Source organism: Phaeobacter italicus (assembly GCF_019801785.1).
In the GTDB taxonomy this organism is placed as follows: Bacteria; Pseudomonadota; Alphaproteobacteria; order Rhodobacterales; family Rhodobacteraceae; genus Phaeobacter; species Phaeobacter italicus.
Window position 1 is genome coordinate 1 of the sequence record NZ_JAHVIJ010000007.1, and the last position, 115343, is coordinate 115343.

The 115343-nt window shown below is 58.8% G+C and carries 103 protein-coding genes, 1 tRNA gene and 1 pseudogene (1 of these 105 running past the window's edge); 51 read left to right on the plus strand and 54 right to left on the minus strand.

Going from position 1 to position 115343, the window contains the following annotated elements; genetic code table 11:
* The 7 genes and pseudogenes from KUV39_RS15905 to KUV39_RS15935 form a co-directional block, all read left to right on the plus strand.
* Positions 1 to 275: pseudogene (locus KUV39_RS15905) on the plus strand (methyl-accepting chemotaxis protein); the annotation flags it as partial.
* Between the two features lie 153 nt (positions 276 to 428).
* Positions 429 to 1373: a CheB methylesterase domain-containing protein gene (locus KUV39_RS15910; RefSeq protein WP_046212009.1), complete on the plus strand. Its 945-nt coding sequence runs from the start codon at positions 429 to 431 to the stop codon at positions 1371 to 1373.
* Positions 1374 to 1396: 23 nt separating this feature from the next.
* Complete coding sequence (locus KUV39_RS15915) at positions 1397 to 1951, plus strand: chemotaxis protein CheD (RefSeq protein WP_046212008.1); 555 nt, start codon at positions 1397 to 1399, stop codon at positions 1949 to 1951.
* A gap of 152 nt (positions 1952 to 2103) precedes the next feature.
* Positions 2104 to 2943, plus strand: coding sequence for a molybdate ABC transporter substrate-binding protein (modA, locus tag KUV39_RS15920; protein WP_222460287.1), 840 nt, complete (start codon positions 2104 to 2106; stop codon positions 2941 to 2943).
* A 9-nt stretch (positions 2944 to 2952) separates the two neighbouring features.
* A complete protein-coding gene (modB, locus tag KUV39_RS15925) occupies positions 2953 to 3648 on the plus strand; it encodes a molybdate ABC transporter permease subunit (RefSeq protein WP_222460288.1) in 696 nt (231 codons plus the stop codon).
* Complete coding sequence (modC, locus tag KUV39_RS15930) at positions 3645 to 4754, plus strand: molybdenum ABC transporter ATP-binding protein (RefSeq protein WP_222460289.1); 1110 nt, start codon at positions 3645 to 3647, stop codon at positions 4752 to 4754. Before modB ends, modC begins: the two co-directional genes overlap by 4 nt.
* A gap of 119 nt (positions 4755 to 4873) precedes the next feature.
* On the plus strand, positions 4874 to 6163 hold the full coding sequence (locus KUV39_RS15935) for an NAD(P)/FAD-dependent oxidoreductase (RefSeq protein WP_473764001.1): 1290 nt from the start codon (positions 4874 to 4876) through the stop codon (positions 6161 to 6163).
* A 32-nt stretch (positions 6164 to 6195) separates the two neighbouring features.
* Here the strand turns inward: KUV39_RS15935 and KUV39_RS15940 are convergent, their stop codons facing one another.
* Positions 6196 to 7239: a zinc ABC transporter substrate-binding protein gene (locus tag KUV39_RS15940; protein WP_222460291.1), complete on the minus strand. Its 1044-nt coding sequence runs from the start codon at positions 7237 to 7239 to the stop codon at positions 6196 to 6198.
* Between the two features lie 94 nt (positions 7240 to 7333).
* Between KUV39_RS15940 and KUV39_RS15945 the strand changes: the two genes are divergently transcribed.
* The 3 genes from KUV39_RS15945 to KUV39_RS15955 are packed head-to-tail and all read left to right on the plus strand — an operon-like array spanning position 7334 to position 9374.
* A complete protein-coding gene (locus KUV39_RS15945) occupies positions 7334 to 7816 on the plus strand; it encodes a Fur family transcriptional regulator (protein ID WP_222460292.1) in 483 nt (160 codons plus the stop codon).
* Positions 7813 to 8583: an ATP-binding cassette domain-containing protein gene (locus KUV39_RS15950; RefSeq protein ID WP_050672367.1), complete on the plus strand. Its 771-nt coding sequence runs from the start codon at positions 7813 to 7815 to the stop codon at positions 8581 to 8583. Before KUV39_RS15945 ends, KUV39_RS15950 begins: the two co-directional genes overlap by 4 nt.
* A complete protein-coding gene (locus KUV39_RS15955) occupies positions 8580 to 9374 on the plus strand; it encodes a metal ABC transporter permease (protein ID WP_008563525.1) in 795 nt (264 codons plus the stop codon). Before KUV39_RS15950 ends, KUV39_RS15955 begins: the two co-directional genes overlap by 4 nt.
* Before the next feature lie 66 nt (positions 9375 to 9440).
* Here the strand turns inward: KUV39_RS15955 and KUV39_RS15960 are convergent, their stop codons facing one another.
* Positions 9441 to 11723: a response regulator gene (locus KUV39_RS15960; protein WP_222460293.1), complete on the minus strand. Its 2283-nt coding sequence runs from the start codon at positions 11721 to 11723 to the stop codon at positions 9441 to 9443.
* Between the two features lie 21 nt (positions 11724 to 11744).
* Entirely contained in the window at positions 11745 to 12626 is an 882-nt protein-coding gene (locus KUV39_RS15965) for a PhnD/SsuA/transferrin family substrate-binding protein (RefSeq protein ID WP_222460294.1), read from the minus strand.
* Positions 12627 to 12856: 230 nt separating this feature from the next.
* Here KUV39_RS15965 and KUV39_RS15970 point away from each other — a divergent pair, with 230 nt between their 5' ends.
* Together KUV39_RS15970 and KUV39_RS15975 are read left to right on the plus strand one after the other, a co-directional pair.
* Positions 12857 to 16882 carry a PEP/pyruvate-binding domain-containing protein gene (locus tag KUV39_RS15970; protein ID WP_419555540.1) on the plus strand — a complete coding sequence of 1342 codons (4026 nt, stop codon included), beginning with the start codon at positions 12857 to 12859 and terminating at the stop codon, positions 16880 to 16882.
* A gap of 104 nt (positions 16883 to 16986) precedes the next feature.
* The gene (locus KUV39_RS15975; RefSeq protein WP_222460295.1) at positions 16987 to 17895 is read left to right on the plus strand and encodes a MurR/RpiR family transcriptional regulator; all 909 of its coding nucleotides are present in this window, start codon (positions 16987 to 16989) and stop codon (positions 17893 to 17895) included.
* A 24-nt stretch (positions 17896 to 17919) separates the two neighbouring features.
* Here KUV39_RS15975 and tviB read toward each other — a convergent pair whose 3' ends face one another.
* From tviB to KUV39_RS16000, 5 genes are all read right to left on the minus strand, one after another.
* Positions 17920 to 19191, minus strand: coding sequence for a Vi polysaccharide biosynthesis UDP-N-acetylglucosamine C-6 dehydrogenase TviB (gene tviB / locus KUV39_RS15980; RefSeq protein ID WP_222460296.1), 1272 nt, complete (start codon positions 19189 to 19191; stop codon positions 17920 to 17922).
* Between the two features lie 110 nt (positions 19192 to 19301).
* Positions 19302 to 20084 carry a dimethylarginine dimethylaminohydrolase family protein gene (locus KUV39_RS15985; RefSeq protein ID WP_222460297.1) on the minus strand — a complete coding sequence of 261 codons (783 nt, stop codon included), beginning with the start codon at positions 20082 to 20084 and terminating at the stop codon, positions 19302 to 19304.
* A gap of 17 nt (positions 20085 to 20101) precedes the next feature.
* Entirely contained in the window at positions 20102 to 21760 is a 1659-nt protein-coding gene (locus KUV39_RS15990; protein WP_222460298.1) for a 5-guanidino-2-oxopentanoate decarboxylase, read from the minus strand.
* Positions 21757 to 22944 (minus strand): pyridoxal phosphate-dependent aminotransferase, encoded by a 1188-nt coding sequence (locus tag KUV39_RS15995; protein ID WP_222460299.1) that lies wholly within the window; start codon positions 22942 to 22944, stop codon positions 21757 to 21759. The genes KUV39_RS15990 and KUV39_RS15995 overlap by 4 nt, the downstream gene beginning before the upstream one ends.
* Positions 22941 to 23588, minus strand: a complete 648-nt coding sequence (locus tag KUV39_RS16000; RefSeq protein ID WP_008563404.1) for a TetR/AcrR family transcriptional regulator — start codon at positions 23586 to 23588, stop codon at positions 22941 to 22943. Before KUV39_RS16000 ends, KUV39_RS15995 begins: the two co-directional genes overlap by 4 nt.
* 91 nt (positions 23589 to 23679) lie before the next feature.
* Here KUV39_RS16000 and KUV39_RS16005 point away from each other — a divergent pair, with 91 nt between their 5' ends.
* From KUV39_RS16005 to KUV39_RS16020, 4 genes are all read left to right on the plus strand, one after another.
* Positions 23680 to 24465, plus strand: coding sequence for an ABC transporter ATP-binding protein (locus tag KUV39_RS16005; protein WP_008563397.1), 786 nt, complete (start codon positions 23680 to 23682; stop codon positions 24463 to 24465).
* Between the two features lie 72 nt (positions 24466 to 24537).
* Entirely contained in the window at positions 24538 to 25317 is a 780-nt protein-coding gene (locus tag KUV39_RS16010) for a transporter substrate-binding domain-containing protein (RefSeq protein WP_046211999.1), read from the plus strand.
* Between the two features lie 9 nt (positions 25318 to 25326).
* Complete coding sequence (locus KUV39_RS16015) at positions 25327 to 26079, plus strand: ABC transporter permease (protein ID WP_008563347.1); 753 nt, start codon at positions 25327 to 25329, stop codon at positions 26077 to 26079.
* Complete coding sequence (locus KUV39_RS16020) at positions 26076 to 26855, plus strand: ABC transporter permease (RefSeq protein WP_008563448.1); 780 nt, start codon at positions 26076 to 26078, stop codon at positions 26853 to 26855. The genes KUV39_RS16015 and KUV39_RS16020 overlap by 4 nt, the downstream gene beginning before the upstream one ends.
* A gap of 75 nt (positions 26856 to 26930) precedes the next feature.
* Here the strand turns inward: KUV39_RS16020 and KUV39_RS16025 are convergent, their stop codons facing one another.
* Entirely contained in the window at positions 26931 to 27614 is a 684-nt protein-coding gene (locus KUV39_RS16025) for a DnaA N-terminal domain-containing protein (protein WP_050672373.1), read from the minus strand.
* Positions 27615 to 28198: 584 nt separating this feature from the next.
* On the opposite strand from KUV39_RS16025, the gene KUV39_RS16030 reads away from it, so the two are divergent.
* The 3 genes from KUV39_RS16030 (at position 28199) to KUV39_RS16040 (ending at position 32407) form a co-directional block, all read left to right on the plus strand.
* On the plus strand, positions 28199 to 29503 hold the full coding sequence (locus KUV39_RS16030; protein ID WP_222460300.1) for an AAA family ATPase: 1305 nt from the start codon (positions 28199 to 28201) through the stop codon (positions 29501 to 29503).
* Positions 29500 to 30624, plus strand: a complete 1125-nt coding sequence (locus tag KUV39_RS16035) for a ParB/RepB/Spo0J family partition protein (RefSeq protein WP_222460301.1) — start codon at positions 29500 to 29502, stop codon at positions 30622 to 30624. Before KUV39_RS16030 ends, KUV39_RS16035 begins: the two co-directional genes overlap by 4 nt.
* A gap of 490 nt (positions 30625 to 31114) precedes the next feature.
* A complete protein-coding gene (locus KUV39_RS16040; protein WP_222460302.1) occupies positions 31115 to 32407 on the plus strand; it encodes a family 16 glycosylhydrolase in 1293 nt (430 codons plus the stop codon).
* Positions 32408 to 32431: 24 nt separating this feature from the next.
* Here the strand turns inward: KUV39_RS16040 and KUV39_RS16045 are convergent, their stop codons facing one another.
* Positions 32432 to 33346 (minus strand): sulfotransferase domain-containing protein, encoded by a 915-nt coding sequence (locus KUV39_RS16045; protein ID WP_244998411.1) that lies wholly within the window; start codon positions 33344 to 33346, stop codon positions 32432 to 32434.
* Between the two features lie 126 nt (positions 33347 to 33472).
* Here KUV39_RS16045 and KUV39_RS16050 point away from each other — a divergent pair, with 126 nt between their 5' ends.
* From KUV39_RS16050 to KUV39_RS16060, 3 genes are read left to right on the plus strand one after another with little or no spacing between them, the layout of a single operon-like run.
* Positions 33473 to 34747, plus strand: a complete 1275-nt coding sequence (locus tag KUV39_RS16050; protein ID WP_222460303.1) for a glycosyltransferase family 2 protein — start codon at positions 33473 to 33475, stop codon at positions 34745 to 34747.
* Positions 34740 to 36008: a glycosyltransferase family 2 protein gene (locus KUV39_RS16055; protein WP_222460304.1), complete on the plus strand. Its 1269-nt coding sequence runs from the start codon at positions 34740 to 34742 to the stop codon at positions 36006 to 36008. Before KUV39_RS16050 ends, KUV39_RS16055 begins: the two co-directional genes overlap by 8 nt.
* Positions 36005 to 37294 (plus strand): O-antigen ligase family protein, encoded by a 1290-nt coding sequence (locus KUV39_RS16060; RefSeq protein ID WP_168578231.1) that lies wholly within the window; start codon positions 36005 to 36007, stop codon positions 37292 to 37294. Before KUV39_RS16055 ends, KUV39_RS16060 begins: the two co-directional genes overlap by 4 nt.
* 7 nt (positions 37295 to 37301) lie before the next feature.
* Here the strand turns inward: KUV39_RS16060 and KUV39_RS16065 are convergent, their stop codons facing one another.
* Both KUV39_RS16065 and KUV39_RS16070 read right to left on the minus strand, forming a co-directional pair.
* Positions 37302 to 38051 (minus strand): hypothetical protein, encoded by a 750-nt coding sequence (locus tag KUV39_RS16065; protein WP_222460305.1) that lies wholly within the window; start codon positions 38049 to 38051, stop codon positions 37302 to 37304.
* 12 nt (positions 38052 to 38063) lie between these two features.
* Positions 38064 to 40142 carry a GumC family protein gene (locus KUV39_RS16070; protein WP_168578229.1) on the minus strand — a complete coding sequence of 693 codons (2079 nt, stop codon included), beginning with the start codon at positions 40140 to 40142 and terminating at the stop codon, positions 38064 to 38066.
* Between the two features lie 167 nt (positions 40143 to 40309).
* Between KUV39_RS16070 and KUV39_RS16075 the strand changes: the two genes are divergently transcribed.
* The 3 genes from KUV39_RS16075 to KUV39_RS16085 are packed head-to-tail and all read left to right on the plus strand — an operon-like array spanning position 40310 to position 43457.
* Entirely contained in the window at positions 40310 to 41365 is a 1056-nt protein-coding gene (locus KUV39_RS16075; RefSeq protein ID WP_222460306.1) for a glycosyltransferase family 2 protein, read from the plus strand.
* A 5-nt stretch (positions 41366 to 41370) separates the two neighbouring features.
* Positions 41371 to 42312, plus strand: coding sequence for a glycosyltransferase family 2 protein (locus KUV39_RS16080; RefSeq protein WP_222460307.1), 942 nt, complete (start codon positions 41371 to 41373; stop codon positions 42310 to 42312).
* 2 nt (positions 42313 to 42314) lie between these two features.
* Positions 42315 to 43457, plus strand: coding sequence for a glycosyltransferase family protein (locus KUV39_RS16085; RefSeq protein ID WP_244998413.1), 1143 nt, complete (start codon positions 42315 to 42317; stop codon positions 43455 to 43457).
* Here KUV39_RS16085 and KUV39_RS16090 read toward each other — a convergent pair.
* Positions 43385 to 44422: a glycosyltransferase gene (locus KUV39_RS16090; RefSeq protein WP_222460308.1), complete on the minus strand. Its 1038-nt coding sequence runs from the start codon at positions 44420 to 44422 to the stop codon at positions 43385 to 43387. The two genes, KUV39_RS16085 and KUV39_RS16090, sit on opposite strands and share 73 nt — an antisense overlap.
* A gap of 238 nt (positions 44423 to 44660) precedes the next feature.
* Here KUV39_RS16090 and KUV39_RS16095 point away from each other — a divergent pair, with 238 nt between their 5' ends.
* Together KUV39_RS16095 and KUV39_RS16100 are read left to right on the plus strand one after the other, a co-directional pair.
* Positions 44661 to 45821, plus strand: a complete 1161-nt coding sequence (locus tag KUV39_RS16095; RefSeq protein ID WP_008563362.1) for an ABC transporter substrate-binding protein — start codon at positions 44661 to 44663, stop codon at positions 45819 to 45821.
* Between the two features lie 96 nt (positions 45822 to 45917).
* Positions 45918 to 48572, plus strand: a complete 2655-nt coding sequence (locus KUV39_RS16100) for a methyl-accepting chemotaxis protein (RefSeq protein ID WP_222460309.1) — start codon at positions 45918 to 45920, stop codon at positions 48570 to 48572.
* Positions 48573 to 48661: 89 nt separating this feature from the next.
* On the opposite strand, the gene KUV39_RS16105 is transcribed toward KUV39_RS16100, so the two are convergent.
* A complete protein-coding gene (locus tag KUV39_RS16105) occupies positions 48662 to 49810 on the minus strand; it encodes a lytic murein transglycosylase (RefSeq protein WP_222460310.1) in 1149 nt (382 codons plus the stop codon).
* A gap of 257 nt (positions 49811 to 50067) precedes the next feature.
* On the opposite strand from KUV39_RS16105, the gene KUV39_RS16110 reads away from it, so the two are divergent.
* The 5 genes from KUV39_RS16110 to KUV39_RS16130 are packed head-to-tail and all read left to right on the plus strand — an operon-like array spanning position 50068 to position 53862.
* On the plus strand, positions 50068 to 50943 hold the full coding sequence (locus tag KUV39_RS16110) for an STAS domain-containing protein (protein ID WP_046211987.1): 876 nt from the start codon (positions 50068 to 50070) through the stop codon (positions 50941 to 50943).
* Position 50944: 1 nt separating this feature from the next.
* Positions 50945 to 51307, plus strand: coding sequence for an STAS domain-containing protein (locus tag KUV39_RS16115; protein ID WP_008563411.1), 363 nt, complete (start codon positions 50945 to 50947; stop codon positions 51305 to 51307).
* The gene (locus tag KUV39_RS16120; RefSeq protein WP_008563403.1) at positions 51304 to 51711 is read left to right on the plus strand and encodes an ATP-binding protein; all 408 of its coding nucleotides are present in this window, start codon (positions 51304 to 51306) and stop codon (positions 51709 to 51711) included. The genes KUV39_RS16115 and KUV39_RS16120 overlap by 4 nt, the downstream gene beginning before the upstream one ends.
* Complete coding sequence (locus KUV39_RS16125; protein WP_222460311.1) at positions 51708 to 52724, plus strand: ATP-binding protein; 1017 nt, start codon at positions 51708 to 51710, stop codon at positions 52722 to 52724. The genes KUV39_RS16120 and KUV39_RS16125 overlap by 4 nt, the downstream gene beginning before the upstream one ends.
* A gap of 4 nt (positions 52725 to 52728) precedes the next feature.
* Entirely contained in the window at positions 52729 to 53862 is a 1134-nt protein-coding gene (locus tag KUV39_RS16130) for a sensor histidine kinase (RefSeq protein WP_222460312.1), read from the plus strand.
* A 9-nt stretch (positions 53863 to 53871) separates the two neighbouring features.
* Here the strand turns inward: KUV39_RS16130 and KUV39_RS16135 are convergent, their stop codons facing one another.
* Both KUV39_RS16135 and KUV39_RS16140 read right to left on the minus strand, forming a co-directional pair.
* Entirely contained in the window at positions 53872 to 54999 is a 1128-nt protein-coding gene (locus KUV39_RS16135) for a M20 aminoacylase family protein (protein ID WP_222460313.1), read from the minus strand.
* Complete coding sequence (locus KUV39_RS16140; protein WP_222460314.1) at positions 54992 to 56017, minus strand: diaminopropionate ammonia-lyase; 1026 nt, start codon at positions 56015 to 56017, stop codon at positions 54992 to 54994. The genes KUV39_RS16135 and KUV39_RS16140 overlap by 8 nt, the downstream gene beginning before the upstream one ends.
* Before the next feature lie 84 nt (positions 56018 to 56101).
* Here KUV39_RS16140 and KUV39_RS16145 point away from each other — a divergent pair, with 84 nt between their 5' ends.
* Both KUV39_RS16145 and KUV39_RS16150 read left to right on the plus strand, forming a co-directional pair.
* A complete protein-coding gene (locus tag KUV39_RS16145; RefSeq protein WP_222460315.1) occupies positions 56102 to 56575 on the plus strand; it encodes an Lrp/AsnC family transcriptional regulator in 474 nt (157 codons plus the stop codon).
* Positions 56576 to 56668: 93 nt separating this feature from the next.
* Complete coding sequence (locus KUV39_RS16150) at positions 56669 to 57910, plus strand: lytic murein transglycosylase (RefSeq protein WP_222460316.1); 1242 nt, start codon at positions 56669 to 56671, stop codon at positions 57908 to 57910.
* A 38-nt stretch (positions 57911 to 57948) separates the two neighbouring features.
* Here KUV39_RS16150 and KUV39_RS16155 read toward each other — a convergent pair whose 3' ends face one another.
* The 6 genes from KUV39_RS16155 to KUV39_RS16180 form a co-directional block, all read right to left on the minus strand.
* Positions 57949 to 58863: a LysR family transcriptional regulator gene (locus KUV39_RS16155; RefSeq protein WP_008563399.1), complete on the minus strand. Its 915-nt coding sequence runs from the start codon at positions 58861 to 58863 to the stop codon at positions 57949 to 57951.
* Between the two features lie 47 nt (positions 58864 to 58910).
* Complete coding sequence (locus KUV39_RS16160; RefSeq protein ID WP_222460317.1) at positions 58911 to 59945, minus strand: ABC transporter ATP-binding protein; 1035 nt, start codon at positions 59943 to 59945, stop codon at positions 58911 to 58913.
* Positions 59942 to 60934 carry an ABC transporter ATP-binding protein gene (locus KUV39_RS16165; protein WP_008563513.1) on the minus strand — a complete coding sequence of 331 codons (993 nt, stop codon included), beginning with the start codon at positions 60932 to 60934 and terminating at the stop codon, positions 59942 to 59944. Before KUV39_RS16165 ends, KUV39_RS16160 begins: the two co-directional genes overlap by 4 nt.
* Positions 60935 to 60939: 5 nt before the next feature.
* Positions 60940 to 61887 (minus strand): ABC transporter permease, encoded by a 948-nt coding sequence (locus KUV39_RS16170; protein ID WP_008563452.1) that lies wholly within the window; start codon positions 61885 to 61887, stop codon positions 60940 to 60942.
* On the minus strand, positions 61884 to 62864 hold the full coding sequence (locus KUV39_RS16175; RefSeq protein WP_008563468.1) for an ABC transporter permease: 981 nt from the start codon (positions 62862 to 62864) through the stop codon (positions 61884 to 61886). The genes KUV39_RS16170 and KUV39_RS16175 overlap by 4 nt, the downstream gene beginning before the upstream one ends.
* 148 nt (positions 62865 to 63012) lie before the next feature.
* Positions 63013 to 64569 carry an ABC transporter substrate-binding protein gene (locus KUV39_RS16180; RefSeq protein WP_222460318.1) on the minus strand — a complete coding sequence of 519 codons (1557 nt, stop codon included), beginning with the start codon at positions 64567 to 64569 and terminating at the stop codon, positions 63013 to 63015.
* 491 nt (positions 64570 to 65060) lie between these two features.
* Between KUV39_RS16180 and KUV39_RS16185 the strand changes: the two genes are divergently transcribed.
* From KUV39_RS16185 to KUV39_RS16195, 3 genes are all read left to right on the plus strand, one after another.
* Positions 65061 to 65981 (plus strand): calcium-binding protein, encoded by a 921-nt coding sequence (locus KUV39_RS16185; RefSeq protein WP_222460319.1) that lies wholly within the window; start codon positions 65061 to 65063, stop codon positions 65979 to 65981.
* A 135-nt stretch (positions 65982 to 66116) separates the two neighbouring features.
* Positions 66117 to 66602: a DUF995 domain-containing protein gene (locus KUV39_RS16190; protein WP_008563437.1), complete on the plus strand. Its 486-nt coding sequence runs from the start codon at positions 66117 to 66119 to the stop codon at positions 66600 to 66602.
* 142 nt (positions 66603 to 66744) lie between these two features.
* Positions 66745 to 66821: transfer RNA gene (locus KUV39_RS16195), tRNA-Arg, on the plus strand.
* 107 nt (positions 66822 to 66928) lie between these two features.
* Here the strand turns inward: KUV39_RS16195 and KUV39_RS16200 are convergent.
* Complete coding sequence (locus tag KUV39_RS16200) at positions 66929 to 68125, minus strand: MFS transporter (RefSeq protein ID WP_222460320.1); 1197 nt, start codon at positions 68123 to 68125, stop codon at positions 66929 to 66931.
* Positions 68126 to 68298: 173 nt separating this feature from the next.
* On the opposite strand from KUV39_RS16200, the gene KUV39_RS16205 reads away from it, so the two are divergent.
* Positions 68299 to 69054: a class II aldolase and adducin N-terminal domain-containing protein gene (locus KUV39_RS16205; protein ID WP_046211979.1), complete on the plus strand. Its 756-nt coding sequence runs from the start codon at positions 68299 to 68301 to the stop codon at positions 69052 to 69054.
* A 15-nt stretch (positions 69055 to 69069) separates the two neighbouring features.
* On the opposite strand, the gene KUV39_RS16210 is transcribed toward KUV39_RS16205, so the two are convergent.
* The 3 genes from KUV39_RS16210 to KUV39_RS16220 are packed head-to-tail and all read right to left on the minus strand — an operon-like array spanning position 69070 to position 70951.
* Positions 69070 to 69408, minus strand: a complete 339-nt coding sequence (locus tag KUV39_RS16210) for a carboxymuconolactone decarboxylase family protein (RefSeq protein ID WP_008563551.1) — start codon at positions 69406 to 69408, stop codon at positions 69070 to 69072.
* A 29-nt stretch (positions 69409 to 69437) separates the two neighbouring features.
* Positions 69438 to 70202, minus strand: a complete 765-nt coding sequence (locus KUV39_RS16215; RefSeq protein WP_222460321.1) for an amino acid ABC transporter permease — start codon at positions 70200 to 70202, stop codon at positions 69438 to 69440.
* An 8-nt stretch (positions 70203 to 70210) separates the two neighbouring features.
* Complete coding sequence (locus tag KUV39_RS16220; protein WP_222460322.1) at positions 70211 to 70951, minus strand: amino acid ABC transporter ATP-binding protein; 741 nt, start codon at positions 70949 to 70951, stop codon at positions 70211 to 70213.
* A gap of 125 nt (positions 70952 to 71076) precedes the next feature.
* Between KUV39_RS16220 and KUV39_RS16225 the strand changes: the two genes are divergently transcribed.
* A complete protein-coding gene (locus tag KUV39_RS16225; protein WP_222460323.1) occupies positions 71077 to 71847 on the plus strand; it encodes a transporter substrate-binding domain-containing protein in 771 nt (256 codons plus the stop codon).
* 63 nt (positions 71848 to 71910) lie between these two features.
* Here the strand turns inward: KUV39_RS16225 and KUV39_RS16230 are convergent, their stop codons facing one another.
* Complete coding sequence (locus KUV39_RS16230) at positions 71911 to 74091, minus strand: methyl-accepting chemotaxis protein (RefSeq protein ID WP_336512830.1); 2181 nt, start codon at positions 74089 to 74091, stop codon at positions 71911 to 71913.
* 372 nt (positions 74092 to 74463) lie between these two features.
* Between KUV39_RS16230 and KUV39_RS16235 the strand changes: the two genes are divergently transcribed.
* On the plus strand, positions 74464 to 75246 hold the full coding sequence (locus KUV39_RS16235) for an SDR family oxidoreductase (RefSeq protein ID WP_222460324.1): 783 nt from the start codon (positions 74464 to 74466) through the stop codon (positions 75244 to 75246).
* Between the two features lie 62 nt (positions 75247 to 75308).
* Here the strand turns inward: KUV39_RS16235 and KUV39_RS16240 are convergent, their stop codons facing one another.
* Positions 75309 to 75962, minus strand: coding sequence for a DsbA family oxidoreductase (locus tag KUV39_RS16240; protein WP_046211975.1), 654 nt, complete (start codon positions 75960 to 75962; stop codon positions 75309 to 75311).
* A gap of 92 nt (positions 75963 to 76054) precedes the next feature.
* Entirely contained in the window at positions 76055 to 76663 is a 609-nt protein-coding gene (locus KUV39_RS16245) for an NAD(P)H-dependent oxidoreductase (RefSeq protein WP_222460325.1), read from the minus strand.
* A 116-nt stretch (positions 76664 to 76779) separates the two neighbouring features.
* Here KUV39_RS16245 and KUV39_RS16250 point away from each other — a divergent pair, with 116 nt between their 5' ends.
* The gene (locus KUV39_RS16250; protein WP_008563412.1) at positions 76780 to 77145 is read left to right on the plus strand and encodes a winged helix-turn-helix transcriptional regulator; all 366 of its coding nucleotides are present in this window, start codon (positions 76780 to 76782) and stop codon (positions 77143 to 77145) included.
* Positions 77146 to 77240: 95 nt separating this feature from the next.
* On the opposite strand, the gene KUV39_RS16255 is transcribed toward KUV39_RS16250, so the two are convergent.
* The 7 genes from KUV39_RS16255 to lpdA form a co-directional block, all read right to left on the minus strand.
* Complete coding sequence (locus tag KUV39_RS16255; protein ID WP_222460326.1) at positions 77241 to 78287, minus strand: helix-turn-helix domain-containing protein; 1047 nt, start codon at positions 78285 to 78287, stop codon at positions 77241 to 77243.
* A gap of 91 nt (positions 78288 to 78378) precedes the next feature.
* A complete protein-coding gene (gcvP, locus tag KUV39_RS16260; protein WP_050687693.1) occupies positions 78379 to 81234 on the minus strand; it encodes an aminomethyl-transferring glycine dehydrogenase in 2856 nt (951 codons plus the stop codon).
* Between the two features lie 61 nt (positions 81235 to 81295).
* Positions 81296 to 81661, minus strand: coding sequence for a glycine cleavage system protein GcvH (gene gcvH / locus KUV39_RS16265; protein ID WP_008563446.1), 366 nt, complete (start codon positions 81659 to 81661; stop codon positions 81296 to 81298).
* An 18-nt stretch (positions 81662 to 81679) separates the two neighbouring features.
* Positions 81680 to 82777, minus strand: coding sequence for a glycine cleavage system aminomethyltransferase GcvT (gcvT, locus tag KUV39_RS16270; protein WP_008563444.1), 1098 nt, complete (start codon positions 82775 to 82777; stop codon positions 81680 to 81682).
* A gap of 79 nt (positions 82778 to 82856) precedes the next feature.
* Positions 82857 to 84233, minus strand: a complete 1377-nt coding sequence (locus KUV39_RS16275; protein ID WP_222460327.1) for an alanine/glycine:cation symporter family protein — start codon at positions 84231 to 84233, stop codon at positions 82857 to 82859.
* Between the two features lie 52 nt (positions 84234 to 84285).
* The gene (lipA, locus tag KUV39_RS16280; RefSeq protein ID WP_046211970.1) at positions 84286 to 85233 is read right to left on the minus strand and encodes a lipoyl synthase; all 948 of its coding nucleotides are present in this window, start codon (positions 85231 to 85233) and stop codon (positions 84286 to 84288) included.
* A gap of 40 nt (positions 85234 to 85273) precedes the next feature.
* Complete coding sequence (gene lpdA, locus KUV39_RS16285; protein WP_222460328.1) at positions 85274 to 86656, minus strand: dihydrolipoyl dehydrogenase; 1383 nt, start codon at positions 86654 to 86656, stop codon at positions 85274 to 85276.
* Positions 86657 to 86828: 172 nt separating this feature from the next.
* Here lpdA and KUV39_RS16290 point away from each other — a divergent pair, with 172 nt between their 5' ends.
* On the plus strand, positions 86829 to 87440 hold the full coding sequence (locus KUV39_RS16290) for a helix-turn-helix domain-containing protein (RefSeq protein ID WP_046211969.1): 612 nt from the start codon (positions 86829 to 86831) through the stop codon (positions 87438 to 87440).
* Between the two features lie 81 nt (positions 87441 to 87521).
* Here KUV39_RS16290 and KUV39_RS16295 read toward each other — a convergent pair whose 3' ends face one another.
* Positions 87522 to 87977: a hypothetical protein gene (locus tag KUV39_RS16295; RefSeq protein WP_224834538.1), complete on the minus strand. Its 456-nt coding sequence runs from the start codon at positions 87975 to 87977 to the stop codon at positions 87522 to 87524.
* Positions 87978 to 88273: 296 nt separating this feature from the next.
* Here KUV39_RS16295 and KUV39_RS16300 point away from each other — a divergent pair, with 296 nt between their 5' ends.
* A complete protein-coding gene (locus KUV39_RS16300) occupies positions 88274 to 89611 on the plus strand; it encodes an NAD(P)/FAD-dependent oxidoreductase (RefSeq protein WP_222460329.1) in 1338 nt (445 codons plus the stop codon).
* Positions 89612 to 89671: 60 nt separating this feature from the next.
* Positions 89672 to 91114: a MocR-like pyridoxine biosynthesis transcription factor PdxR gene (gene pdxR, locus KUV39_RS16305; RefSeq protein ID WP_244998414.1), complete on the plus strand. Its 1443-nt coding sequence runs from the start codon at positions 89672 to 89674 to the stop codon at positions 91112 to 91114.
* A gap of 9 nt (positions 91115 to 91123) precedes the next feature.
* Here pdxR and KUV39_RS16310 read toward each other — a convergent pair whose 3' ends face one another.
* The 3 genes from KUV39_RS16310 to KUV39_RS16320 are packed head-to-tail and all read right to left on the minus strand — an operon-like array spanning position 91124 to position 95387.
* A complete protein-coding gene (locus KUV39_RS16310) occupies positions 91124 to 92608 on the minus strand; it encodes an aldehyde dehydrogenase family protein (RefSeq protein WP_222460331.1) in 1485 nt (494 codons plus the stop codon).
* Entirely contained in the window at positions 92605 to 93780 is a 1176-nt protein-coding gene (locus KUV39_RS16315) for a mandelate racemase/muconate lactonizing enzyme family protein (protein ID WP_222460332.1), read from the minus strand. The genes KUV39_RS16310 and KUV39_RS16315 overlap by 4 nt, the downstream gene beginning before the upstream one ends.
* Positions 93777 to 95387, minus strand: coding sequence for a GMC family oxidoreductase (locus KUV39_RS16320; RefSeq protein WP_222460333.1), 1611 nt, complete (start codon positions 95385 to 95387; stop codon positions 93777 to 93779). The genes KUV39_RS16315 and KUV39_RS16320 overlap by 4 nt, the downstream gene beginning before the upstream one ends.
* 117 nt (positions 95388 to 95504) lie before the next feature.
* Between KUV39_RS16320 and KUV39_RS16325 the strand changes: the two genes are divergently transcribed.
* Genes KUV39_RS16325 through KUV39_RS16340 form a run of 4 tightly spaced genes read left to right on the plus strand, consistent with a single transcriptional unit; the run spans position 95505 to position 99268 of the window.
* Positions 95505 to 96413 (plus strand): LysR substrate-binding domain-containing protein, encoded by a 909-nt coding sequence (locus KUV39_RS16325; RefSeq protein ID WP_222460334.1) that lies wholly within the window; start codon positions 95505 to 95507, stop codon positions 96411 to 96413.
* Between the two features lie 31 nt (positions 96414 to 96444).
* Positions 96445 to 96705, plus strand: coding sequence for a metal-sensing transcriptional repressor (locus KUV39_RS16330; RefSeq protein ID WP_222460401.1), 261 nt, complete (start codon positions 96445 to 96447; stop codon positions 96703 to 96705).
* 5 nt (positions 96706 to 96710) lie between these two features.
* Positions 96711 to 97916, plus strand: coding sequence for an MFS transporter (locus tag KUV39_RS16335; protein WP_222460335.1), 1206 nt, complete (start codon positions 96711 to 96713; stop codon positions 97914 to 97916).
* Between the two features lie 53 nt (positions 97917 to 97969).
* The gene (locus KUV39_RS16340) at positions 97970 to 99268 is read left to right on the plus strand and encodes an AGE family epimerase/isomerase (protein WP_222460336.1); all 1299 of its coding nucleotides are present in this window, start codon (positions 97970 to 97972) and stop codon (positions 99266 to 99268) included.
* A 62-nt stretch (positions 99269 to 99330) separates the two neighbouring features.
* Here the strand turns inward: KUV39_RS16340 and KUV39_RS16345 are convergent, their stop codons facing one another.
* Both KUV39_RS16345 and KUV39_RS16350 read right to left on the minus strand, forming a co-directional pair.
* The gene (locus KUV39_RS16345) at positions 99331 to 101769 is read right to left on the minus strand and encodes a YbcC family protein (protein ID WP_222460337.1); all 2439 of its coding nucleotides are present in this window, start codon (positions 101767 to 101769) and stop codon (positions 99331 to 99333) included.
* Between the two features lie 18 nt (positions 101770 to 101787).
* Positions 101788 to 103338, minus strand: coding sequence for a proton-conducting transporter transmembrane domain-containing protein (locus tag KUV39_RS16350; RefSeq protein ID WP_222460338.1), 1551 nt, complete (start codon positions 103336 to 103338; stop codon positions 101788 to 101790).
* A gap of 118 nt (positions 103339 to 103456) precedes the next feature.
* Here KUV39_RS16350 and KUV39_RS16355 point away from each other — a divergent pair, with 118 nt between their 5' ends.
* A complete protein-coding gene (locus KUV39_RS16355; RefSeq protein WP_008563466.1) occupies positions 103457 to 104350 on the plus strand; it encodes a LysR family transcriptional regulator in 894 nt (297 codons plus the stop codon).
* 161 nt (positions 104351 to 104511) lie between these two features.
* A complete protein-coding gene (locus KUV39_RS16360; RefSeq protein ID WP_222460339.1) occupies positions 104512 to 105096 on the plus strand; it encodes an invasion associated locus B family protein in 585 nt (194 codons plus the stop codon).
* Positions 105097 to 105170: 74 nt separating this feature from the next.
* Here the strand turns inward: KUV39_RS16360 and KUV39_RS16365 are convergent, their stop codons facing one another.
* From KUV39_RS16365 to KUV39_RS16390, 6 genes are read right to left on the minus strand one after another with little or no spacing between them, the layout of a single operon-like run.
* The gene (locus KUV39_RS16365; RefSeq protein WP_222460340.1) at positions 105171 to 105944 is read right to left on the minus strand and encodes a LamB/YcsF family protein; all 774 of its coding nucleotides are present in this window, start codon (positions 105942 to 105944) and stop codon (positions 105171 to 105173) included.
* Positions 105945 to 105953: 9 nt separating this feature from the next.
* Complete coding sequence (locus KUV39_RS16370) at positions 105954 to 106970, minus strand: 5-oxoprolinase subunit C family protein (RefSeq protein ID WP_222460341.1); 1017 nt, start codon at positions 106968 to 106970, stop codon at positions 105954 to 105956.
* The gene (locus tag KUV39_RS16375; RefSeq protein ID WP_222460342.1) at positions 106967 to 107719 is read right to left on the minus strand and encodes a 5-oxoprolinase subunit B family protein; all 753 of its coding nucleotides are present in this window, start codon (positions 107717 to 107719) and stop codon (positions 106967 to 106969) included. Before KUV39_RS16375 ends, KUV39_RS16370 begins: the two co-directional genes overlap by 4 nt.
* Positions 107720 to 107723: 4 nt before the next feature.
* On the minus strand, positions 107724 to 109028 hold the full coding sequence (locus tag KUV39_RS16380) for a TRAP transporter large permease (protein ID WP_222460343.1): 1305 nt from the start codon (positions 109026 to 109028) through the stop codon (positions 107724 to 107726).
* 9 nt (positions 109029 to 109037) lie between these two features.
* The gene (locus KUV39_RS16385) at positions 109038 to 109586 is read right to left on the minus strand and encodes a TRAP transporter small permease (protein WP_046212017.1); all 549 of its coding nucleotides are present in this window, start codon (positions 109584 to 109586) and stop codon (positions 109038 to 109040) included.
* Positions 109587 to 109639: 53 nt separating this feature from the next.
* Positions 109640 to 110611 carry a TRAP transporter substrate-binding protein gene (locus tag KUV39_RS16390; RefSeq protein WP_222460344.1) on the minus strand — a complete coding sequence of 324 codons (972 nt, stop codon included), beginning with the start codon at positions 110609 to 110611 and terminating at the stop codon, positions 109640 to 109642.
* A 219-nt stretch (positions 110612 to 110830) separates the two neighbouring features.
* Between KUV39_RS16390 and KUV39_RS16395 the strand changes: the two genes are divergently transcribed.
* Positions 110831 to 111352: a winged helix DNA-binding protein gene (locus tag KUV39_RS16395; RefSeq protein ID WP_008563557.1), complete on the plus strand. Its 522-nt coding sequence runs from the start codon at positions 110831 to 110833 to the stop codon at positions 111350 to 111352.
* Positions 111353 to 111364: 12 nt separating this feature from the next.
* Here KUV39_RS16395 and KUV39_RS18800 read toward each other — a convergent pair whose 3' ends face one another.
* From KUV39_RS18800 to KUV39_RS16425, 6 genes are all read right to left on the minus strand, one after another.
* The gene (locus KUV39_RS18800; RefSeq protein ID WP_222460345.1) at positions 111365 to 112207 is read right to left on the minus strand and encodes an energy transducer TonB family protein; all 843 of its coding nucleotides are present in this window, start codon (positions 112205 to 112207) and stop codon (positions 111365 to 111367) included.
* Positions 112204 to 112590 carry an ExbD/TolR family protein gene (locus KUV39_RS16405; protein WP_222460346.1) on the minus strand — a complete coding sequence of 129 codons (387 nt, stop codon included), beginning with the start codon at positions 112588 to 112590 and terminating at the stop codon, positions 112204 to 112206. The genes KUV39_RS18800 and KUV39_RS16405 overlap by 4 nt, the downstream gene beginning before the upstream one ends.
* A complete protein-coding gene (locus tag KUV39_RS16410) occupies positions 112587 to 112934 on the minus strand; it encodes an ExbD/TolR family protein (RefSeq protein WP_244998415.1) in 348 nt (115 codons plus the stop codon). Before KUV39_RS16410 ends, KUV39_RS16405 begins: the two co-directional genes overlap by 4 nt.
* A gap of 25 nt (positions 112935 to 112959) precedes the next feature.
* A complete protein-coding gene (locus tag KUV39_RS16415; RefSeq protein WP_222460348.1) occupies positions 112960 to 113613 on the minus strand; it encodes a MotA/TolQ/ExbB proton channel family protein in 654 nt (217 codons plus the stop codon).
* The gene (locus KUV39_RS16420) at positions 113610 to 114044 is read right to left on the minus strand and encodes a hypothetical protein (RefSeq protein ID WP_244998416.1); all 435 of its coding nucleotides are present in this window, start codon (positions 114042 to 114044) and stop codon (positions 113610 to 113612) included. Before KUV39_RS16420 ends, KUV39_RS16415 begins: the two co-directional genes overlap by 4 nt.
* 256 nt (positions 114045 to 114300) lie before the next feature.
* Positions 114301 to 115343, minus strand: partial view of an aldehyde dehydrogenase gene (locus KUV39_RS16425; protein ID WP_222460350.1) — the 3' portion only. Its footprint extends 436 nt past the window's final position; the window shows 1043 of its 1479 coding nt (coding positions 437-1479); its start codon lies off the right edge, out of view; it ends in the stop codon at positions 114301 to 114303.

A 115343-nucleotide genomic window follows, 5' to 3' on the forward strand; every position in this document is an offset into this window, starting at 1 on the left:
AAGAGGCCACGGCTGCCAGCCATATGCTGAACACCGATGCAGGCAAGCTCGCCGAGCTGGTGGCGCATTTCAAGGTCGCCGCAGGCAGCACCAGCGCCCCGCGCGCAGCCAGCCCCGCGTCGCGCAGCGCACCGCAAGCCCCGGCACCAGCCCCCGCCAGCGCCCCCAGCGCACATGGCGATGACTGGGACATCGAGGCCCAGGTCACCCCGCAACCCGCCGCAGCCGCCAGCTTTGACGGCAACGCAGCAAAAGACATCTGGCAGGATTTCTGATCCAGCCTCGCGCATTCGCGCCCCAGCGGCGCGGATGCACCCATTCGAAACCTTTCGGCCCTTGTCCGAACGCAACAAGCGGAATGAACATTGTCACAGAGCCTTTTGATCATCACCACGGACCGGCGTTTTGCGCAGACTTTGCAACAGCATATGGAGGCCACTTACCCTGGTATGCAGGTGCTTTTGGCCAACAATCTGATGATGGCCTACAATCAGGCCGAAGCCGGCCAGCCCAAGTTTGCATTTGTCGAAGACGGTTTCACGAAACTTCCGGAATTTGAAATGATGATGGCGCTGTTCTCGGCGCTGGACATCCGCTGGGTGTCTGTCATGGACAATCAAACCTCTACACCCGCGCGGAGATCTTCGCCGCTGTTGGACGTGGGCGCAGGTATCTTCGAGCTGACCAAATCGGATCACCCCCGCGCCTTTTCTCAGTATTTTGACATGATGGTGCGGGCGCCACGGCGCAACCAACCCGCCACAATGAACAAATCTGCTTCCGGCTCGGCGAACGCGGCACCCGGCAGTGACAAAATCATCCTGATCGGGTCTTCTACCGGCGGTGTTGAAGCCCTGCGCAGCGTGCTCGTTGGCTTTCCGATCAATTGCCCACCAACACTGATTGTGCAGCACACCGGCAAGAACTTTGGCCGCGGATTGGTGTCTCTTCTGGACCGGGTCTGCCCTGCCAAAGTCAGCGCCGCAGAAGATGGCATGACTATCGCACCCGGCAATGTCTATGTGGCCGCAGGGCAGCCGCGCCACATGGGGCTGACCCCCCGCAAACCATTGCGCACCCGCTTTAAGGATGGCCCACCCATTTCTGGGCATATGCCATCTGTCGATGCACTTTTTATGTCCGCAGTCCCGATGGCAAAACATGTTGTTGCGACAATCTTAACCGGTATGGGCCAAGATGGAGCACAAGGGCTGCTGGAGCTGCGCAGAGCCGGTGCCAAGACCTTTGCGCAGGATGAAAAAAGCAGCGTTGTCTATGGCATGCCACGTGTCGCCTGGGAAATGGGCGGCGCGCAACAACAGGTCTCGCTTGCGCGTATGGCCGGAACACTCATTCAGGCCTGCAAAACCTGAGACTAATTGGGAAGGAAACCACCTTGAGCGTCTTCGCTAACTCTTCGACGGTGACCGTTCTTCAGGGCGAATATCGTGTTTCTACCTCTCCAACGGTGGTGTTTTCCACCGTATTGGGGTCGTGCATTGCGGCATGTATTTATGATGACCAGGTCGGCGTCGGGGGAATGAACCATTTTCTTCTGGCCTCCTCCACCGCCAGCGACAGCGTGAACGCCCGCTATGGTGTCCATGCAATGGAACTGTTGATCAACGGGATCATGAAAAAAGGGGCGCGCCGCGAAAATCTGAAAGCCAAGGTGTTTGGCGGCGCCAAGATGTCGGCCAACCTGTCCGATATTGGTGCCTCAAATGCTGACTTTGTGCAGCGCTTTCTCCGTGATGAGGGCATACCGGTTATTTCCTCCAGTGTCGGCGGAACATCTGCACGGCGTGTCCGGTTCCATCCGACCACAGGCGCTGCCCAGCAGACCCAGGTGAAGGACGATCGCCGTCTGGGCGAAATCGAACGCGCGGCAGCCAAGCCGGTTCCGCCCCCACAGCAAGCCGCAGATGCGGGAGCTGTTACCCTTTTCTGATAGGCGGCGTCACCATGCGCCTCTTTCTGGAGCGGGTCCGAACAAGGTTCGGGCCCGTTTTTTGCAGGTTCCCGCAAATCATACCGTCCCCCTTGTGATCCGCTCCCATTGCCACCTAATCTGACAGCTGTCGCTGCCAGAGGAGCAAACCCTTGAAACTACGGCCCTTGTTGCACCAGATCCAGCGCGTCCTTGCCGTTGGCAGAAGGGGTCTTGTGCGTCGTGCATCGGGGATCGCCATCGCCATCGGGCTTGCGCTGCTTTCCCCGCAACAGACGACAGCCCAAGGTCCGGAGAGGATAACAATTTTTGCGGCTGCAAGCCTTGGCAAGGCGCTCGGTGAGATCACGGAAGAATTTGAGCGCGCCACCGGGATCAAGGCGGATTTGTCTCTCGCGGGATCCTCGCTCCTTGCTCGGCAACTGCAATATGGTGCACCAGCTGACGTGTTCATCTCGGCCAACAGCGCATGGATGGACTGGGCCGAGGAAAAAGAGCTTATCGTTCCGCAGAGCCGGATTGATCTGCTGTCGAACCGACTTGTTCTGATCGCGCCCGTGGACGCAGCCGAAACACTCGACCTGTCAGACAAGGCCGGGCTGTTGGCTGTCCTGTCAGATGGCCCGCTCGCGATGGCGCTGATCGACGCGGTCCCGGCTGGTATCTACGGCAAAGCTGCGCTTCAAACACTTGATCTGTGGGATGATTTTTCCGCACATGTTGCGCAGACAGATAATGTTCAGTCGGCCCTGACGCTGGTCGCGCAAGGCGCCGCGCCGCTTGGTATCGTCTATGAGACCGACGCAAAAGCGAGCGCACAGGTGCAGATCCTCGACCATCTGCCAAGGGAGAGCCATCCGCCGATCATCTACCCTGCCGCGGCGACCACCACCGGCCAGCAGCAAGCAAGCCTTGCCTTTCTCAGCTTTTTGCAGGGCGAGATTGCACAGGCCATTTTTGTCGGGCAAGGTTTCGACGTTCTAACGGAGTGATCCAAAAAGATGCAGTGGCTTGGGCCGGAGGAATGGCAGGCGGTCGCGCTGTCGCTGAAAGTGTCGTTTTGGGCGACCCTTCTGTCCCTACCCTTGGGCCTGTTGACCGCTGTTGCGCTGGCTCGGTGGTCGTTTCGCGGCAAGGCCCTGCTGAACGGTCTGGTCCACCTTCCATTGATCCTACCTCCTGTTGTCACCGGGTATATCTTATTGGTGGGATTTGGACCCAACGGTCCTGTTGGCGCTTTGCTGCAACCGTTCGGTATCGTGTTGGCCTTTCGCTGGACAGGCGCCGCACTGGCGGCTGCAGTGATGGGTTTCCCGTTGATGGTGCGCGCCATGCGCCTTTCGGTTGAAGCGGTGGATCCCAAGTTGGAGCAGGCCGCCGCCACCCTGGGAGCGTCACGGTTCTGGGTTTTCGCGACCGTTACCTTGCCGCTGATCCTGCCCGGTATTCTGGCGGGCATGGTGCTGTGCTTTGCAAAGGCGATGGGAGAATTCGGCGCAACCATCACCTTTGTCGCCAATATCCCCGGCCAGACCCGAACCTTGCCGTCGGCCATCTACGCCTTCCTTCAGGTCCCGGGCGGCGAAAGCGCGGCCATCCGACTGGTCATCGTCTCAATCTGCATCGCCATGAGCGCATTGATTTTGTCGGAATGGCTGTCCCAGAGGATCGCCAAACAAGTGCGGGGTACACCATGATCACGCTCGACATCCGTCACAACCTTGGCAGTTTTGCGCTTGATCTTTCCTTTGACGCACCACGCGGCGTTACCGTGCTGTTTGGCCGCTCGGGGGCCGGGAAAACCACCGTGACCAATGCCGTTGCAGGGTTGTTGCGCCCTGACACAGGGCAGATCCGGTTGGGCGAGAGGGTTTTGTTTGACAGCAAAACCGGGATTGACCTGCCCACGCACAAACGTCGGATCGGCTATATCTTTCAGGACGCACGGCTGTTTCCGCATCTGAGCGTCGCGAAAAATCTGACCTACGGACAGCGGTTTGCCCAGGGGCAGAAACCTGCTGCGTCCTTTGACAGGGTTGTGGACCTTCTCGGTATCGGCCACCTTCTGGATCGGGCACCGATCAACCTGTCTGGCGGGGAAAAGCAACGGGTCGCTATCGGTCGGGCGCTGCTGTCCTCGCCCGAACTGATCCTCGCGGACGAGCCGCTCGCTGCGCTGGATGATGCCCGCAAAGCGGAGATTTTGCCCTATCTCGAACGGCTCCGGGACGAGATCGAGATCCCTATTTTGTACGTCACACACTCTGTCGCCGAAGTCGCCCGCCTGGCAACGACTGTGGTGGTGCTGCAAAACGGGCGGTGCCTGAAGTCCGGCCCGGCGGATCAGGTGCTTGGCGATCCAGAAGTGCTGCCGACGGGCGTGCGCGCTGCGGGTGCCTTGATCCAGGCACAGGTGGCAAAACACCACCCGGACGGGCTGAGCGAACTGTCAGCAGGGGGCATTGCGCTGTTCCTGCCCGGCCACGACCAACCCCTTGGGCAAAGCCTGCGTCTCAGGATCGCCGCACATGATGTCATCCTTTCCCGATCCCGCCCGGAAGGTTTGTCTGCCCTGAATATCATCCCGGGCCGGGTCACTGCACTGCATAGCGGGGGTGGCCCTGGCATGATGGTGTCTCTTCAAAGCGCCGCTGGTCCTGTTCTCGCCCGGATCACCCGTCGCTCTGCGGAGGCCCTTGGCCTCGCAGTCGGGGTTGAATGCCATGCAATCGTGAAATCTGTTTCGGTCGCGCGTGAAGATGTCGGCATTGGTGCGCCTTCCGCACAGACACCATCAGGATAAGGGAAATTCCAATTCTGCGCAGGCGTTTGATCATATTTTTCTCGGCAGATCCCGCAGTCTGCGCTACTGCCGTTGTATTGATCTGATCTGAACCATCAAACCGGTAGCACGACATGAGTATCACCGCTGATCTTCCGCAAACGCTCTGGCACCAAACAGCACAGGAAACAGTTCAGGCCCCACCGTTGCTTGGCGAGGTAGAGGCAGATCTGGTGATCATTGGCGGCGGTTATACAGGGTGTTCTGCGGCATTGCGGGCTGCCGAACTTGGCGCCGAGGTCTGCCTGCTTGAGGCAGATACCTTTGGTGCGGGTGGCTCCGGTCGCAATGTTGGCCTGGTCAACGCCGGACTGTGGTTGCCACCCAAGCAGATCGACGCGCTCCTTGGACAAAAGGATGGCGCCCATCTGTCCCAGACCCTCGCAGCAGCACCGTCAATTGTTTTCGACATCATCAGTGCGCACCAGATCACCTGCGAGCCGACCCACAACGGAACGTTGCACTGCGCCCATGCGCCAAGCGGCCTGCAGGATTTGCAGATGCGCCACGCCCAGCTCACTGCGATAGGTGCACCGGTTGCGCTTATTTCGGCAGAGGAAGCGCGCGAACGGGTTGGCAGCGATCAGGTGCACGGGGCGCTGTTTGATCCCCGCGCGGGAACGATCCAACCCTATGCCTATGCCGTCGGGCTTGCCCGCGCGGCGGTCGCACAGGGTGCAAACCTGCACGCAAAATCTGCCGCAACCGAGATCTCCCACAATGGGCAGGGCCCGCGAGGGTGGCTGGTGAAAACCGCAACGGGCGCAGTGCGGGCGCGTCATCTGATAATGTCGACCAATGCCTATCCCCTGCCGATCAAAGGATATGCCGCCCCTGCAACGATCCCGGTCAGTTATTTTCAGGCGGCAACCGCGCCATTGCCAGATCACCTCGGCGACCAGATCCTTTCGGGATCAGAGGGCTGCTGGGACACCGGGCTTGTGATGTCGTCCTGGCGACGTGACCGGGCGGGGCGCCTCATCATCGGGGCCATGGGCGCGCTTTCCCATGTCGGCAGCACCGTTCATATCAACTGGCTGCGCCGCAAGCTGGGTCAGATGTTCCCACCCCTCGCAGAGCAACCATTTGAAGCCCAATGGGCCGGGCGGATCGCAATGACCAGCGAGCATATCCCCAAGATTCTCGATCTTGGCCAAGGGTTTGCCTGTTTTGGATACTCAGGTCGTGGCATCGGCCCTGGAACGGTGTTTGGCCGTCAAATGGCAGAGGCCCTGCTGAGCGGCGATCACACAGCCCTGCCCGTTCCGGTCAGCCGCGACCACAGCCTGCCCTTTGCTCGATTGCGCAGCACCTACTACGAAACCGGTGCAACGCTTGTCCATCTGCTGGCAGATCGCGGGGCCCGCTGACGGCCCCGCCACTTGTATTTTATTTGCGTGTCTTATTTGCAATCCGCAATGGCATTGGCGATGCTGGCCAAAAGATCCGTGTAAAACCCCGGTCCCGGCTCCAGCGCGACGCCAAGCGGATCCACGACGGCGGTTCCCGCATCAGTCCCATCAAGAACAGTGGCAACAAGACCCGGATTGAACTGCGGCTCTGACAAGACGCATGTCACATGCTGGTCCGTAACCACGTCGCGGATCTCAGCAATGCGGGAAGGGCTAGGGTCTGACGCGTCAGACAGGGATATCGCGCCGGCCGCGGGCAGACCAAATCCGATTTCGAAATACTGATAGGCATCGTGGAACACGACAAATGGCTTGTCGCGCACAGACTCCAGGTCTGATTTGATCTGCGCGGCCGCAGCAATGATCTCCGCCTGCCCCGCCTTGGCGTTGTCGCGGTACATCCCTGCATTTTCAGGATCTTTTTCAGCCAAAACATCAGCAATGACATCCAGCCAGGCCAAACCGTTCTCGGCCATCAGCCATGCGTGGGGATCCAGACTTCCTGCTTCATGCGCATGACCATGGTCGTCATGAGTGTCATGATCTTCATCGTGATGGTCCGCATGATCATCATGATGCTCATCATGGCCGCCTTCGTCATGGCCATGACTGTCATGGCCGTGGTCATCATGATGGTCGTCATCGTGGTGTGCATCGCCGGAGAGGGTGAACTGCACGGCATCGCGTATCACCAGCGTTTGCGTTCCTTCTGTCGTCAGAAGGGGCACGACAACCGCCTTGGACGCAAGGGTAGAAATCGGTCCCTCAAGCCACGGCGTCAGCTCTGGCCCGATCCAGAACACCACATCAGCCCGGTTCAATGCCTTGGCCTCTGAGGGGCGCATCGAATGGCTGTGCGGGGACGCGCCGGGGGGAACGACGAGATCGGGCTGTCCGACACCCTGCATGACACGCGCGACCAACCCGTGGACAGGGGTGATGTCTGTGGCAACCGACGGAACATCAGCCCAGGCTAGCCCGGTCATCGCCCAACCAACCGCTGTCAGGCCTGCGGCTCTGATGATTTTGGTCATATCTCACCTATGTAATCTTATAACATTGCAGTGGTTGATAAACGTCATAACATTACATATCAAGTCCCTTACGAGACTCACACCGGAGCACGACATGGATCCCATCGGCTTTGACGCGCATGACCACAGCCACTGCATCAGTGACGGGATCGCAGTTGCGGATGCCCACTGCCGTGCCAACGGCCTGCAGTTTACCCCCGTGCGCCGACGTGTTCTCGAAATCCTGCTCGAAGCGCATCGTGCACTGGGGGCCTATGATCTTCTTGATGTCTTGCGCAAAGAGGGATTTGGATCCCAGCCACCGATTGCGTACAGAGCATTGGATTTTCTTGTAAAAAACGGGTTTGTCCACAAAATCGAACGACTGAACGCCTTTGTCGCCTGCTGTCATCCGGGCGAACGGCATGCCCCATTGTTCATGATCTGCCGCGAGTGTAACGCCGTCGCAGAAGCCCCTGCCGAAGCCACCCAAGGCCGCCTTGGCGAGGTGGCCCGCGAAGTCGGCTTTCAGATTGAGCGCACCGTGATGGAGGCCGAAGGGCTCTGCCCCAAATGCCAGCCAGGGGGCGCGGCATGAGCCTTGTCACGCTGTCGAACGTGACTGTCGCCCACAATGCCAACCCGGTTCTGCGCAACGTCAACTTTGCCATCAGTCCGGGAGAGATCGTGACGGTCGTCGGACCAAACGGCTCCGGTAAATCCACGCTTTTGCGCACCATTATCGGTGCTCTGCGCCCCAGCCAAGGCTCGCTCAACAAGGCGGCGGATCTGCGCATCGGGTATGTGCCACAGAAATTGCATATCGACCCCACCCTGCCGCTGACAGTGCGCCGTTTTCTCAGCCTGCCAGTCGCTGTTCACGACGAGGCAGCAAAACGCGCGCTAGAGCAGGCAGGTGCGGGCCAGCTGATGCAACGACAGATGACCGGCTTGTCCGGAGGCCAATTTCAGCGGGTCCTTCTGGCCCGTGCGCTTTTGTGCAACCCGCAGCTGCTCATCCTGGATGAGGCGACACAGGGCCTCGATCAGCCGGGATCAGCGGCCTTTTATCAACAGATCGAAAAGCTCCGCCAAGAGCTCGGCTGCGCCATTTTGATGGTCAGCCACGAATTGCATGTCGTCATGGCGGCCTCTGATCGGGTGATCTGCCTCAACGGTCATATCTGTTGTGAAGGCGCGCCCGAACAGGTGGCTTCTGCTCCGGAATACCGCGCACTCTTTGGCTCCGGCACCCAAGGCGCGCTCGCGCTTTACAGACATGAACACACCCATTCCCATGACCACAGTTGCGGACACGATCACGCCCACGACCCGCAGCCCGCGAAAGAGACCGAAAGCCAATGATCTTTGATGCGTTTTTGATCCGCGCTGCGCTGGCGGGGGTTGGTGTCGCACTGGCCGCGGCACCGTTGGGCTGTTTCGTGGTTTGGCGCCGGATGGCGTATTTTGGTGACGCCACTGCACATGCCTCAATCCTGGGTGTCGCGCTGGCCCTGAGCTTTGATACCTCGGTGTTTGCGGGCGTTCTGGTGATGGCACTGGCAATGGGCAGCACCGTTTCCAGCCTCAGCGGAAGAGGCTATGCCGTCGATACGCTGCTTGGTGTTCTGGCCCATTCTTCGCTGGCCTTCGGGCTGGTTGCTGTTTCATTTCTCAGCGGCGTGCGTCTTGATCTGATGGCATATCTTTTCGGTGATATCCTTGCCGTCAGCCAGACAGATTTGCTGATCATCTGGGGTGGGGCCGCGATGGTCATCGCATTGCTGTGGTGGCGCTGGTCTGCGCTTTTGACGTCCACGCTCAATGCCGATCTGGCGCATGCGGCCGGGATTGACCCGCGCCGGGAACAGTTGATCCTGACCCTCGCGCTTTCGGTTGTTGTCGCTGTCGCCATCAAGGTCGTTGGCGTTCTGCTGATTGCTGCGCTTCTTATCATTCCAGCCGCCACGGCCCGGCCATTTGCCAAAACACCAGAACGCATGACGCTGATTGCCGCAGTCATCGGCGCGGTATCGGCGATCGGCGGGCTACAGCTTGCGTTTAGTTTTGACACCCCAACCGGTCCGACGATCGTCTGCCTTGCAGCCGTTCTGTTCGCCCTGTCCAACCTGCACCAGCTGATCCGGCGCACCTAGAGAGACCGTGATTTCCAGCAGGCCGTCACTTCGGCGCAGGCAAGCAGGCTGTCAGAGCCAACCCCGTCAGGTTCCGGTCATTTGCACCGGGTCGACATCGACCCATTTGGTCACCGCATCCAGAAGCTCCTGCTTCTTTATCGGTTTGCTGAGGAAATCGTCCATGCCTGCAGCAAGGCACTGCTCCTTGTGGGATTGCAGCGCGTTGGCCGTCAGCGCAACGACAGGGCAGCGGGGCCAGTTACGGCTCGCCTCCAAGGCGCGGATATCACCTGTCGCCTCGATCCCGTCCTTTTGCGGCATCATCATATCCATCAGAACGATGTCGGGCCTATGAGTCTTGAACAGATCCACCGCGTCTTCGCCGTTTGATGCAACGATAACCTCGATCGGCGCGGATTTGAGCATGCGGGTGACGACAAGCTGATTGGTTTTGTTGTCCTCTGCCAACAGCAGTTTCAGCTGTGGCTGTGCTGGGGCGGCACCACGCGCGGCTGTGCTCAGCTTTCCGGGTCTCGCGGGGCTCCCGCCGTTCAGCGCCTTGGACATCACTGCACGAAGCTGAGACGCGCGCACCGGTTTCAGTGCAACCTCGCACCGGCCCAGCCGTTCGCGGGTATATTGGTCAATCGTATTTTCCACCGACGACAGGATCACGATGGGCAGGTCGACATATTCAGGGATATCGCGGATGCGACGTGCCAGTTCATGACCGTCCATTCCCGGCATCTGGAAATCCTGCAGAATAATGTCAAAGCTGCGCCCTTCGTGGCGGGCATCAAGCAGCGTCTCCAGTGCCGCGTCACCGGAGGCAACCGCAACAGTGTTGACACCCCAGGTATCAAGCCGTTCGTTCAGGATAATGCGGTTCAGTTCCAGATCATCGACCACCAGAACGTTCAACCCTTCCAGCGAAACCTCGTCGACCCTAGGCTGTCGCTGATGTTCACGCACCTTCAATGGCAGTTCGACCGTAAAGGTGGAGCCCTCGCCGAGGACCGATGTCACCGAGACAGTCCCGCCCATCATGCCAAGAAGACGGGTTGAGATCGCAAGCCCGAGGCCCGTGCCTTCAAAGTTGCGTGTCGCAGCACCGTCGACCTGTTCAAACGCATTGAAGATACTGTTCAGCTGGTCCGCAGGAATGCCCGTGCCTGTATCCTTTACCGAGATGCGCAGATCACTATAGCCGCCTGCAGTGTGGCCTGACACTTCGATGTAGACATATCCGGCCGAGGTGAATTTGACCGCATTCCCGGCAATGTTTGTCAGAATCTGCCGGATACGTCCCACATCGCCTTCGAAAAACTCTGGCAGACCGGGGTCGTAACGGAGGGTAACCTCGACATTCTTTTCCGCGGCCTTTGGCGACAGCAATGTCACGACATCCTCGATCGCTGTCTGCAAATTGAAGGGAGCCCGGTCAAGCTCCATCTTGCCTGCTTCGATCTTGGAGAAGTTCAAAATGTCGTTGATGATCGTCAGGAGAGCAGAGCCAGATTTGGAAATGGTCTCCGCATACATCTTCTGATCGTCATCCAGATCCGTTTCCAGGATGAGCTCAGCCATGCCGATCACCCCGTTCATCGGCGTGCGGATCTCATGGCTCATGTTGGCAAGGAACTCTGATTTCGCGCGATTGGCGATATCGGCGGCTTTGCGGGCGTCCTCCAGTGCAAATTCGCGTTCGTCGCGCTCTTCAAAGGTGTCCTCAAGCACCCCGACAGAAAAGTTCAATGCGCGAAACTCACGCGAGGCAAACCAAGGCAGACGGTCCCGCCGACTGGCCATACCTGCAATCGCATCCGACATCCGCTGATGAATCATGTGGAGGGGACGCAAGGCGAGCTGATGGACCAGGATCAGCACCAAAAGCGACAGAACCGCGACCGATACGACGGTCCACATGATTGTCTGACGCACCTTTTCCTGAACAAGCAACTGGCCTTCGCGTGTCGACCAGCTCACCACCATATGGCCAAAGTCAAACCCATCCAGCGTGATCGGGCTTTCGTACCTGACAAAATCCTCTTCTGCGACGCCTTCGGCAGAGCCTGCCTCAGCAATCGCAATGTCATCCACACTGCGGATCTGGATATGTAGCAGCTTGGGGTTTCGGGCGATTGCCTCATTCAGGCCGGTTTCCAGGACCGGAACATCTTCGACGATGATCGATTCCAGCATCAGCCCGCTGAGGAGAGAGATTGTCGTCTCGGCCTGTTCCTTCAGCTGGGCCTGCAGATTGCGTGTTTCATAGCGGCGTGCAAGATCGCCAACCACCACGCCAACCAGCAGCGCGGCCAGCGCCAGCGATGCAACAATCTGAAAGAGAATGCCCGTACGTTTCATAAGGGTCCTTTGGTCGTGACGCTAAAACGCCTCGCTCTGCTCCATCGCATCACGGATCAAATCGTAATCGGCATCCGTTCCGTGAAGGAAGCCATTCTTGGAGACCCTGCGAACAATTTCTTCATTTTCAGAGGACAACATGATCTTGCGCATGGCGAGAACAATGGGTTCCGGCAAATCTGATGCCGCGAGCCAGGGCTTGGTCACGTTGTCGAAACTGGCGAGTACGCGGATCGGCACACCCTTTGCAACCAGCTTCTTAAAAGTACTTTCCTTCAATGCACCTGCGGTGAACTTTCCAGCGCCAACCGCCTCTCCCACCAGGTCGTGACGACCCAGATATTCAAAGGTATGCAGATCCTCGCTCGTGATGCCCGCCTCCAACAAATGGCTCTGGGCTAGGTATCGGCCGATGGTTGAGAGTTCGTCACCAAAGGCAAAGCTCAACCCGGCGAGATCTGACAATTTCGTGATCATGCTGTCCTGATGAACCACGATCACACCCTTGAACCGCTTCTCTCCCTTTTTCGATTCCATCGCGACGATTTGGACATCAGGGTTCTTCTTCATCACATGCACGTAAGAGGCCGGGCCAAAGCGGGCAAAATCCACCTCGCCATCCGCGAGCTGATTGATCCCTTCTTCATATTCCTTGGCAACGGTCATCCGGATCGTCACCTTCTCGCCCAGTTCCTCTCCCAGTCGATTGGACAGGAAGGTCAGGAAAGGCATGTATTTTCGGACAGTTACAGTCGGCTTGTCAGCCGCATACGTGCCGAAGGTGAGCGTGATTTCAGCCTGCGCAGCGCGGGGAGCCGCCAGCACAAGCATCAATCCAAGGGCGACCGCAAAAGCGGGCGTTGCGAAGCGCAGAATGCAACCAACAGACTTCAAACTCTTCATCACCGGTGATCTCCTTCTGGGGCCGGGTCACTGATCAAACAAGGTAGTCCGCCCACATGCTGCCCTGATTATTAAGAAAATTCGGTTAATCGTTACTGAATAGTACAAAGAATTTTACGACTGTAGCCCGCAGACTGTATAAAAATTAACGTTTCAGTAACGAATTCAGCGCTTTTTTATAAAATTCGTCAAAAATTTGAAGATCGGACCTCAGTCCGACAGGAACTTCCGTGCTTACACAAACTCATAGATCCTCCCAGCCCCTCCGTCGCCCCCTATGGGCCTGCGTCGCGGTGTGCTGTCTCGCCCCCGGAGCGGCCTGGGCCATTCCCTCACCCGAACTTGTCATCGGCTCCGTCTCCTCTCTCTCGCAGGTGCTCGCAGTCGGCGTCGCAATGGTCTCGGGTCTTGGTGCTGTCGTGGCGGCCAAACTGGGCTTCCAGCCCATAAAAGGAGCCGAAGCGCGGCGCTATCCTGTCAAGCTGATCAGCGGTCTGGTTCTTTTCACTCTGGCGCTCGCGTTCCTCAACTACTGGCAGTTCAGCACCCAGAAAGCAGCGGATCAGGCAAGGCTGCAGGCGACTTTGGTGCGGCCTGCGCAATTTGATGGCACAAAGATCAAGGATGCTTCCCTTAAGGAGACCAGTTTCTCCAAACAGTCCGACCATCCGCTCGCGATGTCGACAGAGGACGCGGCCGCAGCCCTTGAGGATGGGGAGACCGTATTCTTCGACATCCGCGAAACCGGAGAGAATGCGATGGGAACCCTGCCAGGGTCCACGCACATCCGCTTTCCCGACTTTCTCCAGAGCCGCCCGGTTCAACCCGGTCAGAAGGTCGTTCTGTTCTGCCACAATGGCAACCGCAGCTCTGAGACCTGTGCGGAATTGGCCAAGCTTGGCATCGACTGCAGCTTTATTGCCGGCGGCATCGAGAAATGGATCGTGGAAGGGCGCGAATTCTCTGACAAGGATGTCAAAACCCTCTCCGACCTGCGCGCGATTCCCGAATACCCCGGCCGCGACACTCTTTTGACCACTGCCGAGTTTACAGACCTTCTGAACACGGAAGACCTGCAGATCGTTGACACCCGGTATCCCGGCGATTTCGCCTCTGGCCATCTGCCCGGCGCCATCAACATTCCGATCCGCAAGATGACAACGCAGGATCTGATGGCACAGATTGCGCTGCTGGATCCCGACAAGCCCACTCTGGCAGCCTGCTACGATCGGCGCAGCTGCTTCATGAGCCAGGTTCTGGGGCTGGAGTTGTCGCAGCAGGGCATCGATTTCCTTGGTCGCTACACTCTGCCTTGGGAATATTTCGTTGCCCCCAAACCCAAACCCCATGTTCAGGCCTGGCTGGCCGACCAGCAAAGCGGGCTGTGGGACAAGGCGATCTCTGCGCTCGCGGCTGGCCTCCTGTGGGTCCATGAGCGCAGCCATATTCTGTGGGGTTTGCTTGCCCTGTCATTGATCACCCGCATTCTGATCCTGCCGGTCGCCCTTAAATCTGAGCGCGACCAGATCATCACTGGTGAAACAGCTGATGAAATGAAGGAGCTGAAAGAGCGGCTGGCCCATGACCCGGTGCGCAAGGCCCGCGCCGTCCAGGCGTTCTATGCCGAAAAAGGCCTGACACCGATGAAAAACCTGACCGCGCTTTTGTTCCTGCCGGTCATGATGCTGGGTGTGTCAGCCGCACAAGAGGCCAGCGCCAGCCTGCAGACGCCATTCCTGTGGATGGCCGACCTGGGCTTGCCGGATCCGCTGTTCATCATGCCCGCACTGTTTTGCGCATTGGCCGCGATTTACCTCCTGTGGGCTGTTGCCAAGACTCGGCGCCAGAAACAGTTGTGGATGATCCTGGGCGTGCCTGCATTGTTTGCGATGGTGTTCAGCCTGACAGGGGCCGCCAATGCCTATCTTTGCTTCAGCCTGTCTTTGCTGCTGGTTCAGCGTGCGTATGTCACGGGTCTGCATCGCAAACTGGGCGACGCGCTCTCCTTGCGTGCTCACAAACGCCGCCTTGCCAAACTGCCGCGCGGCGTGATCCCGATGGGCTATACCGAGGAACTGGAACAAGCAGGCAACAAGGCGTTGCGCCTGTCGATCCTGAAAAATGCGGGCCTGCCCGTTCCTGGCGGCGTCATTGTGCGATCTGATGCGATTCACGACTACAAAGCGATGTCTGACACCCAGAAAGACGTCTTTGCGGCACATGTTTTCGCCCTTGCCGGTGGCAAACCCGTTGCGGTGCGCTCTTCGGCCTCCAATGAAGATGGCGCCGACCAGAGCTTTGCCGGGGTGTTTGAATCCGTGCTTGATGTGACGGCCGACACGATCCGTTCTGCCTTGGATGAGGTTGTTCAGAGCTTCTCGTCTGAACGGGCTGCCAGCTACTCGGGTGAAGATGACAGCGCCGATCAGGGCAATATCGTGGTTCAGGAAATGGTGCAGGCAGAATACGCCGGTGTTCTGTTTACTCAGGACCCAATGGCGCCAGGAATGACGATGGTGGAATGGGTCGAAGGCTGCGGCGAAGATCTGGTTTCGGGCCGCGTCACCCCGACCTCGCTCCGCTTTGGCCGCTATTCCGGTTTGCCTGCGGACGAAACCCAGGACACGACATTGGACCTGGCACCGCTCCTGGCACTTGGGAAACAGATCGAAGACACATTCGGCTGCCCACAGGACGTGGAATGGGCCTATGCCAATGGTCGCTTCCAGATCGTCCAGAGCCGCGACATCACCACCCTGACGCTGGGATCCGAGGCCGAACAGGTCCATCTGAGAGAATGGCGCGATCTCCTCGATCAGTATGGCGACGCCACCGCAGACCAGACCATTCTGGAGCAGGATGAAATGTCCGAGGTTCTGCCCCGCCCCACCCCGCTGTCGTTTTCGCTGATGGGCAGCCTCTGGGCACCGGGTGGCAGTGTCGACCTCGCGTGCCGGGCTTTGTCTGTCCCCTACAACTTGCCCGAAAACCGCCCCGGCCATCTGGTCAACCTGTTTGGCAAGACCTACGTCGATGTTCAGCTGAAAGATCAAATGACGCTCAAGCTGACGGCGGCAAAAGCCAAACAACTGCGCAAACAGGCCCGCCCGATGATCGATCGCTTCCGGGGGGAAACCCTGCCCGCGCTGACCGATCAGCTGGCCTTTTGGCAGGCGGTGGACTACCGCGCCCTGCCCTTGCCCAAACAGCTGGAGGCCATTCAGACCCTGCGCGACATGTTTGTCACCGACATTTATGTGGAGGCTGAGAAGGTCAACATACTGGCAGGCTTTACCATGGGCGAGGCCAGCACGGCAGCAGCGGGGGATCCTGCGATCCGATCCCATCTGATGCACGCTGAACTGCCCCATGCACCATCCAGCCTGCTGTCGTCCTGCACGGGCGAAGCAGCCGAGGCACGTGCGCAGGCGCTGATGGGACACCGGTCCATCTTTGACTACGAGCTGAGCGCGCCGCGCTACAGCGAGGCACCAGCACTGTTGTCATCGCTTCTTGATAGTGCGGTGGAACCAATCAGCGGCAGTGTCCACACCCCGGCCAACTTGCCGGACGACCTGCATGAAACGGTGGAACTGGCCATCGCCTATCAGGACCTGAAAGAGCAGGCCAAGCATGAAGCCCTGCGGGTTCTTGCGGAACTGCGTCGCGCGCTTTTGGGACTGGCGGAAACGACCGGCCTTGATGATCTGGTGTTCTACCTGACGATGGAGGAAATCCTGTCCGGCAACTGGGACGCGCTTGCAGCGCTGCGCAGCAAGGCCGAGGCCCGCAAAAGCCGCGAAGACCTGCGCAAACGCTCTGCTCCTAGCGAGGTGTCGTTGACCCTGCGCGACTGCGAACTGTTGTCGCTTGGGGCTCAGGCGGGGTCGAGCGACGGATCACTTGGCGGAACATGCGTGGCCGGTAGCGGCAGCGTGAAAGCCCGCATTTTCTGGGTCGAGGATGAAACCGCCATCGGTCCTGAGGTGTTTGACGGGTTCCAGGACGGCGACATCCTTGCCTGCCGCATGATCAACCCGGCCTGGCTGCCTTATGTTCAGCGCTCTGGCGCAGTCCTGAGTGAAGTTGGCGGATGGCTCAGCCACATGGCGATTGTTGCCCGCGAAAAGGACATCTTGATGCTGGTCGCCTGCAAGGGATTGGATCAACTCACCCATGGTGATGAAGTCACGGTCTCAGACGATGGCTCCATCACCGCGCCGGACGTGGAAGACTTGCAGGTTGTCTCTGCCTGAGACCCCATGACAAGATGACGTTCCGCCCCTGTTGGTCATCAATGGGGGCGGAAAAACAGATGTTCCATCTTGCGATTTCTCACACATATGTTTGAAGTCCCCGCATGGAGCAGAACCCGGACCCAAAACAAAAGACCCGCCTCCTGGAGCGGTTGAAGGCAGATATGGCTGATCTGCCCCCTGCCCTGTCGGGGGCTGCGAAATACATCATAGACAACCCCGGTGACTTTGGTCTCGACCCGATCCGCGTCTCGGCGCAAAAGGCAGGCGTCAGTACCAACTCACTTGTGCGGCTGGCTTCTCATCTGGGGTTTGAGGGTTTTGAAGGGTTGCGCGGGCCGTTTCGCGCATCGCTCACCACCGAGCGCGAGGGCGGTCTTGGGCTGGCATGGCTGGATCGGCTCGAACAGCACGAAGCCACAGAGCGCCACGGGCGCATCGCACGAAACGAAGTCAACATCGTTGCCCGGTCCCTGCGATTGATGACGCCTGAGCGTACAGCCAAGATATGCCGCACGCTCACCTCGGCGCGGCGCTGCTATATCACGGCGACCCGTGCCAGCTATGCGCTGGCTTACTATTTTCACTACGTGGGCCGCATGGCCCTGCCCGGTCTGGATCTGGTGCCGCGTCACATGGGAACAGCCGTGGACGAGATGATGGATATCGGCCCATACGATTGTCTCGTGGCGATGACCTTTGCCCCCTATTCGGCCGAGACCCTTCAGGCGCTGCATTTCGCGCAATCCCGCGGTGCGCAGCTTGTTCTCATTACGGACAGCGAGGTGATTACCCCCGGCCTGACCCCCGATCATCTGTTGCAGGTTGCGGATAACGCGCTGCATCCATTTGGGGGATATGCCGGCGCGATGGCTGTCCTGGACTGCCTGCTTACGCATCTCGTGGATGCAGGCGGCGATGCCGCACAGGATCGGATCCGCCAATACGAGGCGCTGCGCGAAGACACCGGCGCCTATTGGCGCGGGGGAAAGCTGCCAAAACTGCCCAAATAGTCAGGCGCCGTGGGTCAGCCGGACTCAGAGCCGCAAATCCGCCTCTTCCGGTTTCAGGACATACTTCAAATCATAGACGACTGCGCCTGCGCGCCCAAGACTACGGATCGCCCCCACGCCCATGCTGCGGAACTCATCATGGGCAACGGCAAGCAGGACGCCATCGTAGGCGCCTGCATCTGGATCCTGCACCAGTTCCACACCGTATTCGCCCCGTGCCTCGACAGCGTCTGCATGAGGATCGTGAACATCAACCGTCAGACCGTATTCCTCTAGCGCACGCACCACATCAATCACCCGCGTGTTGCGCAGATCGGGGCAGTTTTCCTTGAACGTCAAGCCCATGACCAGAACCCGACCATCAGCCACCGCCATCTTCCGCTGCAGCATCGCCTTGACCATCTGGCTTGCGACATAGGCCCCCATCCCGTCATTCAGACGACGGCCTGCCAACAAGACTTCCGGATGATAGCCGAGCTGCTCGGCCTTGTGGGTCAGGTAATAGGGGTCGACCCCGATACAATGCCCGCCAACAAGACCCGGACGAAAGTTCAGGAAATTCCACTTTGTTCCGGCGGCGCGCAGCACCGCTTCGGTGTCGATGTCCATCCGGTTAAAGATTTTGGCAAGTTCGTTGATAAGAGCGATGTTGATATCGCGCTGACTGTTTTCAATGACTTTCGCGGCTTCAGCGACGCGGATGCTCTCGGCCTTGTGGGTGCCAGCCGTGACCACCTCGCGGTAGAGCGCATCCACCTTGTCAGCGATATGCGGTGTCGATCCGGAGGTAACCTTGACGATATCCGGCAACCGGCGGTTTTTATCGCCCGGATTGATCCGTTCGGGGCTGTAGCCGGCAAAGAAATCCCGGTTGAACACCAGGCCAGAGACCCGCTCCAGCACGGGAACGCAATCTTCTTCGGTTGCGCCGGGATAGACCGTGGATTCATAGATCACCAGGTTACCTGGCTTCAGCACCTTGCCCACAGTTTCAGACGCTGCAAGGAGCGGACCAAGATCAGGCCGGTGGTTGGCATCAATCGGCGTGGGGACCGTGACGATATAGATTGAGCATTCCGCGATCTCTGCAATGTCAGAGGTCAGCGTCAGCTCAGTCGCCGCCGCCAATTCCGATGCGGTGATTTCGCGAGTGCTGTCTTCGCCGCGCGAAAGGGCCTCGATCCGCTCTGAATTGATGTCAAAGCCAACAACTGGCCGGGATTTGCCGAACTCCACGGCAAGAGGAAGGCCGACATAGCCAAGGCCGATCACACAAATCCGTTCTGTCCTGCTCATCGCGATGCCTTCATGGTCCTTGCCTGCCCGATTGCCTTTCATAAGGGGTCGGGCAGCCAAGTTTCAACCGCGCGCGTGTCGATCACCTCTTATAGGGACGCCGCAGGCCGTCAGAACCGCAGAGACAGGCACGACATGCCGCCATCAAGCTTGGCGCATTCGGTATTGCTGATCTCAACCACCTCAAACCCCTCACGGCTCAACATGTCCGCCGTCAGCGGGAATCCTGCAGCCATCAGAACGAGATTGTTGAAGCGGATCGCATTTGCTGCAGCTTCCTCGCCGTCGGCGACATGCAGAACGCGGTAGCCTTCAAAACAGCCTGAGGCGTCCAGACGCTTGGTCGCAAGGATCGTCTCACCATCCATCAGCGAACAATCCGTCTTAAAGTGCAAGACCCCCTCTGGTGTGAAAACCTCGCGGAGCTTGTGGCCCCATTCAGCTGCGATTTCGGCCAGCTCTGCCACCCCTGCCGCATCCGTGCGCGCAGAGCGCCCGACCAGGATCTCGCGTTCGGTGACCAGAATGTCGCCACCTTCGATATAACCCGGTCCTTTGATTTCGCGCACATCATCATAAACCGCACAGATCGCCGGGGCCATTTCTGCCACCTCGCCCAAACGGGACGGAGCACCGGGGCGCATCAGAACCGCCCCCTGCGGGAGGCACAAAGCGGTATCCTCGACAAAGATCGCATCGGGATAGGCCTCAAGCGGCGGCAGCTCGATCACTTCTGCGCCGGTGCTTTTCAGTGCAGCAACATATTCGGTATGCGCCGCCAACATCTTGTCCAGATCCGGCGTGCCGATGTCTTCGGCCCGCAGCCCATCGACAATGCTCGCGGCGGGGCGCCGGGTAATGGCACGGCGGAACTCATAGGTTGGATTTGTCATCTGCATGTCCTTGATGCTCATTGTCCGGAAGGGACGAATTTTGGCGTGGTGATTTCGATCATTGCCGGTCCGCCAGCGTGGGCGACAGCCCGCAACGCCAATGCGACCTCTTCGGGAATGGCTGGAGTTGCCTTGTGGGCGATGCCATAGGACGCGGCGGTCGCCGCAAAGTCCGGCGGGGTTGGATCGCAGCCCAGCACTGGCACCCCAACATCCTCCATTGACCGGGCGATTTCCTGATAACCGTAGTTGTTCCAAACCACGAATGTGATTGGCAGGGCTTCATCGACTGCGGTCATGATCTCGGGGAGTGAAAACTGCGCGCCCCCATCGCCCACGATGCAAACGACCCGCCCCTGCGGTGCTGCAATAGCGGCCCCGATCGCTGCGGGGATGCCGTAGCCCAACGCACCATAGCCGGTCGCTGCATTAAACCAGCCGCCGGGGCGATCGTGGTCGTAATAAAGATTGCCCGCATAAATCGGCTGTGCGGAATCCCCCACAATGATAGCGTCCGGCACCGCGTCCCGAATGGCATTCAGCACATCGACCTGTGCGCGATAGCCGGCCCCGATTTCCTCCCAGGCCTGGGAACGGGCCGCCGCAGCGCGATCACTGCCCCACCCCGGCTCCAGAGCGCTGGCCGTGGACAGATCCGCCAGCAGCCCCGCCAAGACCGCGGAAACATCCGCCTGCACCGCCAGATCGGCTGGATGGCGGCTCAGTTGCTCGGCGCAAAGGTCTACCCGGATCAGACCGGCCAGCTTGGGCATGGTCCCTGTTGCGTACATGTCGTAATCCGTCGGGCCCAGTTCCGTTCCTAGGGCCAGCACAACGTCCGCCTCTTCGATCAATGCCCGCACTGCAGAAAGCGTCGGGCTAGCAGGTACGGACAAGGGATGATCAAACAGCACACCACGGGCATTCACCGTTTGCACAACCGGCGCTGACAGCTGTTCAGCCAACTGGCGAAGCGCAATGCCACAGGTTTTCGCACCGCCCCCGACCAAGATCAGCGGACGGGCCGCACGACTGAGCCGCGCCCGAATATCCGCAACCACTTTATCTGAAACAGACGACCGCTGGGGCTGGCAGTCAGGGGGCTGCGCCCCTTCCCCCGGCAAGGTGGCATCGCGATGACCTGCGATGTCCAGCGGGATCTGCACATGAGTGGGACCGGGACGGGCCAGCTGTGAGCCGTCAATCGGCGCAAACACCTGATCCAATGTGGCAGACAGCGCATCGGCCGTGCTGACGTGACCGGACACAAGCGCAACCTGAGACATCAGCCCATGCTGGTCCGGCAATTCGTGCAAATGGCCAAACCCACGACCGATCGTCTGGCTGTCATTAACACCGGAAATCACCAGCATCGGCACGGAATCCGCGCGGGCTTGGGCCATCGGCGTGATCGTGTTCGTCACCCCCGGCCCAGTGATGACAAAGGCAACGCCAGGCTGGCCGGATACGCGCGCATAGCCATCGGCCATGAAGCCCGCACCCTGTTCATGGCGCGGGGTGATGTGGCGGATGCCAGAGTTGGTCAGACCGCGATACAGTTCGACAGTATGCACGCCCGGAATGCCAAAAACGTGGCGGACCTCCCGTTTGACGAGCCCGGCAACCAGCGCTTCCCCGACAGTGGGCGCATCAGATGTCTTTGCCTCACTGCTCATGCGACGGCCTCAGCGCGTTGATTTGCATGACGGGTGATCCGCTCAAGTGCTTTGTCAAACTCCGCATCATCAATCGTCAATGCAACCCGGACCCACTGGCGCAGGCTCTCGCCAAAGGATGACCCAGGCATGACCGCCACACCGCCGTTGAACAAAAGGTCATGTGCGTAGGCATCGCCATCCATGCCCGTCGCAGAAACGTCGATCATCGCAAACATGCCCGCCTCGGGTCTATGAACGCGCAATCCTGTCGCGCCATGCAAATGGTCTGCCAGCTTTTCGGCCCGCGCAGCAAAACGCTTGCGCATTCCGGCTGCGACAGAAGACCCGTCGCGCACGGCCTGTTCGGTCATGTCCGCGATAAAGGGTTGATTTCCAAACAACATGGTTTCAGACAACGGCAGCAACGCACTGCAGAATGCCTCGCTTGCGATGCACCAACCGCTGCGAAACCCCGGCGCGGCGTGTGATTTGGAAATCGACGAAACCACAATCACGCGATCCGCATAAGCCTCACGGGACAGCGGTGACATGAACTCTGCCGCATCAAAGACCAGCTGCTCATAGACTTCATCCGAAATGATCCAGAGGTCATGCTGCACCGCAAGCGCGCCAATCGCGTCAAGATCATCAGCCGTCAGAATTGACCCCGTGGGATTATGCGGCGTGGTCAGCAAAATGGCCCGGCTTTGGGGGGTGATCCGTTCAGCGATATCATCGGCCTGCATGCGAAACCCGCGTTCAGGGCGCAGGGGAACCGGAACCACTTCTGCACCCGTCGACCGAATGACGCCCTCGTAGGTCGCATACATCGGATCGCCCACCAGCACCTCGTCCCCCGCCTCGGCAACCCCCATCATCACCGCATAAAGAGCTGTCTGCGTACCCGGAAAGCACAGGACATTTTCGGCACCGATCGGTCGTCCCAGACTATGGGTATATCGCGCCGCCAAAGTCTGTCGCAGGCTGTCTTCTCCGCGGCCATCGGAATAACCCGTCCGCCCTGCGAGCATGGCCCGGCAGGCGGTATCCATCAGGGCGCTTGGCGGGGGGACATCCGGTTCACCGATGGTCATCTCGACAATATCAGCCCCCTCCGCGATCATGTCGCGGGCTTTCAGGTGCACTTCCCATTTGGCCCCACCAAGACCTGCGAGCCGCCGGGTCACATCTGTCATTCTCATGGCTGATCCACCTTGTTTTCCAGGTTAAGTCCCAAAATCGCGCCAACGGATTCCAAGCCGATTTTGGGCAATTCATCTTCAGCAAAAATCTCAGGAAGGGCGCCGCCCTCCATCCAAAGACCATCGATCACAGCGTTGCAGGCCACCGCCAGATGATGAAGCCGCGCAGGGCTGGCTGGGCGACCTGCCTCTTCCAAGGCGGCGGCGATCATCTCGGCCAGCTTGTGGCGGAAATAGTCGTAAGTCCGCTGGTGGATCTGTCGCATATGCGCATCCTGTTGGACCTTGTTCAAAAACCCCGCCCAAAGGGCGACTGCAGTGGGCTCCATCACCGGAGGGCGCAAGGACGCAGAGACAAATGCCGCCAAACGACCGCTGGCATCCGCAGAAATTTCCTTGAGCGGCGCCGACGTCAGATCGGTGATCCGAACCATGTGATGCTCGTAAGCGGCGGTCATCAGCTCTTCCTTTGAGGAAAAGTAATGCCGGATCAGGCCCTGGGTGACATCCGCCCGCTCCGCAATGTCCCGCACGGTTGCACCCCTCACGCCTTTTTCGGCGACCAGCTCAAGCGTGGCCTCGATCAGGGCCTCTTTGCGCTCCTCTGCGCTGGCGCGCTTAAATTTCCGGCGTTCTGGGGACACGGGCACTCCAATTAGCAGACACTTAATTATACACTTGAATAATTACTGGAACTGCGACTTACTACAAGTCGAAATATGAGGACAGACGAAAATGCCCGATCCGACCCCTTCAGCCAGCTCAGCCCGGCCCGAAGCGATCCGCATAAGCGATCTGCACAAGTCATTCGGCTCGCTTGAGGTACTGAAAGGCGTCTCTCTGACGGCCCGCCAGGGGGATGTGGTGGCCATCATCGGAGGCAGCGGGTCTGGCAAGTCCACCATGCTTCGCTGCATCAACTTTCTCGAAACACCAAAGTCTGGCGAAATCGTTATCGGCGGCGAGACCGTGGAAATGCGCGCAGACGGCAGCCCAGCCAATCGCAAGCAGATCGAACGCATCCGGACCCGGCTGGCAATGGTATTCCAGCAGTTCAATCTCTGGACCCACCGCACCCTGCTGGAAAATGTGATCGAGGTTCCCGTCCATGTCCTCAAGATGCCGCGTGATCAGGCTGTTGCTCGCGCCCACGAATTGCTCGCCCGCGTTGGCCTGGGCGATAAGGCCGATGCCTTTCCCGCCTTTCTGTCTGGAGGGCAGCAACAGCGCGCGGCCATTGCGCGGGCTCTCGCTGTTGATCCAAGCGTCATGCTGTTTGACGAGCCGACCTCCGCACTTGATCCCGAACTTGTCGGGGAAGTCCTGACCGTCATCCGCGATCTTGCCGCCGAGGGGCGCACCATGCTGCTGGTCACGCATGAAATGAAATTCGCCCGCGAGGTCGCGGATCACGTGGTCTACCTGTTTGAAGGGCGGATCGAAGAACAAGGTCCGCCAGCAGAGGTCTTTGGCAATCCAAAATCAGAACGGCTGAAGCAGTTTCTGCGATCAGTCGCATAACCGGCCACACTCCAAATATGCGGCCCAATAAAATAAACAAAAACAATTACATCAACTGGGAGACAAACCAAAATGGCACTTCAGAAAACAATCCGGAAGACCCTTCTTACAACCGTGGCGCTGGCCGCAACAGCGGTGATGGCGCAGGCCGAACCGGTCAAGATTGGCGTCGCCGCCGAACCATATCCGCCCTTCGCTTCGCTTGACTCCTCCGGGACCTGGGTCGGCTGGGAAATCGATGTCATCAACGCTGTCTGTGCCGCTGCAGAGCTGGAATGTGTCATCACGCCGGTTGCTTGGGATGGCATCATCCCATCCCTCACCGGCCAGCAGATCGATGCGATCATGGCCTCCATGTCGATCACCGAAGAGCGCCTGAAAACCATCGACTTCAGCGACCCCTATTACAACACCCCAGCCGTGATCGTGGCGGACAAATCAATGGACATCGACGCAACGCCCGCCTCTCTGGACGGAAAGATCGTTGGCATCCAGGCGTCGACTATTCACCAGGCTTATGCGCAGAAATATTTCACCGGCGCCGAACTGCGGGTCTACCAGACCCAGGATGAAGCCAACCAAGATCTCTTTGCCGGGCGCATTGACGCGACCCAGGCAGACAGCATCGCAATGGCGGATTTCGTTGGCTCCGATGCGGGCGCCTGCTGCGAGATCAAGGGTGCCGTCGCCAATGACGAGGCAATCCTCGGCAAAGGCGTCGGCGCGGGTGTCCGCAAAGGTGAAACAGACATTCTCGAAGCCCTGAACAAGGGGATCGCAATGATCCTTGCAGACGGCACCCACGCTGAAATCACCTCCAAGTACTTCACGACCAGTATCTACTCGGAATAAGGCCTGGCCGTGACCAACGTCCTTGAACTGCTGGGACTGGCAGAGAGCGCAGAATTGCTTGCGCTCTCTCCACCGGGCTGGGGCGGCAACCTGCTCAGGGGCCTCCTCAATTCGCTTCAAATCGCCTTTGGCGCCTTTGGAATGGGCCTGATCATCGGCCTCTTCGGCGCCTACGGCAAATTGTACGGGGGGCCGGTCCTGCGGGATCTGCTGGCCATCTACACCACCGTCATCCGAGCCGTCCCGGAGTTGGTGCTGATCCTCATCCTCTACTACGTAGGCACCGATCTCATCAACAAGGCGGCAACTGCGATGGGGTATGATCGCGTTGAAATCAGCGGCATCGTTGCGGGCATCTGGGTGTTGGGCATCGTCCAGGGTGCCTATGCCACCGAAGTCCTGCGCGGCGCCATCAAAGCCGTGCCCCCGGGCCAGATCGAGGCCGCCCGCGCCTATGGCATGCCGGCCTTCATGACCATGCGCCGGGTAACCATCCCCGCAATGATGAGCTTTGCAACACCCGGTCTGGCAAACCTGTGGCTGATCGCAACCAAGGATACCGCGCTCCTTGCGATTGTCGGCTTTGCCGAGCTGACCCTTGAAACCCGACAGGCCGCCAGCAGCACCCGGGCGTATTTCACTTTCTTCCTGGCGGCTGGGGCGCTGTATCTTCTGGTCACGCTGTTTTCGGGACTGATCTTTGGCTGGATCGAACGGTGGGCGCGTAGGGGACAGCCGTCGCTCAAAGGGGGGCAGCCATGACATCCTTGAAATCGCTGTTTGTTCCCCACCGGATCGTGATGATGATCCTTTTTGCAGCTTTGGTTGTCTGGTGTGCGCTGTCTTTGCGCTGGGACTGGATCCCGCAATATGCACCGCTTGCGGCCGAGGGATTGTGGACCACAGTCTGGATCCTCGTTGTAACCAGCATCCTTGGATTTGCGTTGGCGGTGCCGCTTGGATTGGCCCAGGCAATTGGCCCTTGGTATCTGGCGGCCCCTGCCCGGCTGTTCTGCACCATCATCCGCGGCACCCCCCTGCTGCTTCAGATCTGGCTCTTGTACTACGGCCTCGGCTCTCTCTTCCCGCAGTTTCCGTGGATCCGCTCAAGCGAGCTGTGGCCCTATCTGCGGCAGGCGTGGCCATATGCTGTTTTGGCGCTGACGCTGTCTTATGCGGGCTATGAGGGCGAGGTGATGCGCGGGGCCTTCTCTGGCGTTGCCAAGGGCCAGCTGGAGGCAGCGAAATCCTTCGGGATGCCCCGTATGACAATGTTCCGCCGCATCTGGCTTCCTCAGGCTGTGCGGAACGTTCTGCCGACCTTGGGCGGGGAAACCATCTTGCAACTCAAGGCGACGCCTTTGGTGGCAACGATCACGGTCCTCGACATCTACGCGGTCTCTTCGCGGGTGCGATCCGATACCTTTATTGTCTATGAACCTCTGCTCTTGCTGGCGCTGGTCTACATGGCAATCGCTGGTGTCATCACCCTTGGGTTTCGCTGGTTCGAAAACAAGGTGCCAAGCGCACAGCGCTAGGGCGTCCTGATGGTGATCTCGTCACACGGGCCCTCGCTTGCCGGTGGGGGCCTCTTCTCTGTCTGGGGTCCGTGACTAAGACAGGATCGTCAGCATCTCGATATCGTCGTCGACATCACGGCAGGCTGCAAGCAACCGGTCGCGCAGGTGCGAGATGACGTAGTTGGCATGAAACCGGCTGGGGGCCTTCAGAACCAATCTCCCCCCTGCCCTGCTCTCCCGTGTGAGAGCCTGGATCCAGGCGGTGTAGGTGGCACCATCTTCCTGATGCAGGACAGCCTTGGCCAGGCTCCACTCTGTCCCGTCAGAGACATCAGGCGCAGGTGCTGCCGTCCCGGTCATCAGAGGCACGACATTACGCTCAGGTTCGTTTGCGCCTTTCATCCGATGTTCAAAGTCAGGGCCGACCGCAGGCCAGCTGGCTTTGGTGTCTTCCAGGATCCTCTCAAGATCAAAGCCGTATTCAGTGACGCGACCCCGGGCTCCCTGGCGCTTCACGATAAGCCAGCCCAAAGCGCGCAACTTGGCCATTTCGCGTTTCACGGTTCGTTCGTCTACAGACCACATTCGTGCGATCTCGCGCTGACCAACGGCGAGCTCATCACGCTGCCAGTTGTAGCGCGCCGTCATCAGGGTCATGAACCGGAGAACCAGTCGCTGTGGTCCTTTTTCCAGCGACAAGGCATAAGTCCCCATCGCGGTCAGAATATCATACTTCAATGCCGAGGCATTACGCCCGACTGGTTTATTGGCAAGCATGGCTGCCCTCATGTCTCCGTCCGTGCGCGAACGGGTGCCTCGTCGTCTCATGTTGGCCATGAGATCCTGCTGGACGTTGATGGCTGAAAAAAGGACCGGTCCTCTATTTGCCAAGAGGTATGGGTCAGTGCCGAACTCAACGCATTTCAGTTTGTGTATCTGATTTGCGTCCAGCGGCACGATTCTGTCAAGGGCTCAGTGATCGGGTATCCATTCCCAATTCCATTTTTGAATCAAAAATCGGTATTAATTGGTATTGGGTGACAGACAGAGCGTCCCCTATTAGCGCAAAAATGTCCCCCAATATGTCGAGGGCGGGAAAGCAGTGTCACCCTATATAAGGGTCTGTAGCGCCTCAAAAGACTCTCAAGATCCGCGTGGCTCCGTGATGCGGTTCCGAATCGGGTGCCCCGTAAAATAAGGGAATTCAGACGCTTTTGCGCAGGATGTCCCCGCGGGGACAGGACGCTGATTGCTACGATAATAGGTTTTGCGTTTTTTGCAAAATCGGCGTAAACGGGTTTTGAGGAAGAAAAAGCGTCCGAAGGCAAGAATAATGTCGGACGTAAGATTGAGGAGCAGAGATGTTTACCCATCAAGACCTGGCACAGATGCAGGCGCGATCGCTCAAGATGCAGACCTGGATCCGGCAGCAGACGTTTTCACCACAGATGGAAAAAACCCTGCGCCGCTTTTCCAGCTGGGAAGTGGCGGAGCTGATTTTCAAAGTCAACCAATCCACCCTGCGCGGCCGTCTTGCAGCAGACCCAAGCCTGCCTCAAGGCCATGTTGAAGCCGATGGCCGGCAGCGTTGGTATTCGCTGGAAGAGATCAATGAGCTGCGCAGGCGCCTGAAGGTCAACCGGAAGTCGCTGATGCCGGAACGACCGGCGGGCAAACGCGCGCTGCGGGTGGCGGTATCAAACTTTAAGGGCGGTGCCGGGAAATCCACCGTGGCGCTGCACTTTGCCCACGCGGCGGCGCTGGATGGCTACCGGGTTCTCTGCGTTGATTTTGACCCGCAGGCGACGCTGTCCCATTCGATGGGGTTGAGCGACGTGACGGAGGACTACACCGTCTGGGGGATCATGGCGCGTGATCTGGTCCGCGAGACGGAGCGGATGAACGCCACAACCCGCGGCGCGGAAAGTGGGAACGCCCTGCCCGAACGGCGCCTGCCTGACGCGATCACAGGCATGGGCTTGCAGGATTTGCGGATCAGCGACTTTGTCAAACCAACAAGCTGGCCCACCATTGATATCATCCCAAGCTGTGCCAACGCCGCCTTTGTTGAATTCGCCTCAGCGCAGTATCGTCATCTCAATCCGGAATGGTCATTCTTTGCGGCGGTATCGCGCTACCTCGATCAGCTGCCCTCCGAAGATTATGACATGATGATCTTCGACTGCCCGCCGGCCATTGGCTACCAGTCGATGAATGCGGTGTTTGCTGCGGATATGCTCTATATCCCGTCCGGGCCCGGGTATTGGGAATATGACTCCACCACCTCATTTATCGGGCAGCTGTCCGAAGCGCTGGAAGATCTGTCCGCCTTCAACGGTGTTGTCCCCGCGGGGACATTCAGCCTTCCCAAGGTTTTCCAGGAGGTCCGCTTTCTTCTGACGCGCTATGAATCCGGCAATGACTTGCACCGGGCGATGCGTGATGCGTTCTTCAAGGTGTTCGGTGATCGGATGACAGATCACCCGATTGAAATGACCCGGGCGGTCGAACAGTCAGGGCGCTTCCTGAGCTCGATCTACGAGATCGACTATCGGGATATGACACGCGAGACCTGGCGGCGCGCACGGGCGTCGTTTGATCAGGCTTACGAAGAATTCAAGGGCAATGCCCTGGAGGCATGGAACAAGCTGGAGGATGAGGCATGAGCAAGCGCAGAATGTTCGACATCAACTTTCCGTCTGACCCCGCGCCGGAGCCCTCCCCTGCCCCGGCTGCGGAGCCCCCTGCCCGCGCACCTGAAACCAAATCGATGGGCCGAGCGGGTGACGCGCGCCGTGGGCCGATGGCAACTGCGATCAGCGAAAACGCCGATGCGCTGCGAGCCCGTGCCGAAGCAGAGCAAAACATCCGCGCCGAAAATGACCGGCTCGCGCATGAATTCGTTCGCCTCAAAAACTTGGGTCTGGTGGTGGACCGTATCCCGCTCGACAAGATTTCGACGAGCAAGTTGATCCGTGACAGGGCGGTAAATCGTGACCCTGATCTGGATGAGCTGAAAGAGTCGATCCGTGATCTTGGGCTGTCCAACCCCATCCGGGTAGAGGAAGACGGCGACGGCTATCAGCTGGTTCAGGGCTTTCGTCGGTTGTCGGCCTATCAGGCGCTTTATGCCGAAACCGGAGACGAAATTTACGGGCAAATCCCCGCAGGTCTGGTGGCACGCGGCGAGACGCTTCAGGGCCTTTATCGGCGCATGGTGGATGAAAACCTTGTCCGTCGTGATATCTCATTTGCCGAGATGGCGCAGCTCGCGCTTTCGTATGCACAGGATCCGGAAACCTCCTCCGAGACGGTCGAGGATGCGGTTGCGATCCTCTATGCCTCTGCCGGGCGTCAGAAGCGCAGTTATATTCGCCACTTCGCCGAGCTGCTTGAACTTATCGGTGCAGAGCTGTCCTTTGCTGAGGCTATTCCGCGGGCGCTCGGTCTGGATCTGAAGAAGCGGCTGGTCGAAGATCAAGCGGCTGTCGAACGGCTCAAGGCTGTGCTGCGCGGTGCGATCTTTGCTACAGCCGAGGAAGAACTGGCTGTTTTGAAGGAGGCGTTGAAGGCACCTACCGAAATGCGCGGAACCGCCACCACGGAAAAGAAACCCGGCATGGCCAAGACCACATTGCGCTGCGTTGTCCCCGCGGGGACAGTGCGGTGCCAGGCGCGGGATGGCCGGATTGAAATGGCGATGGAGCGGGACTTCTCGGCCGTGGATCAAAAACGGTTGGAGAATGCGATCTCTGCCTTTTTTGATGCGCTGGACGGTGACGGCTGATCCTTGAAAGGCTGAGCGCACAACCATCTACGGACCAGAAAGGTCGCCCCCGGGGCGGCCTTTTTTTCTGGCAAAGCGCACGGCGATGGTTAACAGTCATTAATGTAGCTGCCGCATCCGCCCTTAGCCCCTGATCCATCTGCCGGGTCGCGGGTTTTTGTCGGGTGCCTTGTTTTGGCTTCCCTTGGTCCTGCCGGGCCAGTTCTTGTCGCGTCCCCGCGGGGACGGCGGCGCATATTGCCGTGTGGTCCAGCGCTCTGGCCTGTGCGGTATCATTTGTCATGCCGCTTTGTGGCCCGTTGTGGGCCACAGGGCCTGGGTCCAATTCGTTTCAAATGGAACCCTCTAAGATGGGTATTGAGTTTGTGTTAAACTTTATGAATGAGGCATCAATAGGCGGCAATTATGGCACAATCCCGCCATGCTTCGCCTCAAAAACCAAACCTGAGGCAAGACCGCACAAGCGGCCATCAGGTTTGGAGACGCCAGAATGACCACGACTGAAGACACCGATCCCATTCTTGATCTGCGCCTGCCGGGGCAGCAACGGGACGAGGATGATTGGCTGGTCTCAACCTGGAACGCGGGCCAGTCTGTCGATACCAAATGGTCTGCAGAAAACGTCGTCATCAATTCCGATGGCGCGGTGGAACTGCATTTGACGTCCGACAATGACGCTGGTGAGCGGACATTCTCCGGCGGAGAGATCCAGTCAGAGGCTGCGCATGAAACCGGGGTTTGGTCCTGGACCGCACAGGCGCCGGATATGCAGGACGGCACTGTTTTCGGGATGTTCCTGTTTCAGGAGGACTATCAAAATGACCGCTGGCTCGAGTTCGATTTCGAGTTTGTGGGCGCCGACACAACTAAGGTCCAGCTGAGCATCCATATGGAGGCCGAGGACGGTAGCAGGATCCGACTGGCGGATGGCCCCGCGGGGACACAGGTCATTGATCTTGGGTTTGACGCCTCGGAGGGGATGCATACCTACGAAATCGAGCTGACGGGCAGCAGCGCGATTTTCCGGGTGGATGGTGAGGTTCTGGCGGAATACAGCGCCGCAGATATGCCGGGGCAGGTTTGGTATTCCGGCCCGGTCAAGAGCTTTGCTGATCTCTGGGCGGTATCTGAAAAACAATCGGCCTGGGCTGGCACGCCCGATCCCGATGCACCGCCTCTGGTCGCGGTTATCGAAGAGGTCAAATTGCCGGGGGACGACGGCACGGATGGAAACCAGTCCGCCTTTGCCAGCGAGGTCACGGGGACCTCTGCCGCAGAAGATCTGTTTGGCACAGAAGGTGATGACCTGATCCGTGGCGCGGCGGGCAATGATCAGGTTGTTGGCGACAAGGGGGCTGACCATCTTTATGGCAACCGGGGGCGCGACATCCTGCGTGGAAAGGAAGACGATGATTTCCTGTTCGGCGGGGGCGGTCGTGACCGCTTGGCGGGTGGCAGCGGAGACGACCGTCTGAATGGTGGCGGAGGGTTCGACCAGCTGCGTGGCGGCGGGGGCGCGGATGTGTTCGTATTCAAACCTGCGGGTGGGGCGGATCGGGTCAATGACTTCCGGCTGTCCCACGGGGACACTCTTGATTTCAGTGCGCTGGGGATAGACAGCGCAGACCAACTTCGTTGGCTGGATGGCGAGCGGGGCAGGGGGACACGCGATCTCGTCCAGATGGAAACCGCGGACGGGTGGAAAAACATTGCGGTGATCGACGACAAGGCAGAGGTGCTGACGCTGGACCTGTTGCTTGCGCAGGATGCGATCCTTTTCTAGACATATGTGTACATTGGTGTCTGATTAGCTGTTTAGAGCCTTCCAGCTGTCCCAAGGAAGGCTCTCTCTCCCCAAGAGATCGGGCAGAGCCCGCAGATCATCCGCAAAGATCCCCAGCAGGGTTTCGCGGTCGCGTTCGGTCATCGGTGGGACCACCTCTCGCATGTTTTGAGAGTTTGCCTGCAACAGGGTCGCAACCGGTCCTGTTTGCTTTACCCGCGCAAGCGCGTCCTCGAGACCTGCCTTGCGCAGTTGGTCCCCGCCCGCACGCAGCGCGCGCCGCAGGAGCGGACTGCGGGCGCGGTCGCTCTCGTTTCGCCGCTCCGACAGAACAGGCGAGACGTAGGCGTCATCCAAGCCTGCAAAGCGAAACACTGTCTGAGCGGCGGCAATCGGATCTGCACTGATCTCCTCTGCAAGCAGCACCAGCACCTGTGCAGGCCCCATCGTGTCGAGCCAGCGGCTCAGGTGGCGGTGGTAAAACCCCTGTTCGACATACGCGGGATTATTTGCCAGCCCCTGTGCAAAAGGAAGCGGGGGGATGTGGCCCTTGATCACTTCATGCAGGTGGTTCGAATAGGCGCGCGCGATGGGGTCCCGTAGCAAGCAGACGATCTTGATGTCTGGGTCGAAGGCTTTGACGCGCGCGGGGCAGCGCGGATCGTAGAAATACGATGGTGATGCCTCAAAGCGGACGGGTTTTTCGGCGCCGGTCGCAAAGTGGCCGCAATACCAGCTGTAACCGCGATCAAAATAGGCGCTGAAGAATTCAATCTCCTTCAGGTCGGAAACGGCGGCATCGGGGTGGGCGCCGATCGCGGCATGGATGAAGGTCGAGGCACATTTCTGCGCGCCGATCCCGATTAGCGTCGGGCCGGTTCGGTGCAATTCTTGAGACTCACTCTTGCCGGGGGAGGGGGCCTTGCGCTGCTCACTCATCTTGGTGCCTTGGTTGGTCTTTGTTGTTCGGTGCTTTGCGGTATTAACAAGTCTTAACATTTTGCTCTACTGGCGCCATGGAAAACGGGCTGCTAGATCTGGGGTAAGACAAAGATGGGCAGGCAGATGCAGGGACCGGGCGAAACGACACCGGCGGGGCAGGCGAGCGCGACGGCGCCATTGGTATCCGTCATCATGGCAAACCATCAGGGCGCAGCCTATCTGGAGGCGGCTGTCCGTTCCGTGCTGTTGCAGAGCCATGACCGGCTGGAGCTTATTGTTGCGGACGATGGCTCGACCGATGGTTCGCTTGAAATCCTCGACAGATTGGCAGCACAGGATGCCCGCATTGTGGTGCTTTGCCACGACAGACCGTCTGGGCCTGCGGCCGCCCGAAACCGGGCTCTGAGCCGTGCAAGGGGGCACTGGCTGGCAATATGCGACTCTGATGACGTCATGCACCCAGATCGTCTTGCCCGGCTCCTGCGGGCGGCTGAGGCGCTGTCAGCAGACGCCGTGGCTGATGATATGATCCATTTTGCCACCGAGCCGCTGGCAGCCCCGCAGAGTGTCTTGGGCGAAGCTGCAACGGCGAGCCCGTGGCAAATTACAGCTGCAGATATGCTGCGGATCCCGGCCAAGGGGCAGGGGGGTGGACAACTGGGGTATCTCAAGCCGTTGATGCGACGTTCCGCGCTTGGGGTGCTGCGCTATGACGAGACGCTGCATATTGGTGAGGATCAGGATTTATATCTGCGGTTTCTGCTGCAGGGGGGCACGATGTGGGTGCTGCCGGAGGCGCTGTATCTGTACCGACGCCACCCTCGGTCATTGTCATATCGATCCAGCCAGGCGCAGGTTCTGGCAGCGATCGACGCGATGGAGCACCTGTGCGGCAGTCTGAATGCGGATCAGCTGAAGGATCTGAAAGAGATTATCGCAGATCGCAGGCGTATTCTGGAGGGCCGTCTTGCGTTCGAAGCGCTTGCCGATGATCTGAAAGCGGCCCGATTGTGGGCGGCTGCACGTGGCTTGTTGCAACGGCCCGGATTGCTGCGACCGCTGCTGGCTGCGGTCGGGGCGAAACTCTCGCGTCGGATCGCCCCTGCTGATGCCGGGCGAGAGAGCCGGACCATCCATTTGATCGCGCCGGGTCAGCCCCATCCCAAGGCCGGAGAGTGGCGGCGGGTGCCAGATTTGGGTGCGGATCACGCGCAAAGCCCGCTGTGGGCAGAGCTGTGTTTCATTGCGTCGCGTTGCGCGCTGACATTGACCTACGGCGATCCGGCAGGTTTGTCGGCCGCGTGGCGTGTGCCTGCGGCTCAGGACATCGTGGCCCGGTCTGATGTGCAAAGTGATCTGCCCAGACCGTTTTTCGGTGATGGCGGCCAAAATGGATAGATCCGGTCCGCTCGTCTCTGTGGTGATGGCGAACCGCAATGGGGCCGCTTACATCGGGCTCGCGATTTCGGCGGTTCTTGCACAGACATTGAGCAATCTGGAGCTGATCGTTGTCGATGATGCCTCAGAAGACAACAGTTGGGAGATCATCCAAGGGTTTGCGGCCCAGGATAGGCGCGTCCGAACATTGCGGCGCACCTCGGTGGGTGGCCCGGCTGTTGCGCGAAATGACGCTCTGGCGATAGCGACAGGGGAATGGGTGGCGATCTGCGACAGCGATGACAGTCAGCATCCAAGTCGTTTGCAGCTGATGCTGGCGTCTGCCTTGAAACTGCAGGCCGATTTCGTTGCCGATGATCTCATCCTGTTTTCAGACCGGCCAATGGTGCGGGGCGAGACGATCCTCGGACAACATGGGCCAGCAGAGCCGCGGCGATTGGGTGTTAACGATATCGTCTTGAGCGGCGTGGAGCGATCCGGCCTGCGACACGTCGGTTATCTGAAGCCTCTCATTCGTCGCGATGCCCTGCAAGAATTGGAGTATGACAGCGCGCTCCGTGTTGGAGAGGATTACGACCTGTATCTGCGGTTGGTGCTGTCCGGTGCAAAGATGTGGGTGTTGCCGATGGCGGCCTATCTCTACCGGCGCCATGCGGGATCGGTGTCTTATCGCAATGTGCCTGCGGATCTGACGGCGCAGATGGATGCCCTCAGGCGGATTGCACAAGATATCAACGCCCCGCAGATCGACGCCGCTCTGCGCAGGCGGCTGCGATCCCTGAAACGGCGTCACGCGCAGCTGGTGCTGGCGCGCGAGGTGCGAGCGGGGCGCTGGTTGCGGGCTGTCTGGCTTACGCTGGGCCGGCCGGATCACCTGATCTGGTTCGGTGCGGTTGTGCGAAATCGCGCAGGCTTGCGGCTGCAGGCTATTGTCTCGCGGTTTTTGCGCCGACCGGTGGTTTGGCATCTGGGGGAGGGCGCCGGAGCGCTGCCTGTTCCGCGCCGATCCGACGGTTCACTGGATTTGAGCCATTCTGCTGCGGGGTTCTGGTCCAAGCTTGCAGCGGCCGCCTCTCGCCGCGTCGTGCGGCTGCGCATAAGTGGCACCATCGGGCAGTCAGCGGCATGGATGGTGCCCGCAGCCCAAGCCACTGTGACTGGATCGACAGCGCCAGACGCGTTACCCATTGTAGCAGATCCCGCTTTGGCAGCGTCTGAGGCGAAAGGGACAAGCCCGAGCAGCAAAGGGGCAGCGCAATGACCATGACAGCGGATGCCGACCCGCCTCGACCTCAGGGGGGGAACGCATCGAAAACCAGCTTGCGGCGCAATCGGGGCGGGTTCTGGTTGACCCGTGGGCAGATCCACATGGGGTATCTGATCCTTGCGGCGATGTCAGGAACCGGCGTTGTGTATCGCCTCGGGTTTCAATCTCCGGGCTGGATGGCGCTTTATGCGCTGACGGTGCTGTGGTTTCTGCGGGACTGGCGACAAAGCGCCAAGATCATATGGCAGGCGTGGCCGGTGCTGCTGCCCTGTTTGGTTGCGATGGCGTCAACCCTGTGGAGCGTCAATCCACCGGTTACGGCATATCGTAGTTTTCAGCTGACAATGACGACGTTGATTGCGATCCGGATTGCGTCTGCCATTCCGGCGCATCGGACAATGATTGTCGTCAGCCTGACCTCTGCGATTGGTGTGGTGTTTTCCTACCTGAACTCGGTCGTGACCTTTCTTGCGCCGGCCTACCACCCCAATGGCGCGCTGAAAGGCATCTACATGCACAAGAATTCGCTGGCGAAGGCGACCGTGAATGCGGCGCATGGGCTGGTGAGCCTTGGTTTCTATTGGCGCATGGCTGTGGTCGGATTGGTGGGCGCGGCGTTGATGATCCCGGTCCTGGGCATGGCGCAATCGGCAGGGGCCTATGTGACTTTTGCCATTCTCGCAATCTACGTGCCGGTTCTCTACATCCGGCGCTGGGGGGGCACCGCACGGCGCGTGGCGTTGGTGTTTTCGCTGATGGTGCTGTTTCTGGTGCCGCTTGTGATTGTCCTGTCCGGAATAGATGCGCTGGGATTGCTGCTGGAAAAGCTGGGCAAGGACAGCACATTGACCGGGCGGACCGTGATCTGGGCTTTTGGTCTGGAGGAGATCGCAGAGGCCCCACTGGGTGGGGTGGGCTTTGGGGCGTTCTGGTCAGTTCCCTCCTATGCGCGGCTGTATATCGAAGCCTATGTGGATGAGGGGCTTTATTGGTTTCACAACAGCTATATCGAGCTGATGGTCGGCAATGGGCTGTTGGGCGCTGTCACCTTTTTCGGCTTGCTGATTGGCGTCGTGATCCGTTGCTTTCAGTGGTATCTGCAGGATGGCAGTGTCACAGCCGGGTATTTCCTGTTCTACATTCTGATCAATCTGGTCGCAGCCCTGTCGGACAACGTCATCTACAATGAGCATTCGATCCGCCACATGCTGATCGCGATGGCGTGGATCTATGCCGGTCGTGCGCTGGGGCGATGGACGGACGTGCCGCGCAGTGGCTAGGGGCAACTCACACCGGCAAACCCATCGCAGCCTCAAGCGCCGGATCAAGCTGGCTGGCTATCCAGCTGCGATCTTCTGCGCTGATGAGACTACCGGGGGTTTTGGGCTTTACGTTGCGATCCGACCATGACCAGCCGAAATGTCCCTTTGGGACCTTCAAATCCGGGTGTGGGGGCACCGGGCTGATCTCGGCCAGACGTGTGATGATGGTTTCAGGGGATTTGCTGACCTCATCATGGGTGGTGAAAATCACCTTTGCGCCCCGCAGAGGAAGGGACAGCAGTGCTTCGGCCTTGGCGCGCCGCAGATCCAGGAGGTTGGCAAAGGGTCTCCCCGTGATGGGATGCAGATCCTGATTGAGCGGCTGGTTTTCCGCCGGGCTGGATCGGGGCAGGTCGAACCACTGTGGCACGTCGACGATGCTTTGCCATTCGGAGCGTATAAAGTCGGAAAATGCCAGGGCTCTCAGCTCTGGCCGACTATGCCACGGTTTGCCGTACATGCTTTCGAGCCAACCATAGGGTTCGCGAAAAATGACGACAAAGACGACATCTGATGGGGCAGCGATGAAATTCGGGAAGGCGTGTTTCCACATCTCATATCGCGGCCGCGCATGGGTGAAATTCTGCAGGATCAGCTGATCCAGAAAATTGGTGCCAGAGCATCGCTCTCCCAGAACCTGATAGTTCAGGACCGGAAGCCCGATTGCACGGCGGGCCAGATTTCGGGATTTCCGAACGAGAGAGGAAACCTGCATGATGCCTGCCCGTCAGCCGCGATAGTAGTTGTCGTGAGACCGTCGCGCCGGGCCGTAGAGCGGTTTGCGCCCGGCCTTGACCTTGGTCAGGACAATGCCATCGGGGCTGCGCCCACCTTGTTCCAACTGGCGCAGGGCATCGGCAAAGACCGATTGGCGTGTGGTGTTCCACTGGGCGAGCAGGATCAGGAGATCAGCGTGGCGGCCAATGATCCGCGCGTCGGGCACCACCGAGATGGGCGGTGTGTCGATCACGATAACATCCCAATGGTTGCGAACCTCTGCCAACAGATCCGGCAGCCCCCCCTGGCTGAGCAGGTCTGCAGCACTCCCGCTGACGGTGCCTGCAGGCAGAATATCCACCTGACCCAATGCTCCGGGCAGGATGGCGTCAGCCAATGCGACCTTGCCGGACAGAACATCCGACAGACCCGGATGCTGATTGCCGTTGGCGAGCGGGTTGGACAGATAGTGGCGGCGGATGTCACCGTCGATCAGCAAGACCGATTTGCCGATTTGCGCAATGTTATGCGCCATCGCGGCGGACAGTGTGGATTTCCCATCCCCGCTCTCGGCAGAGGTAAAGACGACCACCTGAGGCGGGACATCGTCGCGAGCCATCAACAGAGAGGTGCGCAGGTTGCGAATGGCCTCACCGTCGCGGGTTTGCGGGCCAAGGGCGGCAGCATCCTCGGGGCGGACCTTTTGGGTGAACTGATCAAGCACGGCGATCACCGGCACAGATGTGATGTTGGCAATCTGGCTGGCCGAATGCAGGCGGGCGCGGGTCAGTTGCAACGCAACAACCAGAACCGTGCCAATGAACCCGCCAAAAAACACCGAAAGGATCAGGATACGGCTCTTTTGGGGGAGGGCGGGCCTGTCTGGTGGGAAAGCCCGCGAGATCACCCGGCTGTCGGCGCGTTGCAGCCCCACCTGCATGGAGGTTTCACGCAGACGGTTCTGGAAGTTTTCAAACAGCAGGCGGCTGGATTCCGCATCGCGCTCTGCCTGAACGATTTCAGTCAGCGCATCGCTTTGTGTGGCGATGGTGATCTCAAGCTCGGCCATTGAGGTGCGGATGGCCTGTTCCTTGGCCTCGGCCTCGCGCAGATCACGGGCTGCCTGAGCAAGAACCGCACGCCAGCCAGTTTGCGGATCGCTGGCGCGGCTCATCAATGCGCCATACCCGAAACGACGGGCTGCGGCGCGTTGATCTGCTTCTGTTTGAACGGCGCTCAGCTCCGCCTGGGCAGAGGCGCGGGACGCGACCTCTTCGCTGCGTTCAGAAAGCGCGCTGCGCAGGGAAATCAGCCGGTTTTCCAATCCGATCAGCTGGGCGGGGCTGGTTACATCTGCCTGGGCCCGAATTTCTGCAACCCGCCGTTCGTTTTTTTCCAACTGCCCGCGCAGCTCAGTCACCCGTTCAGCCAGCCAGCCGGTCGCCTGTGCGGTCACATCGAGTTTTACGGCCACCTGGTTTTCGACATAGATATCTGCAAATGCATTGGCGATTTCGGCAGCCTTGAACGGATTTTCGCTAAGAACCCAGATCGAGAAAATATAGGTGTCGGGGATGTTCACCACCTCGACATTCGACAAAAGGGTCTGGATCACCTTTTCACGCAGGAATGCGGGATCGGGGTCGCCGGTGATCTGATAGACCTCCATTCCGAGGATCGTCTTGATCGCGTTCTTCAGGCTCTGGACTGGATCAAATCCGGGATCACGAAGCAACATGTTGAATTCAGGATCCGCAACCAGATTGAGCCGGTCAACAACCTGGCCGCCCAGCTCGCGGCCACCGAGAATATGGACTTCGGTTCGGATCACCTCGTCCGTTGCCGACAAGCTGCTGACAACGCTTTCGATGTCGACGACCTTTTCATCCCGTGGATCAAGCACCAACTGCACTTCGGCTCCGTACAAGGGGACCGCAGCGATGAAGCCGCGCCAGACGCCAAAGGCGAGGCCCAAAAGAACACAGAGCAGGATCAGCAGGCGGCCGCGCCAGATGATCGCGAAAATTGCACCGAGATCGAGCACTTCTTGCCCGTCATCAGCGGCAAAGGACGTCTTTGGCGTAGACACGTGGTTGACCCCATCGTTGTTGTTGCGCCCCCAACCCCCTTGCGCTGCACGATACCGCCTGGGGCCGGGTCTGGATTGTCCGGCCAGACTACGCGCAAAAATCAATCTGTTCCAGCGTCCTCCGATCCGCTAGACAGGTTGTTAACACTTTGCAGGCCGATAAGAGCATGAAGAAGAGCAGGCAAACAGGCGAGGTTGGTGCGCGTGACGTCACCGACGGGGCGCAGGCGCTGCGCATCCTGCTTGTGATCCCGACGCTGAATGAAGCCCAACACATTGTTGATTGCCTCGACAGTCTTCTGTGCGATCCGTTGCTGCAAGATCCTGACCGGTGCAGCGTGGTCGTGGCCGATGGTGGCAGCACGGATGGCACGGTTGATCTGGTGACGGCCTATGCGGCTAGCGCGCCCTGTCCTGTGCATGTGATGCACAATCCCGATCGCATCCAGTCGGCAGGCATCAATCGGGCTGTCGAACACTACGGAGATGGGTTTCACCTGCTGCTGCGGTGCGACGCGCATGCGCTGTATCCTCAGGCATTTGCCAGTGATCTGGTGGCGGCATTTCGGGACGGCAGGGAAAAGGCATCCGTCGTGGTCCCTATGGTATCGACCGGACGCACGCCATTTGGCCAAGCGGCAGCGTGGGTGGTGGATACCCCTGCGGGATCAGGCGGCTCTGCCCATCGCGGCGGTCGCCGTTCGGGATATGTGGATCATGGCCATCACGCGCTGATGGATCTGGCCTGGTTTCGTAAGGTGGGGGGGTATGATCCCGACTTTAGTCACAACGAAGATGCCGAGCTTGATTGGCGGCTTTCTCAGGCTGGCGGCCGCATCTGGCTGGCGGGGGATGTGCGGCTTGGCTATATCATGCGAGATACGCTAGGCGGGCTATCACGCCAATACCGCAACTATGGGGCAGGGCGGGCACGGACCATTCTGAAGCATGGAATGCGCCCCCGGCTGCGGCAGCTGATCCCCGTCTTGAATTTCGTGGTCTGTGCGCTGGCCGTCCTGATTTCACCACTTTTCCCAGTCACGCTGCTTTGGCCTGTTGCCTATCTTGTGGCGCTCGCGGCCATCAGCTGTCTTGGAGTGCGAAAGCTGGGTGGAAAGGGCGCCTGGGCCGGGGTGGCCTTGTTTGCGATGCACATGAGTTGGGCGGTCGGATTTTTGGGAATGACACTGCGCCATTTCTGGCGGGGAATAGGAAAAGGCTGAAACTGATGCAGCGGATCTCGGTCCTTCTTTGCACATATCGACGTCAGAGCGTGGTTGAGACACTTGCCTCGCTGGCCCGACTGCGCGCGCCTGAAGGGTGTTTCATCAATATCATCGTGGCCGACAACGACGCGCGCCCCAGCGCCGAACATCTGGTGCGGGAGGAACCGGGCAGTTGGCCGGTGACCTATGTGCATGCGCCGGTGGCCAATATTTCTGTTGCGCGCAACGCCTGTCTGAACATTGCACGTCAGCGTGGCTCTGACTGGATCGCCTTTATTGACGATGATGAGATTGCGCCGGAGGATTGGCTTCTGCAGCTGATGGCTTGTGCGTCGGATGGGCAGGCCGATGTGGTGTCCGGCCCGACCCTGACACGCTATCCAACAGATGCGCCTGCATGGATGGTTGCGCAGGACTGGCACAGCAACTGGCCAGAGATCCGGCGCAGCGCGACGGGGGAGATCAGCCCGCGCCAGACCGCCCACAGCTGCAATGCGCTGGTCCGCTTTTGTGGCACACCCTGGAGCGACGTTGAGTTTGATCTGAAACGCGGCACCAGTGGTGGGGAGGATACGGCGTATTTCTTTGCACTCTCTGCCCGTGGCGCGACGTTTGCAGTCAACCCGGATGCGGTTGTCGAGGAGGATGTCTCAGCTGATCGGCTGACATTGGCGTGGTTGGCCAGGCGGCGCTATCGGATGGGGCAGAGCTATGCCTCTGGGACCAGTGGCTGGGCCGCCAAAAGTCGGCTTATCGTTCTTGCGCTTGCCAAGGTGATCTATTGCCTGTGTGCGGCCTTGATGAACGGGATGTCAGAGGGGCGGCGCAACTATTGGATTTTGCGCGGTCTCTTGCATGTAGGTGTCTTGTCGGGATGCGCCGCCCTGCCGCAGCCGCAGATCTACGGCCAGCCCAATCAGTCAATACGCGCGCCGGGGGAATAGGTTTGGCGCGGATTGTCTGCTTTGGGTCTGATCTGACGGATGTTGCGCAACTGCGGCGTCTCGGCTCGTTTCACGAGCTGGGGCATGAGGTGATTTCGGTCACGTCCCGCAAAGGACCAAAGCCTGAGGTCGCCTGGCAGAATATTGATCTGGGGCAGATCGGCCAGCACGGTCTCATGAAGAGAGCTGCGCTCGCACTCAAAGCGGCGCTTGCAGATCCGCGGCTTGCGCCGATTGTGGCGTCCGCTGATGTCCTGGTTGCGCGCAATCTCGACATGCTGGCGTTGGCCTGCGTGGTGAAGAGGCGTAGCAAGAGCACAGCGTCCATCGCCTATGAGGTCCTGGATATTCACAGCCTGCTGGAAGGGGATGGCGCTAAATCCCGTCTGGCACGTCTGGCAGAGCGGCGCCTTTTGCAGAGCGTCAGTGCGTTGTGGCTCTCCTCTCCCGGTTTCCACCGAGGCTACTTCTCGAACCGGCAGGGGTATGACGGGCCTTGGCATCTGGTCGAAAACAAGCTGGTGCTGGCAGATGATGCCTGTCGCCCCGACCCGGTCGCCGACAGTCGAGATGCTGGGGTGATCCGTCTGGGCTGGATCGGCGCGATCCGCTGCCGCCCGAGTTTTGAGTTGCTACTTGAAACCGCAAAGCGGATGGGTGGCGCGGTGGAGCTGCATATTCATGGGCAGATCCACGACCACGTCCTGCCGGATTTTCACGACCGAATAGCGGATGTGGCGCAGGTGGTGTTCCACGGCGCTTATGCCTATCCCGATGGTCTGGCGGCCTGTTACGGCTCTTGTGACGTGGTCTGGGCGCAGGACCTTTGGCAGGCTGGCGGGAATTCGGATTTGCTGCTGCCAAATCGGATCTATGAGGCAGGCTGGCACAATTGCCCGGTCATCGCGCTGTCAGGCACTGAAACCGGTCGCAAGATTGCGCGGTCGGGGCAGGGGTGGACGATCGATGCTGCAACTCCTGACGCGCTGATTTCATGTCTGTCAGCGTTGGATCAACAGGCGATCAAAGCCTGTTCCCAAGCGATTGCGGCAATACCGGATGCGATTTTTCGTCAGACAGAGGCCGATGTGACAGGTCTGCTTGGATCTGTGGGGATACCGGCGCGGTCGCACAGGGCTCCGTAAAGCTCCATGAAACGTTGCCCGCCGCGCAAGAGCGAGAGGTTTTCGACCACATAATCGCGTGGGTGAAAGCCATGCCGCTGGTTCCAGAATTGATCAAACCGCTCTTCCATATTCTGTGTGGTAAAGCGCAGCCCACAGCGGTCATCGAAATACGGAACTGAACTGGGGGTGACAGGCCCCGGCGCGATCCGTTGTTGGCTGGGGTCGCTGAGTTTTCCTTCATCCCAGGCAAAAATGGGCAGCCCTGACGACATCGCCTCCTGACAGGCGAGCCCCTGCGTTTCATGTTCGGTGCAAAATACCATCGTGCGACTGCGGCCTAGGCTGGCACGAAACTGTTCAGGGGTGTGATGGCCATAGTGGATTTCTTCCACGGTCAGGCCGCGGGCCTTGAACAGCGCGCGAAGGGGGGCCATGAGATCAACGTCACGGGTTGGGGCCTCCCATCTTACCTTGTTGTAGAGAAGGATATCGACGGTTTTGGTTTGGCTGGAGAGATCCGGCCAGGCGTCGGTGTCGATGCCGACAAACATCGGGGCAAACAGGTCTCTGCTTCCTACCGGGTTGAGCATGATCGGCCATTGTGACGGATAGGTGACCGTCGCCAGGTTCATGCGTTGTCTGAGCGCGGCCAGATGGTCTGGATCAGGCACGCGGCCAGGACCATAGAGGATCGGGTTCTGCAGGCCGAATCGCGCCAGCGGTGCGAGATATCCGCTGAAGCCGACAGGGTAATCCGGGTTGCGGCGCGCAAATCCAAAGTCATTTATGCAGATTTCATGGCCAAGCATCTCAAGGCTTTTGGCGAGGTTTCTGAAGGCAACATAAAAGCCGGTACTGGGCTGGGCCCCTTTCATCAGACGATAGTGATACCGTAGCCGCTCGCGTAGATGAGACAGTGGCCGACCCCCGGGGAAATCATAGGCCTTCAGGTCATAGCCATCAAAAAACAAAGGAATTTTCACAGCGATACCCGATAAACAATCACTTCAAAATGTTCACAAGGGTTAGCAGACAGGCGGCCCTGCGTCGATTGAATTAACCAAAATCCGCGGGAACGCCGAGACCGGCAGGGTCAGACGGCTTGCCGCACTCTCGATAAAATTGGTCGCATTTCTGACGTAGGGGTACTTTGTCGCATATCTGGTTTGTTAACGCCTACGCCTCACTCTCCATCAGCGTTCTCGAAGGTGGAGTAGATCTATGTATCTCGGAAAGACAATGATTTCAGCGGCGCTGGCCTTGGCGCTGCCCGCGATGGCCCTGGCCGAACAAGGCATTACCAAAGACAAAGTCAGCTTTGCACAGGTGGCCGCTCTGGAAGGGCCGGCGGCTGCGCTTGGCCAAGGTATGCAGTTGGGCATGCAGGCGGCATTCAACGAAGCGAATTCCGCAGGCGGTGTCCACGGACGCCAGATTGCCTTGGACAGCATGGATGACAGCTATGAGCCCGACCGTTCGGTGGCGCTGGTCAAGAAAGTCATCGAAGACAACAACCATATTGGCCTGATCGGCGCGGTTGGCACGCCTACGTCATCCGCAACGCAGCCTATTGCAACAGCGGCAAACGTTCCTTTTCTTGGCCCGTTTACCGGTGCCGGTTTTCTGCGTGATGCGAGCCACGGTAATATCCTGAACGTGCGGGCGACCTATGCCGCCGAGACAGAGGCCTGGATCGCGCATCTCGTTGATGAGCAGAACATGAAATCCATCGCACTGCTCTATCAGGACGATGGATTTGGTCGTGTTGGTCTCGCTGGTGTGACCGCAGCCTTGGAAAAGCGCGGCATGACACTGGTCGCGGAGGGCACTTATACCCGCAACACGACCGCTGTGAAAAAAGCCCTGTTGACCATCCGCAAGGCAAAACCGGATGCGGTTGTCATGGTTGGCGCATACAAGCCGGTGGCAGAGTTCATCAAACTGTCGCGCAAGCTGAAGTTCAATCCGACCTTCGTCAATATCTCCTTTGTTGGCTCTGACGCGCTCGCCAAGGAACTTGGTGATGCGGGTGAAGGTGTCATTATCAGCCAGGTCGTGCCTTTCCCGTGGGATACATCTGTTGCCGTAGTTGCGGACTATCAGGCCGCGCTCAAGGCTTTGGACCCAGCAGCCGAGCCAGGTTTTGTTTCGCTTGAAGGGTATCTGACCGGTCGGCTCGCCATTGAGGCACTGAAAGCCGCAGGTGCAGAGCTGACACGCGACAGCTTCCTTGCCGCGATGAATGGATTGGGCACCGTCGATTTTGGTGGCGTGACCATGACCTTTGGCCCCGGCGACAATCAGGGCATGGACGATGTGTTCCTGACCCGCATTACACAGGACGGTGGTTTCCAGCCGGTCGCAACCGGCGGCGAGTCCTGACTTCATCTCATGGGCCGGTGCGTTGTTTGCGCCGGCCTGTCTGAGAGCCGCCACAACCGGGGCGGCGAATGTGAACTGAAATTTACAGGTAAGATCATGACGACGCAGACTCCCACAAGTGCGCTACGCAAATGGAATCCCCTGTCCAGCATCCGCGCGAAGATGTTTTTCATCCTGCTGGCGATGGCAGGAACCACGGCGGCGCTTGGCTTTGCGGTGATCCTTGCCTTTGAACGGGTTTCATCCGAGATGACGACCCTTTCGACAGAAAAGCTGCCTCAATTGCAGTTGAGTGGACAGATGATCGGGGCCGCGAGCGAAACAAAAGACGCGATGGTCAATGTGATGATGGCAGACAACGCCGATCAATTGAGCAGTGCCACGCAGACTGTCGAGGCGGCAGTCGCGCAGCTGGAGCAGACCGTCGCACAAATGCCCGAAGCCTTGCGGTCGGAGTTTCAGCCAGATGTGGTGCAAGTCAAAACCGCGCTGGCGGAATCCGTGTCCTCGCGCAGGATTGCATTTCGCAACTCGGACGAGGTGATCAGCCTGACCGGCCAATTGCAGGAGTTGAGCGCGACGCTTCAGGGGACCTTGGCTGAAATTGCTGATGATGCGTATTTCAATCTGTCCATGGGGGGCGAAGACACCATCACATCGGTCGAGGAAACGCTGGCTGATTTGGTCGAGGTGAAGTTTGCAACCCTGCAAGCCCTGCTGGAAGCGCGCGGAGAGATCAACCTGATGTCCGGCATCGCGCTGGCGATTGGCAACAGTTCCGATCCCTCAATGCGGTCGATCCTCAGCGATCTCGCACAGGCGTCTGCGGGTCGACTGTCTGATGTGGTCGATGGGCTTGAAGCGGCAGAAGTTGTAGATACGGAAGAGCTGCGCAATGTGTCCGCAACATTATCTGATGCCGTGTCCCGTGGACGTTTCCAGTCAGAAGCACTTCGCCAAGTGGTGCTCGCTGCGCGGCTGTCAGCCGATGGGCTGCTGTCAACTGCGGTTGATGACATGGTGTTTGAGCTGACAATCGCAGCGGAGGATGCCAGCACAGGGTCAAAGGACGCAATCCAGGGCCTTTTGACCAATGAGGTCGGTTTTCTCAACACGCTGCTTGAGATCAACACATGGATCAGCAACTTCCAGACTTCTGCGCTTGCGGTCGTAACCTCGCAGGATCCGGAGCGGACGCTGGCGGCTGCCAAGCCGATGGCCCGCGCGGCAGGGGCGTTGGCGGAATACAAAGACTTTAACGATGGTGTTCTGGCAGCATCGCTTGATCAGATTGTTGCCCTGGCGCAGGCTGATAGCGGATTGTCTGCTTACCGGATTGCGTCGCTGAATGCCGATGCGGATGCCCGCAGCGCGGCCGAGGCGACAACCGCAGCGGTGCTGCAGATTGCCAACCGTGCCTCTGACCTTGGGGCTGGCAGCCAAAGCGAGATTGCCACGATGGCGGGGCAGATCGGCGCCGAGGTTGCAGAGGCGAAAGCCAATATTGAACGGCTTTTGATGGTCGCGGGGGGTCTTTTGATCGCTGCACTGATTGTGACGCATGTGCTGATCCAACGGCCCCTGAATGCTATCAGCCGCACAACGGAACGGCTGGCAAACGGCGATATGAGCCCAATCAAAGGGTTTGATCGCACCAGTGACGAGGTTTTCAGGATCGCTCAGGCTCTGACCGTATTCCGCAATGGGCTGGTGGAAAAGGACGAGCTGGCCAAAACCGCAGAAGAGGAACGCGCCTTGCATCAGGCAGAGCAGGCGGCGGCCGTCACAGCGATCGGCAATGGTCTTGCGTCCTTGGCACAGGGGGATCTGAGCGTGCGGATCAACGAGGATCTGAAAGATGGCTATGCCCAGCTCAAGGCTGATTTCAATCAGACCGCCGAGACGCTGAGCAACACGGTGGTGGAGATGGTCGATGTTGCCTCCTCCATCCGCAATGGTGCAGATGAAATCAGCCAGGCCTCTGATGATCTGTCTCGCCGGACGGAAAGCCAGGCGGCGACCCTTGAACAAACCGCAGCAGCGCTGGACGAGTTGACTGCCAGCGTGAAGTCCGCGGCAGAGGGCGCGCGCCAGGCTGAAGGGACGACGCAAAATGCCAAGACGGAGGCGGTTGAGAACGGCAATGTGGTCGGCAGCGCGGTTTCCGCCATGACCGATATCGAGGAAAGCTCAAAACACATCGCGCAGATCATTGGTGTCATCGACGATATCGCGTTCCAGACCAACCTCTTGGCGTTGAACGCCGGGGTGGAGGCGGCCCGTGCAGGCGAAGCTGGTCGTGGCTTTGCGGTGGTTGCATCCGAGGTTCGGGGTCTGTCACAGCGCACATCGGACGCTGCGATGGAGATCAAGACCCTGATCAGCGAAAGCTCGAAGAAGGTGGATCTGGGGGTTGAGCTTGTCGGCAAGGCGGGTGCGGCGCTCAATGCGATTGTCGATCAGGTCAGCGAAATCTCAAAGCAGGTGTCTGAGATTGCTGATGGTGCGGTCACCCAATCCACTGGCTTGCATGAGATCAACATCGGCATGGGCCAGCTTGACCAAGTGACGCAGCAAAATGCAGCCATGGTCGAACAATCGACCGCAGCCAGCCATATGTTGCGGGGGGACGCGACCAAACTCGCCGAGCTTGTCGCGCATTTCACAGTGACGCCCGGCACTGCAAAATCGATGGAGACCTATGGCGTAGATGGTCAGGCCGAAAGCATGGATTGGCAAATGGTCAGCTGACGCTGCACAGGATCAAACAGAACACAAACCACAAGGGCGCAGAATTTCTGCGCCCTTTGTGCTGATAGCCAAATCAATACATCCAGACCCTAGAGCCCCTGTAGCAGGGACTGCGATGGTGTGCCGGTCAAAGGCAGACCGCGGCTTTGCTGATAGGCGCGGATTGCCTTTTCGGTGTTGGGGCCGATCACCCCATCTGCACCACCGGTGTCGAAACCTCTGGCTGTGAGCCCCTTTTGCAGGGCAATCCGGTCCTGTTTGGTGAGCCCGTTTGCATCGGGTGGGAAGGGCGTGCGCAGCGGTCCGCCGCCTGCAATCCGGTCTGCAAGATGACCAACGCCGATCGCATAGGCATCAGAGTTATTGTAGCGTTTGATGGCGCGGAAGTTTCCGGTCACTGCAAAGCGCGGCCCCCCTGGTTGGGGCTGGATGACCGTGCCTGTCGCTGATGTGTCGCCAGTGATCTCGCGCCCCCACGCCTGACCGCGGGTCCAGCCATTGCGGGCAAGATAAGCGGCGGTGGATGCCAGCGCGTCGCTGGGGTCTTCTGACCAGATGTCGCGTTTTCCATCGCCGGTAAAATCCACCGCAAAGGCCTGGTAGGACGTTGGAATAAACTGCGTGTGGCCCATGGCGCCCGCCCAGCTGCCGGTCATGCGGGCGGGCGTGATATCGCCGCGCTGCAGGATGCGCAGGGCTGCGATCAGCTGCTTTTCGAAAAACGCGCCGCGACGGCCATCAAATGCCAGTGTTGAGGTTGCTGAGATAACGGGAACATCGCCTTTGCGTTCGCCAAAAAAGCTCTCAAGCCCCCAGATCGCTGCGATGATCTCGGCGTCCACGCCGTAGGCTTGCTCCAAAGCGGCCAAGGTGCTGCGGTGGCGGGCAAAGGCGGCCCGTCCTTTGCCGACCCGTTCATCTGAGGCGGCGATTGACAGATAGTCCTCCAGGCTGCGTTTGAATTCGGTTTGATTTCGGTCGCGTTTGATCACACCAGGCAAATAGCCGGTCCCGCGGAACGCAGCGTTCAATGTGTTCTGAGAGATCCCAGCCGCAAGAGCGCGTGGCTTGAATGCATCAACCCATGCGTCATAGGCCGCGTTTGGTATCGGTCTCAGATCTGCGGGAAGGCCAGTGGATTTCACCGGGCTGGTTCCCCCGGTGGGGAGACCCCCGCCGCATGCTCCCAAGCCGAGGGCCGCAAGCCCCAATCCGAAATGCCGTCGTGAAATGCTCATCTTGCCCGCCGTTTTTCCGTGCTCTTTGCCGCAACACTAGCGGATCCAGTTTGCCCTGCAAGGTGAGGCCGCCAAGAAATCACAGCCTTTGGGTTGCGCGGCGGCTTGACGCCGACGAGAGCCCAGCCAACGAAATAAAAATTCTCAAAGGTGCTGGCGAAGCGGTTTTCTGGGTCTACATAGTTGACGTTGATGCAAAAAAGCTGGCGCGCATGTGTAGGGCGCGTGTCAGGTGGATCCCATTTCTTGAGGAAAATATGTCGGAAACTGAAACAAGCACGGTCCTGTCCATCCTTCGGGAACGGTTTGACGCGATTTTGGATGGCTGGATTTCCACACAGAGCGACGAAGGTGTCCTGAGAACCGATTTGTTTTCTCACAAGGAAGGGCGTGAACAGACCTCCTCTCTGCTGCGGGCGATGATTACAGGGATTGCCGAGGGAGACACCGGCAGCCGATTTGATCTGAGCAGTGAGGCCTGGACAGAGCTGCGCACGGTTTTGGTGGATGTCACCCAAGAGCGCAGCGCCCGCGGCGTGAGCCCGAGCGATATGGCTTCGTTTGTTCTTGCGCTCAAGGGCCCGATCTTTTTTCAGCTGAAGGAGCTGCTGGCAGATCAGGCAGGCGAGCTGGTGGAAGAGATTTTCTTTATCAGCCGGGTGATCGACGCATTTGCGGTCTATTGCACCGAGGTCTTTATTGCAGAACGTGATCGCATCATCGAACAACAGCGCGATCAGATGCAGGAGCTGTCAACGCCGGTTGTTGAGTTGTGGGACAAGGTGCTGACCCTGCCGCTGATTGGTACGATGGATTCTGCCCGCGCTCAGGAGGTGATGGAAAACCTTCTGGAAACCATCCTGCAGCGTCAATCAGAGGTCGTGATCGTTGACCTTACAGGTGTCCAGACCGTTGATACGCAGGTCGCTCAGCACATGCTGAGGATGGCATCGGCTGTTAGATTGATGGGCGCGGAATGCATCATCAGCGGCATCAGCCCGACGATTGCCCAGACAATGGTGCAGCTCGGCGTCGATGTCGGCGAAGTGACCACCCGTTCGACCATCCGCACCGGTCTTGCGGATGCTTTGAACAGGGTGGGCTACGAGATTGTCCACAAGGCCAAACAGTAAGATGAGCGCGGCATCAGCAATCTACTTTGTCGAGGGTGTGCTTCTCGTTGCCATCCAAGAGGATATCTCGGACACGGATATCCTTGATCTGCAAGAGGCGTTGGCAGAGCGCATTGTGAGGGATTCAGCGCGCGCTGTCGTCATGGACATCAACGCGCTCGAAATCGTTGATACCTTTGTTGGCCGGATCCTGGCGCAGCTGGCGAGTGTTTCCAAACTTTTGGATGCGCAGACCTATGTGGTGGGCATGCGTCCGGCCGTTGCGATGACGCTGGTCGAACTTGGCATGGATCTGCCAGAGAGCAAAACCGCGCTGTCGCTCAGCCATGCGCTGCAGGACCTCAGGGGCAAACCATTGGCATGAGCGTTCCGGAAGGGGCATTGGTGAGCGTCTGCGTTCTGCTGCGGGACCGGGATGTCCTGCATGCGCGCCGCGTTGCGGGGCAGGAACTGGAGAAGTTGGGCGCGCGCTCCGTGAAAAAGACACGCTTTGTCACGGCCGTCAGTGAGATCGGCCGCAACGCTGTCATGCATGGTGGCGGAGGCGAGGCGCGCATCTACAGTCAGGTGCATCCGCCGTGTGTCACCGTGGTCTGCCGGGACAAAGGGCCGGGGATTGCTGATGTTGACGCCGCGCTTTGCGATGGATTCAGCACGGCGGGTAGCATGGGACGCGGGCTGGGGGGCGCGCGCCGCCTGTGCGATCAGATGGAAATTGAAACTACAGTAGGCAAAGGAACCTGCGTGACAATGGTGGCCCGACTATGACCCATTGGTTGCCCATAGCTGATCCAAGCGACATTTCGGCGTGCCGACGGTTGGCACGACAACTCGCCCACTCGGCGGGGTTTTCACGCGACCGAACCGAAGAAATTGTCATCGTCGTCAGTGAGGCGGCTACAAATGCGCTGCGGTATGCCCGTCGGGGCAGGTGTCTGCTGCAGATCATGCCGGGGCTGCGCGGGCCGCGGCTGGCCATGATTGTGCATGATCAGGGGCCAGGCATCGTTTCGATCGAACGGATGATGGAAGACGGCGCAAGCAGCGTGGCGTCTGCCGGGCTCGGGCTTGGGGCGATGCGGCGCCTTGCTGACCGGTTTGATATCTTTTCGGACCTTGATGAAGGCACCACGGTCGCCTGTGAATTCGTAACCAGCAGGTTGGCAGCCGACGACAAGGTTGAAATCGCGGGTCTTCTCGTCACGCATCCAAACGAACAGCGCTGCGGGGACGGATGGGGTCTTGCGCCAGCGCGGGGCGGGCAGGATCTGTCCGGTCCGAGTGATGTGATCCTGTGTGATGGCCTGGGACATGGCGCCAAGGCAGCCGATGCGACGACCGAGCTGCTGAAGAGCTTCTTTCGGGGCAGAGGGAGGGATGTTGTCCAGACCCTCACTGACGCCTCATCCGATATTGCGGGGACACGTGGCGCGGTCGCGGCCTGCCTGTCACTTGATGGCGCGGGACGTTCTGTCAACTTTGCGTCGGTTGGCAACATCTCGACGTTGCGGGCCCGCATTCAGGACACCAAACGGTTTGCCACCCGTGACGGGCGCCTGGGTGGCCTGGACGCAAAACCTTTCCATGAACAGGTTGCGCTGGAGCCAGGAGATATCGTCATCATGCATACGGACGGCATTCGCACCCTTCGGGATCTGCAGGCGAAGCCCGCGTTGCTGATGCGCTCTGCCCTGTTGATTGCCGGCAAGCTGATGGCGGAAAATTTCAGAGGTCGCGATGACGCCGGGATCGTTGTCTGCCGCATAGCCAGAGAGAACTGAGCCCATGTCGATCCATCTGATCACGATCAAGGCGGAAACCGAAAAAGACATTCAACGTCTGCGCTTTACAGCGATGGCCGTCACCAAAGCGTTGGACCTTGGAACGTTTGCACAGACACGGGCTGTCACCGCTTTGCTTGAAGCAGCACGCAATGCACAGCAACACGCAGAAAATGGCCGCGTCCGTCTTAGCCTGACACAGGAGGATGGGCGGGTTGCACTGCGTGCGATCGTGACAGACCAGGGCAGCGGGATCGAGAGCGGAGCCGCACCATCGCCCGCAGATCGGCTCGTTGTGCCGGGTCTTGGCCTTGGGCTCAAGGGATTGGGGCGACTGGCCGACCAGCATGTCATCAATACAGGGTCTGAAGGGACCGAGGTGGACATGTTGTTCAAGAGCCACACGCGGGCAGATGAGCTGGCCGAAGTTGCGGCGCGCGTTACAGATGCCATCGCGAGCATCCGCAAAAGTGATCCCCTTGCAGAGCTGGAAGAACAAAACCGCGTTCTGATCGAGGCGCTGAACGAGCGTGATCTGATGATGCGGGAGGTCCATCACCGCACTGGCAACAACCTTGCCCTGATTGGTGCCCTGATCCGGATGAGCCGAAAGGATGCTGAGCTCGAAGAAACCAAATCAGTTCTGGGAGATCTGGAACAGCGGGTGCAGTCGATCATCAAGGCCCACGAACAGCTGCAGAAATCTGCCCGTGTGGATCGGCTGCAGGCGCGACCATTTCTTGAAGATATCGCGCGCAACGCAGAGGCTGCCTTTAGTTCCGATGCGCTCAAGGTGGATGTTTGCGTGGAAGGGGAGGACCCAGAGATCTCCGCGTCCATGGCGATCGACTTGGGGTTGCTGGTTGGCGAATTGCTGACCAACGCCTTCAAACACGCATTTGTCGGGCGCTCTGAAGGGGTGGTCAGGGTACATATCCAAGAGGAGGCGGATGAAATTCGCCTGACCGTCAAGGACAATGGCCGCGGGCTGCGTCAGGAAGACGAGCGGCCAGAACGGTCTGGCTCGCTCGGCTGGCGCATGATCCGCAGCACGGTCGGGAAATACGCAGGCACGCTGGAGGTGGATGGATCAGATGGGCTCAGCGTTGCCTTTCGGCTTCCCCTTGCGGACAGTTGACCCGGCGTGTCAGTCGGCTTTGGCCAGCGCACACCAGTAAGCCACCCCCGGCGCGATGGCATCGTCGTTGAAATCATAGCCCGGATTGTGCAGCGGCATGGCATTTGCACCCTCGGTTCCGTTCCCCATCAGGATAAAGGCGCCAGGGCGATGCTGCAGGAATGCTGCAAAATCCTCGGAAAACCCGACGCGACCGTAGGCGTCGTTCACCTGACCGACCAAGCCAGCCGCCTTGATCGCGGACTGGGTTGCGTCTGGATCGTTCACCAGAGGTTCAAACGAGGTTGAATACTCAACGCGACCGCTTGCGCCCTGCGCCGCGCAGACCCCATCCACGATTGCGCGCATGCGCTCTTCGATCCGGGCAGAAACATGGGCATCAAACCCCCGACAATCACCGGTGATCTGCACATTGCTGGCAAGGATGTTTCGCGCACCGTCAGTCTGGAAGTCTGTCACTGACACCACACAGTGGTCTCGTGGTGCGACCGCGCGTGATACGATGGTCTGCAGCTGGGTGACAACTGCGGCGCCGGTCACGATGGGATCCACGCCGCGTTCGGGCATGGAGGCATGGCCGCCCTTCCCAGAAATCCTGATGTCAAAGTTGTCCTCAAAGGCACAGAAGGGCCCGGACTGCGTTGCAAACTGCCCAACCGCCATTCCGGGCATATTGTGGAGGCCAAAAACCCTGTTGATCTGAAAGCGGCTGAACAGGCCGTCGTCGATCATCGCCTTTGCGCCGGTACCGTTTTCTTCGTCCGGCTGAAAGATGAAATGGACCGTCTTGTCAAAGCCGGGATCCGCCGCCAAAGCCAATGCTGTCCCAACCAGCATGGTGCTGTGTCCGTCATGGCCACACCCATGAAAAACGCCCGCATTGGTCGAGCGGTACGGCAGGTTGGTTGCTTCCTCAATTGGGAGGGCGTCCATATCTGCGCGCAAGGCAATGCCTTCGCTTGACGGCCCGCGCTGGAGCGTTGCGACAATTCCGCTGGTGCCAATGTTGCGGGTGACGGATAATCCCGCTGCCTCAAGCACCGCTGCGATCCTGTCTGCGGTTCGATGCAGGTCAAACCCTGTTTCGGGATGCGCGTGCAAGTCGCGGCGAAACGCGACAAGATCGAGATCAGTCATCTTGCACAGCCCCTTCGGACAAGACCACCAAGGGGCGGGCGTCTGCGGGCAAGGCATGCATCTGTTCCTGCAACAAGGCTGTAAGCCCGGCAGCGCCAGACGGAGTGCTGCCAATACCAAGGTCATGCGCCTTGGCGACACCTGCAAGGGCGTCGGTGTCCGAGATAGCGATGTAGCGGTCAGCCGCTTTTGACAGGATTTCGAACGCCAGCATGGACGGCGTTTTGCAGTCCAGACGCCCCATGTTGGAGACAGGCCCCGCAACCGTCACCATTTCACCTGCCTTCGCACTTTCGCTCAGGCAGGGGGCGGCATCGGGTTCAATTACGATGATGTCCGGCTGAACCTCCCAGTTTTTCCGGATCATGTAGGCAATTGCACCGGCAAGGCCACCGACACCGGCCTGCAGGTATACATGGGTCGGCCAGCTGCCCGCCGCGGCAAAGCTGTCGCGCATTTCTTCTGCGATTGTTGTGTAACCTTCCATTACCAGGCGGGGTGGCTCAGTGTAGCCGGGCCATGATCCGTCAGCGAGGTGGATGGCGCCGCTGTCTTCGGCGTCCTTGATCGCGGCTGCGATGCTATCCTCATACGTGGCGCCAGAGCGCACGACTTCGGCCCCTTTTGCCCGCAGGCGGGACACGAAATCTTCGGGAACGGTGTCGGCCAGGTGAATGCGGCAGCCTGCGCCAAACAGCATTGCGCCGGCCGCGACCGCCATGCCGTGATTGCCGGCACTTGCGCAGACAAAGGTCACGCCAGCCGCTTTGTCACGTGCTTCGGGGCTGGTGAGATCCTGGATCGATGTCCCGCATTCGCGCACCAAGAGTTCGGCGACGGCGTAGACGCCGCCCATTGCCTTGAACGCGCCAAGTCCCATGCGTTGGGTTTCGTCCTTAACCCAGACGTCATGTGTTCCAACCTTATGAACGGAGAGCGGAGAGGGCTGATAGGCCGGGCAGGACTGCAGCATTGCGAGCGGTTTGGCGGGGTCGAGGGTGACATTGATCTGTTCCATGGCCACATTTTACCCAAGCGACTTGCAAGATGATGTGCAATTATTGCCTTGAAATGAGAAAAATTTGCAGATTTCGGGTGAGATGTGAGCGAGAAATTTGATGCATCAGATGTGACGATCCTGCGGCTTTTGCAGCGGGATGCCAGAATTGGTCTGGAGGCATTGGCGGAAGAAGCGGGATTATCTGTTGCGTCTGTTCAGCGCAGGGTCAAATCCCTGAGAGCGCGAAAGGTCATAACTGGTGATGTTGCGTTGGTTGATCCGGCGAAGGTGGGAATGCCCATGACCTTTGTCGTGATGGTCGAGTTGGAACGCGAACGACTGGACCAGATCGATGCCTTCACCCGCCGCGCGGAGGCAGAGCCGATGGTGCAACAGTGCTATTATCTTACCGGTGAGGCAGATTTCTGTCTGATCTGCACGGCGTCGGATATGGCTGCGTTTGAAGAACTGACCAAGCGCCTGTTTTTTGAGGATTCAAATGTGCGCAGGTTCAGGACGTCGGTTGTTATGGGGCGCAAGAAAATCGGGTTGGAGGTACCGATCGAAAAGAGCTGATTTTGCAGCAATTCTCCCCGCGACGGGTGTCGCGCCTGTGGTTAGGCTGGCAGGGCAGGGGACATTGGGCCGGTTGGGGAAAGAGGAATAATTATGCTCACGCGTTTGGTTTGTGTTCTGATGGTCTGCGCGGCACTTGTCAGCCCGGCTCTGGCCCAAAACCGCGCAAAGATCGAGCGCGATTTTCAGACCTGGCTTTTACAAGAGATTTGGCCTGCCGCACGCAAGGCAGGTGTGTCCCGGTCCACCTTTGACCGCTCCTTTCGCGGTGTGAGCCTGAATTGGGATCTGCCCGATCTGGTGCCGCCGGGGTCGAACCGGCAAGCGCCTCGTGCACAACGACAGGCGGAGTTCGGCGCGCCGGGTCGGTACTTTGGCCGGGGTGCGGTTAACGGAGCAAGCGCCACGGGACGACAGATGGCAAAACGCCATTCTGCTATCCTCACCCAGGTGGAAAAGCGCACAGGTGTTCCTGGACGGATTATCCTTGCGATTTGGGGCCGAGAGAGCGCCTACGGGAAAGCGGCCATTCCGCATAATGCGTTTCAGGTTCTTGGAACCAAGGCGTTCATGAGCAGACGAGCTGCGTTTTTTAGGGCAGAGTTGATTGCGGCCTTGCAGATCGCGGAAACAGGCCAAGTGCCAAACCAGAGTATGAAGAGCAGTTGGGCTGGGGCCTTGGGTCAGCCGCAATTCATGCCATCGAGTTTCCTGAAATTTGCAGCCGACGGCGACGGTGACGGGCGGGCGGATATCTGGACCTCTGAGGCGGATACGATTGCATCAATTGGCGCCTATCTTGACCATCATGGCTGGGACCGGCGCAGGGACTGGGGGTTTGAGGTGCGGTTGCCCGCGTCCGTGTCCTGCACGTTGGAAGGGCCGGATCAGGGGCGTCGTGTCCGTGACTGGGAAAAACTGGGGATCACCCGCGTTTCTGGCCGCCCCTTTCCAAACCACGAACGGCGCGGCGAGGCCTATTTGATGCTACCTGCAGGGCGCAATGGACCTGCATTTTTGGTGACGCCGAACTTTTACGTTCTAAAGGACTACAACAAGAGCGATCTCTATGCGCTGTTTGTTGGCCATGTCGGCGATCGCATTCAATTTGGTGTTGGCGATTTCGTCGCCCCTTGGGGTCGCGTCGACAAAATGCTGAGATCTGAGGTCGCGGCGCTGCAGCGCGGGTTGGAGGCCCTGGGCCATGATGTTGGCGGTGCAGACGGGCTTGCAGGTTTCAAAACCCGCCGCTCCATCGGGAGATGGCAGGAAACGCAAGGTGCCGCAGCGACCTGTTTCCCCGACAAACAGATAATGGCAAAGCTAGCCCGTTGAAAAATAGATGATTTGTCCCCGTGGGGACGGTGTGTCGTTCAGGCAATGCTGGCACTCATCTTGCGCCAGAAATCGTGAAGGGTTGGTTTGGTGTTTTCCGTCTCACGGTACAGGCGCACGGAAAGAGCTGTGACAAACTCGTCACCGCCGGCCAGAGCCAGACGGCCTTCTGCGAGTTCGGCCTCGCAGAGTTTGCGGGGGAGCCAGCCCAGACCAAAGCCCTCAAGGATCATCGCCTTGACCGAGTTTGCCAGCGCATTCTGATTTACCACCAACAGGTTGGGCGGGCTGATCTGCTGACGCAACGTGTGGTCCAGAACAGAGCGCAGCGCAGATGCGCTGCCGTAGGACAGCAGTGGGATTTGGCGTTTGGTGTCCCGGCGCAGATCAAACAGGGGCGCCCCATCAGGGCCGGTCTTTGACACTGGCACGAACTGATCCTCTGACAGGGTGAGGAAATCACACTTGCTCACTTCCAGCGGCGAAAGAAAGTCCATCGCAGGATGCCAATAGGTCAGGATAACATCGCAGTAGCGCTGTTGCAGGGCCGAGACGAACTGATCTGCGGCCCAGCTGGTCGAGTTGAGATCAACATCCAGCCCGCCCGCCTCCATTAGCGGTTCGATATGATCCCGGAAATGGGTCATGTAGAGCGACTGGCTGGAGGCAAAGCGGATCACGTTCTCGCCGGCCGCATCAATGGTCTGGCACCGTTCAATCGTTTCCGAATAGGTGCGCAGGATCAATTTGGCCTGGGACAGAAAGACCTCGCCTGCAGGGGTGAGCGAGAGAGGAAAGGTCTGGCGGTTGATCAGCTTGACCCCCACCTCGTCTTCCAGGGCGCGGATGCGCCTGGAAAACGCGGGTTGGCTGACATTGCGCTCCTCTGCCGCACGAGAAAAATTCTTGTGCGTCGTGAGCGATTCAAAGTCTCTGAGCCAGATGATGTCCAAGTTGCCTAGGTCCGTTCAGGGGTCCGGGGTGATGGGGTGGTAAAGGGTCAGCCGTTCAGCCGTCCCTCTTCCACGGCATGACACGCCACCGTGCTGCCGTCGGTCTGCAGCAGGGGGCGAGGCCGCGACTCGCGACACCTAGCATTGGCAAATGCACAGCGGGTTTGAAAGGGGCAACCCTGCGGCAGATTGATGGGCGTCGGGATTTCGCCTTGCAGCCGGATATGGCTGGGGCCTTCATCCTTCAGCTTTGGAACCGCCGACAGCAACGCCTTGGTATAAGGGTGCTTGGGATTTTCAAACAGGGTCCGGGTATCCGCCAACTCGCACAAGGTGCCAAGATACAGAACAGCCACGCGGGTGCCGAAATGCTCGACCACGCTCAGGTCGTGGGTGATGAAGAAATAGGTCAGACCGCGTTCGTCCTTGGCTTCCAGCATCAGGTTCAGCACCTGCGCCTGAATGGAAACATCCAAGGCTGAGATCGGCTCGTCCGCGATGATGAACTCCGGGTCCACTGTCAGTGCACGGGCGATGGCGATCCGCTGGCGTTGCCCGCCCGAGAATTCATGCGGGTAGCGGCTGGACCAGCTGGGATCGACCCCGACGGAGCGCATGACCTTTGCCACCTTGTCGCGCACTTCCCCCCGGTTCATTTGCGGATTGTGGTGGCGTACCGGCTCTTCCAGTGCCTGCTGGATCGTCATCCGGGGATTGAGCGACGCATATGGGTTCTGAAAGATCATCTGCATCTTCTTGCGCAGCGGCATCATGGCTGCGCGACTGCGATCGTCAATGCGGTCGCCATCGTAGTGAATTTCACCACCGGTCGGTGACAACAGGCCCGCAACCAGCCGAGCCACAGTGGATTTTCCGCAGCCGGACTCCCCCACGATGCAGAGCGCTTCGCCGCGGTCGACATTGAGCGAGACATTGTTGACGGCATGGACCGATCGCCGCTCGCGGGTCAGGCGCCCGCCACGCAGCTTCACCGTTTCCAAAAACCCCTTGTCGAGATCAAAACGTTTTTCCAGCCCCTTCAGCTCAAGCAGGGGTTTGGTCTGCTGGGATGCGGTGCTCATGCGCTGGCCTCTTCAAAGTTGGTATTCTGCAGGCGGCTGACTTCGTGACATGCGACCTCGACCTGACCATAGCGAACAATTTCCGGCAGGATTTTGCGGCAATGATCGACTGCATATTCGCAGCGCGGGCTGAAGGGGCAGCCGGTGGGGATGGCCGTCAAGGACGGCATGTTCCCCGGGATCTGTTTCAGCCGCTGTCCAGGCAGCGTCTGTTGTGGCAGCGCATTGATCAGCCCTTGGGTATAAGGGTGCTGTGGGTCATTGATGATCTCGCGCGTCGGTCCCGCCTCGATCAGGCGGCCTGCATACATCACCAATGTGCGTTCGGTCATCTGGCTGACGACGCCCAGGTCATGGGTGATGAGGATCAGACCAACCTTGTTTGATTGGCAGAGCTCCAACAACAGTTCCATGATGTCGGCCTGAATGGTCACGTCCAGAGCAGTGGTCGGCTCATCCGCGATGATCAGCTCCGGGTCGAGCAACAGCGCCATGGCGATGATGATGCGCTGGCGCATCCCGCCCGAGAGCTCGTGCGGATATTGGTTCAGCCGTTCTTCGGGAGACGGGATATAGACCTCACGCAGTTTCAGGATCGCGATCTGCTCGGCCTCTGCCTTGCTGAGCGACCGATGCGCGCGCAGGGTCTCTACCATTTGCTGGCCGATTGTCAGGACGGGGTTCAGGGTGACCATTGGATCCTGAAAGATCATGGCCATCCGATTACCCCGGATCTTGCGCATCTCCGCTTCGGAAAGCTGGGTGATGTCCTGGCCGCCGAACAGGATTTGGCCGCTGTCGATATAGCCGGGTCGGCTCAGCAGGTTCATCAGCGAAAATCCGGTGATGGATTTACCGGCGCCGGATTCCCCCACGATCCCCAGTCGTTCCCCCTTGGCGAGGTCAAAGGAGATTTGGTTCAGCGCGGTAACTGTGTTGTCCCGCATAGCGAATTTGACCGTCAGGTCACGGACGGAAAGCAACGACATCGCTCTTATCCTTTGTAGAGTTTGGGGTTCAGGACGTCGCGCATCCAGTCACCGAGCAGGTTGATGACCAGAACCAGCACAACAAGAACCACACCGGGAATGGCGGTGATCCACCAGCTGCCCGAGAAGATGTAGTCAAAGCCAGACGAGATCAGCGAGCCAAGCGAGGGCTGGCTTGGCGGCATGCCAAGACCCAGGAAGCTGAGGGAGGCTTCGGAGATGATTGCATTCGCCACCTGCACCGTTGAGATCACGAAAATCGGCGATAGAGAGTTTGGCAGAATGTGACGCACCATGATGCGGATCGGACCAAAGCCCAGCACACGGGCGCTGTCGATATATTCCTTCTTTTTCTCGGCCAGCACCGTTGCGCGGACTGTCCGGGCGTACTGGGGCCATTCGGCGACGCCGATCACCGCTATCAGGAAGTAGATCGCATATTGGTTGAAGGTCTCGCTGCCAAACATGGCTTGGGTCACGGCAAGAAAGATGATCGCGACCATCAGCGTCGAAAACGACAGCTGAATATCTGCGAGCCGCATCAAGAGACTGTCGATCCGCCCCCCGACGTATCCTGCCACCAAGCCGATGGAGATCCCTAGGAAAGCTTGGAGCGCAACAGCACAAAGGCCGATCAAAAGCGACAGGCGCGTTCCATAAAGGATCGTCGACCACAGATCGCGGCCCTGATCATCGGTGCCCAGAAAGAACTGCGGGTCCGCGCCGTCCACCCACATCGGTGGATATTCACTGTTCATGATGTCGATCTGGGCCGGATCGTAGGGATCGAACGGGGCCAAAACCGGTGCCAAGGTGGACGCGATTGCAATGATCAGAAAGATCGCAAGGGAAACAATTGCCACCGGGTTGCGGCGGAAACTGTAGCCCATGTTGGAATTCCACAGGCGGCTGAAGCGTGAGGGGGTAGGTTGGTTTGTGCTCAGGCTGCTCATGCGCCCATCCTCGCCAGGTTAACAGTTGGATTGACGAGACCGTAGATCAGGTCGACGATTGTGTTGGTGACGACAAAGATGAAGCCAACGACGATCAGATAGGCCACGATCAGGGGGGTATCGACGCGGTTCACGGCTTCGAGGAACATGAACCCCATGCCCGGCCACTGGAAAACGGTCTCGGTCAGAATGGTGTAGGCGACCATTGTGCCGATCTGTACACCACCCACCGTGATGACCGGCAGCAATGTATTCTTGAGAGCGTGGACAAAGTAGATCCGATATGGCCGGATCCCTTTTGCGCGGGCATATTTGACATACTCGCTCTGAAGGACTTCCATCATTTCGGCGCGGATCAGGCGGACAAAGAGTGGCAGCATGATTGACGCCAGTGCCACGGAGGGCAGCATAATGTGAACCCAGCCATCTGCCGTGGCAAAGTTGGTTTCCCAATAGCCGAAGACATGGACGACATCACCACGGCCATAAGAGGGGAACCAGCCCAATTCTACCGAGAAGACAAAGATCATCAGGATCGCTGTCAGGAAGACGGGAATGGAAATCCCGACGATGGACAGGCCCATGATGATACGGCTCAGGACAGAGTTGGGCTTGATCGCGGTATAGACGCCGAGGGGAACCGACAGGCCGATGATGATCAGCGTTGCCCCAGCCACCAGTTCCAGCGTCGCGGGAAGTTTCTTCAGGATGACGTCCAGCGCCGGTTCCTTGAAGAAATATGAGGTTCCCAGATCGCCCTGCAGCACATTGCCGAGGAAGCGGATGTATTGGGTCATAAAGCTGTCGTTCAGGCCCAGTTCGTCCCGAAGCTGCTGACGCACCTCTTCGGAAACGGATTGGCCAACGAGTTCGCGCAAGGGGTCGCCCAGATTGTCCTGGATCGCAAAGCCGATCAGCGAGATGGCGAACATCACCGCGATCGCTTGAAACACACGTTTCACGAGGTAAGCGAGCATGTTTTGATTACCTTCAGTCGGTCACTTGTTGATGGACACGAAACCACAAACGCCCGTCGGGCGGCAGGGACATGCCCATTAAGAAGTGCAATTTTCGGGAAGCTGGCGGTGTGACCGGGGCAGCAGGGCCGCCCCGGCCGGATCAGGATCACTCGACGACGAGATCACCAAAGTACGGGAAGTTCAGAGCATTCACGATTTTCTCTGCGTGGACACCTTCACGTGCACCCCAGGCAAGGTTCTGCCAGTGCAGCGGGATGAAGGCGGCTTCGTTGTAGAGAGTACTTTCCAGTTTGCTCAGCAGCTCGGCGCGCTTGGCCTGATCGGTTTCGGCATTTGCCTGCGCCATCAGGGCGTCTGCTTCCGGGTTGCAGTAGTTGCCGGAGTTGTACTGACCGTTGCCGGTTTCCGCATCCGGGCAGTGAGTCAGGAACTGGTGGAAGTTCGCGGAGTCTTCGGTGTCAGAGTGCCAGCCGATCATCATCATGTCTGCTGCGCGCTCGTCGAACTTGGGCCAGTACTGCGCCTTCGGCATGGTCTGCAGGTCAACCTTGATGTTGATCTTGGACAGCATCGAGGCAACGGCCTGTGCAATCTTGTCGTCATTCACATAGCGGTTGTTCGGCGCCATCATGGTGACGGTGAAGCCATCTGCATAGCCTGCTTCGGCCATCAGAGCTTTGGCTTTTTCCAGGTCGTAACGCGGAGTGAGAGCCGGATCATGGCCGAGGTAGCCAGCCGGGCTGGCCTGTGCGCCAACGGTGCCGAAGCCACGCATGATGCGATCAACGATACCTGCATTGTTGACGGCAAAGTCGATGGCCTGACGAACACGGGCATCCTTGAACGCTTCAACACGGTCCTGGTTCAGCTGGAACGTGATGATCCGGGTGCCGGGCATCGTGATCAGGGTTGTACCGTCGTGCTCTTCGACGCGCTTCAGGTCGGTCGGCGGAACCGGCGCGATAAAGTCCACATCCCCTGCCAGCAGAGCAGCAACGCGGGTCGGGTCTTCCTTGATCGGGGTCAGGATGATGTTGTCGACGTTGCCCTCGGATGCGGTGTCCCAGTAGCCGTCGAAGCGATCAAAGACCACTTTCACGCCTTGCTCACGCTCGGTGACGGTGAACGGGCCAGTGCCAGAGAGGTTGCGCGATGCAAAGCTGTCGCCGTGCTTGACCAGCTCGGACTTGTCTTTGCCGTCTTCGGTGGTGCCGGTGTAGAACGCGCTGTCCATCGGGAAGATGTAGGTCGCGGTGTGCAGGACCAGCGGATAGGGTTCTGAGGTTTTCAGATCAAACGTCAGATCATCCACAACTTCCACGTCGGTGAACGACGCAAAGATACCCTTGAAATCGGGGCTTTGCTTCAGGCGGTCAAAAGTCCAGTCAACGTCCTTGGCTGTCAGGGCATTGCCGCTGTGGAAGGTCACGCCATCGCGCAGCTTGAAGCGCATGGTTGTTTCGTCGATCTGTTCCCAGCTTTCCGCCAGGCGCGGCTCAAACTGAAGATCCTGCGTCCAGCGGACCAGCGGATCAAAAACCATATGCGACAGTTGCAGGGTGCCGCCGGACAGCTGCTCATGCGGGTCCAGCGAAACCGGGTCCGCGTCATAGGCAACCTTGACGGTCACTTCTGCCAGCGCAGCTGTTCCCAGCGTTGCCGACAGGGTCGCAACTGCGAGCGTGCTCGCGAAAAACTTCATAATTCGGTCCTCCCGTTACGGTGTTCTTTTTTATTCGGTACCGTAGGCCCCCAAAACAATCCAATGCCGATTGCAACGGTGCTATGCAAAATGGGTATAGTAAAAATAATGAATATAAAACAGATGCTTACAGCATGATCTTGCGTGCCCTGGTTGATGGCGCGCGACAGTTATGCGGAAAATGATGCATCCGATTTCAGCGCACAGCTGCGCGATATACGGACAAAAGCGGTGCTGACGGGACAGCACAGATGATCTGATGCCCCCCGAAATTGGTGGGTTGCAGGGGCAGAATCACTGCCAGACATCCGCGCGTCGCCCGCACTCTGTCCCTTATTTGGGAACAATGCCGACACTTGCTGATCTTTGTCTGCCTTCTGGCCGCATTAATGCAACGTTAACCATGTCTCGATGCCTGAAATTTGCCAGAGAGGCCGTAAAAACGTATCCCCTTTTAATCAATTTGTTCCACTTGTCTGATGAGGGGCCCCATGGCCAATGTATTTGTAGCCACCGTTCCTGGTGTTTCGTCTTTGCGTAATCGGTTGTCCTTTGACGGGCTGGAAAAGGGGCGCGAGGCCTTTACGACAGTTGTGTCCGACACAGAGCTGGAACAGGTCGGGTCAGACGGTTCCATCCTGAGATTGTTTGGCAATTTCTCTAGCGAAGATCAGGCCGAATGGATCATCTACGCGATCGACCATTCACTTGATGGTGCACCGATCATTTCCATGTCCGATCTGACGCTGAGCTTTTCAGATTTTTCATCACTCGGGTCGAGCGAACTTTCGCGGTTGATGCTGGCAGGTGACGACAGGATTTCGACGCTGCAAAATTCCGAAAGCAACCTGCGCACCTTCGGGGGCAATGATGAGGTGCTGCTGGGTTCTGGCAATGATGTGGTGCGGGCTGGCGGCGGCCACGATCTGGTGCGCGGAGAGTTGGGGGACGATCGCCTGATTGGCGGCTACGGGCGCGATACCTTGCACGGCAACGGAGGAGAGGACATCCTGCGCGGTGGCGTGGGGCGCGACCTGCTATTTGCCGGTGTCGGAAATGACGACGTCGGCGGAGGTGCGGGCGCTGACCGGCTGTTTGGCGGGCATGGGTCGGATGTTCTGCGCGGCGGTGCGGGTGCGGACCGGATCAATGGCGGCACCGGCGATGACACCATGTATGGTGGGGCCGGAGCGGATGTCTTTATCTTCAATCGGGGCGATCACACGGACCGGATCGTTGACTTTGAGGTTGGCGTCGACCGCATTCGCCTGAACCGAGGAGCCGAGAGCATGGATGACGTGGATTTCGGTCTCGTCGGAGACGATGTGGCAATCTACTTCGCCAACGTCACCGTGTTTGTGGAAAACACCACGATCGCCGAGCTGGATAACGCAGACAACTTCCTGTTCTGACCAGGGTCTGTTGTGGTGCCACCGGTGGCACCGGTTTTTGATACGCCTTGAGTCAGCGTCTTCGTGAAATGCTGTTTTCGGGGTAATCTCTATATGTCAGCGTGTTTGGCTGGCCCCATCAAGGAGGGAAAGAAGATGACATCTTTCAGCCGCAACCTGATTGCTGCCGTTGTTGGCATGGTGATCCCAGCCGTGGCCAGCGCTGACCCGATGCCGCGCAGTGCAAAGATCCCGGATACTCAGAAAGTCGCAAAGATCTACTCGGGCAAGACCGAGCTTTGGACGAACAACTGTGGCGGCGGCATCTATTTTGCACCTAACGGTCAGGCGCGCGCGTGGTGTGCGAATTCCAGCGACAACCTTGGGGCCGGCACATGGAGCATCGATGCGAACGGGCGCATGTGCCAGGATCTGATCTGGTACTATCCTGACGGCCGCCGCGCCGGTGCGAGCCCTAGCGATAGATCCTGCATCAGCCATGTGGTGGATGCCTGGGGCACAGTCTGGCGCAGTTGGCCAAACGATCCGGAGTGGTGGCCAGTGGACAAGAACGCAGGTTTTGTCCGGGGCTATAAATTCCAGACCGAAGTCAGCCAGACACGATCAAAACTCGGGTTTTGAGCATACCAAAGGCGCCCCAGTGGCGCCTTTGTTCTATTGGGCCCGGGTAAAAGCCACGCCAATGGCCCCGTCGCAGTTTTTTGCAATTCTTTGCGCTTTGGGCTTGCGACTCTCTCAGGACAGCAGTAAACCCCGCCGCAGTGGACCGATAGCTCAGCTGGATAGAGTACTTGACTACGAATCAAGGGGTCGGGGGTTCGAATCCTCCTCGGTCCGCCACTACCCCCACAAGATAATGCCTTTGAATTTGTCCGGTCGCCTAGACGTTTGGTCATGGCGTTTGCCGGGTGCTTGCCTGTGAATGCGGTGCTTTGACTGGCCAGCCGTCAGGTTCGACATATCCTGATGATCAAAGGCAGGATTGCCAAGACCAGGACAGCTCCAACAACATATGGTGCGCCGGGAAAGTAGATGCCTTGGTCATCGACAAAGGTCTCAAATACTCCGGTCAGTGCAATTGGGGCGGCGACGGCTGCAACTGACGACAGAGAAGCAATCACCCCCTGCACCAAACCTTGCTGATCATCCCCCACCCGATTGGCAGCAAAAGCGGTCATCAAGGGAGGGGCCATGTCGGATAGCGCTGCAATGGGCAGAAAGACGGCAACTGCCCAGATCGCACCTGCAAATCCAAATCCGACCATGCCGACGATCGCCGCGCCGCTGGCTAGTATAAGCGTTCGGCCATCGCCCAGGGTGCGGGTGAGCCGGGGTAACAGGCCCGCCTGCACAATCGCAATCAGGACACCGTATGCGGAAAGGCTGAGCCCAATGGTGAAGCCATCCCAGGCAAAGACTTCGCGTCCCCAAAAGGCCCATAGGGTAGGGTAGACGAGATTGGCAAATTCAAAAACGAAGATGCAGACCAATGGTGCGGCAAGGCCGGGAATGGCAAAGGCGCGCAAGATTGATCCAAAGGGGTTAAGGTCAGCTCTGCCGAAAGAACGACGGTTCTCTGGTTTGAGCGATTCCGGCAGGATGAACAACCCGAACGCAACATTCAGCGCGGAGAGGCCCGCGGCGATCCAGAACGGGGCAGTGATATGCAAGCCCGATGCCATGCCGCCAAGGGCAGGGCCAAGGACAAAGCCGATGCCGAAGGCGGCACCAATCATGCCAAAACTTGCGCCACGCTGCTCGGGCTTGGCAATGTCTGAGATATACGCGGTTGCCGTGATGTAGGTTGCCCCTGCCATCCCCGCGATGATCCGCCCCAGCAAGAGCACCCAATAGGTCTGCGCCATCGCCATGATCACATAATCCAGCGTCAGGGTCAGGAGAGCCGCGATCAGGATGGGTTTACGACCGTAGGCATCCGACAGGCTTCCGATAATTGGCCCGCACAAGAACATGGCAGCTGCATATGCGGACATCATGATCCCGCCCCATAGCGCGCCTTCGGCGGTGCTGGCTGCACCCACTCGGTCCATCAGATCGGGCATGATCGGAAAAACAATACCAATGCCGATGGCATCGATCATCAGGGTCGCAAGAATAAAGAGAAATGGGCCGGTCAGTTTCATGCGCCTAACGGATACGGGATCGGCGTGGGTGGCAAGTGTTAAAACCTGTCATTGCTTGCGCTCTTGCTCGCGCGCCCAGCAAATCGTTTTGCGATCAGCTGTTTTGGCAGTACCGTCGCCTGATGAGCCAGGGAATGGTGCCAAGAGAGCCCATCAGTCGGGGAGTGAAAAAGATGCTGGATCAGCAGAAGCTTGCGAATATTGCCCACTGGGCCGAACGTGTTGATCTGGCCGCGGCCTTTCGGTGGACGGCACGGCTCAATATGCACGAAGCCGTGGCGAACCATTTCAGCCTTGCGGTGAATGAAGACGGCACGCAGTTCCTCATGAACCCCAATCAGCGCCACTTTGCGCGCATCAAGGCGTCGGATCTTTTGCTTTTGGACGCCAATGATCCGACCACAATGGATCAGCCTGACGCGCCGGATCCAACGGCATGGGGTTTGCATGGCTCGATCCACCGTCTTTGCCCGCATGCGCGCTGTGTCATGCATGTCCATTCTATTCACGCCACGGTTCTGGCCTGTTTGGCAGACAGCACACTGCCTCCGATCGATCAGAATACCGCGACCTTTTATGGGCGCATGGTTGTGGACGAGCAGTTTGGCGGGTTGGCCTTTGAAGAGGAGGGGATGCGCTGCGCCCTGCTTTTGAAAGACCCGAAGGTGCGCGTCATGGTCATGGGCAACCACGGGGTTCTGGTGATCGGGGATAGCGTCGCTGATACGTTCAACCGGCTCTACTATTTTGAACGCGCCGCTGAGACCTATATCCGCGCGTTGCAGACCGGACAGCCGCTTCGAGTGTTGTCGGACGAAATTGCAGAAAAGACGGCGCAGGAGCTAGATGACTACCCCGATCAAGCAGACCGCCATCTGTCGGAGCTGAAAGCGATCCTGGACGAGGAAGGGTCAACCTACGCCAGTTGACCCCCTTCTTCCCGCTCAGGTGGCCGAGAAGGTGTCAAATGCTTTCAGGGCTTTGGCACTGTAGGCCATCGAGGGACCACCGCCCATGTAGGTTGCCATGGCGAGCGCTTCGCAGAATTCGTCTCTCGTCGTGCCAAGGCGCACCAAGGATTTAGTATGAAACCCAATGCAGGAGTCACACCGGGTGGCGATTGCGATGCCAAGCGCCATGATTTCCTTTGTTTTTTCGCTAAGGGCACCATTGGTTTTGGCGGCGGCCCCCATTGCGGCAAAGCCTTTCATGGTGGCAGGGACTTCCTTGGCGTAGGTGTTAATCTCACCTTCGATTTCAGACATGAATGCGGTCCAGTCCATCGACTTTGACTCCTTTTTTGTGAATGGGTCTAGCTTCGTTCATCCGACCCCATCCGACGTTCCAGCCAGCGGACACCTGCGCTGATGAGAAGAACAAGGATCAGGTATTCCAGGATCAGGAGTGTATAGATTTCAAGCGGCCGGTATTCCGTGACCACCAGCTCATTTGCCCGGCGGGTCAGTTCCTGCATTCCAATCACACTGGCAAAGGCGCTCATCTTCACGATGTAGATGAACTGATTTGCAAGCGGGGGCAGGATCCTGCGGATGGCCTGTGGCAGGATGACGTAGCGCATGGTTTGCGCATAGCTTAACCCGACCGTCTGGGCAGCTTCGCGTTGGCCCTTGGCGATGGACTGAATACCCGCTCTGTAGATCTCGGCTGTGAAGGCACTGTCCGACAGCGCCAGCGTGATGATGGCACCCCAGAATGGGTCAATCGGGACGTTCAGGTCCATCGACCTGAAGATGATCGGCAGGCCATAGAACACCCAAAACAACATCGGCAAAAGCGGGATGGCGCGGATCAGTTCGACATAGACCCTGTTCACGATGCGCCAGCCGCGTTTTTCCGACAGGCCCGGCAAAGCCACGAGAAGACCCAAGACAATGGAGATCACCGCCGCAATCACAGAGATCAGAATGGTGTCTCCCATGCCGGAAATGAGAAACTTGATATTGGTCCAGCCAGCCGCGGTTGTGGGGTCAATGACATACCAGCCCCATGTGGCGGAGGATCCGCAACCTGCCAGAACCGCGAGCGAGGCAAGCGCCAAGAGTGATGAAATCCGCATGGTCTGCCTCAGTGCTGAAGTATTTGCGACAAGAACGTCTTGCAGCGCTCTGACTTTGGGTTGGTAAAGAAATGGTCCGGCGGACCCTGTTCAACGATTTCGCCGCCATCCATGAAGACCATCTTGTCCGCAACCTTGCGGGCAAAACCCATTTCGTGGGTGACCACCACCATGGTCATACCGTCCTGCGCGAGGGTGATCATGACATCTAGAACTTCGGCGATCATTTCTGGATCAAGGGCTGAGGTCGGCTCGTCAAAAAGCAGTACCTTGGGTTCCATGCATAGGGCTCGCGCGATTGCGACGCGCTGTTGCTGGCCACCAGACAATTGCGAGGGGCGTTTGTCTGCCTGATCGGGGATGCGCACGCGTTCCAGATAACGGCGCGCGCGCTCTTCGGCCTCTTTTCGGTTCAGGCCGAGGGCCTTTGTCGGCCCCAGCGTGAGGTTTTCCAGAACGCTTAGGTGCGGAAATAGATTGAACTGCTGAAAGACCATTCCAAGATCGCCCTGCATAGCCCTGTAGCTGCGGGGGTCATTGGTGATCTCTTGGCCAAAGACGCGGATGATGCCGGTGTCATGTGGCTCAAGTTTGTTGATGCAGCGCACAACAGTTGACTTGCCAGATCCCGACGGCCCGCAGATCACGACCTTTTCACCGCTGGCCACCGCGAGATCGATATCTTTGAGGACATGGAATGTGTCATACCATTTGTTGACACCGCGCAGCTCGATTGCCGAAGCAGCCATATGATTTCGCTTTTTTTGAACTAGTTCTGGGAAGTCGACTTTATTGGGTTATATTTTTCGATCTGCGTTTATCAAGGCGCAAACCCTTGGTGCCGAAAAAGTGAAATTCTCCGTGGGAGCGAAACATGAAGCAATTCCTCAAAGCCGCCGCTGTTGCAGCGCTGGGTCTGATCAGCGCCGGTGGCGCATCTGCGCAATCTGCGCTCAACGAAATTCTGGACAGTGGCGTCATGAAGGTTGGCACCACCGGTGACTGGAACCCGATGAGCCTGCGTGACCCGGCGACAAACAGCTACAAGGGATTTGATATCGACATCATGACCGAGCTTGCCAAAGACCTCGGTGTCGAAGTCGAGTTCGTTCCGACAGATTGGAAAACGCTCGTGAATGGCGTGGTTGCAGGCCAGTATCATCTAACCGGATCTGCGTCGATTTCGCCTGCCCGTATGAAGGTCGCAGGGTTCTCGGAGAGCTATATTTCGGTTGAGATGTATCCCTTCACCACTGAAGACAAGGCTGGCCGTTTTGATGGCTATGACTCGATCAACAACCCGGATGTGACCGTCGCGACGACCCTGGGCACCGTGTTTGAGAAAAACGTGCGCGAATGGTTCCCGCAGGCAACGATCAAAGTGGTAGAGGCCCCCGCACGCGGTTTTCAGGAAGTTCTGGCCGGGCGGGCGGACGTTTTTATCACGTCGAATATTGAAGGGGCGACACTCACCTCGAAATTCCCGGTCGTGCGTGTGACCAACGCCGAAGCCCGATCGCCAACCGCCATCGCGATGCTGTTGCCGCAGGCGGATCAGGTTTGGATCAACTATGTGAACAACTGGGTCAAGGTAAAGCAGACCACTGGTTTCTTTGAAGGGATCAAGGAAAAATGGGGTCTCTGAGCTGAGGCTCAAATGAAAAACGCCCGGCGAAAGCCGGGCGTTTTGTGATTTTGAAACAGGGCTTTATTCCGCAGCGGTGCGATAGGCATTGCTGGGAAAGTGGGCGATGTCTGCCGTCGCGCCATCGGTCTGGAAGTCGGCAACAAGACGAGACAGGTTTGTGGTCTCCTGGTCCAGCGACGTGCAGGCCGCGGCTGTTTCTTCGTACATTGCCGCGTTTTGCTGCTGCGCTGTTTCGAGGCTGCGCATGGCACCATTGAGTTCCGAAATGCCCTGCGACTGTTCATCGGCCTGTTTGGCGATGTCCCCGACATGATCCGAGATACTGCCGATGGAGTCGATGATCGTCTGCAGCGAGTCATTGGTTTTGCCCACGAGATTGACACCATGAGCCACCTGATTTCCGGATGCGGTGATCAGTTCCTTGATCTCATGCGCCGCGTCGGATGAGCGAAGCGCAAGGTTTCGCACTTCTGCCGCCACGACAGAGAAACCAAGGCCGGCTTCGCCAGCGCGGGCTGCTTCGACGCCTGCGTTGAGAGCCAGAAGGTTCGTCTGGAACGCGATGTCATCAATCATGCCGGTGATCTGAGTGATTTTTTCAGAGGTCTGAGCGATGGAGTCCATCGCGGTCACGGTTTCATTTGCAATGACAGAGCTGTTTTTTGCGTGCTGGTTGACCGAGGCCACAAGGGTTTCGGTTTCCCGCGCACCGTTGGCCACATGCTTGACGGTCTGCGTCAGCTCATTCAGCGCGGTGGCTGTTTCTTCCAATTGCATTGCCGAATGTTCGGTGCGCTGTGAAAGATCGTTTGAGGCAGTGGTAATTTCGCTGACCCCGCGGTCGATAGACTCCGCAGATACGCTGATGGCATCGATCAGGTGACTGAGCTGCTCGACCATGTTGTTGTAGTCACGGCGCAGCTGTTCATAGCGCCCTGGCAGCTCTCGATCGATCTTGGCGTTCAGCTGGCCACCAGCCAGTTTCTGCAACCCATCAGCAAGGGATTGCACAACCATGTCCTGATCCGCCTGTTCCTGTTTGCTGTTGGCTTCCATTGTTTCCTTTTCCGCCAGCCCCTGACGCAGGGTCTCGATGGAGACGGCCATATCAGCGATCTCGTCTTTGCGGGTCGGAATATCGATTGGTGTGTGAACCCGGCCAGAGGACAGCTCGTTCACTGCGGTCAGCATCTTGTTCAGTGGGCGACGGACAAGGGATCGCGCAGTGAAGAAGATCGTCACAAGCGTCATGGCAAGCAGGAGGGCGCTGCTGACCAGCTCCTTGTAGATGCTTTCCATCACTGGAGTGACAAAGACATGGCGGGGCACGTCCATCACCAACACCCACGTCTTGTTCATGCCATAAGCCGAGAACGGGAAGAACAGTCGGGTGTCGCCGTTTGGCAGATCACTGACGATCTGGGTTTCACCGGTTTCAAGAGCGGCCTGAAACGCAGCTGCGCCATGCCCCTCAAAGGCTTGTGTGATCAGATCGGTTTGTGGATGAGCCAGCCATTTGCCACCTTGGCCAAGCAGCATGACGTTGCCGCCGTCAAAGACGGAAAGTTCGTTCACAAACCCGGCCAGCTGATCGAGGATGATGTCGACACCTGCGACCGCGATGATCTGATCCTTGGCGAAGACGGGCACCGAAACCGAGGTCAGAAGCCGCCCCTCGTCAGAGAGATAGGGCTCGGTAATGACGCTTTGGCGGGTGACTTGCGGCAAGCGATACCATTCTGCGGTGCTTGTCGGGTCAACGCCAAAGGTTTCAAAATTCAAACTGCCGTTGGATGACTTGGTCCAGTAAGGAGTGAACACGCCATCTGCGTTGCGGCCCTCGGTTCCTTGGATAAAGTCTTCAGTAGCGCCATCCGGGATCGCGGACAGCCAAGAGGAGAAGACCATCTCATATCGGCCTGGAACCCCTTCCAGTATCTTGATGATGTCGGCGGTCGACGCTTTGCCGTCTTGCACAAATCCGGATACGGCGCCGCCGAGAGCGGCAGCAGCTGAGGTGGCTTCGGTCAGTTCGGCAGAGAGGTTCTGGGAAATGTCCGAGGCGCTTTGCGTCGCCATTTCCAGAATGCGGTCTTCGACTTCTGCCGAGACGGTGAAGGCACTGTAGGTGGTAAAGCAGATCACTAGCGCGGTAATCGCGATGGTGATCGCCGCCAGTAGCTTGCCAGAGATCGTGTGAAACGGAGCGAGCATATTGGTGTGGTCCTGTTGAATGAGCACGTCTGCCCATTCAATTCCACGGCTGTCTGAACAAAGTGTTGACCGGTTCGGCGAAACGGCGCGGGAACGCGTTTTCCCGGCATGGGCTAGGTCGCATTTTATCTGTTGCGCCAAACTTGGGGGCAGTGCGGTATTGCACTGCCGTCGCAGCAGCAAGTTTGCGACATTTGGCTTGGACTGCTGCCTGTCCGTAAGCAGGTGATTCCATATCCAGACGCTCATCACGACTGCCTTGTCCGGCAGCTAGGCCAAGGCGCCTGCGAAAATGATAAGACGCGCGGGGCAGTGGGCAGAGAAAACTGTGGATTGGCGGTTTCGGATCTGTTTGCCTAGGCATGCCGCCGCTTGGCCGCCACGAGAAGGGACAGCATCATGGATCCATCAGGTAAACTCGCCGTCGTAACCGGAGCCGGTGCAGGCATTGGCCGCGAAATCTGCCGAAAGCTATCTGCCGCGGGCGCCAGGGTTGTTGTGTCTGATCTGGATGCCGAGGCTGCCGCTGCCGTGGCTGCGGACCTTGATGGGTTGGCCTATGGATGTGACGTCAGCAAGGAACAGGACATTGCCGCGATGATTTCCTCAGTCGAGAGGGACGTCGGGCCGATTGATATCTTTGTGTCGAACGCCGGTGTTTTGACGGGGGTGGATTTGTCCTTTGACAACGCCGCGGGCGCGCCTGACGCTGTCTGGGAAATGGCTTGGGCAATCAATGTTCTTGCCCATGTTCGCGCGGCTCGGCAGCTTATTCCGCTAATGACTGGCCGTGGTGGGGGGTATCTGGTCAACACCGTTTCGGCGGCGGGATTGCTGACGCAGGTGGGCGCGGCGGTCTATTCCACGACGAAGCACGCGGCGATGGGGTTTGCCGAAAACCTCGCGATCACCCATATGAAAGACAACATCCGGGTGAGCGTTCTGTGTCCTCAATATGTTGATACCGGCATGATAGAGGGGGTTTCGGGTGGCGTTCTGAGCCTGTCGGAAATCCTTTCCCCCTCCCAAGTTGCCGATTGTGTGGTGGAAGGCATCAGGAACGAGCGCTTTTTGATCCTGCCACACGACTGTGTTGCAGACTACTATGCCAAAAAGGCCGCTGACCCTGATCGTTGGATCGATGCGATGGCCGGTCTGCAGGCCAAGATCGCTCAGATCTGACATGCGCTGGTCAAAAACGCCGCCCATTCCAGGTCTGGGCGGCGTTTTTGCATTGGTGTTCGTCAGCCCCGCTGGCCAGCCAGATGTTCAAGGATGCGGGCATAGTTGGTTTCCCCTTGCGCGCCGGTCACAAGATGCTGGCGGTCAAACACCATGGCGGGCACACCTGTCACACCACGAGAGGTCCAGAACTGCTCTTTTGCGCGCACCTGCTCTGTGCGGTCACCGCTGTCGAGCATGGCGGCTGCTGCAGTCCGGTCGAGCCCGATGCTGTCTGCGATATCAGCCAGTACCTCAGGATCGTGGAGATCTTTTCTGTCGGTGAAATAGGCGTTGAACAAGGCCAGTTTGGCCTCTTGGCCACGTCCCTGATCTTCGGCCCAGTCAATCAGCTGATGGGCGCGAAATGTGTTCACGATCCGCATGTCATCGCTAAAGCGGAACGCGAAGCCCAGCTCTGCGCCAAGGGAGGTCAGCCGGTCGCGGGCCTGTTGGGATTCGGCGGCTGTGCTACCATATTTTCGGCTGATATGTTCGCGCAGGTTTTCGCCTTCATCTTCCATCTGCGGGTTCAGCTCAAAAGGGTGCCAGTGGATGTCGAGCGCGATACCGGTGTCTTTTGCGGCTTTGGCCAGTTGGCTATAGCCCACGACACACCAAGGGCAGACGACGTCCGAGACGATATCAACACGAATGGGTTCAGGGGTGTCGGTCATTGAAATTCCTTTCAGTAGGCCGGGTGGCCCAGGGGATCTATTGTATCAATCTGAGTGCGCCCGCAAAACTGCGGGCGCTGTCAGTCTCTGCTCTAGGCCGCGACGCCGTCTGCGTGCTGGAATGCTGCATCGAGATGGGCATCAAAACGTTGCAGATCCGCTTCGACCTCGGGGGCCTTCATGACATCATTGGCCATGAACGTCGGCAAGGCCGTCAGGCCAAAGAACTTGAACACCAGGTGCTGGGGTTTCAGCAAATCATCAATGCCGTCGCCTTGAAGGAATGGCTCGGACGGGGTGTCAAATGCCTCTTTCGGTGCGTTTAGGGTCACGGACAGCAGATATGTCTTACCCTGCAGCGTGCCGCCCATTCCGTAGTTCGACTTGGGGTTTGCCTCGGTGCGGCCATCACCGTTTGCCAATCGCCCGTCCATCGCTGCGGTGTAGACTTCGTCCATGTATTTCTTGAACGACCACGGCACGCCCATCCAGTGCACCGGAAACTGCAGGATGATGGTGTCGGCCCACAGATGGCTGGCGATCTCCGCATCTGCATCATAGCCTTCCGCGACGGTGGTGAGGCGCACCTCATGGCCTTGTGCCTCGAGCCGGGATTTTGCGCGCTCAGCAAAAGTCGCGTTGAGCTTTCCGGGTGCAAACTCGTAGGGCTGCGCTGCATTCAGAATAAGAACTTTGGACATTGTGTTTTCCTGATTGTCGATATGTCTCGTCGCGTTGAGGGAGAGGTGAGAGACTAGACAAGGAAATTCAACCAGTTTACTTTTTGTAACCTACTACTTTTTTGTGAACGACGCCCATGGCAATCACTGAAACACCTGTAAAAACGCAACGCAGACGCGCGTTGTTTGCCTGTGGAGAGCCCTGCCCGATTGAGCGCGGTATGCGTATTCTGGGCGGCAAATGGACGGCCTCGATCCTGTGGCACCTGAAAGACGGCCCAGTCCGTTTCAACGAATTGTCCCGTATGATCCCGGGAGCGTCCAAGAAAATGATCACCGAACGGCTGCGCCAGTTGGAGGCACAGGGCCTTGTGTCGCGCCAGGTGCTGGATACGGCACCGGTGTCAGTTCAGTACGAGGTTACGCACCTGGGATGCTCGGCGTTGGGTTTTCTGGATCAGCTCCGGACCTGGACGGATAGCCTGCCTGGCGCAGAAGACTGATTTCGCGCTCTTGGGGCAGATGAAAAAAGCCACGCCAACCGCTAGGCGGAGGCGTGGCTTCTGGTGTGACTACCTAAGGAGGGAGAGAGGGGCAGTCACATAACTCTATTTTCGCCAGACAGGCCTTCGTTCTGGCGAAAACGGGTAGGGCGAACCGTTTCGGGTGCTACCCCACGAAACGCACTACGGCGGATGACGTCAGGGGAATGACCATAGGTCTCACGGATGTGCTGGCTCAGGTTTTGGTAGCTGCCAAAACCAGTCGCAACAGCGACCTGACGAACGGGAATATCGGTCTGTGTCAACAGCTGGTGTGCACGTTCGGTCCGCAACGCCCTGTAGACGCTCAGCGGGGAGCGCTGGAAATGACGGGTGTAGCGCCGCTGCAGGCATCGGGTCGAGACGCTGAGGCTCTCGGCAAGCTCAGCAACAGAAAGCGGGGCCTCAATGTGGTCTTGCATCACCGCCAGAGACTGGGAAATCAGCGTATCGCCTGCGGATTTTTGTTCGAGGTTCAGCGCGACCCGGCTCTTGGTTGGGCCTTTGCGGGCCTCTAGCCCAAGATAGTTTGCCATGCCGTCCGCAGCCAGTCGGCCACAGTCGGCCGAGATGATGTCAATAAGCATGCGTGGCGCGGCAAAGCTGCTGATTGCAGAGTGCACGGAGCCCGATACCGCGGTGGAAGCACCGGGTTCGCTTGAGAACAGGTTGCATTCACCGGCCGAGGCCTGGAAGTTCGGATGGATCGCAAGATCCAAGTCCTGACCGCGCTCCAATTCGTGCAACAGGAAAATCGCGCCACCTACGAAAGCCGTGCGATCGGCCACGCGCATGACCTGATTGACCCGGGCACGTTCCTTGGAGTCGAGCTGCCAGCGTTGTTGAATATCGCCCAGAAAGATCACCAGACGACGCGGCCGCGCGGCGGCAGGATCGCTGGACAGGGCCTCAAGCGGGCAGACGCGGACGCGGTAATACACATCGTCAAGCAGATGGTTGGCAGCATGAAACAGGTCTGTGATCACCTGAGCCGCCGACCGAGACGCGCTCTCGGGCAGGATGACGTCGATATTGCGCTGTTTGCGGCCTTGTGGTGCCACGGCAAAATCGTTCTGGGCATGTTGCGTGGAGAAGTGGGTCATTGGTCTGCCTCTCGTACTGTGACGTGGATTGGGTCCGGACAGGGGTGCCGCCGGTCGGTACCGGCGACACCTCGGTTCTTGGAGCAGTGGCTTATTCAGCCGCCTCTGCGTAGTCCTCCATCGGAGGGCAGGTGCAGATCAGGTGACGGTCGCCATAGGCGTTGTCGACGCGGTTCACCGCGGGCCAGTATTTATCAACACCGAGGTTGCCCGGAGGGAAGCAGGCCTGCTCACGCGAGTAGGGACGATCCCATTCGCCGACCAGATCACGCACAGTGTGCGGTGCATGCTTCAGCGGGTTGTTTTCAGCATCGATTTTGCCGTCGATGATATCCTGCGCTTCCGAACGGATCGACAGCATGGCATCGCAGAAGCGGTCCAGCTCATCCTTGGGTTCGGATTCCGTCGGCTCGACCATCAGCGTGCCAGCAACCGGCCAGGACATGGTCGGAGCGTGGAAACCGCTGTCGATCAGACGCTTGGCCACATCGTCTACGGTCACACCACCCTCATCGTTGAGCGGGCGTGTGTCCAGGATGCATTCGTGCGCCACACGACCGGATTCGGAAGTGTAGAGGATCGGATATGCGTCCTGCAGACGGGCAGCGATGTAGTTTGCGTTCAGGATCGCCACTTTGGTCGCCTGCGTCAGACCTGCGCCACCCATCAGCAGGATGTAAGCCCAGGACACCGGCAGGATCGACGGCGAACCAAATGGTGCCGCAGAAACCGGACCCAGTGCAGAGCCATACTCCGGGTGGCCCGGCAGGTGCTCTGCCAGATGCGCTTTGACGCCGATCGGACCCATGCCGGGGCCGCCACCGCCGTGCGGAATGCAGAAGGTCTTGTGCAGGTTCAGGTGGCTGACGTCGCCGCCAATGTCACCTGGACGGGACAGACCGACCATCGCGTTCATGTTCGCGCCATCGATGTAGACCTGACCGCCGTGGTCGTGGGTGATCTGGCAAACCTCCTGAACGGTGGTTTCGAACACGCCGTGGGTCGACGGGTAGGTGATCATGCAGGCTGCGAGGTGGTCAGAGTGCTTCTCTGCCTTCTCGCGGAAGTCTGCGACATCGATGTTGCCGTTGGCGTCCGCTTTGATCGGAACAACCTTCCAGCCCACCATCTGCGCCGAGGCAGGGTTGGTGCCGTGTGCAGAGGTCGGGATCAGACAGACGTTGCGGTGCGCCTCGCCACGCGATGCGTGGTAGTTGCGGATCGTCAGCAGGCCCGCATATTCGCCCTGTGCGCCGGAGTTCGGCTGCTGGGAGATCGCGTCATAGCCGGTAATCTGGCACAGCTTGTCGTTCAGATCATCGATCATCTGGTGGTAGCCTTGCGCCTGATCTTCTGGGCAGAAGGGGTGCAGGTTGCCAAATTCCGGCCAGGTGACCGGGATCATTTCGATGGTCGCGTTCAGCTTCATGGTGCAGGAGCCAAGCGGGATCATTGCGCGGTCCAGCGCCAAGTCACGGTCCGCCAGGCGGCGCATGTAACGGGTGATCTCAGCCTCGGCCCGGTTCTTGTGGAAGATCGGGTGAGTCAGATACTCGCTCTCGCGCAGCAGGGTTTCCGGCAGGCGGTATTGCTTGTTGGAGCTGTCGTCCTTGCGATCGATGCCAAAGGCACCCCAGACGGCCTCGATGGTTTCGGGGCGGGTCTGTTCGTCGAGAGAGATGCCAACTTTGGTCTCGCCAACTTTGCGCAGGTTGATGCCACGCTGAACAGCAGCTTCCATGACGGTTTTCTGCAGGTGGCCAACTTCGACGGTGATGGTGTCGAAGAAGACTTCCGGCTCAACCTTGAAGCCTGCCTCTTCCAGACCTGCGGCCAGACGCGCGGTCTTGCGGTGCACGGATTGCGCGATCGCTTTGATGCCATCGGGACCGTGATAGACGGCATACATCGACGCAATAACAGCCAGCAGCGCCTGAGCAGTACAGACGTTGGAGTTGGCCTTTTCGCGGCGGATGTGCTGTTCACGGGTCTGCAGCGACAGACGGTAGGCTTTGTTGCCACGTGCGTCGATCGACACGCCGATGATGCGGCCCGGCATAGAGCGCTTCAGCTTGTCGGTGGTCGCCATATACGCAGCGTGCGGGCCACCATAGCCCATCGGCACGCCGAAACGCTGGGTGGAGCCGACGGCGATGTCCGCGCCCATTTCACCAGGAGATTTCAGCAGTGCAAGCGACAGGATGTCAGCCGCAACAACCGCAATGCCCTTGTGCTCGTGCAGGGCGGCGATCTGGTCGGTGAAATCAGTCACATGGCCGTTGGTGCCGGGGTACTGGAAGATGGCGCCAAATACTGCACCTGCGTCCAGCTCGCTCGGCTCGGCAACCACAACGTCGATGCCCAGAGGCTCGGCGCGGGTCTTGATGACGGCGATGGTCTGCGGGTGGCAGTTCTTGTCGACAAAGAAAGCTGCGTTGTTCGCCTTGGAACGTGCGCCGCGATGCGCCATCGCCATTGCTTCTGCTGCGGCGGTTGCCTCGTCCAGCAGGGATGCGTTGGCAATGTCGAGACCGGTCAGGTCGCTGACCATGGTCTGGAAGTTCAGCAGCGCTTCAAGGCGACCCTGGGAAATCTCGGGCTGGTAGGGCGTGTAGGCCGTGTACCATGCCGGGTTTTCCAGAATGTTGCGCAGGATAGGCGCCGGGGTGGTGGTGCCATAGTAGCCCTGACCGATCAGCGAGGTCAGCACTTTGTTCTTGGAAGCCACTTCCTTCATGTGGAAGAGGGCGTCGCGCTCGGTCATCGCCGGGCCCCAGTCGAGGGCCTCTTTCTGGCGGATGGCAGGCGGTACGGTGGCGTCGATCAGCTCGTCGAGCGTGTTGAAGCCGATGGTCTGCAACATGTCCGCCATTTCGCGCGGAGACGGGCCGATGTGGCGGCGATTTGCGAAGTCGTAGGCTTCGTAATCAGTCAGTTTGAAGGCCATTGGTGATGTCCTAGTTCAGAGTTTCCCCGCCGGACCATACCGGCGGGGGGAAGGGTCTTGGTTAGCCGATCAGGGCTTTGTAGCCGTCCAGATCCATCAGATCTTCCAGCTGGGAGCTGTCGGACAGCTTGATCTTGTAGATCCAGGCTGCTCCTTCGGGATCTTCGTTCAGCGCGCTGGGGTTGTCGGCCAGATCTTCGTTCACTTCGGTGATTTCACCATCGAGCGGAGCGTAGATTTCGGAAGCCGCTTTTACGGATTCGATGACGCCAATCTCGCCGCCTTTTTCGAATTCTTCACCGCTGTCCTGCTGTTCGATGAAAACAACTTCACCCAGCTGGTCAGCCGCGTGCTTGGTGATGCCGAGTGTGGCGGTGTCGCCCTCAACAGTGATCCATTCGTGATCTTCGGAGTAATAAGTGGTCATTGCAGCTTCTCCTGGAGCTTAGCGTTTGTAGTTCTGGGTGACGAAGGGCAGGGCGACGATTTCCGCGTCATGTGCCTTGCCACGAATGATCAGCTTGACCTGTTCGCCGGGTTCGCCGTGACCGGCAGAAACGTAGCCCATTGCAACCGGGCCACCGACGGTGGGGCCAAAGCAGCCAGAGGTGATCTCGCCGATGGTGTTGCCTTCGGCGCACTGGATTTCGACGTGCTGACGCGCGGGTGCACGGCCAGACGGTTTGATGCCGACGAGTTTTTTCGCTGCACCCTCGGCAAGTTCTTTCTGGATGCGCGCGGCACCAGGGAAGCCGCCTTCTTCCTTGCGACGCTTCTGAATTGCCCAAGCCAGAGACGCCTCGATGGGGGATGTCGACTGGTCGATGTCATTGCCGTAGAGGCACAGACCCGCTTCCAGACGAAGGCTGTCACGCGCGCCAAGACCGGCAGGTTCGCAGTCATCATGAGCCAGGAACAGCTTGGTGATGCGAACGGCGTCAGCATCGGGAATGGAAATCTCGTAGCCGTCTTCACCGGTGTAGCCGAGGCGGGAGATACGGCATTCCACGCCATCAATGTCAGCCAGGACGGTTTCCATGAACTTCAGTTCGCGCGCGGCGGGGCACAGATCGCCCACAACATTTTCCGCAGCGGGGCCCTGAACGGCAACCAGAGCGCGGTCAAAGATCTCGGTGACTTCGACGCCTTCGAGGTTGGCCTTCATGTGCGGGATGTCCTGGTGACGCAGAGCAGCGTTGACCACGACAAAGAAATGATCACCGGCATTGGAGACGATAAGGTCGTCCATGATGCCGCCTTCTTCGTTGGTGAAGAAGCCATAACGGGCCTTGCCCTCTTTCAGGGTTGCGTAGGCCTGCGGGCAGATCGCCTCCAGCTTTTCACCGACGTTTTCGCCACGCAGGATTACCTGACCCATGTGGCTGACGTCGAACAGCGCGGCTTTTTCGCGGCACTGCTTGTGTTCGCCCATGATGCCCATGGGATACTGGACCGGCATTTCCCAGCCGGCGAAATCCACCATTTTGCCGCCCAGTTCGACGTGCAGATCATAAAGCGGGGTTCGTTTCGGCGCATTGGTCATAGCGTCTAGCCCTTGAATTGGTGTTGGTTTTAGGGATCGGAGCGCAGCGCTGGCTGCGCTCCGAAGGTGATTTGGGTCGTTATTCAGCGGCGCTTTTTGCGGTTTCTTCAGTTGCACCGTTGGAGGCAAAGAACTCCTTGGTGATTTTGAAGACGACCGGGCTCAGCAGGGCGAGTGCGATCAGGTTCGGGATCGCCATCATTGCGTTCAGCGTGTCCGCCAGCAGCCAGATAAAGCCGAGGTCAGCGGTGGCACCGAAGTAGATCGCAATGATCCACAGAACACGGTAGCCGATTAGGACTTTTGCACCGAGCAGGTAGCCTACGCATTTTTCGCCATAATAGGACCAGCCAAGGATGGTGGTGAAGGCAAAAATGGAGAGCGCGATTGCGATCAGGTAACCGCCAAAGCCGGGCAGGGAGGTCTCGAACGCCAGCGAGGTCAGTGCCGCGCCGCTTTCGCCAGAAGTCCACGCGCCGGAGGCGATGATTGCCAGGCCGGTGATGGAGCAGACGATGATGGTGTCGATGAACGTGCCAAGCATCGCGATCAAGCCCTGGTTTACCGGACCTTTGGTTTCAGCAGCAGCGTGTGCAATCGGAGCGGAGCCCAGACCGGCTTCGTTCGAGAATACACCGCGTGCCACACCAAAGCGGATCGCTGCCCAAACAGCTGCACCGGCAAAGCCACCTTCGGCAGCGGACGGGGTGAAGGCGTGGGTGAACACCAGACCAAGAGCAGTGCCCAGCTGATCGGCGTTGATCAGCAGAACGATCAGACCCATCGCGATGTAGCTGACAGCCATGAACGGAACCAGCTTACCGGCTACGGCACCAATCCGGGTGATACCACCAAGGATCACGGCACCAGTCAGGATCATCAGAACGACACCAGTAACCGAGGTGTTGAAACCGAAGTTGGTTTCCAGAACCTGGGCTACGCCATTGGCCTGTACGCCGTTGCCGATACCAAATGCGGCGATTGCGCCGAACAGGGCAAAGGCGACACCCAGCCACTGCCATTTCGCGCCGAGGCCGTTTTTGATGTAGTACATCGGACCACCGACGAAGTTACCCTGGCTGTCCTGCTCGCGGAATTTCACGGCACAGACGGCTTCGGAGTATTTGGTTGCCATACCAACCAGTGCGGTCATCCACATCCAGAACAGCGCGCCCGGGCCGCCCAGGAAAACGGCGGTTGCAACGCCGGCGATGTTACCTGTCCCGATTGTTGCGGACAGCGCTGTCATCAGTGCGTTGAACGGGGTGATCTGGCCTTCGCCTTCACCGCTTTCACGACCTTTAAACAGCAGGGCAAAACCTGTTCCGATGCGCAGGATCGGCATCAACTTCAGGCCGATCTGCAGGAACAGACCTACGCCCAGAATGAGGACGAGCATCAACGGGCCCCATACAATCCCGTTAACCCAGCCCACAAACGAGTTCAAAACTTCCATATTTTTCCTCCCTTGAGTTCTTCCTTAGGGTGTTATCCCTGATGCCAAGCCGTCAGTTGGCAGCTGCCAGCTGCTTTTCACGGGCTTGTTTCAGGGCAGCAAAATCCTCGTCCGCGTGGAACGACGATCGGGTCAAAGGTGTCGCGGAGACGCCCAGGAACCCTTTGCTACGTGCCATCCGTTCGATCTGGTCAAACTCCTCCGGTGTGACAAAACGATCGATCGGGTGGTGTTTCGGCGTGGGCTGCAGATATTGGCCCACGGTCAGGAAATCGACGTCTGCAGCGCGCAGATCGTCCATCACCTGGCGCAGATCCTCGAGGGTTTCACCCATGCCGACCATCAGGCCAGATTTGGTGAACACCTGCGGATTTGCGCGTTTTGCATCATCCAAGAGCCGCAGCGAGCTGTAGTAGCGCGCACCCGGGCGGACCTTGGGATAAAGATGCGGAACGGTTTCGAGGTTGTGGTTGAACACATCCGGGGCCGCGTCAAAGACGACCTGCGCGGCATCACCCTTACCCAGAAAATCAGGCGTCAGAACTTCGACTGTTGTTTCGGGGTTCTGGTGGCGGACAGCGCGGATTGTCTGTGCAATGTGCTCTGCGCCACCATCGTCCAGATCGTCGCGGTCCACGCTGGTAATGACCACATGGCGCAGCGCCAGCTTTTTCACCGCTTGCGCGACACGGCCCGGCTCGAACGCATCAAGCGCGTCCGGGCGACCTGTCGCGACGTTGCAGAAAGAACAGCCACGGGTGCAGACTTCGCCCATGATCATCATCGTCGCGTGGCGTTTGGACCAGCATTCCCCGATGTTGGGGCACGCGGCTTCTTCGCAGACGGTGGTCAGATTGTGGTCCCGCATCAAGCGACGAGTTTCGAAATACTCGGCGCTTTCGATCTTTTTCTTGCGGATCCACTTTGGCTTGCGCGGAATCACGCTGTCGGCCTTCTTCGACTTTTCCGGGTGGCGGAGCCGGGGCATCGGGGCGTTCATGGGGATGACCTCCTCAGGCGTCTTTGCGGACAACACAGGCTTAGGCGTGGATGGCGCGTCCCATCGCATCCAGGCAGGCTTCCTTGACGGCTTCGGCCATCGCGGGGTGAGCATGGCAAGCTGCAGCAACGTCGCTGACGGTTGCGCCTTTTGTCATGGCCAGAACCAGTTCTGCGATCAGGTCACCACCGTGCGCACCACAAATATGGGCGCCGAGGATCTTGCCTTCCGGGGTTGCCAGAACCTTGACCGCGCCATCGGTTTCACCCTGCGCACGGGCGCGGGAGTTCGCCATGAAGGTGAACTTGCCGACGACATAGTCGGTGCCTGCTTCTTTCAGGGCTTCTTCTGTGACGCCGACCGATGCGACCTCTGGATCGGTGTAGACAATGCCGGGAACAGTGCCGTAATCAACATGCCCGGCCTCACCCGCCAGCATTTCGACACAGGCAACGCCATCTTCTTCTGCCTTGTGAGCCAGCATTGGCCCAGGGACACAGTCGCCAATGGCATAGATGCCCGGAACAGATGTTGCGAAGCGTTCGTCGACCTCAACAAAACCACGCCCGTTGACCGAGACGCCGAGAGCTTCCAGCCCCAAACCACGGATGACGGGGCGACGGCCGATCGCAATCAGAACCTTGTCCGCCTGCAGCTGCTCTTCTTTGTCCTTGCCGACGCGGTCCAGCGTCAGGGTAAGACCCTCGTCGCCCTTGTCGATGGATTTCAAGGCCCGACCCAGCTGGAATTTCAATCCGCGCTTGGACAGGGCACGTTGTGCAAGCTTGGCGATTTCGCCATCAATGCCGGGCAGGATGCGGTCGAGGTATTCAACAACGGTGACTTTCGCACCGAGACGGGACCACACTTGGCCAAGCTCCAGACCAATCACGCCTGCCCCGACAACCACCAGATGCTCTGGCACGTTTGCCAGCGACAAGGCGCCTGTGCTGGACACAACGTCGACTTCGTCAATCTCGACACCGGGCAGCGGGGTAGGCTCGGATCCGGTGGCAATCAGGATGTTCTTGGTTTCGAAAACGTCGTCGCCGACCTGAACCTTGCCAGGTGCGGGAATGCTGGCCCAGCCCTCGATCAGATCCACGCCGTTCTTTTTGAACAGGAACGCGATGCCTTTGGTCAGATCACCGACGATCTTTTCCTTGCGGCCCATCATTGCGCCGAGATCAAGAGAGGCGCCATCAACCGCGATGCCGTGGCCCGCGAAATGCGACAGGCTCTCGAACTTGGCGGAGGAGCTGAGGAGCGCCTTTGATGGGATGCAGCCGACGTTCAGGCAAGTGCCGCCAAGTGCGCCGCGCCCTTCGACGCAGGCGACCTTCAGGCCCAGCTGTGCAGCACGAATAGCTGCGACATAACCGCCCGGGCCACCGCCGATAACGACCAGATCATAGAGGCTCATATCTCGCTCCCTCTGAATTTTTCTTCTCTTAGGAGTCGAATGACGCCTAATGCTCCCATTTCGTCTCCTTTAGGAAACTTTTCCCGCTTAGGCAATGATCTGTTTGTGTCAGAAATTTTGACGAAACTGTGAGTTGGCAGTAAACGTTGGGAAATACAGGAGATTGTGAAGCATGGAACCGGTCAGCCAAGAAGACGGAACCCCCGCATCAGAAGCGATTGAGGCGCCGGATGGTGATGCTCTGGGGAAAATGATTCGCGAATCTCGTAAGGAAAAGGGCCTGACGCTTGAGGAGGCGGCAAAAGCAGCGAACATCGGGCGTTCCACTTTGTCGAAGATCGAGAACAACCAGACCCGGCCAAGTTTCGAGATCATTCGCCGCTTGATGCAGACATTGGACCTTCAGACGCCGCAACTCTTTGTGCAATCGGCGAAAAGCGACATATCCGGCCGTCGCGACCATACCCGCAAAGGTGAAGGTGAGCATCAGGAAACGCCAACATATGATCATGAGCTGGTCTGCAATGAGCTGACGAGCAAGCGCATGCTGCCCTACATCAGTCAGATCAAGGCGCGCGATGTGTCAGAGTTCGACACTTGGATCCGCCACAGCGGGGAAGAGTTCATGTATGTCATCAGTGGAGAGGTGACATTATATACAGAGCACTATCGCCCCCTTCCGATGAAAGAAGGCGACAGTGTCTATTATGACAGCGGAATGGGTCACTGTTGTGTCTCTACCGGTCCGGAAGATGCGCGGGTTTTGTGGGTATCCCTCGACTGATGAGGTTTCTTTCCGGAAATTGAAACGGCAGCGCCATCACTGGTCGCTGCCGCTTTTGTTTCCTATGGGGGAATTTTCGCGTCAGTCGCGTTCGATCATCCGCATGATCGCGACCATGACGATCCCGTAGAGAACATGACCTACAAGGGCGACCCACGTGATGCCGGTAAAGTTGAGGAAGAACGGCAGCCCGGCAATGGCAGTAATCCCACCGATGGCAAACACCCAAAGACCAAACCCATAGATAGCCGAAGGCAGGAACCAGTGCGTTTGGCCCATGACACGGGTCCAGATCGGTTCAAAGATATAAAGCCAGCCGACCGGGTAGCCGATCAGACCCACCAGATAGAAATGCACGAAATAGCCGGCGAAATCACCGTTTGGCAGACCGAAACTGCCAAGCAGGCTGCGGGCCAAACCGTGCGGCGAGAGATTGGCAAAGCCAAGCGCAGGGCTGATCATCTGCCCCCAAAGATCAAAGGCGTTGGTGGCAAAAAAGCCTGAGATGAACATCAGACCAACGGTCTGAACTGTCAAAGGAGGCAATCCTTTTGTCATGCGATCACTCATATTACCCTCGTGGTTTTTGTTGTTTCTGAGACCATTAGGCCCGTCAACGCTGCGCGGTACAATCTCATGACAGCCTTCTCGCGTGATGGTGACGGTATGGGTCAATTCTGTAACAAACGGCCCTGAATGCAGAGGGAATGTTTCAGTATTTGCATCTGGAGAAGGAGATTTGCGTTGGATTTGCGCCTGTAGCGGTGTCAGATCTCGACATTGCAGGCCCTAGAGGCAGCACAGTATTGATGACAGGCAAAGGCCAGACGGGAATGAAGCGGATCTATGAACCACTCGCCTATTCGGATCGACCGATCCGAGATCGCTATTGGAGCCGGTTTCTGCCAGTACCTGCCCCCGCTTACCCTGTTTTGCAGGGGGAGGCTGAGACGGAGTTCGCAGTCGTTGGCGGCGGATATACAGGGTTGTCGGCAGCGCTGTCTCTCGCTGAGGCGGGGGCCGAGGTCACACTTCTTGATGCTGCAACTCCCGGCTGGGGGGCCTCAGGGCGCAATGGGGGGCTGGTTTCAGTCGGGAGCGCCAAGCTGGCCGATGGGCAGATAGTGCGAAAGTTCGGCAGGGAAGATGCGCAGTGTTTCTTTGATGCCGAGCGCGCAGCGGTTGATCTGGTCGAAACCTACCTGGAGGTTCATGGAATTGACGCAGACAGGCATTCAAAGGGCTACACCTATGTGGCGCATCGTCCCGATCGAGTGGCAGAGATCCGGGCATACGGCGAGAGTTATCAGCACCGCTATGGGCTGGATTATGAGTTCGTTCCAAAAGAAGAGATGGCCGCCCACGGGCTGAGCTCGCCAGACTACCACGGGGCCGTCCACTTGCCGCTCGGTTTTGCCCTCAATCCGATGAAATTCGTTCTTGGTCTTACCGCAGCTGCAGACAAGGCAGGAGTGACGTTTCATTCGCAGACGCCGGTGGTGCGGATCACGCATGATGGTGCGCAACATGTGCTGGAAACGCCGAATGGCCGGTTGCGGGCGCGAAACCTGATATTCGCGACCAATGGCTATTCTTCGGATGATCTGCCCGGCGCTTTTGCGCAGCGGTATCTGCCGGTTCAGTCCAACATCCTTGTCACGCGCCCGCTGAGCGAAGAGGAAATCCAAGACCAGGGATGGTGGAGCGAGCAGATGGTCTGCGACAGCCGGACGCTCCTGCATTATTTCCGACTGCTGCCAGACCGGCGCCTCATGCTGGGCTTGCGCGGCTCAGTCAAGGTTAGCGAACATGACATCGCTGCAACCAGGCGAAAGGCACGCGCCGATTTTGACCGGATGTTTCCGAAATGGCGTCATGTCGAGACGGAATACTTCTGGTCCGGCCTGATCTGCATGACGCGCAATCTTGTGCCGTTTGCAGGTGCGGTGCCAGGGATGGAGCGCACATGGGCCGCGCTGGGTTACCATGGCAGCGGCGTCACTATGGCCCCTTATGCGGGCAAGCTGATTGCTGAACAGGCGCTTGGTCGGAAGTGGCGGTATCACCCGGCTTTCATGCAGCGTCCGCTCCGCCCCTTTGAACTTGGCCCCCTCCGGCGGCTGTCCCTGCCTCTGGCATTTGCCTGGTACAACATGAAGGATCGTTTCTAGGGGCAGTTGGCAGCAAGACGGTGATTGACTGGTCTTATGGATTTGTCCAAATTTCCCGTTATGACTAAGGCCAAAACAGGGGCGTCCCTGCTATCATTGTCGCTGGATCGCGACGGGGGTGAAACGCTGCAAGCGCAGTTGCTGACGCAGCTGCGGCGATTGATCCTGCATGGCGGCCTGACATCTGGCAGCAAATTACCGTCCAGCAGGACGCTGGCAGCAGAGCTGTCCGTTTCGCGCGTTACGGTTGCAGCCGTGATCGACCAGTTGATCAGCGAAGGATATCTGGAAGGACGAGCGCGATCCGGGGTTTTTGTCGAGGCAGAGCTGCCCGATCTTGCCCCTCGTTCTGCGACGGATCCACTGGGTCCCGCAGAACTTGATGAGACCTTTCAGCCCGTACCGCCGCGTCCTTTTGATGTTTCTGCCCCAGACATGGCAGAGTTTCCATTTCGCCAATGGAGCCGACATCACGACGCGGTCTGGCGTTACCCTGATGCCGAACTGCTGCAGCGCCCGGACCCCTTTGGTTGGCATCCGCTGCGCCGGGCCATCGCTGAGCATCTGGCGCAGTGGCGCGGCCTGCGTTGTGGGGCGGATCAGATCATCATCACCTCGGGCCTGGGAGAGGCGATCAGCATACTGGCCGAAACGCTTTTTGCGCCCGGTGATGCCGTGATGACCGAAAACCCGGGCTACGGTGCGATGAACCGGGCCCTGCGGAGGAACGGTTTGCAGACTGTACCTGTTGTCGTTGACGATCAGGGCTTTGATATCCGGCGCGGTCAGCACACAGTGCCAGAGGCCAAAGGTGTGATCGTCACGCCGTCCCGGCACTACCCCCTTGGTGTGACGATGCCGCTGTCGCGCCGACTGGAGCTGATTGACTGGGCCAAGCAGAACGACGGCTATGTCATCGAGGATGATTTCGACAGCGAGTATCGCTATCAGGGCCAACCGTTGCCCGCGATGATGAACCTTAGCAACGATGATAGGGTTATCTATGTCGGCAGTTTCTCAAAGGTCGTGTTTTCGGCGCTGCGCCTGGGGTTTGTGGTGGTGCCAAGATCGTTGATCGGACGTTTCCGCGAGGGTGTCGGCGACGTTGATCCACAAGCATCTGCCATGGTTCAGCCGGTCATGGCGCGGTTCATGGAAAGCGGAGATTTCGCAACCCACATCCGGCGGATGCGGCGCATGTATAGCAAGCGTCACAGCGCGCTTGTCACCGCGTTAGAGCGGTATGCAGGGGATCTGCTGGAGGTGGACAACATCCCGTCGGGCATGCATCTGGTCGTGCGGCCATCGCTTGAATTGGCCAGCAGGCTGTCAGATGACGAGATTTCCAAGCGGGCGAGACAGCGGGGTGTCAACCTCATGCCGCTTTCAGGGTTTTTCGAAGGTCCAGAGACTGCGCGAGGTCTTGTGTTGGGGTTCGCAGGATTTGATGAACGCGCGCTGGAGGACGCAGCGCGCGTTCTTGCAGATTGTCTGCGTGCCTAGCCAAGTGGATCAGACTGCGACCGTGATCGCCTTCGACCGCAGATAGGCATCCAGCCCTTCGATCCCTTTTTCCCGACCAAAGCCGGATTTTCGGTTGCCGCCAAATGGCAATTCGATCCCACCGGCCCAATAGTCGTTCACCGTGACTTGGCCGGCATCCACCCGTCGTGCCATGCGCAAGGCAGTTGAAATATCACGCGTATAAATTCCCGCGGCGAGCGCGAATTCCGTTCCATTTGCAAGCGTCAGCGCCTCGTCTTCGTCGTCAAAGACCTGGATGGTCAGCACGGGGCCGAAGATTTCTTTCAGCACAGCGTCGTTGTCTGCTGCGACATCATCCAAAATTGTCGGAGCATAAAACCAGCCAAGCCCGGTCTCGGGATCGGTCAGGCTGTGTCCGCCACAGACAATATCGACGCCACAGGACCGGGCCCGCTCTACGTGTCCATCTATCTGAGCCAGGTGACGATCCGAGTTTACCGCGCCCATGTCTGGGTTGCGCAGCCCGTGGCCGATGGTCATGCCTTGTGCCCTGGCGATCAGTCGGTCGCGGACCTCGGCATGGATGTCGCGGTGAATGACCAGTCGAGAGCCAGCAGAGCAGATTTGCCCGGCATTCGAGAAAATTGCCCAGAATGCTCCTTCGACAACCGCATCGATATCTGCATCCGCAAAAGCGATCAGCGGCGATTTCCCGCCCAGCTCCAGAGTGAGCCCTGTCACATTCGGCGCCACCTGCTGCATGACGCCGACGCCTGTGGCAACTGACCCGGTAAAGGTCACGTGCCGAACGCGGGGGTCTTGCACCAGTGGCGCTCCGGCTTCTGGGCCAGTGCCTGTGACGACGTTCACCACATCAGGCGGAAGGCCGGCGCGGACCAGAAGCTCGGCAATCATCAAGGCCGTGAAGGGGGTTGTCTCCGCTGGCTTCACAACTGCGGAACACCCTGCAGCAAGAGCCGGGGCAATCCCTCGAACCAGCGTCGAAGTGGGGTAGTTCCAAGGAATGATATGGGCGGTCACGCCAACAGGTTCCCTGACCGTAAACGCCGCGTTGTCATTGCCAAGATTCACGCTGCGCCCGTCCAGTTTGTCACTTGCCCCTGCGTAGTATTCCAGCAATCTGGCCGAGCCCGCGATATCACCAGAAGCCTCGGCCAGGGTTTTGCCGCTGTCGATGCTTTCGACCAGAGCCAGTTGGTGGCTCTGCGCGCGCATCAGGCGGGCAGCTTCGTTCAGGACGGCGCAGCGTTCGGCCGGGGGAGTGCTGCGCCAGACCTCGAAGCCGGCGCAGGCGCTTGTGATTGCATGATCGATGTCTTGGTCGTCGCCACGGGCAAATTCGGAAAATGCCGTGGCAGTACCGGGGTCATGGCTCAGCATTGTTTTACCATTGGCGGCGGGCACTGACTGGCCGCCAATGAAATGGCTGGTCGGCAGGTCCGCAATGCGACCGGTGTTCATGTAGTCAGAGATCAGCTGGTCTTGTGTCATCGTGATGTTTCGCTGCATTTGTAGGACGACTGGGCGAGCCATTCGGGGCAAACTTCAACGCCCCAACCGGGCGCATCTGTGACATGGGCCTGCCCGTCCTGAATGGTGTAGGGGGTGTTCACAAACAGATCCCGTTGCCAGGGGTAGTAGTCATCGCCTTCGATCGAGAATTCGAGATACCGCCCAGCATTCGGAATGGCCCGCAGCATGTGCATGGTGAAAAGGGTCACAAGGGAGAGATTGGCGCAATGCGGGGTGCAGGGCAGGCCAGCCTCTGCCCCCATACGGGCGACCTCCATGCTGCGGCCGATCCCGCCGAGGTATAGAATGTCTGGCTGAAGGATATCGACAGCGCGCATATCGATCATGCGGCGCCATTGCTGCATGTCCCAATCCTGCTCTCCGCCGGCGACGTCCATCGTCAGGGACTTCGTAACCTTGGCGGTTTCGTCGAGCAGCCAGTAAGGGCAGGGTTCCTCGAAGTGTTCATAGCCATGGTCCTGCAACATGTGCCCCACATCAATGGCGCGCGCGGCTGAAAAACCGGAATTTCCGTCCACAAGCAGCGCGACATCTGCGCCCAATTCCTGTCGGATGATCGGGATGATTTCTTCTGTTCGTCCCGGCCATTCGTCGCGATCCTGACCGCATTCTGCACCAACACGCACCTTGAAGGCATCAAATCCGAATTGGTCGCGCAATGCCTTGAGCCGGTCCGCCTCGTCAGTTGGTGAAATGTCCCGCCGCATGGAAGAGGCATAGGCCCGCACTGGCCCTGCCGATCCCCCAAGAAGCGCAGCAACAGGTTTCTGCGCGTCTCTGCCACGCCAGTCCCAAACGGCCGTGTCGAGACCAGCCATCGCGCGGCGGAGATACGTGCCGGGGTACTTGTGTTCGCGCAGGGGGATTTCGCCGATCACCTGCTCCATCGCATCCATCCCGCGGCCGAGCGCCCAAGGGGCGACTTGTCGGTGGAGGATTTCGCAGGTCAGATCGCTGTTATAGGTCGACACCTGGCCCCAGCCTTGCTGTCCGTCTTCGCTGGTGACCCGTACAAATCCAACAAGGGGCGTACAGAAGGTTTCAATTTTCGCGATGCGTGGGCCTGTGTCGTTCTGTCCTTGGCCATTGCTTAAGGGGACGGCGCCAGAGGCAGAGTAGGGTGTGCTCATGTGGACTCCAGAATGAGATCAGCGGCCCGATGGGCCAGCATCATAGTGGGGGCATTTGTGTTGCCTGACGTGATGTTGGGAAAAACAGAGGCATCAATAACCCGTAGCCCGTCGATGCCATGCACACGCAGCTGCGGGCAGACGACAGCCGTCTTGGGATCGGCACCCATTCGGCAGGTGCCGACGGGATGGAAGACAGTTCCGCAACGCTCTCTGAAGTCTGCGAGGATTTCGTCCGCAGAAAGTCTGCGGATGTCAGGCTCCATCGGGGTCTTGATCAGACGTTGCAATGCTTCGGTCCGTGCGAGGCGTTGACACAGCATTCCCCCTGCCACCACCTGCGCCCGGTCCTCTTCAGTCGCGAGCGAATTTGGTTGGATCAACGGGGCATCATGCGGATCTGCGCTGCGGATATCGATGCGGCCCCTGCTGGTGGGGCGAGAGGGCTGGAAGCCAAGAATGAAGCCCGCAAATGGATCTGGCTGGATCACCTCGCGCTTGCCATCGGGTGTTGTCGTGTATGTCACCGGATTGAAGTACAGTTGCTGATCCGGAGCAGGTAAACTCGCAGTTGAGCGGAAATAACCCCCACATTGGTTCACCGACAGAGCCAGAGGTCCGCGCCGAGCCAAAGCATATTGAGCAGCTGCCCGCAGCTTGCCGTGAAAAGGGCGAAGTGCGTTGTTCAGCGTGGGTTCCGTTGCTTTGAAGTAGTAGTTGATCCCCAAGTGGTCTTGAAGATTGCTACCAACCTCGGGCGCGTCGAGGACCGGATCAATTCCATGTTGTTTCAACAGCGCAAGCGGGCCGATGCCGGACAGCTGCAGCAGTCGCGGTGAAGTGACTGCGCCGGCTGACAGGATGATCTCCCGACCGGCTGACAAAAGCCGCGGCTTGCCTTTCACCTTGGCCTGTACAGAGACCGCCCTGCGACCATCAAAGTGGATACGTTCCACAAAGGCATCGGTCATCAGAGTGAGGTTGGACCGGCGCAACGCAGGGGACAGACATGCCCGCGCCGAGTGCATTCTGCGGCCCCCGCTTGTGTTGATCCGGTAAACGGCCGCGCCTTCACCGCCTGGTGCGTTGATATTGTCCGTTTGTGGCAGCCCAAGCTCTTTCGCCGCGGCAAAAAAGTGGCGATTGGATACGTGGATCTGGTCTGAGACATCTTGCACATGGATCGGTCCCGCGCCGATCTTGGACCCATCCGGCGCGACCTGTGTTTCCAATGCGCTGTATGCCGCTTCGACCGTTCGCCAGCCCCAGCCGACGGCGCCGTTGGCTTCCCAATCGTCAAAGTCCGATGGCAGCCCGCGGGCGTAGACTAGCGCATTGATGGCCCCCGATCCGCCGACACCTTTGCCCCGAGGCCAGTACCCGCTGCGCCCTGCAAGAGTGCTTTCTGTTTCTGTATGGTATTTCCAGTTTACAGACCCATTGTAGAAGGTCTTGCCATAGCCAAGCGGCAAGGAGATCCAGGGAGACCGGCCCCTGCCGCCCGCTTCCAGCAAAAGCACGCGATGGCGTCCTGATCGTGTCAGGCGTTCGGCCAAGACGCAGCCGGCGGAGCCCGCTCCGACAATAATGAAATCATAGTCCGCCATGTGGCATCCGCTCGCGATTGTTGTCATGCGAGCGTTACAGAGCGGGGTCTATTTTCCAAAACGAAAAAAAATTTGTCACGACCTTGAAAAAATTCGTCCAACTGTCAGGCTCTGGGGATGTACCAAGATCTTCCTCCGCTCACATGGCTCCGCGCTTTTGATGCAAGCGCGCGCTTGCGCAGTTTCACCTTGGCGGCGGGGGAGCTGGGGCTTACCCCATCCGCAGTCAGCTATCAGGTTCGCGGACTAGAGGCGCAGCTTGGCCACAAGCTGTTTCGCAGAAGCCGAAAGTCACTAGAGCTGACCCCCCTTGGTCATGCCTATCTACCGGTGGTGGCCAAGGCTTTTGTCGACATTGACGCGACCACCGCCTCGCTGTTCGGCAAGGACGTCAAGTCCGAAATCACAATTCGCTGCCTGGCCTCGTTGAACATCCTGTGGCTGGTTCCGCAATTGGAACGCTTCAAACGAGAGTTCCCGAACAGCAAACTGCGGGTCTTGTCCTCCTCTTGGGCGGAGAAAGTCGATGGTGACGCAATCGACATCGATATTCGCTACGGCGATGGTCGCTGGGCGGATGGCATGGCTGTGCCCCTTTTGCGCAACAAGGTGATCGCTGTCGCCGCGCCGAACCTTGTTGCGTCAGTTGGCTCAGAGGATCTGCAAGAGCTGCCATTGATCGAGCTGGGAGGGGTGGTGGACACCTGGCAGCATTTCTTTGCCGAGATGGGGTTGAGCGGCGGAGTTCCTGAACCGGTTTTGAAAGTAGATCAATCGCTGATCGCGTTGGAGTTTGCAGCAAAGGGCCTTGGGGCTGCGTTGGTCGCGGATATCTTTGCGCGTCCGTATCTGCAAGAAGGACGTCTGCAACGCATTGGAGACACGGAGCTTTCGACGGATCAGGGGCATTATATCGTGCTTCCGTTTGATCGAAACCCACACCGAGCGGATGCCGCGGAACTGGCACGCTGGCTGCAAGCGGCTGCAAGGCAGGACCCCCTGTCCGGTGTTGCAGATGTTCCTTGATCCAACCCCCTGGGGGGGATATGTCGACTATATGGAACACCCTCACAAACACAGGACTCACCCCAAGCTCATCACCCGACTGAAGAGGGCGCAGGGCCATTTGCGCCACGTGATCGAGATGCTGGAGGACGGAAAACCCTGTTCCGATATCGCGGTGCAGATGCAGGCCGTCGAGAAAGCGGTGGGCAACGCCAAGCGGGTTCTGATCCACGATCATATTGACCACTGCATCGGCACCGAAAGCAGCGAAGCGGAGTTGGCAGAGCTGCGCGCGCTTGCAAAACTGTTGTAGTTTTCATGCTGTCGATCCTTGCAAACCGGACCTATCGCCACCTGTTCGCGGCTCAGGTCATTGCCTTGTTGGGCACGGGGCTGGCAACCGTCGCGCTTGGCCTGTTGGCCTGGAACATTGCGGGTGATGACGCAGGTGTCGTCCTTGGCACAGCGCTCGCAATCAAGATGGTTGCCTATGTGACGCTTGCGCCGGTGGCGTCGGCGCTGGCTGTTCAGGTTCCGCGCCGAACCATGCTGGTGGGTTTGGACGTGCTGCGTGCGGTGGTTGCCGTTGCGTTGCCCTTTGTCACCGAGGTTTGGCAGATCTATGTCCTGATCTTCCTCATGCAGGCGGCGTCAGCTGGTTTTACCCCCACGTTTCAGGCGACAATTCCCGACGTTCTACCGGACGAGGCAGAGTATACCCGCGCCCTGTCGTTATCCCGATTGGCCTATGATCTTGAAAGTCTGCTGTCGCCAATGCTGGCGGCGGCTCTTTTGACAGTTGTCAGTTTCCCCGTGCTGTTCGGTGGCACGGTTCTGGGTTTTCTTGCGTCGGCAGTGTTGGTCTTGTCCGTGCCGGTCCCATCGCCGCGCCCCTCAAAACCTCGCGGCATCTGGGAGCGCACGACACGTGGGCTGCGCCTGTATCTTGCGACGCCGCACCTGCGGGGGCTTCTGGCCCTGAATGTGACGGTCGCGGCCGCATCTTCGATGGTGATTGTGAACACTGTTGTTCTGGTGAAGGGGCGGTTTGAGTTGGGGGAACCCCAGGTCGCGGTTGCCCTGTCAGCCTTTGGCGCAGGATCAATGGTTGCTGCTTTGCTGCTGCCTCGTGTTCTTGAGATCGTCGCAGATAAACCGATGATGCTGCTTGGCGGGGGCGTTCTGACCGGAGGGCTGTTCGTTGGTCCGTGGCTGGGCAGTTTCACTGGCATGGTTGTGCTTTGGGCCGTTCTTGGGTGTGGTTTCAGCATCGCGCAGACGCCGACCGGCCGCCTTTTGCGAAGATCGGCCAGCGCAGAAGATCGGCCCGCTCTCTTTGCAGCCCAATTCGCCCTCAGCCATTCTTGCTGGCTCATCACCTACCCGCTTGCCGGCCAAATCGGAGCCCGGTTCAGTTTGTCCTCGGCATATTTGATCCTCGGAGGGATTGCGCTGTTGGGCCTTGGCGCGGCGATGGTACTGTGGCGCAGGCCGCCGGATCGTGAGATGCAACAGCGCCTTTGACAGCGCTAACGGTTCAAGGAATAACGGTGTCACAAACCCTCAGGAGATATGTGATGACCGCCCCGGACCCCCACACCTGCGGCGCTGCTGTCGATGCAGCTGGATTTTGGGTTGATGATCAGGGTCATCGCGCTTTCCTGCGCAGCGATGCTCTGCGTCAGTTGGAATTTTTTGAGGCAAGCTTGGGGGAAACGCCCGGTTTCCAGCAGCTCGACATGCAGGGAAACCACCGCCCTGACGACCTGCAGGAGCTGCACAGTACAACGCGTCTTGTTCACTGCTATGCGCTTGCTGAAATGATCGGGCTTGTAGGCGCGGGAAAGATGGTCGAGCAGGGGCTGGCCTACTTGCGGGATCATCACCATGACAAAGTCCACGGTGGTTATGTCTGGGGGCTGCGAGGTAATCAGATCGCTGATCCTCGCAAGCTCGCCTATGGGCATGTCTTTGTTCTGCTGGCAGCGTCGACTGCGAAGATGGCCGGACATGCGTCTGCAGATCCGCTCTTGTCCGATGTGGCAGATGTACTGACGGAACGTTTCTGGGAAGAAGAGGCAGGCCTTTTTGCGGATGAGTGGAGCAGGGATTGGTCGCCGTTTTCAACCTACCGCGGCATGAATGCCAACATGCACGGGGTGGAGGCGCTCCTTGCAGCTTATGAAGCAACTGGACAGGAGTTGTTCCTGCACCGTGCCGGTCGCATTCTTGATAGGTTCACCGTGCAAATCGCCCCGCAAGAGGGTTGGCGCCTACCCGAACACTATACGGAGAACTGGCAGATTGATCGCGCATACTCCGGTGATCCGATGTTCCGCCCGGCAGGTACGACACCGGGTCATTCGCTGGAATTGGGGCGCCTGCTGCTTCACCATTGGGATTTGACGGATCGCAGGGATGCATCTGCTCCCAAACGGGCGCGCGCGTTGATCGAACAGGCTTTGACAGATGCCTGGATGGTGGGTGCAAAAGCCGAGGGGTATTCTATCGAGGGCGGTCTTGCCTACACGCTCAATTTTGATGGATCGATTGCGATGGCAAACCGGTTCTGGTGGCCTGTGACAGAGGCGATCGGCGCGTTAGCCACGCTGATCAAGCTGGAGCGCAGAGACGAGGACGAACATTGGTATCGGAGATTGTGGCAGTTCGCGTCGGCGCGATTTGTGGATCACGAAAACGGTGGCTGGATCCCGGAAATCGATCCTTCGGGCAAGCCGAAGATGACGATCTTTGAAGGCAAACCAGACCTGTATCATTCATTCCAGGCGTGCCTGTTTCCGCTGGCCAAAACGCCAGTTGCACATATCCGCAGTGTGCAGGCATTGGGGCGTGATTTTCTTGCTAGCCCGATCTGATACGTGAAACCCAAACACCCCCCGCAGTGCTGCGAGGGGTGTTTGGGTGCCGGATATGAAAATCACTCCGCTGCCAAATCAAAGCTGGCACCGTCGTTTTTCGCCGCCGGTGTGATTGCGGACCATTTCAGATCTCCATCGTAGCGTGCGGCCAGCTGGCCGTCGCTGTCCATCGCAATCAGGTGCAGCCAGCGGTTGTCAAACAGGGCGCGGACCGCCGGGTGACGTTCCAGAATATCGGTCATCGCCTCCTGCGGCGCTTCGATGATTACCGAAAGGCGCAATGGGTCGTGCTGATACGCCTCGCCATCATGCACCGACTGCCAAGGCAGGCCCGGTTTTGGAGCGCCGCCGTTGCCTTCCAACACTCCAATGCCACCGACCACGTTGTGCAGCAGCTTGTTGCCACCCCCAAACAGCGTGGGCGACACGGTTGATCCGTAATACTGCAAGCTGATCCAGCTCGCGACAACGACCGGTGCAGTCATGATCAGCTCTAGCACACCAAAACCGTCATCGGCCTGCCAGTCGTAGTTGTGCAGGAACGACTGACCATCCAGTACCGTTCCCTCGGTCCGCCCACGCGGGGCGGCGACGAAGGCGCGGCAGCCGGCCAGTCCCCATTCGGGGCGCAGCTCGGACCAATCCGTGGCACGGCCAAGGATATCCTCGCCATTGTCGGCACGCGGCAGGCGGGCGGCCCGCTCTGTGCGGGCCAACGCGCCAGCAGCATCCAGCCATCCGCGGATCTTGGAAAGTTCAGCGGTCAGCCCGGCGGCGACTGTTGCGGGGATGTCCTGCTCAAACAAAGTCACCTTGTCAGTTGTCGTGTAGTGCAGCGCTGGCAGGAACACGGTGTCAGCAGGGATTTCGATCCCCTGCTCGTGCAGTCCGGCCCGGACTGCGCTGTCGTTCAACAGACCGGCAAGCAGCCGGGCGTTTACATCACCCGCGTATCCGCCGCAGGCGCCGCAATGCAGCGCACTGGCGTGGGGGTTGTTGGTCACATCCGCACCGTGGCCTGCAAGCATGACAACACGGGCAAATCCTTTGGTCAGGGACATGGCGGACAGGATCGTCTTGGCCGTCGTCACCTTTGTCGCCAGATCAACAGAGCTGTCCAGTTGGGGGGCGGGATCAGCCGGGGCGCTGTGGCCGGTGCCGAAGGCATCTTTCAGCAGCTTGCCGGCATAAACGGGGCCAGTCGCCTCGACAAAAGCAAAGGACGATACGGCGGCGAGTTTGAACCGCCCCCAGGCCCGTTTCGCACGTGCCGCATATCGCCGCGCCAGATCTGCATCGCTTGCTTCTACTGCCGAGGAGGTCACGCCCGGATTGAGCAGAACCGGCCCGCGCCCTTCGCAGACGTCCGAACCAGCTGCCTTGTGGGCTGCCGCCAAACCGAAGAATCCTGCAAACCCGATGGTTTTGATCGCACTGTCCTGTGCTTCCAGTGCCCGGCGGAACACTTCGGAGCGGACGTCGATGCAGAAGGCCGCTTGCAATGCAGGCCGCTGGCTTTCGTCTTCGGCTGCTGTTGTCTTGCGTGCGGCAAACGTCGCCCCAAGTTTACGCTGCTGGGCCCGGTCTCCTGCTTCCTGAAGGATCGCGTCAATGACGAGGTCCCGGCTTGGGGTGACCGGCGTCTCATGCTCGGCGATGATGTCGTGCCACCGATCGATGATCTGCTCGCGATACTGGTGGAACAGCGCCTCGTCGAAAACCATCCGGATCGCCAGCAATTCAACGGTTGTGGTGTCGCTCTTGTCGGCCAGTTCTGCCTGCCACAGCAAATAGCGGCCATACTGAGCCCAACCTTCGAGGGTGATGAGATAGCGGTGAAAGGCTGTTGCCGCAGCATCAAAGCCGATCCCCAGGGTTTCCGATGCCCGCCCGATGGCCCGCCACTGCGAGCGGTTGGTCGCCGATACAAAGGCGCCAAACCCTTTCAGGCCGTGAATTTCCGGGGTCAGATCGCGGCTCGCAAATTGGCGCCAAGCTGCAAAGGTGCCTCCAGTGCGATCCGGTTGCCACAACGCCTGCCCGTTATCAAAATGGCTTGCCGCAAAGGCGCCGATCCGTTCGCTGATAAGTCCCGGCCAATCAATGCCAGATACGTCTGCAGCCAGTTCCGCGACAGTTGGCAGCGGGTTCGGTTCGTCCGTGTCACCTGCGTCCAGTGCAGCCTGGATATCCTCGATGGATGGGGCATCAAACGGACCGGCCACAGCGGCCAGAGCGTCCGTCAGATCGTCGTCGATGATGTCGCCCGCTGCGATCTTGTCCCTCCAGTGGCTCCGAGCCGGAGTGACACGGCCACCCGCCACACGCGCCAGCCGCGCCGACGCGGTTGCGAGGGGTTCTTCGGTTTGGCCAAGGAACGGGTTCACGGCGACGCTTGAGGTCAGCGGAAAGAGTGGCGGAATCTGGCGGCTGGCTGAATTTGCCTTGCTGACAAGCTCCAGGAGCGCGGCGGGGTAGGTTTCATGCTTCATGAACATCGTGCAAATCTCCTGGGGTTAGGTTGTGGCCCGCTTTGACCAGCCATCAAGGACACGATCAAAGAGAGCGTTGGCGTAAAGCCCGTTGGACAGGTGAACACGCAGGCCTGCCGCAGCCGGGTGGGTGGCCCACAGGGGGAATGTGGCCTGCGCAACAGCAACCAGGCCAAAGCTGATCAAGGCGAGGATGATGAGCGCCCATTCCAGCGGGCCGGGGGATGGAGTCGCGGGCAGGGTGCCCGCGGTCAGTTTCAGTGCGACAATCTGCAAAACGAAGTAGCTGATCGATGTCGCAGCGGCATAGATCACTGTCCGGCGGGTCAGCGCACCAGGGGCGGCATCCGCAAATCCCTGAGCCAGCAGATAGGCCACACCAAAGATCAGGATGACGCCAAGGGCGATCGCCTGCACGGACTTGCCGTCAAAGCCGAAGACGCCCCCGACGACCGCATAGATCACGATCCCGATCCCGAATGCTTGCATCACATTGCGCGCGCTGGGGACCGCCACGGGACCAGGCCGGCGGATCGCCGCAACGTTGCTGACGGCTTCACCCGCACTGAGGAAGGCATGGGCCTTGTAAAGCGAGTGCGCCACGATGTGCAGAAGGGCGAGTGGGAACAGCGCGAGACCACATTGCATGACCATGAAGGCCATCTGAGCGATTGTTGACCATGCCAGAGAGGTTTTGACTGCGGGCTGGGTCAGCATCACAAGGCCGCCAAAGAGCGCGGTAAACCCACCGAGCATCACCAAAAGAGCCATGATGCCGGGTGCAGCGAGCATGACATCTGCAAAGCGGATGAGGAGAAAACCACCAGCGTTGATCACGCCTGCATGGAGCAGCGCAGAAACGGGGGTAGGTGCTTCCATGACTTCGGTCAGCCAGCCGTGCACAGGAAACTGAGCCGAGGCCAGAACTGCGGCCAAAGCGATCCCAAGGGCTCCGAAAACCGTCAGAAGATCCGGTGTTGCGGTGGCCAAGATGGTGGCGATGTCCGTCGTTCCATATGCGCCGACCAGAACGGCGACCGAGACGGCCAAGGCGGCTTCACTGGCGCGGGCGACCACCGCCTTTTTGCGAGCCGCACGCTGCGCAGTGGTCCGTTCGGGATAAAACAGAAGCAGCTGATGCAGGCTCAGGCTGGTGGCTGTCCAAGCAAGAAGCAGCTGGATCAGATTGCCAGACATGACCAGAAGAAGAACCGAAGCAAGCGTTGCGCACATCCATCCGGTGAATGCGCCCTGCCGCGTCTCGCCATCCATATAGGTTGCGCTGTAGCGCAGGACGATCCAACCGATAAAGCTGACAAGGCAGAGCATTGTGACGCTCACCGCATCGAGGCGGGCGGAAAGGCCAACGCCAAACACCCCGATCAATGGGGAGGTGGTGGGCCCCTGCAAGATCACTATCAATGCAGAGATGGCAGACACCGCGAATGCAGCCAATGCGCCCCATTCGGCCAGCCGGGGCAGGTTGCCGGGGCGTTGTCCTGGAAAATTGCGGGCGCGCAGGGCCAATCCGATCAGAATGGCGGGTGCCAGAAATGGCAGCAGAGTGAGGAACATGTCGATCTCCCATCAGGCGTGGCAGCAGAGGAGCGCTGCGTTGCCGGACTAGGTAGAACAGTTCCAGGGTTAGGAAAAATTCATTGTTTTGATCTTTTCGTTCTAATAAAATGAACGAATGCCGCTCAATTATCATCACCTTCGCTACTTCTGGGCCGTCGCTCATGACGGGAATCTGACCCGCACGGCGCAGCGTCTCAATCTGTCGCAATCGGCACTGTCGGTGCAGATTAAACAGCTGGAGGAGCGTCTGGGTCACCCCCTGTTTGATCGCCGAGGTCGGCAGCTGCATTTGACCGAAGCAGGGCGCATAACGTTGGATCATGCAGATGCGATTTTCGCTACAGGCCAAGAGCTTATCGCGACGCTGCAGGAAACAGGGCGCAGTCGGCAGGCGTTGCGGGTTGGGGCCCTTGCGACACTGTCTCGCAACTTTCAGATCGGTTTCTTGCGGCCGATGCTGGCGCGTACAGATGTGGAGGTGATCGTCCGCTCTGGTAGTCCAACAGAGTTGTTGGAAGGGCTCGCGACCCTCAATCTCGATCTCGTTTTGATGAACCGCGAACCCCCAAACGACAGTTTGACACCGTACGAGACGCACCAGATCGCAGATCAGGCGGTGAGCATTGTTGGCTCTCCGGATCGGTTTGATCCAGAACAGCCCATCCGCAATCTCATCGAAGACCATCCCTTTGTCCTGCCAACCACCGACACCACGATGCGCACAGCATTTGATGCCATGGCAAGTCGACTGTCCGTGGTGCCTCAGGTGGTGGCCGAGGTGGACGATATGGCAATGATGCGTCTGCTTGCCCGTGAGAACATCGGTCTTGCGCTGGTGGCGCCTATCGTCGTTCAGGACGAGCTGACCTCTGGGCGTCTGGTCGAAGCCCGAGAGCATCCTCGCATTCGAGAGACGTTCTATGCCATCACCTTGCGCCGCCGGTTCCCCAATCCTCTCGTGCAGGAACTGCTGGCTGATCGCAGCGAGGTCTTGGGCACAGCGGGCTGATGTCACTTGAGGTTTCACCGAAGTGGTTGGCCGCCCTATCGCAGTTGTGAGCAGATGTCACCGCTCGCAGCCACAACTCCTCTCAAACGGCGGGTATAACACCCTCATATGCGTCGCGGCATTTGAGTGGCTGATGTGACCACCGTTTTCAGGAGATAGATATGTTACCTCGTTCTTTTGGTCTGGCCATCGGTCGCGGGTTTGCGGCTGTTGGCCTTATGCTACTGAGCACTGCAAATGCAGCAGTGGCGCAGGACCTTGATGGCCGCGATACAGCTGGAAACTGGCGTGTAACGGAATACGAAACCCATAGGGTTTGGAAGACAATCTGTGATGAGAGAGAGGAGCCTTCAGGCCTGCACCAGCGCTGCTATGTGCGTTGGGTAGATGTCTATACACAAACCCCGAAACTAGGCGCTTTGTTTGCCTTTGTTACGCCTGACGGGGCAGGCGACCGGATACAGTTTGGCCCTGAACCGGGCAGTGTTTTCCTGCCGGGTGGATTTCAGATCCGCAGAGGCGACGATATCGTCTGGGTTCAGAATGACCGCCAATGTCTGTTGTGGGCGCAATGTGATTTCGATGCCGAGAGCTCAAGCGCTGTCCTGAGAGAGATGCGCGCAGGCGGTGTTTTTGAGCTGCGGTTCGAAGATCGCAGTGGCGCACGATACGCGCTGAGTTGGCCGCTGGATGGGTTTTCTGCAGCATTTGACAGCTACCGCGCCCATTGGGCAAAGCGACAGTAGGGTGGATCGGTCAGGCCCAGCTTGCGTGTGCCTAGCGCTTGCGCGGGAAAAGTGAGCCCGCGCAAGCGCTGTCATCAGATCGGGGCGCCTGTGAATTGGTCCAGCTCTACACCGCTGTCTTTCAAAGCGCGGCGGACTTCTGCGGCAATGGCGACGGCCGTTGGGGTGTCACCGTGCAGGCAAATCGTATCGATGCGTGTTTCGATCCGTTTACCGCTGGCCGTGATGATTGCCCCTTCACGTACCATGTCCACCATACGTTGACCTGCCTCCTTGGGGTCGTGGATGACGGATCCTGGCAGTTTGCGGTCGACCAGTGTTGCGTCGTCATTGTAGGCGCGATCTGCAAATATCTCGCAGGCGGCGGCGCATCCCAGCTCTGCGACAGCGGCTTGCTGGGCCGTCCCTGCCAGAACCATGACGATGATATCAGGATCAACAGACAGTGCCCCCTCGTAACAGGCTCGCGCCATGTCTTGATCTTCAGAGGCCATATTCGCCAATGCACCGTGCAGTTTCAGGTGGCGCACCTTGGTGCCTGCCGCAGTCGCCATCGCCTGTGCCGCACCAAGTTGGTAGCGCACAAGATTGGCAAGTGAGCCATGCGGGATGTCCATTCGGCGTCGCCCAAACCCGTGCAGATCGGGGAAACCCGGATGCGCGCCGATGCCAGTGCCCTTTTCGCGTGCATTCGCCATTGTCTTCGCCATCACGTCCCAATCACCTGCGTGAAAACCACAGGCGATATTGGCTGAGGTGACGATATCCAGAAGGGCTGCGTCATCCCCAAGGTTCCAGGCGCCAAAACCTTCGCCCATATCGGCGTTCAGATCGACAGTTCGGGTCATGTCAGCTCCTTACAAGACATCTTCTTCGCCAGCGATCGCGCCGCTGATCAGTTGATAGGACAAGAGATCCGCAATGGTGTGGGGATCACGGATGAGCGGTCTGCACGCCGTGCGCAAACCGGATTGATGAGAACGAGCTTTCTCCTCTGCCTCCAACGCTGCCTCAAGAGTGACAAACTGAAAGCGGAGGGGCGCACCGGCCGGGGCTTGGGCGAGGAGAGGTAGATCACAGGGGATGACCGTCCCAATGCGAGGATAGCCCCCTGTCGTCTGACATTCTGCCAACAGCAAATAAGGGGTTCCGTCACCAGTGATCTGGATGTCGCCGGGACTGATGACCTCTGACAGCACGGTCCGCCCCCCGTCAGGTGAAAAAGCGGCACCGTCACTATCCAATGGCACCCCCATTCTGTTTCCGCGCGTCCCGCGGCGGAACTGTGTTTGTTCAAAACGGGCGCGGTCTTTTTCAGCGAACAGATGGGTTTGCAGGCTGGCCACCATTCTGACCTGTCCGCCCTCAAACCGCTTGGCCACCTTGAGCCCCAGTCCCGTCTGGAACTGGCCATCTTCGCCCACGGGGAGGGTGTCGCCAGATTGGCAGGCTGCACCGATCCCTGCTGAAAGGTGAACAGAACGTGCTCCCAGTTGTTCGGGCACCACAAGGCCGCCGCCGACGTGCAGGTAGCCGTACGTTCCGCGCAAGACTGCGCCAATGCTGAGGCGAGCGCCCGCAGGAAGGACATGACTGGCGTTCCAGGCAATGGCGCTGCCGTCGATTGAGGCTTTCATCGGGGCACCGGTCAAGGCAATGCGGAGGTCTTCTGTGGCCTCGAACTCTCCACCCATGCCGACCATCTCAAGTGCTGCGAGGGTGTGGGATTGGGCAAGGAGCGCCGCACCTTCGGCAAGTGCCAGTCGATCCGCGGCGCCACCGCGGGACACGCCATATTCCAGCCAGCCGGGTCGGCCTGCGTCCTGAACGGTGCAGCCGGGGCCAATGCGCAAAACCTTGAGCGATCGGGTCATTTCAGCACCTCGGCCTTGGCGCCGCCCATCGGGTCGGCCCGCAGGTTGGTGATCTCCTCGGCGGTAGCGGGGGTGAATGCCACCTCGTCGCCGGGTCGGAGCACAAAGGGATTTGCGCTTTGCGGTTGAAACAATTGCACCGCTGTTTGTCCAACGTGCATCCAGCCAGTTGGCGTTGCGACCGAAAACAGCACCATTTGGCGAATGGCTACCGCCAACGCACCCTCTGGGATACGGTTGGTGAGTTGGCTTTGACGGGGAATATCCCAAGCCTCCGGCAGTTCACCGAGATAAGGCTGGCCCGGAGCAAACCCGATGGTCTGGACACGAACGCGGGCGGCAGCAAGCTGTGCAATCGCGTCTTCCGGGCTCAGCCCGGCGGCGCTGGCTGCCTGTTCCAGTTGAGGGGCGAGTTCAGATCCAAAAACTGCCGGAATGCGCCACAGGCGTCGGTTTTCCGGCAACGGAGCCGCGTACCAATCCTTTGACGCTAGAAGCCCCTCAAGCTTGTCCCGTAGGGCCCTGTGTTCCAGATGGAGCGGATCAAAACGAATGTAGGTTGAGACAAGGGACGTCGAGACCTCTTCGATGCCATCCCAGGTCAACCGTCCAAGCTCAGCTCGCAGTGCAAGAGCCGCGCGGTTCGCTGGCTCGCTCAATCGTTCGCCAAAACTGATGAGCATGCCATCTATCCCGACCGTGCGGATCAGTGGCGTGAAATCAGCAGGTTGTGTGTGCAGGTCAGTCATCGGCTCACATCTGTTCGGGCAGGTAGGTCACGATAGACGGGAAAAGAACGATGAGGACAAGGGCTGCAACCATCAGGAAAAAGAATGGCAACGCCGCGCGGGCAACAGTCAGGATATCGCGACCGGTCAGCGACTGCAGCACAAAGAGATTGAAGCCAACTGGTGGGGTAATCTGCGACATCTCAACCACGATCACCAGGAAAATACCGAACCAGAGCGGATCAATCCCCGCCTCAAGAACCATGGGCATGATGACAGACGCCGTGAGCACCACGACGGAAATTCCGTCAAGAAAACAGCCTAGCACGACAAAGAAGATCGTCAGTGCAGCCAGAAGCGTGAAGGTCGAGAGGTTGAGCGAGCCGATCCATTCCGCCAGCAAGCGGGGAATGCCGGTAAAACCCATCGCAACGGTCAGAAAGGACGCGCCGGCAAGGATGAAGGCAATCATGCAGGACGTCACTGTAGCGCCCATGAGACCGTCGACAAAGGTACGGCGGGTTAGGGATCCCGACTGCCTGGACAGCAGCAGCGCAAGCACAACACCAACCGCCGCTGCATCAGTGGGAGAGGCAATGCCTGCGTAAATCGATCCGATGACACCGGCAATCAGCAACATGACAGGGATCAGGCGACGTGTTCTGTTGAGCTTTTCACCAAAGCTCAGGCTGCTTTCTGTAGCGTCGCTCTGGGGAAGGGACTTGCGGTTGAGAAAGGCCCAGATGACGACATATCCAACAAAGAGCGAAACCAGCAGGACACCCGGCAACACTCCGGCGACGAACAGGCGGGCGATGGATTGTTCGGTGGCAACGCCATAGACGATCAGAATGATTGACGGCGGGATCAAAAGACCAAGTGTCGCTGAGCCCGCAAGGGTGCCAATCACCACTTTTTCCGGATACCCGCGGCGCGCCAGCTCGGGGATTGACAGTTTGCCAATGGTGGCCGCCGTCGCGGCGGAGGAGCCGGAAACCGCAGCAAAGATCCCGCAGGCAAAGATGTTCACATGCAGCAGTTGGCCGGGCAGGCGGTTCATCCACGGGGCCAGACCTGTAAACATGTCCTCTGATAGGCGCGAGCGAAACAGGATTTCTCCCATCCAGATGAACAAGGGCAATGCCGCCAGCGCCCAGGAATTGCTGTGGCCCCACATAGTGGTTGCCATCACCAGCCCCAAAGGCGCTTCGGTGAATAGGGCCATGGCGGCGAAACCGACACCAAGCAGGGCAAAAGCCACCCAAAGGCCCGCACCCAGAAAGAGAAACAGGAGAAAGAGAATGACAATGGAAAGCGCAGCAACCGACATCGGGAAATCCTATTCATTGAGGAGGTTTTCGCCTTTGCCCTGCCAGCTGGGCTCAGCGCCGCGCAGGACGCAGATCAGCTCATCTGCCAGCGCAATCGTCAGAATAATGAGGCCAAACGCCACCGGCAGTTGCGGAATCCAGAGCGGAACAGACACCATTCCAGAGCTGCGGTCGCCAAATTCGTGGGATTCCAGAACCAGCAGCCCCATGTACCAGCTTGCATAGCCAGCCATCACGAGGGCCAGGCAGATAACCGCGATCTCGCTGAGGCGGGCCATCGCTGCGGGCATCTTGTTGGTCAGGAGGCTCACCCGGATATGACCGCCGGCGCGCAGTGCATAGGCGAGCGCAAGAAAGCTTGACCCAGCAAGAAAGAACCCGGTGAAATCTGAATATGATGGGATCGTCAGGCCAACGCCCTGTCCTGTCATCGCAACCGAAATCTTGTCGGCGAGGTTCAGACAAACCTGTGCAAAGACGATAGCGACGATGGCAACGATGAAAGCTGCAGCCAAACCTCCGGCTGCTCTGTAGACGAAATCAAGCGCGGCGCGCATGGCAATCCCTCCCTGATAAATGACCGGGCGCCAAGGGCGCCCGGTACACATGCTTATTTGTTGTAAGCTTCCATCAGAGCTTCGCCGGCATCACCTGCCTTGTTTTGCCAGCCTTCCAGCATATGCGCACCGATCGCTTTCAGGCCTTCGATCAGCTCCGGAGAGGGCTGGGAGACAGTGATGCCGTTTTCGGCCAGAACCTTCACCTTTTCGCTGGTTTCGGCGCGGCTCATGTCCCAGCCCCGTGCTTCTGCGGCGGCTGCAGCATCCAACACGGCTTTCTGGGTTGCGTCGTCAAGACGGCGGAAGGCACGTTTGTTCACCACCACAATGTTCTTGGGGATCCAGGCCTGGATATCGGTGTAGTGGCTGAGAAAGTCCCATGCCTTGGAATTCACACCGGTAGACGGGGAGGTGATCATTGCTTCCACGCGACCGGTGCTGAACGCCTGGGGGATATCTGGCACTTCAACCTGGGTGGGTGCTGCGCCTGCGAGATTTGCGAATTCTTCAAGCGTCGCATTGTAGGTGCGGAACTTCAGGCCAGCCAGGTCTTCGATGCTGTTGATCTCTTTGGTGGTGTAGAGCCCCTGGGGCGGCCACGGTATAGCGTAAAGCGCCATCAAGCCCTGTTTGTCCAGAAGACCATCGATGACGTCTTTCTGCGCGGCCCAAAGACGTTCTGCATCATCATAGCTGGTGGCAAGGAAGGGCAGGGAGTCGACACCAAAGGCGGGATCGTCATTGGCCAAGAGGGACAGGAAGAATTCACCGATCGGAACCTGCCCGCTGCGCACTGCCTTGCTGATTTCGGGGTGTTTGAACAGCGAACCTGCAGAATGAACCTTGATCTCAAGTGCACCGTCAGTCGCCTTCGCGACATCCTCGGCGAAACCAGCGATGTTCACCGTGTGAAAGGTGGCGTCGGGGTAGGGCGTGGGCATGTCCCAAGTGGCGGCCTGAGCGGACATTGCCAGACCCGCGATTGCAGCGGTGGCCCCGCTGAACAAATGTGTAAGTTTCATAATGACCTCCATGTCAGTCAAATTAGTTGGTTCTTGTTTATTGACAGTTTGATTGCATAACGCTGACATTTTGTCAACGTTATGCAAGTGAGACGTTGGACCGGTCCACAGGATCGTGCCGAAATGGTGAAAATCCGTGCTTGAACTTGGCCTTACACTCCCGTCCAATGGATACGAAAGTAAAACGCCAACGTTTTATTGGCGAAAAAGGAGTCAAACTTGCCTGATACACCGCCTGATGGCCGCAGAATCGTATCCTCCCGTCACTTGGCGGAAGGCGAAGGCTGGGAACTCTCTGAATTGGAGTTCGGTCTGATTGTTGCCTACAACGCGTTTTCTCGATGGATGATCCGCTGCATGGCAGCGGCCGGGCAGGCCGACCTCAGCCCTCTGGACATCCTGATCCTGCATAATGTGAACCATCGCGGCAAAGACAAACGGCTCACGGACATCTGTTTCCTCCTTAATATCGAGGATACGCATACGGTGAACTATGGCCTGCGAAAGCTGTTGAAGGCTGGGCTCCTGGATTCTGAGAAACGCGGAAAGGAGGTGTTCTATCGCACCTCGCAAACCGGTGCGGATCTTTGCGACGCCTACCGTGATATTCGGCGCCAATGCCTGTTGGATGGTGGAATGGGGCCGGAACTGCCGGGCAAGGAGTTGCGCGCGCTGGCCCGCAGTCTGAGGTCATTGTCGGGGCAATATGACCAGGCCAGCCGTGCGGCGGCGTCTCTCTAACATCGAAGATGTCTATCGCCCTTGGATCTTTACCGAAAAACTGCGCCGCGCGCCTGCGGGCGGTTTGGGGAAGGGGCCGGCCCTGCGCACAAGCTGAACCGCGGCCTTATCCAAGGCTGCCGACCCAGAGGCCCGGGAAAGGCTGACTGATGTCAGCCCCCCGTTGGCCCCAATCGTAAATGAGATAAGAGCGACACCGCGGGATTTGACCCGCGGTTTTCCTGCCCGGGCCAGTTTGCGCATGACTTGCCCGGGATAGTTGCTGGCTGCGGCATTGCCCTGTGTCTGCGCCGCTGTGGCATCGGGTTGACCTCGACGGGTTGCCTTGGCTTCTGCCCGGCCGGATGTGTCGCCAGCCGTAGCAGACTGGGCACCGCCGCGTCGGCTCTGTTGTGGTTTGGTCGGGGCGGGTTGCGTCGTTGTGGGGGCCACCCTTGTCACTGCGGATTGTGGCGCGACTTTTTCTGCCGGCTTGGCCGTGTCTTGTTGGGGGGAGGGGCGCTGCGCCGCAACCGTTGGCGCTGTATCTGCAGACCGTGACGTGAGCCTTTGCACCGCGTGCGTGCGGTCGACAGTCGGCCTCGCAGATGGGTTTGCGATGGTGGGGCGGTGGGGTTGAACCAGCGGCTTTTCCTGTGCCGTGACGACTTTCGCGTCTAGCTGAGGGGGCGATGCACTGGCTGTGCCGACCACCATATCCTTGAATGCGGTGCCAAGGCGTACTTCGCTGCTGCCTTGCCCTGCCTCCATCAGAATTTCATCTTTCGCCGGGGCCAGCGTGTAGGCCAATACCCCATGTGCGGTCACGGCAAGGGCGACGGCAACTGTTTTTGCCGCACGTCTACGTCGCATCATCGCAGGCCCCTTTCGGAAACGATGAGGATTTTCTCGGCCCCCGCCTGACGCAATTTTTGGCCGATCCGGACCAGCTGGCTGGCAGCAAGATCGCGGTCCGGGACAATGCGGACAGTTGCCTGCATCTCAGCTGGCAGGCCAGTTAGGAAGCGGGCGGGGTCCGCAATGTTTTGCCCCATGTGGCTCAACCGGCCATCGGCATGGACCACGAGCGCATTTGGCGGCGGTGATGATGCCAAGTCTTCGGTATGGACCAGCTGCAGGTCTGCGTCCAAGGGGGGCGCAATGCGGCCGGCCACAAGAAAGAAGATGAGCATGAGAAACACGACATTGATCAGCGCAATGGTCGGTTCCCGGTGTTTTTTCTGCCGTTTCAGGATCATGACGTTTCAAGGACCGTAACACTCAGCCCCGTAATACCGTTCACCACAGCAAGAAAATCTGTCAGCCGCTGCGCAGTGACCCTGTTCCCGAGAGAGACAATTACGGAAAGCGTTTGCGCATTCTGTTGCTGCGGTTTCAACCGGTCCTTGAGGTCGCTCAACTCAGCATCGCGGCCATTTACCCGAAGCCCATCTGCCTGAAGCGAAACAAAAACTGGTCGGCGATCCTGCCGATTGTCGCCGCCTGCGGCAGCGGTCAGTTCGACTTCACCAAAGCGGGAAAAGGTTGATGACAGCATGAAAAACAGCAGAAGCAGAAAAATGACGTCAATCAACGATGTCATCGAAAGCGGACGCCTGCGTTTGGCCCTACGCATGGGCGTGATGTCGGATGGGGACAGTCACGTGCCGGATGTCACTGCGGGGCGCCAGAAACATCTGGATCGCCTTTTGGGCAAATACGCGGTCGGCATCCATCCGGCTCTCAAGAACGCTGAGCAACACAGCTGTCGGCATCGCGACGGCAAGGCCAATAGCTGTTGTCAGAAGCGCGACCCAGATCCCACCTGCCAGGATAGACGGATCAACCTGCGCCCCGGCCTCCTGCAAGGCCTGAAACGCTGTAATCATGCCCAAAACAGTTCCAAACAACCCTAAGAGCGGGGCCAGCTGTGCGACAGAATCCAACAGGCGAAAGCCCCGCTCAAGCCTTGCAAACCGGGTTTCAGCCTCGGCTTCCAGACGAGAAAACTCCGCTTCGCCGTCTACGGCCATTCCCATAACAGCTGCGAGATAGCTGGAGGATTTTTCGAGATGGCGGAGTGCATCGTCACGCTTGCCTTGGTCCCAATCTGTTGCAGCAAGATGGAGGTGATGGTGTTTCCCCACCCCGGCGGCAGCAAACTGCCAGAGCTTGTATAGAACCACTGATAGGACAATCACCGATAAACCGCAGAGCAGCAGAACGACTGGCCCACCAAGATCGTAGAGCGCCAGCAGAGGCGACAGTACATCCTCCATCATCCGAGCAGCTCCACGTCAGTGCGAGAGGTCAGGGAAAGCCCGCCGGTGCACATCTGATTGGGCAAGACGGTCTCGTCCGAGCCAAGACACGTTTCGGCACCATTGATCAGGACAGCCCCAAGATGCGCGCAATTCAGATTTGGCAGAACAAACTGGCGCACCCGTGGCCGCCCCGTCGGAAGGTCGGCAAAATCAAACAGCATCAGCCGATCAACGTGTTGATCGTTGTCCAGCAAGACGGTTTCGAAAACCACTTGTCCGATATCTGCAGAATGCGTGTTTTCAGCCAGAAAGCTGATCCGGCAACTGGTTTCGATGGTTTCGACCGAGTTGAGCTCAATGGAAAGCCCGGCATGTTTCTGTTCCGCGGCGCCAAGGTCCGGGGCCAGAGTGATCAGAGAGAGGATGAGTAAGTTCCAAGAATTTCGCATGCTGTCAGCCTGAGGTTTCATACAAACATCTGGCTGGGCAAAACCCATCGCTGGACGGCCAAACCCTATCAACGCCGGGCCGCAGGCGCAATACCTTATCAAAACACTTTGTTTTTCCAGCAGCGAACGAACTACCTTTCAGCAAGTTTGGTGGATTGTCGCAACTCGGTTTCGAATCCCCTCCCATCACATCGGAATCCAATAAGCAGGATTATGTAAATTCAGGCCGAGGCCTGATTCACATCCGACATTCCTTTCATCGCATCACAAATGGGTTCGCCATTGGTGTGTCAGAGGTATTGATCCAGGTGGTTTTGGTTCGTGTGTAGTCTTGAATGGCTTCAAGGCCTGCCTCTCTTCCGTAGCCAGATTGGCCATAGCCGCCAAATGGCGCGATGGGTGAGACTGCGCGATATGTGTTGACCCAGCAGATCCCCGCCTTGAGCCGAGATGACACGCGGTGAGCGCGCGCCAGGTTTTCGGTAAACACGCCGGAGCCGAGCCCAAATTCGGTCTCGTTCGCAAGGGCGATGGCCTCTTCTTCGGTGTCAAATGGCAAAAGCGACATGACAGGGCCGAACATTTCAACCTTCAGGGTTTCGATGTTCGGATTTGGGCATTCAACCAATGTCGGCGCCATGTAGTTCCCCGGGTGGTCCAGGCGTTCACCGCCAAAGCGGATCTTTGCGGCTTGCTCTTTCGCTGCGGCAAGGGTGGTTTCGATTTTTGCGATCTGGGCCCCTGTGCACAGCGGGCCAATATGGGTTCCTGCATCCAACGGATCACCCACGACAACAGACTGCATTTTTTCTTCGATCTTGGCGATGAGCGCCTCGAGGATCGGGCGATGGATCAATCCACGAGACCCGGCAACACAGCTTTGGCCCGAGGCCCCGAAATTACCCGCGATGAGCCCGTTGGCCGCGCCTTCCAGGTCTGCGTCATCAAAAACCAGGATGGGAGATTTGCCACCCAGTTCCAGTGTCGTCACGGCAAAATTCTCGGCTGAGTTGCGAACCACATGGCGGGCGGTTTCTGGTCCGCCAGTAAAGGCGATCCGGTCGACATCGGGGTGCCGTGTCAGTGGGATGGCGCAATTTTCCGCGTCGCCAGTGATGACAGAGACCACACCAGGCGGAAAGCCCGCCTGTTCGATCAGGCGCGCAAACTCCAGCATTGGTGCGGGGGCAATTTCAGAGGCTTTGAGCACCACAGTACAGCCCGCCGCCAATGCAGGACCGAGTTTTGTCGCGGTCAAGAACATCTGGGCGTTCCACGGAACAATCGCCACAACCACCC

Bases quoted from the DNA above. Each gene is read 5' to 3' on its own strand.
- KUV39_RS15910 (WP_046212009.1), top strand. From the start codon at position 429: ATGGAGGCCACTTACCCTGGTATGCAGGTGCTTTTGGCCAACAATCTG.
- modB (WP_222460288.1), top strand. From the start codon at position 2,953: ATGCAGTGGCTTGGGCCGGAGGAATGGCAGGCGGTCGCGCTGTCGCTG.
- modC (WP_222460289.1), top strand. From the start codon at position 3,645: ATGATCACGCTCGACATCCGTCACAACCTTGGCAGTTTTGCGCTTGAT.
- KUV39_RS15940 (WP_222460291.1), bottom strand. From the start codon at position 7,239: ATGACCAAAATCATCAGAGCCGCAGGCCTGACAGCGGTTGGTTGGGCG.
- KUV39_RS15945 (WP_222460292.1), top strand. From the start codon at position 7,334: ATGGATCCCATCGGCTTTGACGCGCATGACCACAGCCACTGCATCAGT.
- KUV39_RS15950 (WP_050672367.1), top strand. From the start codon at position 7,813: ATGAGCCTTGTCACGCTGTCGAACGTGACTGTCGCCCACAATGCCAAC.
- KUV39_RS15955 (WP_008563525.1), top strand. From the start codon at position 8,580: ATGATCTTTGATGCGTTTTTGATCCGCGCTGCGCTGGCGGGGGTTGGT.
- KUV39_RS15960 (WP_222460293.1), bottom strand. From the start codon at position 11,723: ATGAAACGTACGGGCATTCTCTTTCAGATTGTTGCATCGCTGGCGCTG.
- KUV39_RS15965 (WP_222460294.1), bottom strand. From the start codon at position 12,626: ATGAAGAGTTTGAAGTCTGTTGGTTGCATTCTGCGCTTCGCAACGCCC.
- KUV39_RS15975 (WP_222460295.1), top strand. From the start codon at position 16,987: ATGGAGCAGAACCCGGACCCAAAACAAAAGACCCGCCTCCTGGAGCGG.
- tviB (WP_222460296.1), bottom strand. From the start codon at position 19,191: ATGAGCAGGACAGAACGGATTTGTGTGATCGGCCTTGGCTATGTCGGC.
- KUV39_RS15985 (WP_222460297.1), bottom strand. From the start codon at position 20,084: ATGACAAATCCAACCTATGAGTTCCGCCGTGCCATTACCCGGCGCCCC.
- KUV39_RS15990 (WP_222460298.1), bottom strand. From the start codon at position 21,760: ATGAGCAGTGAGGCAAAGACATCTGATGCGCCCACTGTCGGGGAAGCG.
- KUV39_RS15995 (WP_222460299.1), bottom strand. From the start codon at position 22,944: ATGAGAATGACAGATGTGACCCGGCGGCTCGCAGGTCTTGGTGGGGCC.
- KUV39_RS16005 (WP_008563397.1), top strand. From the start codon at position 23,680: ATGCCCGATCCGACCCCTTCAGCCAGCTCAGCCCGGCCCGAAGCGATC.
- KUV39_RS16010 (WP_046211999.1), top strand. From the start codon at position 24,538: ATGGCACTTCAGAAAACAATCCGGAAGACCCTTCTTACAACCGTGGCG.
- KUV39_RS16020 (WP_008563448.1), top strand. From the start codon at position 26,076: ATGACATCCTTGAAATCGCTGTTTGTTCCCCACCGGATCGTGATGATG.
- KUV39_RS16025 (WP_050672373.1), bottom strand. From the start codon at position 27,614: ATGCTTGCCAATAAACCAGTCGGGCGTAATGCCTCGGCATTGAAGTAT.
- KUV39_RS16030 (WP_222460300.1), top strand. From the start codon at position 28,199: ATGTTTACCCATCAAGACCTGGCACAGATGCAGGCGCGATCGCTCAAG.
- KUV39_RS16035 (WP_222460301.1), top strand. From the start codon at position 29,500: ATGAGCAAGCGCAGAATGTTCGACATCAACTTTCCGTCTGACCCCGCG.
- KUV39_RS16040 (WP_222460302.1), top strand. From the start codon at position 31,115: ATGACCACGACTGAAGACACCGATCCCATTCTTGATCTGCGCCTGCCG.
- KUV39_RS16045 (WP_244998411.1), bottom strand. From the start codon at position 33,346: ATGAGTGAGCAGCGCAAGGCCCCCTCCCCCGGCAAGAGTGAGTCTCAA.
- KUV39_RS16050 (WP_222460303.1), top strand. From the start codon at position 33,473: ATGCAGGGACCGGGCGAAACGACACCGGCGGGGCAGGCGAGCGCGACG.
- KUV39_RS16055 (WP_222460304.1), top strand. From the start codon at position 34,740: ATGGATAGATCCGGTCCGCTCGTCTCTGTGGTGATGGCGAACCGCAAT.
- KUV39_RS16060 (WP_168578231.1), top strand. From the start codon at position 36,005: ATGACCATGACAGCGGATGCCGACCCGCCTCGACCTCAGGGGGGGAAC.
- KUV39_RS16065 (WP_222460305.1), bottom strand. From the start codon at position 38,051: ATGCAGGTTTCCTCTCTCGTTCGGAAATCCCGAAATCTGGCCCGCCGT.
- KUV39_RS16075 (WP_222460306.1), top strand. From the start codon at position 40,310: ATGAAGAAGAGCAGGCAAACAGGCGAGGTTGGTGCGCGTGACGTCACC.
- KUV39_RS16080 (WP_222460307.1), top strand. From the start codon at position 41,371: ATGCAGCGGATCTCGGTCCTTCTTTGCACATATCGACGTCAGAGCGTG.
- KUV39_RS16095 (WP_008563362.1), top strand. From the start codon at position 44,661: ATGTATCTCGGAAAGACAATGATTTCAGCGGCGCTGGCCTTGGCGCTG.
- KUV39_RS16100 (WP_222460309.1), top strand. From the start codon at position 45,918: ATGACGACGCAGACTCCCACAAGTGCGCTACGCAAATGGAATCCCCTG.
- KUV39_RS16105 (WP_222460310.1), bottom strand. From the start codon at position 49,810: ATGAGCATTTCACGACGGCATTTCGGATTGGGGCTTGCGGCCCTCGGC.
- KUV39_RS16110 (WP_046211987.1), top strand. From the start codon at position 50,068: ATGTCGGAAACTGAAACAAGCACGGTCCTGTCCATCCTTCGGGAACGG.
- KUV39_RS16115 (WP_008563411.1), top strand. From the start codon at position 50,945: ATGAGCGCGGCATCAGCAATCTACTTTGTCGAGGGTGTGCTTCTCGTT.
- KUV39_RS16120 (WP_008563403.1), top strand. From the start codon at position 51,304: ATGAGCGTTCCGGAAGGGGCATTGGTGAGCGTCTGCGTTCTGCTGCGG.
- KUV39_RS16125 (WP_222460311.1), top strand. From the start codon at position 51,708: ATGACCCATTGGTTGCCCATAGCTGATCCAAGCGACATTTCGGCGTGC.
- KUV39_RS16130 (WP_222460312.1), top strand. From the start codon at position 52,729: ATGTCGATCCATCTGATCACGATCAAGGCGGAAACCGAAAAAGACATT.
- KUV39_RS16135 (WP_222460313.1), bottom strand. From the start codon at position 54,999: ATGACTGATCTCGATCTTGTCGCGTTTCGCCGCGACTTGCACGCGCAT.
- KUV39_RS16140 (WP_222460314.1), bottom strand. From the start codon at position 56,017: ATGGAACAGATCAATGTCACCCTCGACCCCGCCAAACCGCTCGCAATG.
- KUV39_RS16150 (WP_222460316.1), top strand. From the start codon at position 56,669: ATGCTCACGCGTTTGGTTTGTGTTCTGATGGTCTGCGCGGCACTTGTC.
- KUV39_RS16160 (WP_222460317.1), bottom strand. From the start codon at position 59,945: ATGAGCACCGCATCCCAGCAGACCAAACCCCTGCTTGAGCTGAAGGGG.
- KUV39_RS16165 (WP_008563513.1), bottom strand. From the start codon at position 60,934: ATGTCGTTGCTTTCCGTCCGTGACCTGACGGTCAAATTCGCTATGCGG.
- KUV39_RS16170 (WP_008563452.1), bottom strand. From the start codon at position 61,887: ATGAGCAGCCTGAGCACAAACCAACCTACCCCCTCACGCTTCAGCCGC.
- KUV39_RS16175 (WP_008563468.1), bottom strand. From the start codon at position 62,864: ATGCTCGCTTACCTCGTGAAACGTGTGTTTCAAGCGATCGCGGTGATG.
- KUV39_RS16180 (WP_222460318.1), bottom strand. From the start codon at position 64,569: ATGAAGTTTTTCGCGAGCACGCTCGCAGTTGCGACCCTGTCGGCAACG.
- KUV39_RS16185 (WP_222460319.1), top strand. From the start codon at position 65,061: ATGGCCAATGTATTTGTAGCCACCGTTCCTGGTGTTTCGTCTTTGCGT.
- KUV39_RS16190 (WP_008563437.1), top strand. From the start codon at position 66,117: ATGACATCTTTCAGCCGCAACCTGATTGCTGCCGTTGTTGGCATGGTG.
- KUV39_RS16200 (WP_222460320.1), bottom strand. From the start codon at position 68,125: ATGAAACTGACCGGCCCATTTCTCTTTATTCTTGCGACCCTGATGATC.
- KUV39_RS16205 (WP_046211979.1), top strand. From the start codon at position 68,299: ATGCTGGATCAGCAGAAGCTTGCGAATATTGCCCACTGGGCCGAACGT.
- KUV39_RS16210 (WP_008563551.1), bottom strand. From the start codon at position 69,408: ATGGACTGGACCGCATTCATGTCTGAAATCGAAGGTGAGATTAACACC.
- KUV39_RS16215 (WP_222460321.1), bottom strand. From the start codon at position 70,202: ATGCGGATTTCATCACTCTTGGCGCTTGCCTCGCTCGCGGTTCTGGCA.
- KUV39_RS16220 (WP_222460322.1), bottom strand. From the start codon at position 70,951: ATGGCTGCTTCGGCAATCGAGCTGCGCGGTGTCAACAAATGGTATGAC.
- KUV39_RS16225 (WP_222460323.1), top strand. From the start codon at position 71,077: ATGAAGCAATTCCTCAAAGCCGCCGCTGTTGCAGCGCTGGGTCTGATC.
- KUV39_RS16235 (WP_222460324.1), top strand. From the start codon at position 74,464: ATGGATCCATCAGGTAAACTCGCCGTCGTAACCGGAGCCGGTGCAGGC.
- KUV39_RS16240 (WP_046211975.1), bottom strand. From the start codon at position 75,962: ATGACCGACACCCCTGAACCCATTCGTGTTGATATCGTCTCGGACGTC.
- KUV39_RS16245 (WP_222460325.1), bottom strand. From the start codon at position 76,663: ATGTCCAAAGTTCTTATTCTGAATGCAGCGCAGCCCTACGAGTTTGCA.
- KUV39_RS16250 (WP_008563412.1), top strand. From the start codon at position 76,780: ATGGCAATCACTGAAACACCTGTAAAAACGCAACGCAGACGCGCGTTG.
- KUV39_RS16255 (WP_222460326.1), bottom strand. From the start codon at position 78,287: ATGACCCACTTCTCCACGCAACATGCCCAGAACGATTTTGCCGTGGCA.
- gcvP (WP_050687693.1), bottom strand. From the start codon at position 81,234: ATGGCCTTCAAACTGACTGATTACGAAGCCTACGACTTCGCAAATCGC.
- gcvH (WP_008563446.1), bottom strand. From the start codon at position 81,661: ATGACCACTTATTACTCCGAAGATCACGAATGGATCACTGTTGAGGGC.
- gcvT (WP_008563444.1), bottom strand. From the start codon at position 82,777: ATGACCAATGCGCCGAAACGAACCCCGCTTTATGATCTGCACGTCGAA.
- KUV39_RS16275 (WP_222460327.1), bottom strand. From the start codon at position 84,233: ATGGAAGTTTTGAACTCGTTTGTGGGCTGGGTTAACGGGATTGTATGG.
- lipA (WP_046211970.1), bottom strand. From the start codon at position 85,233: ATGAACGCCCCGATGCCCCGGCTCCGCCACCCGGAAAAGTCGAAGAAG.
- lpdA (WP_222460328.1), bottom strand. From the start codon at position 86,656: ATGAGCCTCTATGATCTGGTCGTTATCGGCGGTGGCCCGGGCGGTTAT.
- KUV39_RS16290 (WP_046211969.1), top strand. From the start codon at position 86,829: ATGGAACCGGTCAGCCAAGAAGACGGAACCCCCGCATCAGAAGCGATT.
- KUV39_RS16300 (WP_222460329.1), top strand. From the start codon at position 88,274: ATGAAGCGGATCTATGAACCACTCGCCTATTCGGATCGACCGATCCGA.
- pdxR (WP_244998414.1), top strand. From the start codon at position 89,672: ATGACTAAGGCCAAAACAGGGGCGTCCCTGCTATCATTGTCGCTGGAT.
- KUV39_RS16310 (WP_222460331.1), bottom strand. From the start codon at position 92,608: ATGACACAAGACCAGCTGATCTCTGACTACATGAACACCGGTCGCATT.
- KUV39_RS16315 (WP_222460332.1), bottom strand. From the start codon at position 93,780: ATGAGCACACCCTACTCTGCCTCTGGCGCCGTCCCCTTAAGCAATGGC.
- KUV39_RS16320 (WP_222460333.1), bottom strand. From the start codon at position 95,387: ATGGCGGACTATGATTTCATTATTGTCGGAGCGGGCTCCGCCGGCTGC.
- KUV39_RS16325 (WP_222460334.1), top strand. From the start codon at position 95,505: ATGTACCAAGATCTTCCTCCGCTCACATGGCTCCGCGCTTTTGATGCA.
- KUV39_RS16330 (WP_222460401.1), top strand. From the start codon at position 96,445: ATGGAACACCCTCACAAACACAGGACTCACCCCAAGCTCATCACCCGA.
- KUV39_RS16335 (WP_222460335.1), top strand. From the start codon at position 96,711: ATGCTGTCGATCCTTGCAAACCGGACCTATCGCCACCTGTTCGCGGCT.
- KUV39_RS16340 (WP_222460336.1), top strand. From the start codon at position 97,970: ATGACCGCCCCGGACCCCCACACCTGCGGCGCTGCTGTCGATGCAGCT.
- KUV39_RS16345 (WP_222460337.1), bottom strand. From the start codon at position 101,769: ATGTTCATGAAGCATGAAACCTACCCCGCCGCGCTCCTGGAGCTTGTC.
- KUV39_RS16350 (WP_222460338.1), bottom strand. From the start codon at position 103,338: ATGTTCCTCACTCTGCTGCCATTTCTGGCACCCGCCATTCTGATCGGA.
- KUV39_RS16355 (WP_008563466.1), top strand. From the start codon at position 103,457: ATGCCGCTCAATTATCATCACCTTCGCTACTTCTGGGCCGTCGCTCAT.
- KUV39_RS16360 (WP_222460339.1), top strand. From the start codon at position 104,512: ATGTTACCTCGTTCTTTTGGTCTGGCCATCGGTCGCGGGTTTGCGGCT.
- KUV39_RS16365 (WP_222460340.1), bottom strand. From the start codon at position 105,944: ATGACCCGAACTGTCGATCTGAACGCCGATATGGGCGAAGGTTTTGGC.
- KUV39_RS16370 (WP_222460341.1), bottom strand. From the start codon at position 106,970: ATGACCCGATCGCTCAAGGTTTTGCGCATTGGCCCCGGCTGCACCGTT.
- KUV39_RS16375 (WP_222460342.1), bottom strand. From the start codon at position 107,719: ATGACTGACCTGCACACACAACCTGCTGATTTCACGCCACTGATCCGC.
- KUV39_RS16380 (WP_222460343.1), bottom strand. From the start codon at position 109,028: ATGTCGGTTGCTGCGCTTTCCATTGTCATTCTCTTTCTCCTGTTTCTC.
- KUV39_RS16385 (WP_046212017.1), bottom strand. From the start codon at position 109,586: ATGCGCGCCGCGCTTGATTTCGTCTACAGAGCAGCCGGAGGTTTGGCT.
- KUV39_RS16390 (WP_222460344.1), bottom strand. From the start codon at position 110,611: ATGAAACTTACACATTTGTTCAGCGGGGCCACCGCTGCAATCGCGGGT.
- KUV39_RS18800 (WP_222460345.1), bottom strand. From the start codon at position 112,207: ATGATGCGACGTAGACGTGCGGCAAAAACAGTTGCCGTCGCCCTTGCC.
- KUV39_RS16405 (WP_222460346.1), bottom strand. From the start codon at position 112,590: ATGATCCTGAAACGGCAGAAAAAACACCGGGAACCGACCATTGCGCTG.
- KUV39_RS16410 (WP_244998415.1), bottom strand. From the start codon at position 112,934: ATGACATCGTTGATTGACGTCATTTTTCTGCTTCTGCTGTTTTTCATG.
- KUV39_RS16415 (WP_222460348.1), bottom strand. From the start codon at position 113,613: ATGATGGAGGATGTACTGTCGCCTCTGCTGGCGCTCTACGATCTTGGT.
- KUV39_RS16420 (WP_244998416.1), bottom strand. From the start codon at position 114,044: ATGCGAAATTCTTGGAACTTACTCATCCTCTCTCTGATCACTCTGGCC.